Source organism: Duganella sp. AC917 (assembly GCF_979258245.1).
This window is the reverse complement of record NZ_OZ409848.1, coordinates 4,630,533-4,743,124: the sequence shown is the minus strand read 5'-3', so window position 1 is coordinate 4,743,124 and position 112,592 is coordinate 4,630,533. Positions and strand designations below refer to the sequence as shown.

Annotated in this window: 104 protein-coding genes, 1 tRNA gene and 1 pseudogene (1 of these 106 only partly in view); 67 read left to right on the top strand and 39 right to left on the bottom strand. The window is 63.4% G+C overall.

Features of this window, described 5'->3' with window-relative positions; all coding sequences use genetic code 11:
• Window positions 1-563: the 3' portion of a protein translocase subunit SecF gene (secF, locus tag ACZ0BA_RS20710; RefSeq protein ID WP_463453075.1), read on the top strand. 460 nt of this gene lie to the left of the window's left edge; only the last 563 of its 1,023 coding nucleotides appear in the window; its start codon lies beyond the left edge, outside the window; it ends in the stop codon at window positions 561-563.
• Window positions 564-655: 92 nt separating this feature from the next.
• Window positions 656-2,176 (top strand): hypothetical protein, encoded by a 1,521-nt coding sequence (locus ACZ0BA_RS20705; protein WP_463453074.1) that lies wholly within the window; start codon window positions 656-658, stop codon window positions 2,174-2,176.
• 43 nt (window positions 2,177-2,219) lie between these two features.
• Here the strand turns inward: ACZ0BA_RS20705 and ACZ0BA_RS20700 are convergent, their stop codons facing one another.
• Together ACZ0BA_RS20700 and ACZ0BA_RS20695 are read right to left on the bottom strand one after the other, a co-directional pair.
• The gene (locus tag ACZ0BA_RS20700; RefSeq protein WP_463453073.1) at window positions 2,220-2,750 is read right to left on the bottom strand and encodes a GNAT family N-acetyltransferase; all 531 of its coding nucleotides are present in this window, start codon (window positions 2,748-2,750) and stop codon (window positions 2,220-2,222) included.
• Window positions 2,747-3,646 (bottom strand): LysR family transcriptional regulator, encoded by a 900-nt coding sequence (locus tag ACZ0BA_RS20695; RefSeq protein ID WP_463453072.1) that lies wholly within the window; start codon window positions 3,644-3,646, stop codon window positions 2,747-2,749. The genes ACZ0BA_RS20700 and ACZ0BA_RS20695 overlap by 4 nt, the downstream gene beginning before the upstream one ends.
• Before the next feature lie 104 nt (window positions 3,647-3,750).
• Here ACZ0BA_RS20695 and ACZ0BA_RS20690 point away from each other — a divergent pair, with 104 nt between their 5' ends.
• Together ACZ0BA_RS20690 and ACZ0BA_RS20685 are read left to right on the top strand one after the other, a co-directional pair.
• The gene (locus tag ACZ0BA_RS20690) at window positions 3,751-4,350 is read left to right on the top strand and encodes a chromate transporter (protein ID WP_463453071.1); all 600 of its coding nucleotides are present in this window, start codon (window positions 3,751-3,753) and stop codon (window positions 4,348-4,350) included.
• Window positions 4,343-4,876 (top strand): chromate transporter, encoded by a 534-nt coding sequence (locus ACZ0BA_RS20685; RefSeq protein WP_463453070.1) that lies wholly within the window; start codon window positions 4,343-4,345, stop codon window positions 4,874-4,876. The genes ACZ0BA_RS20690 and ACZ0BA_RS20685 overlap by 8 nt, the downstream gene beginning before the upstream one ends.
• A 6-nt stretch (window positions 4,877-4,882) precedes the next feature.
• Here the strand turns inward: ACZ0BA_RS20685 and ACZ0BA_RS20680 are convergent, their stop codons facing one another.
• The gene (locus tag ACZ0BA_RS20680; RefSeq protein ID WP_463453069.1) at window positions 4,883-5,854 is read right to left on the bottom strand and encodes a helix-turn-helix domain-containing protein; all 972 of its coding nucleotides are present in this window, start codon (window positions 5,852-5,854) and stop codon (window positions 4,883-4,885) included.
• Window positions 5,855-6,034: 180 nt separating this feature from the next.
• Here ACZ0BA_RS20680 and eat point away from each other — a divergent pair, with 180 nt between their 5' ends.
• The 6 genes from eat to ACZ0BA_RS20650 are packed head-to-tail and all read left to right on the top strand — an operon-like array spanning window position 6,035 to window position 11,937.
• A complete protein-coding gene (eat, locus tag ACZ0BA_RS20675; protein ID WP_463453068.1) occupies window positions 6,035-7,414 on the top strand; it encodes an ethanolamine permease in 1,380 nt (459 codons plus the stop codon).
• A gap of 17 nt (window positions 7,415-7,431) precedes the next feature.
• A complete protein-coding gene (locus tag ACZ0BA_RS20670; RefSeq protein WP_463453067.1) occupies window positions 7,432-8,241 on the top strand; it encodes a TorF family putative porin in 810 nt (269 codons plus the stop codon).
• 37 nt (window positions 8,242-8,278) lie between these two features.
• Window positions 8,279-9,670, top strand: coding sequence for an ethanolamine ammonia-lyase subunit EutB (locus tag ACZ0BA_RS20665; protein WP_463453066.1), 1,392 nt, complete (start codon window positions 8,279-8,281; stop codon window positions 9,668-9,670).
• A 14-nt stretch (window positions 9,671-9,684) separates the two neighbouring features.
• Entirely contained in the window at window positions 9,685-10,557 is an 873-nt protein-coding gene (gene eutC, locus ACZ0BA_RS20660) for an ethanolamine ammonia-lyase subunit EutC (RefSeq protein WP_463453065.1), read from the top strand.
• Between the two features lie 4 nt (window positions 10,558-10,561).
• Window positions 10,562-11,257: a helix-turn-helix transcriptional regulator gene (locus ACZ0BA_RS20655; RefSeq protein ID WP_463453064.1), complete on the top strand. Its 696-nt coding sequence runs from the start codon at window positions 10,562-10,564 to the stop codon at window positions 11,255-11,257.
• A gap of 59 nt (window positions 11,258-11,316) precedes the next feature.
• Window positions 11,317-11,937 carry a glutathione S-transferase family protein gene (locus ACZ0BA_RS20650; RefSeq protein ID WP_463453063.1) on the top strand — a complete coding sequence of 207 codons (621 nt, stop codon included), beginning with the start codon at window positions 11,317-11,319 and terminating at the stop codon, window positions 11,935-11,937.
• Window positions 11,938-12,117: 180 nt separating this feature from the next.
• Here ACZ0BA_RS20650 and ACZ0BA_RS20645 read toward each other — a convergent pair whose 3' ends face one another.
• The 3 genes from ACZ0BA_RS20645 to ACZ0BA_RS20635 form a co-directional block, all read right to left on the bottom strand.
• A complete protein-coding gene (locus ACZ0BA_RS20645; protein ID WP_463453062.1) occupies window positions 12,118-12,954 on the bottom strand; it encodes an HDOD domain-containing protein in 837 nt (278 codons plus the stop codon).
• 119 nt (window positions 12,955-13,073) lie between these two features.
• Window positions 13,074-13,358 (bottom strand): hypothetical protein, encoded by a 285-nt coding sequence (locus ACZ0BA_RS20640; protein WP_463453061.1) that lies wholly within the window; start codon window positions 13,356-13,358, stop codon window positions 13,074-13,076.
• The gene (locus ACZ0BA_RS20635; RefSeq protein ID WP_463453060.1) at window positions 13,355-13,783 is read right to left on the bottom strand and encodes a MarR family winged helix-turn-helix transcriptional regulator; all 429 of its coding nucleotides are present in this window, start codon (window positions 13,781-13,783) and stop codon (window positions 13,355-13,357) included. Before ACZ0BA_RS20635 ends, ACZ0BA_RS20640 begins: the two co-directional genes overlap by 4 nt.
• Before the next feature lie 135 nt (window positions 13,784-13,918).
• Here ACZ0BA_RS20635 and ACZ0BA_RS20630 point away from each other — a divergent pair, with 135 nt between their 5' ends.
• Together ACZ0BA_RS20630 and ACZ0BA_RS20625 are read left to right on the top strand one after the other, a co-directional pair.
• Window positions 13,919-14,833, top strand: coding sequence for a DMT family transporter (locus ACZ0BA_RS20630; RefSeq protein ID WP_463453059.1), 915 nt, complete (start codon window positions 13,919-13,921; stop codon window positions 14,831-14,833).
• A gap of 29 nt (window positions 14,834-14,862) precedes the next feature.
• Complete coding sequence (locus ACZ0BA_RS20625; protein WP_463453058.1) at window positions 14,863-15,813, top strand: GlxA family transcriptional regulator; 951 nt, start codon at window positions 14,863-14,865, stop codon at window positions 15,811-15,813.
• A 16-nt stretch (window positions 15,814-15,829) separates the two neighbouring features.
• Here the strand turns inward: ACZ0BA_RS20625 and ACZ0BA_RS20620 are convergent, their stop codons facing one another.
• Window positions 15,830-16,483 carry a DUF1349 domain-containing protein gene (locus ACZ0BA_RS20620; protein ID WP_463453057.1) on the bottom strand — a complete coding sequence of 218 codons (654 nt, stop codon included), beginning with the start codon at window positions 16,481-16,483 and terminating at the stop codon, window positions 15,830-15,832.
• A 307-nt stretch (window positions 16,484-16,790) separates the two neighbouring features.
• Between ACZ0BA_RS20620 and ACZ0BA_RS20615 the strand changes: the two genes are divergently transcribed.
• From ACZ0BA_RS20615 to ACZ0BA_RS20575, 9 genes are all read left to right on the top strand, one after another.
• Window positions 16,791-18,035, top strand: a complete 1,245-nt coding sequence (locus ACZ0BA_RS20615) for an acetylornithine/succinyldiaminopimelate transaminase (RefSeq protein WP_463453056.1) — start codon at window positions 16,791-16,793, stop codon at window positions 18,033-18,035.
• A gap of 122 nt (window positions 18,036-18,157) precedes the next feature.
• The gene (locus ACZ0BA_RS20610) at window positions 18,158-19,210 is read left to right on the top strand and encodes an arginine N-succinyltransferase (RefSeq protein ID WP_463453055.1); all 1,053 of its coding nucleotides are present in this window, start codon (window positions 18,158-18,160) and stop codon (window positions 19,208-19,210) included.
• 13 nt (window positions 19,211-19,223) lie between these two features.
• Window positions 19,224-20,282 (top strand): arginine N-succinyltransferase, encoded by a 1,059-nt coding sequence (gene astA, locus ACZ0BA_RS20605; RefSeq protein WP_463453054.1) that lies wholly within the window; start codon window positions 19,224-19,226, stop codon window positions 20,280-20,282.
• Window positions 20,275-21,780: a succinylglutamate-semialdehyde dehydrogenase gene (gene astD / locus ACZ0BA_RS20600; protein ID WP_463453053.1), complete on the top strand. Its 1,506-nt coding sequence runs from the start codon at window positions 20,275-20,277 to the stop codon at window positions 21,778-21,780. Before astA ends, astD begins: the two co-directional genes overlap by 8 nt.
• A 9-nt stretch (window positions 21,781-21,789) precedes the next feature.
• Entirely contained in the window at window positions 21,790-23,127 is a 1,338-nt protein-coding gene (gene astB, locus ACZ0BA_RS20595) for an N-succinylarginine dihydrolase (protein WP_463453052.1), read from the top strand.
• Window positions 23,128-23,282: 155 nt separating this feature from the next.
• Window positions 23,283-27,995: an NAD-glutamate dehydrogenase domain-containing protein gene (locus ACZ0BA_RS20590; RefSeq protein ID WP_463453051.1), complete on the top strand. Its 4,713-nt coding sequence runs from the start codon at window positions 23,283-23,285 to the stop codon at window positions 27,993-27,995.
• A gap of 4 nt (window positions 27,996-27,999) precedes the next feature.
• Window positions 28,000-29,001, top strand: a complete 1,002-nt coding sequence (locus tag ACZ0BA_RS20585) for a succinylglutamate desuccinylase (RefSeq protein WP_463453050.1) — start codon at window positions 28,000-28,002, stop codon at window positions 28,999-29,001.
• A gap of 110 nt (window positions 29,002-29,111) precedes the next feature.
• Entirely contained in the window at window positions 29,112-29,651 is a 540-nt protein-coding gene (locus tag ACZ0BA_RS20580) for an EF-hand domain-containing protein (RefSeq protein ID WP_463453049.1), read from the top strand.
• Between the two features lie 375 nt (window positions 29,652-30,026).
• Window positions 30,027-31,505 (top strand): APC family permease, encoded by a 1,479-nt coding sequence (locus ACZ0BA_RS20575; protein ID WP_463453048.1) that lies wholly within the window; start codon window positions 30,027-30,029, stop codon window positions 31,503-31,505.
• Window positions 31,506-31,734: 229 nt separating this feature from the next.
• Here the strand turns inward: ACZ0BA_RS20575 and ACZ0BA_RS20570 are convergent, their stop codons facing one another.
• From ACZ0BA_RS20570 to ACZ0BA_RS20555, 4 genes are all read right to left on the bottom strand, one after another.
• Complete coding sequence (locus ACZ0BA_RS20570; RefSeq protein ID WP_463453047.1) at window positions 31,735-31,971, bottom strand: hypothetical protein; 237 nt, start codon at window positions 31,969-31,971, stop codon at window positions 31,735-31,737.
• A 299-nt stretch (window positions 31,972-32,270) separates the two neighbouring features.
• Window positions 32,271-33,188: an EamA family transporter gene (locus ACZ0BA_RS20565; protein WP_463453046.1), complete on the bottom strand. Its 918-nt coding sequence runs from the start codon at window positions 33,186-33,188 to the stop codon at window positions 32,271-32,273.
• Window positions 33,189-33,206: 18 nt separating this feature from the next.
• Complete coding sequence (locus ACZ0BA_RS20560; RefSeq protein ID WP_463453045.1) at window positions 33,207-35,369, bottom strand: FUSC family protein; 2,163 nt, start codon at window positions 35,367-35,369, stop codon at window positions 33,207-33,209.
• A 94-nt stretch (window positions 35,370-35,463) separates the two neighbouring features.
• The gene (locus ACZ0BA_RS20555) at window positions 35,464-37,152 is read right to left on the bottom strand and encodes a M14 family zinc carboxypeptidase (protein WP_463453044.1); all 1,689 of its coding nucleotides are present in this window, start codon (window positions 37,150-37,152) and stop codon (window positions 35,464-35,466) included.
• A 204-nt stretch (window positions 37,153-37,356) separates the two neighbouring features.
• On the opposite strand from ACZ0BA_RS20555, the gene ACZ0BA_RS20550 reads away from it, so the two are divergent.
• Window positions 37,357-38,172: a hypothetical protein gene (locus ACZ0BA_RS20550; protein WP_463453043.1), complete on the top strand. Its 816-nt coding sequence runs from the start codon at window positions 37,357-37,359 to the stop codon at window positions 38,170-38,172.
• Here the strand turns inward: ACZ0BA_RS20550 and ACZ0BA_RS20545 are convergent, their stop codons facing one another.
• From ACZ0BA_RS20545 to purB, 6 genes are all read right to left on the bottom strand, one after another.
• On the bottom strand, window positions 38,173-38,739 hold the full coding sequence (locus ACZ0BA_RS20545; RefSeq protein WP_463453042.1) for an NADPH-dependent FMN reductase: 567 nt from the start codon (window positions 38,737-38,739) through the stop codon (window positions 38,173-38,175).
• Window positions 38,740-38,883: 144 nt separating this feature from the next.
• Complete coding sequence (locus ACZ0BA_RS20540; protein ID WP_463453041.1) at window positions 38,884-41,037, bottom strand: S46 family peptidase; 2,154 nt, start codon at window positions 41,035-41,037, stop codon at window positions 38,884-38,886.
• A 210-nt stretch (window positions 41,038-41,247) separates the two neighbouring features.
• On the bottom strand, window positions 41,248-41,814 hold the full coding sequence (locus ACZ0BA_RS20535; RefSeq protein WP_463453040.1) for a YceI family protein: 567 nt from the start codon (window positions 41,812-41,814) through the stop codon (window positions 41,248-41,250).
• Window positions 41,815-41,847: 33 nt separating this feature from the next.
• Window positions 41,848-42,402, bottom strand: a complete 555-nt coding sequence (locus ACZ0BA_RS20530; protein WP_463453039.1) for a YceI family protein — start codon at window positions 42,400-42,402, stop codon at window positions 41,848-41,850.
• A 24-nt stretch (window positions 42,403-42,426) separates the two neighbouring features.
• The gene (locus ACZ0BA_RS20525; protein WP_463453038.1) at window positions 42,427-42,957 is read right to left on the bottom strand and encodes a cytochrome b; all 531 of its coding nucleotides are present in this window, start codon (window positions 42,955-42,957) and stop codon (window positions 42,427-42,429) included.
• A 145-nt stretch (window positions 42,958-43,102) separates the two neighbouring features.
• Window positions 43,103-44,479 carry an adenylosuccinate lyase gene (gene purB / locus ACZ0BA_RS20520; RefSeq protein WP_463453037.1) on the bottom strand — a complete coding sequence of 459 codons (1,377 nt, stop codon included), beginning with the start codon at window positions 44,477-44,479 and terminating at the stop codon, window positions 43,103-43,105.
• Between the two features lie 104 nt (window positions 44,480-44,583).
• Here purB and ACZ0BA_RS20515 point away from each other — a divergent pair, with 104 nt between their 5' ends.
• The 6 genes from ACZ0BA_RS20515 to ACZ0BA_RS20490 all read left to right on the top strand — a co-directional run bounded on the left by ACZ0BA_RS20515 (window position 44,584) and on the right by ACZ0BA_RS20490 (window position 53,157).
• Window positions 44,584-45,195 carry a glutathione S-transferase N-terminal domain-containing protein gene (locus ACZ0BA_RS20515; protein WP_463453036.1) on the top strand — a complete coding sequence of 204 codons (612 nt, stop codon included), beginning with the start codon at window positions 44,584-44,586 and terminating at the stop codon, window positions 45,193-45,195.
• Window positions 45,196-45,210: 15 nt separating this feature from the next.
• A complete protein-coding gene (locus ACZ0BA_RS20510) occupies window positions 45,211-46,266 on the top strand; it encodes a LacI family DNA-binding transcriptional regulator (protein ID WP_463453035.1) in 1,056 nt (351 codons plus the stop codon).
• A 223-nt stretch (window positions 46,267-46,489) separates the two neighbouring features.
• On the top strand, window positions 46,490-48,787 hold the full coding sequence (locus tag ACZ0BA_RS20505; protein WP_463453034.1) for a TonB-dependent receptor: 2,298 nt from the start codon (window positions 46,490-46,492) through the stop codon (window positions 48,785-48,787).
• Window positions 48,788-48,931: 144 nt separating this feature from the next.
• Window positions 48,932-50,794, top strand: a complete 1,863-nt coding sequence (locus tag ACZ0BA_RS20500; RefSeq protein WP_463453033.1) for an alpha-amylase family protein — start codon at window positions 48,932-48,934, stop codon at window positions 50,792-50,794.
• 33 nt (window positions 50,795-50,827) lie between these two features.
• Window positions 50,828-51,805: a PfkB family carbohydrate kinase gene (locus ACZ0BA_RS20495; protein WP_463453032.1), complete on the top strand. Its 978-nt coding sequence runs from the start codon at window positions 50,828-50,830 to the stop codon at window positions 51,803-51,805.
• 8 nt (window positions 51,806-51,813) lie between these two features.
• Window positions 51,814-53,157, top strand: a complete 1,344-nt coding sequence (locus ACZ0BA_RS20490) for an MFS transporter (RefSeq protein ID WP_463453031.1) — start codon at window positions 51,814-51,816, stop codon at window positions 53,155-53,157.
• 24 nt (window positions 53,158-53,181) lie between these two features.
• On the opposite strand, the gene bfr is transcribed toward ACZ0BA_RS20490, so the two are convergent.
• Window positions 53,182-53,655, bottom strand: coding sequence for a bacterioferritin (bfr, locus tag ACZ0BA_RS20485; protein ID WP_463453030.1), 474 nt, complete (start codon window positions 53,653-53,655; stop codon window positions 53,182-53,184).
• A 258-nt stretch (window positions 53,656-53,913) separates the two neighbouring features.
• Here bfr and ACZ0BA_RS20480 point away from each other — a divergent pair, with 258 nt between their 5' ends.
• Window positions 53,914-54,450: a pyridoxamine 5'-phosphate oxidase family protein gene (locus tag ACZ0BA_RS20480; RefSeq protein WP_463453029.1), complete on the top strand. Its 537-nt coding sequence runs from the start codon at window positions 53,914-53,916 to the stop codon at window positions 54,448-54,450.
• A 36-nt stretch (window positions 54,451-54,486) separates the two neighbouring features.
• Here ACZ0BA_RS20480 and ACZ0BA_RS20475 read toward each other — a convergent pair whose 3' ends face one another.
• Window positions 54,487-55,128 carry an energy transducer TonB gene (locus tag ACZ0BA_RS20475; RefSeq protein WP_463453028.1) on the bottom strand — a complete coding sequence of 214 codons (642 nt, stop codon included), beginning with the start codon at window positions 55,126-55,128 and terminating at the stop codon, window positions 54,487-54,489.
• 68 nt (window positions 55,129-55,196) lie between these two features.
• A complete protein-coding gene (locus ACZ0BA_RS20470; RefSeq protein WP_463453027.1) occupies window positions 55,197-55,421 on the bottom strand; it encodes a (2Fe-2S)-binding protein in 225 nt (74 codons plus the stop codon).
• Window positions 55,422-55,684: 263 nt separating this feature from the next.
• Between ACZ0BA_RS20470 and ACZ0BA_RS20465 the strand changes: the two genes are divergently transcribed.
• The 4 genes from ACZ0BA_RS20465 to ACZ0BA_RS20450 all read left to right on the top strand — a co-directional run bounded on the left by ACZ0BA_RS20465 (window position 55,685) and on the right by ACZ0BA_RS20450 (window position 58,535).
• On the top strand, window positions 55,685-55,954 hold the full coding sequence (locus ACZ0BA_RS20465) for a FeoA family protein (protein ID WP_463453026.1): 270 nt from the start codon (window positions 55,685-55,687) through the stop codon (window positions 55,952-55,954).
• Window positions 55,955-55,957: 3 nt separating this feature from the next.
• Window positions 55,958-57,862, top strand: a complete 1,905-nt coding sequence (gene feoB / locus ACZ0BA_RS20460; protein WP_463453025.1) for a ferrous iron transporter B — start codon at window positions 55,958-55,960, stop codon at window positions 57,860-57,862.
• A gap of 20 nt (window positions 57,863-57,882) precedes the next feature.
• A complete protein-coding gene (locus tag ACZ0BA_RS20455) occupies window positions 57,883-58,176 on the top strand; it encodes a DUF6587 family protein (protein ID WP_463453024.1) in 294 nt (97 codons plus the stop codon).
• Between the two features lie 131 nt (window positions 58,177-58,307).
• Window positions 58,308-58,535: a BrnT family toxin gene (locus ACZ0BA_RS20450; RefSeq protein ID WP_463453023.1), complete on the top strand. Its 228-nt coding sequence runs from the start codon at window positions 58,308-58,310 to the stop codon at window positions 58,533-58,535.
• Window positions 58,536-58,601: 66 nt separating this feature from the next.
• Here the strand turns inward: ACZ0BA_RS20450 and ACZ0BA_RS20445 are convergent, their stop codons facing one another.
• Complete coding sequence (locus tag ACZ0BA_RS20445; protein ID WP_463453022.1) at window positions 58,602-60,212, bottom strand: FMN-binding glutamate synthase family protein; 1,611 nt, start codon at window positions 60,210-60,212, stop codon at window positions 58,602-58,604.
• A gap of 146 nt (window positions 60,213-60,358) precedes the next feature.
• Between ACZ0BA_RS20445 and ACZ0BA_RS20440 the strand changes: the two genes are divergently transcribed.
• Complete coding sequence (locus ACZ0BA_RS20440; protein ID WP_463453021.1) at window positions 60,359-61,030, top strand: glutathione S-transferase family protein; 672 nt, start codon at window positions 60,359-60,361, stop codon at window positions 61,028-61,030.
• Window positions 61,031-61,075: 45 nt separating this feature from the next.
• Here the strand turns inward: ACZ0BA_RS20440 and ACZ0BA_RS20435 are convergent, their stop codons facing one another.
• Entirely contained in the window at window positions 61,076-61,309 is a 234-nt protein-coding gene (locus tag ACZ0BA_RS20435; RefSeq protein ID WP_463453020.1) for a hypothetical protein, read from the bottom strand.
• Window positions 61,310-61,438: 129 nt separating this feature from the next.
• On the opposite strand from ACZ0BA_RS20435, the gene ACZ0BA_RS20430 reads away from it, so the two are divergent.
• Together ACZ0BA_RS20430 and ACZ0BA_RS20425 are read left to right on the top strand one after the other, a co-directional pair.
• Window positions 61,439-62,215: a 5'-3' exonuclease gene (locus ACZ0BA_RS20430; protein ID WP_463453019.1), complete on the top strand. Its 777-nt coding sequence runs from the start codon at window positions 61,439-61,441 to the stop codon at window positions 62,213-62,215.
• A 38-nt stretch (window positions 62,216-62,253) separates the two neighbouring features.
• Entirely contained in the window at window positions 62,254-62,682 is a 429-nt protein-coding gene (locus ACZ0BA_RS20425; protein WP_463453018.1) for a response regulator, read from the top strand.
• Between the two features lie 158 nt (window positions 62,683-62,840).
• On the opposite strand, the gene mnmA is transcribed toward ACZ0BA_RS20425, so the two are convergent.
• A complete protein-coding gene (gene mnmA / locus ACZ0BA_RS20420) occupies window positions 62,841-63,953 on the bottom strand; it encodes a tRNA 2-thiouridine(34) synthase MnmA (RefSeq protein ID WP_463453017.1) in 1,113 nt (370 codons plus the stop codon).
• Between the two features lie 15 nt (window positions 63,954-63,968).
• Complete coding sequence (locus ACZ0BA_RS20415; RefSeq protein ID WP_463453016.1) at window positions 63,969-64,466, bottom strand: NUDIX hydrolase; 498 nt, start codon at window positions 64,464-64,466, stop codon at window positions 63,969-63,971.
• 303 nt (window positions 64,467-64,769) lie between these two features.
• Between ACZ0BA_RS20415 and ACZ0BA_RS20410 the strand changes: the two genes are divergently transcribed.
• From ACZ0BA_RS20410 to ACZ0BA_RS20400, 3 genes are read left to right on the top strand one after another with little or no spacing between them, the layout of a single operon-like run.
• On the top strand, window positions 64,770-65,882 hold the full coding sequence (locus tag ACZ0BA_RS20410; protein ID WP_463453015.1) for a Re/Si-specific NAD(P)(+) transhydrogenase subunit alpha: 1,113 nt from the start codon (window positions 64,770-64,772) through the stop codon (window positions 65,880-65,882).
• Between the two features lie 12 nt (window positions 65,883-65,894).
• Entirely contained in the window at window positions 65,895-66,221 is a 327-nt protein-coding gene (locus tag ACZ0BA_RS20405) for an NAD(P) transhydrogenase subunit alpha part 2 (protein WP_463453014.1), read from the top strand.
• Window positions 66,218-67,687, top strand: a complete 1,470-nt coding sequence (locus ACZ0BA_RS20400; RefSeq protein ID WP_463453013.1) for an NAD(P)(+) transhydrogenase (Re/Si-specific) subunit beta — start codon at window positions 66,218-66,220, stop codon at window positions 67,685-67,687. The genes ACZ0BA_RS20405 and ACZ0BA_RS20400 overlap by 4 nt, the downstream gene beginning before the upstream one ends.
• Before the next feature lie 23 nt (window positions 67,688-67,710).
• Here the strand turns inward: ACZ0BA_RS20400 and ACZ0BA_RS20395 are convergent, their stop codons facing one another.
• Genes ACZ0BA_RS20395 through ACZ0BA_RS20380 form a run of 4 tightly spaced genes read right to left on the bottom strand, consistent with a single transcriptional unit; the run spans window position 67,711 to window position 72,053 of the window.
• Complete coding sequence (locus ACZ0BA_RS20395; protein ID WP_463453012.1) at window positions 67,711-68,862, bottom strand: FAD-dependent monooxygenase; 1,152 nt, start codon at window positions 68,860-68,862, stop codon at window positions 67,711-67,713.
• Window positions 68,859-70,229, bottom strand: a complete 1,371-nt coding sequence (locus tag ACZ0BA_RS20390; RefSeq protein WP_463453011.1) for an aminopeptidase P N-terminal domain-containing protein — start codon at window positions 70,227-70,229, stop codon at window positions 68,859-68,861. The genes ACZ0BA_RS20395 and ACZ0BA_RS20390 overlap by 4 nt, the downstream gene beginning before the upstream one ends.
• The gene (gene murU, locus ACZ0BA_RS20385) at window positions 70,229-70,972 is read right to left on the bottom strand and encodes an N-acetylmuramate alpha-1-phosphate uridylyltransferase MurU (RefSeq protein WP_463453010.1); all 744 of its coding nucleotides are present in this window, start codon (window positions 70,970-70,972) and stop codon (window positions 70,229-70,231) included. The genes ACZ0BA_RS20390 and murU overlap by 1 nt, the downstream gene beginning before the upstream one ends.
• A gap of 10 nt (window positions 70,973-70,982) precedes the next feature.
• Window positions 70,983-72,053, bottom strand: coding sequence for an aminoglycoside phosphotransferase family protein (locus tag ACZ0BA_RS20380; protein ID WP_463453009.1), 1,071 nt, complete (start codon window positions 72,051-72,053; stop codon window positions 70,983-70,985).
• Between the two features lie 107 nt (window positions 72,054-72,160).
• On the opposite strand from ACZ0BA_RS20380, the gene ACZ0BA_RS20375 reads away from it, so the two are divergent.
• The 5 genes and pseudogenes from ACZ0BA_RS20375 to ACZ0BA_RS20355 all read left to right on the top strand — a co-directional run.
• On the top strand, window positions 72,161-74,425 hold the full coding sequence (locus ACZ0BA_RS20375; protein WP_463453008.1) for an LPS-assembly protein LptD: 2,265 nt from the start codon (window positions 72,161-72,163) through the stop codon (window positions 74,423-74,425).
• 112 nt (window positions 74,426-74,537) lie between these two features.
• Window positions 74,538-76,001, top strand: coding sequence for a peptidylprolyl isomerase (locus tag ACZ0BA_RS20370; protein ID WP_463453007.1), 1,464 nt, complete (start codon window positions 74,538-74,540; stop codon window positions 75,999-76,001).
• A 67-nt stretch (window positions 76,002-76,068) separates the two neighbouring features.
• Complete coding sequence (gene pdxA, locus ACZ0BA_RS20365) at window positions 76,069-77,136, top strand: 4-hydroxythreonine-4-phosphate dehydrogenase PdxA (protein ID WP_463454799.1); 1,068 nt, start codon at window positions 76,069-76,071, stop codon at window positions 77,134-77,136.
• A 21-nt stretch (window positions 77,137-77,157) separates the two neighbouring features.
• Window positions 77,158-77,928: a 16S rRNA (adenine(1518)-N(6)/adenine(1519)-N(6))-dimethyltransferase RsmA gene (gene rsmA / locus ACZ0BA_RS20360; protein ID WP_463453006.1), complete on the top strand. Its 771-nt coding sequence runs from the start codon at window positions 77,158-77,160 to the stop codon at window positions 77,926-77,928.
• A 407-nt stretch (window positions 77,929-78,335) separates the two neighbouring features.
• Window positions 78,336-78,449: pseudogene (locus ACZ0BA_RS20355) on the top strand (16S rRNA (adenine(1518)-N(6)/adenine(1519)-N(6))-dimethyltransferase); the annotation flags it as partial.
• Between the two features lie 342 nt (window positions 78,450-78,791).
• On the opposite strand, the gene ACZ0BA_RS20350 reads toward ACZ0BA_RS20355, so the two are convergent.
• Together ACZ0BA_RS20350 and ACZ0BA_RS20345 are read right to left on the bottom strand one after the other, a co-directional pair.
• Window positions 78,792-79,439: a hypothetical protein gene (locus tag ACZ0BA_RS20350; protein WP_463453005.1), complete on the bottom strand. Its 648-nt coding sequence runs from the start codon at window positions 79,437-79,439 to the stop codon at window positions 78,792-78,794.
• A 38-nt stretch (window positions 79,440-79,477) separates the two neighbouring features.
• A complete protein-coding gene (locus ACZ0BA_RS20345; protein ID WP_463453004.1) occupies window positions 79,478-80,119 on the bottom strand; it encodes a hypothetical protein in 642 nt (213 codons plus the stop codon).
• A gap of 202 nt (window positions 80,120-80,321) precedes the next feature.
• Between ACZ0BA_RS20345 and ACZ0BA_RS20340 the strand changes: the two genes are divergently transcribed.
• Both ACZ0BA_RS20340 and hrcA read left to right on the top strand, forming a co-directional pair.
• The gene (locus tag ACZ0BA_RS20340) at window positions 80,322-81,029 is read left to right on the top strand and encodes an HAD family hydrolase (RefSeq protein WP_463453003.1); all 708 of its coding nucleotides are present in this window, start codon (window positions 80,322-80,324) and stop codon (window positions 81,027-81,029) included.
• Between the two features lie 80 nt (window positions 81,030-81,109).
• The gene (hrcA, locus tag ACZ0BA_RS20335) at window positions 81,110-82,126 is read left to right on the top strand and encodes a heat-inducible transcriptional repressor HrcA (protein WP_463453002.1); all 1,017 of its coding nucleotides are present in this window, start codon (window positions 81,110-81,112) and stop codon (window positions 82,124-82,126) included.
• A gap of 10 nt (window positions 82,127-82,136) precedes the next feature.
• On the opposite strand, the gene fur is transcribed toward hrcA, so the two are convergent.
• Window positions 82,137-82,565: a ferric iron uptake transcriptional regulator gene (gene fur, locus ACZ0BA_RS20330; RefSeq protein WP_090325074.1), complete on the bottom strand. Its 429-nt coding sequence runs from the start codon at window positions 82,563-82,565 to the stop codon at window positions 82,137-82,139.
• A gap of 293 nt (window positions 82,566-82,858) precedes the next feature.
• Here fur and ACZ0BA_RS20325 point away from each other — a divergent pair, with 293 nt between their 5' ends.
• Genes ACZ0BA_RS20325 through ACZ0BA_RS20305 form a run of 5 tightly spaced genes read left to right on the top strand, consistent with a single transcriptional unit; the run spans window position 82,859 to window position 85,799 of the window.
• Window positions 82,859-83,512 carry an outer membrane protein assembly factor BamE gene (locus tag ACZ0BA_RS20325; protein WP_463453001.1) on the top strand — a complete coding sequence of 218 codons (654 nt, stop codon included), beginning with the start codon at window positions 82,859-82,861 and terminating at the stop codon, window positions 83,510-83,512.
• Window positions 83,513-83,522: 10 nt separating this feature from the next.
• Window positions 83,523-84,332, top strand: a complete 810-nt coding sequence (dapB, locus tag ACZ0BA_RS20320) for a 4-hydroxy-tetrahydrodipicolinate reductase (RefSeq protein ID WP_463453000.1) — start codon at window positions 83,523-83,525, stop codon at window positions 84,330-84,332.
• Window positions 84,329-85,015: a MotA/TolQ/ExbB proton channel family protein gene (locus ACZ0BA_RS20315; RefSeq protein ID WP_463452999.1), complete on the top strand. Its 687-nt coding sequence runs from the start codon at window positions 84,329-84,331 to the stop codon at window positions 85,013-85,015. The genes dapB and ACZ0BA_RS20315 overlap by 4 nt, the downstream gene beginning before the upstream one ends.
• 26 nt (window positions 85,016-85,041) lie before the next feature.
• Entirely contained in the window at window positions 85,042-85,473 is a 432-nt protein-coding gene (locus tag ACZ0BA_RS20310; protein ID WP_463452998.1) for an ExbD/TolR family protein, read from the top strand.
• Window positions 85,473-85,799: a barstar family protein gene (locus ACZ0BA_RS20305; RefSeq protein ID WP_463452997.1), complete on the top strand. Its 327-nt coding sequence runs from the start codon at window positions 85,473-85,475 to the stop codon at window positions 85,797-85,799. The genes ACZ0BA_RS20310 and ACZ0BA_RS20305 overlap by 1 nt, the downstream gene beginning before the upstream one ends.
• Before the next feature lie 6 nt (window positions 85,800-85,805).
• Here ACZ0BA_RS20305 and map read toward each other — a convergent pair whose 3' ends face one another.
• The 3 genes from map to ACZ0BA_RS20290 all read right to left on the bottom strand — a co-directional run bounded on the left by map (window position 85,806) and on the right by ACZ0BA_RS20290 (window position 87,881).
• Entirely contained in the window at window positions 85,806-86,615 is an 810-nt protein-coding gene (gene map, locus ACZ0BA_RS20300; protein WP_463452996.1) for a type I methionyl aminopeptidase, read from the bottom strand.
• A 58-nt stretch (window positions 86,616-86,673) separates the two neighbouring features.
• The gene (locus ACZ0BA_RS20295; protein WP_463452995.1) at window positions 86,674-87,039 is read right to left on the bottom strand and encodes a VOC family protein; all 366 of its coding nucleotides are present in this window, start codon (window positions 87,037-87,039) and stop codon (window positions 86,674-86,676) included.
• A gap of 83 nt (window positions 87,040-87,122) precedes the next feature.
• Window positions 87,123-87,881, bottom strand: coding sequence for a DUF6597 domain-containing transcriptional factor (locus ACZ0BA_RS20290; RefSeq protein ID WP_463452994.1), 759 nt, complete (start codon window positions 87,879-87,881; stop codon window positions 87,123-87,125).
• A 121-nt stretch (window positions 87,882-88,002) separates the two neighbouring features.
• Here ACZ0BA_RS20290 and leuS point away from each other — a divergent pair, with 121 nt between their 5' ends.
• The 13 genes from leuS (at window position 88,003) to ACZ0BA_RS20225 (ending at window position 105,589) form a co-directional block, all read left to right on the top strand.
• Window positions 88,003-90,645 (top strand): leucine--tRNA ligase, encoded by a 2,643-nt coding sequence (gene leuS / locus ACZ0BA_RS20285; RefSeq protein WP_463452993.1) that lies wholly within the window; start codon window positions 88,003-88,005, stop codon window positions 90,643-90,645.
• 31 nt (window positions 90,646-90,676) lie between these two features.
• Window positions 90,677-91,291 (top strand): LPS-assembly lipoprotein LptE, encoded by a 615-nt coding sequence (locus tag ACZ0BA_RS20280; protein WP_463452992.1) that lies wholly within the window; start codon window positions 90,677-90,679, stop codon window positions 91,289-91,291.
• 10 nt (window positions 91,292-91,301) lie between these two features.
• Window positions 91,302-92,318, top strand: coding sequence for a DNA polymerase III subunit delta (holA, locus tag ACZ0BA_RS20275; RefSeq protein WP_463452991.1), 1,017 nt, complete (start codon window positions 91,302-91,304; stop codon window positions 92,316-92,318).
• Window positions 92,319-92,370: 52 nt separating this feature from the next.
• Entirely contained in the window at window positions 92,371-93,642 is a 1,272-nt protein-coding gene (locus tag ACZ0BA_RS20270; RefSeq protein ID WP_463452990.1) for a glutamate-5-semialdehyde dehydrogenase, read from the top strand.
• A 9-nt stretch (window positions 93,643-93,651) separates the two neighbouring features.
• Window positions 93,652-94,068 carry a CopD family protein gene (locus tag ACZ0BA_RS20265; protein ID WP_463452989.1) on the top strand — a complete coding sequence of 139 codons (417 nt, stop codon included), beginning with the start codon at window positions 93,652-93,654 and terminating at the stop codon, window positions 94,066-94,068.
• Window positions 94,069-94,078: 10 nt separating this feature from the next.
• Complete coding sequence (locus ACZ0BA_RS20260) at window positions 94,079-94,681, top strand: DsbA family protein (RefSeq protein WP_463452988.1); 603 nt, start codon at window positions 94,079-94,081, stop codon at window positions 94,679-94,681.
• Between the two features lie 76 nt (window positions 94,682-94,757).
• On the top strand, window positions 94,758-95,960 hold the full coding sequence (locus ACZ0BA_RS20255) for a THUMP domain-containing class I SAM-dependent RNA methyltransferase (protein ID WP_463452987.1): 1,203 nt from the start codon (window positions 94,758-94,760) through the stop codon (window positions 95,958-95,960).
• 14 nt (window positions 95,961-95,974) lie between these two features.
• Window positions 95,975-97,252 (top strand): multidrug effflux MFS transporter, encoded by a 1,278-nt coding sequence (locus tag ACZ0BA_RS20250; RefSeq protein WP_463452986.1) that lies wholly within the window; start codon window positions 95,975-95,977, stop codon window positions 97,250-97,252.
• Between the two features lie 221 nt (window positions 97,253-97,473).
• Window positions 97,474-99,639 carry an HDOD domain-containing protein gene (locus tag ACZ0BA_RS20245; RefSeq protein ID WP_463452985.1) on the top strand — a complete coding sequence of 722 codons (2,166 nt, stop codon included), beginning with the start codon at window positions 97,474-97,476 and terminating at the stop codon, window positions 99,637-99,639.
• Between the two features lie 7 nt (window positions 99,640-99,646).
• The gene (locus ACZ0BA_RS20240) at window positions 99,647-101,929 is read left to right on the top strand and encodes a putative bifunctional diguanylate cyclase/phosphodiesterase (protein WP_463452984.1); all 2,283 of its coding nucleotides are present in this window, start codon (window positions 99,647-99,649) and stop codon (window positions 101,927-101,929) included.
• Window positions 101,930-101,946: 17 nt separating this feature from the next.
• On the top strand, window positions 101,947-103,545 hold the full coding sequence (locus ACZ0BA_RS20235; RefSeq protein WP_463452983.1) for an SEL1-like repeat protein: 1,599 nt from the start codon (window positions 101,947-101,949) through the stop codon (window positions 103,543-103,545).
• Window positions 103,546-103,676: 131 nt separating this feature from the next.
• A complete protein-coding gene (locus ACZ0BA_RS20230) occupies window positions 103,677-105,245 on the top strand; it encodes an SEC-C metal-binding domain-containing protein (RefSeq protein WP_463452982.1) in 1,569 nt (522 codons plus the stop codon).
• Between the two features lie 92 nt (window positions 105,246-105,337).
• Window positions 105,338-105,589, top strand: a complete 252-nt coding sequence (locus tag ACZ0BA_RS20225) for a hypothetical protein (protein WP_463452981.1) — start codon at window positions 105,338-105,340, stop codon at window positions 105,587-105,589.
• Window positions 105,590-105,607: 18 nt separating this feature from the next.
• Here ACZ0BA_RS20225 and ACZ0BA_RS20220 read toward each other — a convergent pair whose 3' ends face one another.
• The 3 genes from ACZ0BA_RS20220 to ACZ0BA_RS20210 are packed head-to-tail and all read right to left on the bottom strand — an operon-like array spanning window position 105,608 to window position 106,871.
• Window positions 105,608-106,156, bottom strand: a complete 549-nt coding sequence (locus ACZ0BA_RS20220; protein ID WP_463452980.1) for a DUF4865 family protein — start codon at window positions 106,154-106,156, stop codon at window positions 105,608-105,610.
• Window positions 106,153-106,554, bottom strand: coding sequence for a tautomerase family protein (locus tag ACZ0BA_RS20215; RefSeq protein ID WP_463452979.1), 402 nt, complete (start codon window positions 106,552-106,554; stop codon window positions 106,153-106,155). The genes ACZ0BA_RS20220 and ACZ0BA_RS20215 overlap by 4 nt, the downstream gene beginning before the upstream one ends.
• Complete coding sequence (locus ACZ0BA_RS20210) at window positions 106,551-106,871, bottom strand: carboxymuconolactone decarboxylase family protein (RefSeq protein ID WP_463452978.1); 321 nt, start codon at window positions 106,869-106,871, stop codon at window positions 106,551-106,553. The genes ACZ0BA_RS20215 and ACZ0BA_RS20210 overlap by 4 nt, the downstream gene beginning before the upstream one ends.
• Window positions 106,872-106,972: 101 nt before the next feature.
• Between ACZ0BA_RS20210 and ACZ0BA_RS20205 the strand changes: the two genes are divergently transcribed.
• Window positions 106,973-107,872, top strand: coding sequence for a LysR substrate-binding domain-containing protein (locus tag ACZ0BA_RS20205; protein WP_463452977.1), 900 nt, complete (start codon window positions 106,973-106,975; stop codon window positions 107,870-107,872).
• A 13-nt stretch (window positions 107,873-107,885) separates the two neighbouring features.
• Here the strand turns inward: ACZ0BA_RS20205 and ACZ0BA_RS20200 are convergent, their stop codons facing one another.
• A complete protein-coding gene (locus ACZ0BA_RS20200) occupies window positions 107,886-109,160 on the bottom strand; it encodes a M28 family peptidase (RefSeq protein WP_463452976.1) in 1,275 nt (424 codons plus the stop codon).
• A gap of 74 nt (window positions 109,161-109,234) precedes the next feature.
• Entirely contained in the window at window positions 109,235-110,488 is a 1,254-nt protein-coding gene (locus tag ACZ0BA_RS20195; protein WP_463452975.1) for a glycosyl hydrolase, read from the bottom strand.
• Window positions 110,489-110,725: 237 nt separating this feature from the next.
• Here ACZ0BA_RS20195 and ACZ0BA_RS20190 point away from each other — a divergent pair, with 237 nt between their 5' ends.
• Window positions 110,726-111,760, top strand: coding sequence for a TraB/GumN family protein (locus ACZ0BA_RS20190; RefSeq protein WP_463452974.1), 1,035 nt, complete (start codon window positions 110,726-110,728; stop codon window positions 111,758-111,760).
• 725 nt (window positions 111,761-112,485) lie between these two features.
• A tRNA-Gly gene (locus ACZ0BA_RS20185) sits at window positions 112,486-112,559 on the top strand.
• The last annotated feature ends 33 nt before the right edge of the window (window positions 112,560-112,592 follow it).

Genomic DNA, 112,592 nt, shown 5'->3' with positions numbered 1-112,592 from the left:
GTCCGCAGGTGGGCGACGAGCTGACCCAGAACGGCCTGAACGCGCTGGTGATGGTGATCATCGGCGTGATGATCTACCTGGCCATCCGCTTCGAGTGGAAGTACGCCGTGTCGGCGATTATCGCCAACTTGCACGACGTGGTCATCATTCTCGGCTTCTTCGCCTTCTTCCAGTGGGAGTTCTCGCTGACGGTGCTGGCGGGCGTGTTGGCGGTGCTCGGTTACTCGGTCAACGAATCGGTGGTTATTTTCGACCGGATTCGTGAAAACTTCCGCAAGCAGCGCAAGGCCAGCGTGCACGAAGTGATCGACAGCGCAATCACCTCGACCATCTCGCGTACCATCATCACCCACGGCAGCACCCAGATGATGGTGCTGGCGATGCTGTTCTTCGGCGGCCCGACCCTGCACTATTTCGCCATGGCGCTGACCATCGGTATTCTGTTCGGTATCTACTCGTCGGTGTTCGTTGCCGCCGCTATCGCCATGTGGCTGGGCGTCAAGCGCGAAGACCTGATCAAGCCGGTCAAGGAAAAAGACGAGACGGATGGTGCGGTCGTTTAAGAACGCATAATCTTATTGTTTTGCCAGTAAAATCCTCCCATTAGCCTGAACGCGCTCAAGATCGCGCTCAGCGCACATGGGAGGATTTTTTTATGTGGTATCGATTACTGGCCGGCTTGCTGTTGTGCTTTTCCGCCCACGCTGCGGATCTGCAAAGCGATTCGACCCGCCAGCCTCCTGACGGCGAGGATGCGGAAACCAGCGCGCGCACCGCGATCGCCACCGAAACCGGCAAGCTGCTCCAGGCGCGCGACTACGCCGGCCTGGAAAAGCTCCACCGCAAACTCAATAGCGACAAGGTGCGCACGCCGTCGGGCGTGTGGGGGCTGGCGGTGTTTTACGCCACGCTGCGCGACTATCCGCCACGCACGCGCGAGATGGCCTACTGGCAGCGGGAGGACGCGCAGGCGGCGCGCTGGTCCGCCCAATTTCCCCGTTCCGAGGTGGCGCCGGTCTTTCAGCTCTACCTGAAGCAGAACCGTGCGTTGGCCTTCCGTGGCAACGGCAACTACGCCGACATCCGCAAGGAGGACATCGCGCCGATGCAGCAGGCCGTCAAGGAGGGCCTGGCGTTGATCGACGCGCGAGGCAAGATACCGCTCTCCAAACGCGACAAGCCCGATGGCGGCTGGTATCGCGCGCGGATGGACATCCTGGCGTATTCGGAGTTGTTCCACTCGCATTTCAGCTACGCGTGGGAAGCGGCCGCCAAGATGGTGCCGGACTATCACGAGGCCTACTTCGCGGCGGCTTACTACTCGCTGCCGAAGTGGAACGGCGCGCCGGACGCGGTCGAGCGCATGGCGCGGCTGGCGTCGACCGGCTCTGGGGCCGACCGCGACGCCATGTACGCGCGCGTGTACTGGTATCTGAACCAGACCGAATATCGGGGCAAGATCTTCGAGGACAGCATGGTCGACTGGGACGATATGAAGACCAGCTTCGACGCGCTGGTGCGCGCCTACCCGGACCCGTGGAACCTCAATGCCTACGCTTACTTCGCGTGCAAGGCCGGCGATTACGATGTGATGTCCGCGCTGCTGAAGCGCATCGGCGAAAAAGTGGTCTACGGCGTTTGGGGGGACGGCGGCGAGCGGGAATATCAGCGCTGCGCAAAGAACATCGACGCGGACACGCGCAACTTCGCGGCGGACATGGCGGCGCGCACCAAGCGGCTGCAGGGACGGCAGTACGATAGGCTGATCGGCTACGCCATCGCCCAGCGCGACCGCTTCCGCAACGAGGAAAGCCTGCGGGCATTGCAGTCGGCCGACGAAATCGGCCGCAAGCTGTGGAACCGTCCGGGCATGAGGGTCTACTTCCACAAGGCGCGCGCGCTGGAAAATCTGGCGCGCTACGACGAAGAAATCGAAGCATTGCAGGAAGGGCTTAAATCGCAGCCGGGCTATCCAAGCGCCATATTCCAGATGGGGTTGGCCTATGAAGGTTTAAAGCGCAAGGACGACGCTCGCGAGCAGTTCGCGCTCTCCGCCCAGCGCATCAGGGAGGAACTGGCCAAGCCGGGTGTCGAACGCACGGCCGAGGTGGAAAAAGAGCTGGCACGCATGCGTACGAAGCTGGTCGAATACAACATCGACCCCACTGGCATCTAAGCCGATCGAGCGCGGTCGCGCAACGGCGCGCGGCGGCCCGACCTTACGGCACCAGCGAAAAAACGTGCGCCGCCACGGTCTGATCTCCCAGCTTTAGCCGGTTGCGCGCCAAGCCCTCATGCAGCGCTCCGAGCTTCAAGGCCAGCGCGAAGCTGGCGGTGTTCTCCGCCGCCACGATAATCTCGACCCGCGTCTGCCCCAGCTCTCCGATCGCATAGTTTGCGAGGGCCGTGGCGGCCGCGAAGGCAGCACCTTGCCGTTGCGTGGATTCGCGTATCCAATAGCCGAGATTGCAGAAATTGTGATCGGCGTTGAACTGGTTCAGCCCCGCACCACCGACCACGCTCACGCCATCGGGCAGGAAAATCCCGAATTCGTGCGCCGTGCCTTTGTCACGGCAGGCATCGCAATGCGCGAACCACGCCAGCGCTTCCTCCTCGGTATAACCGGCGGCAGCCCACGGCATCCATTTACCGACGGTGGCTGTCGACTCGCGCACGAACGCGGCGAAGGCCGGCGCGTCGGATGCGGTGTAGGGGCGCAGCAGAAAGCTATTGGCGTGCAGGGTCGTCATTTTCTCTCCTGGTTAATTTTGATCATGTTATACAGTGCCTGCGCCGCCGGCGATAGATGTCCCGACTTGCGCGTGATCAAAGCCAGCTGGCGCGAGATGGTCGGTTCCTTCAACTTGATCACGCGCAGGCGCGGGTAGGTGCCCTTTTGGATCGCCAGATTCGGTACGATGGCCGCCGCCACGCCGGCCGCCACCAAACCGATAGCGGTGGAGCTACGCTGCACCTCGTACTGAAACTGCAGGCTCAGATTCATGCTCTTGTCGCCCAGGTAGCTGTCGAGCAGCGCGCGGTTGCCATTGACATCGCCCGAGAAGATCAGCGGGTAGGGTTGTATCTGCACCCACGTCAGCGAGCGGCGCTTGGCCAGCGCGTGGTCGTCGCGGCAGAGCAGCACGAATTCATCCTGCACCACCGGCACCGAGATCAAATCCGGATGCGTACTGCCGGACAGGTTGATGCCGAATTCCGCCTCGCGGCTCAGCACCGCTTCGGCCACGCGCGCGGATGCGTGGTCGAGTATCTTGACGCGGTTCTCCGGAAAACGCGCGGAGTACTCGCGGATAATCTCGGGCAGGAATTGGATGCCGGCGGTCGGCACGCTGGCGATCGAGATGTCGCCGCGCTGCGCCTTGCCGGTCTCGCGGATTTCCGTCAGCGTGGACGACAGCTCCTGCAGCAGCCTGCGCGCCTGCGGCAGGAAGTCCTTGCCGATGCTGGTCAGCGCGATGCTGCGCGTGGTGCGTTCGACCAGCATCACGCCGAGGAAGTCCTCGAGGTTGCGCAGCCGCTGCGTCACCGCCGTTTGCGTTACGTGCAGCGTGTCCGCCGCTTTCTGAAAACCGCCAAAGTCTGCGATCGCGACAAATGCCTGCACGCCGAGAATATCAATCTTCATCAAATACTTTCATCAACTTAATGAATGAATGGTCTAAATAAATTCATTGTACTTATATTTGGCGAGGGAGGAAAATTCCGCCATCGAGTCCAGGAGTACATACCATGCACACCCAGGCAGCCGCGCTGACCGAGCGCGCAGACCAATTGTCACCAGCGACGATTTTCTTCGTCTTTTCCAGGCTGGCGCTGATGGGCTTTGGCGGCGTGATGCCGTTCGCCTACCGCGCGCTGGTCGAGCAGCACAAATGGCTGACGGCAGAGGAATTCGCCAAGTGCATGGCGATGAGCCAGATGCTTCCCGGGCCGACCGTGTGCAACGTCGGCCTGATGGTCGGCAACCGCTATGCCGGCATCGCCGGCGCGCTGGCGGCGGTAGCGGGCTTGATCCTCGGGCCGTTCTTCATCGTCATCGGGTTGGGTGTGGTGTATCAGCAGTTCGGTGACCTTGAAATCATGCGGCGCGCGATTGGTGGCATGGCCGCCGTCGCCGCTGGGCTGATCCTGGCGACGGCGGCGAAGATGGCGATGGCAATGTTCGCCAAGGCCCATTGGCGGCGCAAGCACGATCAATTGAAGCTGCTGATGATGGTGCTGGCCTTCGTCGCGCTTGGGCTGCTGAAGTGGCAGCTGGCGCTGGTGTTCTGCGTGCTGGCGCCGTTGGGCACCGCCGCCGCTTATCTGCTGGGAGACAAACATGAATGAGCAATCGCCTGTCGGTGAACTGTCTCTGCATATCGCGCTGATGTCGCTGATGGCGGTCGGCGGCGGCGTGGTGCTGCTGGCGCCGCAGGTAGGACAGTATGTGGTCGAAGGCCAGCACTGGCTGACCAACGAGCAGTTCTCGGCCGCCTACGCCATCGCCCAGGCGGCGCCCGGTCCCAACCTGCTGTTCATTTCATTGGTGGGATGGCTGATCGGCGGCTGGTCCGGAGCGATCATGACGACCATTGCCGTGATCGTGCCGTCCACACTGTTGACGCTCACCGCCGTGCGCTTGCACGCCGGACGCGCGGGAAGCCGGTTGTCGCGCGCGCTGGGCGAGGCGTTCGGCCCGATGTCGATCGGCCTGATGGCCGCCACCGCGTGGCTGTTCACCGGCATCTCCAACACCGACTGGCGCGCCGATGTCGTGACGTTGTTGTCGGCGCTGATCCTGCTGCGCACCAAGCTCAATCCGGTGGTGTTGATCGCGCTCGGCGCCGCCGCCGGCGCGCTGCAAATCATCTGACCATTGCTACTGCGCGCGCGCCTTCAGGGTCGCCGAGGGACACAAACCAAACAGTTTTCTATAGTCGCTGGAGAACTGGCTGAAATTACTCAGACCCCAGGCGTCGGCGACATCGCCTATCGCCACCTCGCCCGGCGCGCCGTCGTTCAGCTGGCGGCGCACGCCGTTCAGCCGCATCATGCGCAGGTACAGCATGGGACTCATGCCCAGCACATCCTCGAAACAATATTGCAAGGTGCGCCGGCTCACGTGCACCTGCTCGCACAGCTCCGGCACGGTGATCGCCTCGCTGCGATGATCGTGGATATAGTCGCGCGCCAGCGCCACCACGCGCCGGCGCCGTTGCAGGCTGGCGGCGAGCTCCGGTTCCACGCAACGGTGATCGAGCATATCGAGCAGCGCGAGCAGAACGCCTTGCTGCCACTGCGGGTCCGCCTCACCGGATGTCGGCTGCGTTTCATCCGGCAGCAGTCGCGCCAACGTGCGCAGGAAGGCCGCGCGCTCCGCAGCGTCGACCTGCAGCAAGTCGGCCGACTGCACGCGTTGCCAGTCGATCTGGCAGCCGTGCGCCTGCGCGGTATCGGTCAGCAACTGCCGGCTGGCGACGATGCCGTAGATACTGTAGTCACTCGGCGTGACTAACTCAAACTCAACATTGCCAGACTGCACCATGATTGAATCGGCCCCGGTCTGGCGGCCGTTGATGCGCGTGGCCGCCGCGTGGTCGGGCAGGCCGAACCAGATGGCGTCCGGCCACACGCGGCACGATTGCCGCACCGACTGGCTCAGGCGTTCGCGGAACACTTGCAGCTGGGGTAACTGACGTTCCGTCAGGGCACCGCGAAACAGGCCCGAGCTGATCTGGTCGTAGCGCTGCTGCCAGTTGGTCAGCTCGCTGGCCAGTTCGTCGGCGTCGTGCGCCAGCACCGTGCGCACATCGCGCGCATGGTGCAACAACTGTGTTGCAGTCTGGTGCATATCAATTCCCCCGCTGTTGTATTTCCCATCGCCGCCCGGCAGAGCTGCCTCAAGTTTGCCGATTTTCGATAACGGCCCGCCATGCCCCGCTTCTATACTGAAATTCGCAGCAACTTCCATACCCGCCCGGATCAGGCGTCCCATCCGGGCCTTAGACGCGGCTAAATTAGGGGAAAAAATATGAACGCAAAACAGGCAGCCGGCAAGCCCGCGCTGCAGCAGACGCTGAGCACCTTCCAGCTGTGGGGCATCGCGGTCGGCCTGGTCATCTCCGGTGAATATTTCGGCTGGAGCTATGGCTGGGCATCGGCCGGCACCCTCGGCTTCACCATCACCGCGCTGTTCGTCGCGGCGATGTACACCACCTTCATCTTCAGTTTCACCGAGCTGACCACTTCGATCCCGCACGCCGGCGGACCTTTCGCCTACAGCAAGCGCGCCTTTGGGCCGACCGGCGGCTATCTGGCAGGCGCCGCCACGTTGATCGAGTTTGTGTTTGCCCCGCCGGCCATCGCGCTGGCGATTGGCGCCTACCTCAACGTGCAATTTCCGCAGATCGATCCCAAGCTGGCGGCGGTCGGCGCCTACCTGGTGTTCATGACGCTCAACATCGTCGGCGTGCAGGTGGCCGCGACCTTCGAACTGCTGATGGCCTTGCTGGCGATCTTCGAGCTGCTGGTGTTCATGGGCGTGGTCGCGCCGGGCTTCTCGCTGGCCAACTTCACCAAGGGCGGCTGGTCCGGCGCGGACAGCTTTAGCCTGGCCTCGGTGCCGGGCATGTTCGCAGCCATCCCGTTCGCCATCTGGTTCTTCCTGGCGATCGAAGGCGTGGCGATGGCGGCCGAAGAAGCCAAGGACCCCAAACGATCGATTCCCATCGCCTACATTAGCGGCATCATTACCCTGGTGCTGCTGGCGATCGGCGTGATGGTGTTCGCCGGTGGCGCGGGCGACTGGACCAAGCTGGCTAACATCAACGACCCGCTGCCGCAGGCGATGAAACTGATCGTCGGCGAGAACAGCGGCTGGCTGCACATGCTGGTGTGGCTAGGGTTGTTCGGTCTGATCGCCTCGTTCCACGGCATCATCCTTGGCTACTCGCGCCAGATTTACGCGCTGGCGCGCGAGGCCTATCTGCCGCATTACTTCGCCAAGATTCACCCGCGCTTCAAGACGCCTCACCGCGCCGTGCTGGCCGGCGGCGTGGTCGGCATTGCCGCCATCTACAGCGACGAGTTGATCAAGATCGGCGGGCTGACCTTGACCGCCAACATTGTCACCATGTCGGTGTTCGGCGCGATCACGATGTACATCATCAGCATGCTCAGCCTGTTCAAGCTGCGCCGCACCGAGCCGCACATGGCGCGTCCGTTCCGGGCGCCGTTCTACCCGCTGTTCCCGGCGATCGCGCTGGCTGGCGCGCTGGTGTGCATGGGGACGATGATCTATTACAACCCTTTGATCTTCGCGCTGTTCGTCGGCTTCCTTGCCGCCGGCTATGTGTTCTTCCTGTTCACCAAGGACAGCCGCCAGCAGCACGCCGCGTTGGACCCAATTTAATCACTGGAGCACACCAAATGTCTAAAACGATCATCATGCTGGCTTGTGCCGCGTTGTTGTCCGGTGCCGCGATGGCGGCCGATCCCGTTCCGGCCGCGGCGGCGCCCGACTGGACCGAGAGCGGCAACGTCACCGTTGTTTCCGACTATCTGTTCCGCGGCATTTCGCAAACGCAGGCCAAGCCGACCATCCAGGCCACCCTGGACTTCACGCACGCAAGCGGCTTTTATGTTGGCCTGTTCGGCTCGGGCGTCTCGCATGCGGCGTACAACAATGGCGCCGGTTCCGAGATCGACGTCTATGGCGGCTATCGTCACAGCCTGAACGCCGACACCGTCATCGACGCCGGCCTGGTGACATACTGGTTCCCCGGCGCACATTACGCGACCGGCGGCAAGGACATCAAGTACCATACGCAAGAGGCCAAGCTCGGCGTGAACCTTGGCGCATTCAATGCCTACGGCTGGGTGTCGCTGAACAAGCGCTGGTTCGGCTTCACGATCCAGCCGACTACGGGCGAGCTGGTCGATACGCGCGGCACCTTGTACGGCGAAGTGAACTGGAATCCGGAACTGGCGCCGGGCCTGGTGTTGAACCTGCACGCGGGCAAACAGAACGTGCGCCACATGAGCGAGTTCAACTTTTATGATGTGAAGGCGGGCGTGACGAAGACGATGGACAAATGGGCGTTCTCGGCGGCGGCGGTGTACAACAGCGGCGACGCCAGCAAGAACGGCACGCCGTTGTGGACGTTCTTCAACGCCGACGGCAGCAGCAAGAATGTGGTGCAGAAGCGGTTGCTGGTAACGGCCACCCGCACGTTTTAGGCTGGAATTGGCACTGGAATTGGGATCGGAGACACGAATGAGCAGCTTCTCGCACACGGTCGGCATCAAAACCTACCAGTTCCGCGATCTCAAGGACCTGATGGCAAAAGCCACGCCGGCCCGTTCCGGCGATTACCTCGCCGGCTTGGCGGCCGCCAGCGCCGAAGAGCGCGTCGCCGCGCAAATGGCGCTGGCCGATCTGCCGCTGACGCTGTTCCTCAACGAGCTCGTCATCCCGTACGAGCAGGACGAAGTCACGCGCCTGATCATCGACGAGCACGACAAGGCCGCCTTCGCCCGCATCGCCCACCTGACCGTCGGCGACTTCCGCAATTGGCTGCTCGGCGACGCGGCCGATGAAACGACCCTGGCCGCCGTCGCCGCCGGCATCACGCCGGAGATGGCGGCGGCCGTCTCCAAGATCATGCGCGTCCAGGACCTGATCCTGGTGGCGAAAAAATGCCGCGTCGTCACGCGCTTCCGCAACACCATCGGCCTGGAAGCGCGCATGGCCACGCGCCTGCAACCCAACCATCCGACGGACGACGCCACCGGCATCGCCGCCAGCGTGCTCGACGGCCTGCTGTACGGCAGCGGCGATGCCGTCATCGGCATCAATCCGGCCACCGACAACGTCCCGCAGGTGATCAAGATCGTCACCATGCTCGACGAAATCATCGCGCGCTACGGCATCCCGACGCAGTCGTGCGTGCTGACCCATGTCACCAACACCATCGCCGCGATCGAGCGCGGCGCGCCGGTCGACCTGGTGTTCCAGTCGATCGCCGGCACCGAGGCGGCCAACGCCAGCTTCGGCATCAACATCGCATTGCTCGACGAGGCGCGCCACGCCGCGCTGTCGCTGCAACGCGGCACGGTCGGCAACAACGTCATGTATTTCGAGACGGGGCAGGGCAGCGCGCTGTCGGCCAACGCGCATCACGGCGTCGACCAGCAAACCTGCGAAACGCGCGCCTACGCGGTTGCCCGCAAGTTCCAGCCGCTGCTGGTCAACTCGGTGGTCGGCTTCATCGGTCCCGAGTACTTGTACGACGGCAAGCAGATCATCCGCGCGGGGCTGGAGGACCATTTCTGCGCCAAGCTGCTGGGCCTGCCGATGGGCTGCGACGTCTGCTACACCAACCACGCAGAGGCCGACCAGGACGATATGGACATGCTGCTGACCCTGCTGGGCGCGGCCGGCTGCACGTTTGTCATGGGCATTCCGGGCTCGGACGATATCATGCTCAATTATCAGACCACGTCGTTCCACGATGCGCTGTACGCGCGCCGCGTGCTGGGACTGAAGACCGCGCCGGAATTCGAGGCGTGGCTGAAGACGATGCAGATTTTCACCGACGACGAACGCGCGACGTTAGGCACCGGCATGCCGGTGGCGTTCCAGCGCGCGCTGGCCAGTTTGACCTAACGCACAGGAATTCCATGGACGATGCGGAGAGCAAGATCATTGTCGGCCAGCCCCAGCCTCAGTCCCAGCCAGCAGAGGGCGACGACAGCGTGGTGAGCGCCAACCCCTGGCAGTCGCTGCGGCGCTTCACCGCCGCGCGCATCGCGCTGGGCCGCAGCGGCGTCAGCCAGCCGACCGCGCCGCAGCTGGCGTTTCAACTGGCGCACGCGCGCGCACGCGACGCCGTCCACCTGGCGCTGGACCAGGCCGCGCTGGGCGAGGCCTTGCTGGCCGCCTGCGGCCTGCGCTGCCTGGCGCTGCACAGCGCGGCGGCCAGCCGCGACATCTACCTGCAACGTCCCGACCTCGGCCGCCGGCTCGACGACGCCTCGCGCGAAGCCCTGCTGCGGCGGCGGGCGGCCGAGCCGGGCGACTACGACCTGGCCATCGTCATCGCAGACGGTTTGTCGGCGCTGGCCATCGAACAAAACGCCGTCCCCTTCATCAAGATCCTGACGGCGCGCCTGGCGCAGGACGGCTGGACGCTGGCGCCGCCGGCCATCGTCGGCCAGGGCAGGGTGGCGGTGGGCGACGAGGTGGGCGACCTGCTGGGCGCGCGCGCGGTGGTGGTGCTGATCGGCGAGCGCCCCGGCCTGAGCTCGCCTGACAGCATGGGCCTGTACCTGACCTGGGCGCCGAAGAGCGGCTTGACCGACGCCAGCCGCAATTGCATCTCGAATGTGCGTCCGGCGGGCTTGACCTACGACGACGCAGCGTTCAAGCTTCACTATCTGTTGTCCGAAGCGCGCAAACGGCAATTGTCGGGCGTCGCGCTCAAGGATGAAACGGCCACCGACAACCACGCACTGGACGCGCCACAGCGCAACTTCCTGCTCGATAACGACTAACAACATGAGCCGATCCGGCCGACTTTTTTTGCTGATGGACGCGATGCGCGGTTACCGCCGTCCCGTCACCGCCGCCCGCCTGGCCGAACAGCTGGGCGTTTCCGAACGCACGATCTACCGCGACATCCAGACCCTGTCGAGCCTTGGCGCGCCGCTGCAGGGCGAAGCCGGCGTCGGCTACATGCTGAAGGCGGGCGGATTCCTGCCGCCGCTGATGTTCGGGCCCGACGAACTGGAGGCGCTGGTGCTGGGCGCGCGCTGGGTGCGCCACCAGGGCGACGAAGGACTGGCGGCGGCCGCCACCAGCGCGCTGGCCAAGATCGCCACCGCCACGCCCAAGGACCTGCGCGACGACATGGCCGAAACCAGCCTGTGGGTGCCGGTGGGCGCCAACTGCGACCGGACCGCCGACGTCCACGTGCGACCGGTGCGCGAAGCGATCCGCTACCAGCACCGGCTGCGGCTCGGTTACCGCGACGAGAAGGGCGCACCGTCGGACCGCATGGTGTGGCCGTTCGCGCTGGCGTTTTTCGAGGGCAGCCGCATGCTGGCCGCGTGGTGCGAACTGCGCATGGCGTTCCGCCACTTCCGCATCGACCGCATCGCCGAAGTGGAGACCACGGGCGAACGCTACCCCGCGCGCCGCCACGACTTGCTGCGCACATGGCGCCAGGAACACGCGATCCCGGAAGACTCCTGACAAAAACTGTCGCGGGGTGGCCGTACGATGCAGTCCTCACCCACTCATCGGAGCAAGCCATGCGACTCTTCCAACACTCTATTTCCTCCAACTCGCGCCGCGTGATGATGGCCGCCCAATACATGGGCACGCCGCTGGACCTGACCGAGGTCAATCTGATGAACCCGGACGACCGGCGCCTGCTGGCCGAGCTCAATCCCAATGGCAAGCTGCCGATATTGCAGGACGGCGACTTCACCTTGTGGGAATCGTGCGCCATCATGCAATACCTGGCCGACCGCACGCTTGGGCAGACGCTGTACCCCGATAACATCATGGCGCGGGCCGATATCAACCGCTGGATGTTGTGGGCGTGCCAGCACTGGTCGCCGGCGATCAGCTACCTGGCGTTCGAACGCATCTGGAAAGGGATGATCGGCCAGGGCGGGCCGGACGCGGACATCGTCGCCCGCGCCGAGCTCCAACTGGCGCAGTTCGCGACGGTGCTCGACGGCCATCTGGCGGGACGCGAATGGCTGGTCGGCGACAAGCTGAGCCTGGCTGATCTGGCGATCGCGCCGGGGCTGATGTACATCGAACAAGCGCAGCTGCCGGTCAAGCAGTACGCAAACATCATGGCGTGGTTCGAGCGCGTGCGACAGCTCGACGTGTGGAAAAATACCGAACCCGTCTGGTGGTAATGAATGTAGCCGCTATGTGAAATGGCGCACAGAGCAGGGCAGCAGGGGCAGGTATTCTTGAACTGTCTCCTCTGGAGGAGATCCCTAGTTTTGGACTTTGCCCGCTACCAAGCGGGCTTTTTTTTGCCCGCTGCTCGGGTCAGGTCCACCGTTTCTACACGAGCTTGACGCTGGCAGGCGTTACAGCATCAGCACCGCATACAAGGATTGCACCTCATGCGCCGATTCGGTCATGATCGCGTGCAAGGTCCCCTCGCCGACGACGAAATCGATGGTGCGCGCGCCCTGCAAAGTGGTGGCGCCCGGCCGCTGATACAGCGGCGAGTGCACCGGCGACAAATCATTGGCCAGCAGCAGCGTGTCGCCTAGGGTTTCCGGCGGCAGCGCGCGCAAGCCCAGCCACATCGCCTCGATCGATTTATACACGCTGTCCGGCACGCCCAGCTTGGCCAGCACGCCACGGCCGATGTCGATCTCGCCATGCTCGACCCAATCCTCCGGCTCGCCTTCCATCGCTTCCGGATAGTCGGCCGCGCGCGACAGCATGTAAAACCCCGCCACCTCATGCACGATGCCGGCAAACAGCGCGGTGTCGGGATCGACGTGCGTGACGCGCCGCGCGATCACCTGCGACAGCGCGGCCACATGCGCCGTGTGTTCCCACAATTGATTGATTTTGTCCTTGAGCACCGGGTCGGAAACCTGGCTGCCGATCTGGCGCACGATCAGCGCCGCGACCAACGATTGCAAGGTGCGCACGCCAAGTCGCTGGACGGCCGCGCGGACGCTGGAGATTTCAGTACCGGAACGATTGTAGGCGACCGAGTTGGCGATGGCGACGCTGCGCGCTGCCAGCAACGGGTCTGCCTGGATGAGTTTTGCCGCCGATTCGACGTGGCAGTCCGGGTCGCTCAGCGCCTGCTGCAGCCGCAGCGAGGCGTTGACATTGGCCGGGAACGTCAATTCCCCCCGGCTCGCTTGAGCGGCGATAGCTTTAAAGGCGTCGAGTCTGTCCATCACAAAAATTATACGCTCGAATATTGCCTTGGAGCATTTATTCGAAAAATACTTTTGTGCCGCGCCACACCGGCCCAGCCCGCCGGCCGCCGTCCGCCGCCCCCGCCGGGGCGCGTCGATTACTGCTGTTCGCTGAAGATGGCGTCGCAGCCGTCGACGATGTCGTCGGAATCTTGCAGTTCGTCGGTCAGGCCGAGGTCGAACAGTTCTTCGACGGCGTTCATAAAGCTATTGTGCTTGGTGGCGCCGATCAGGCGATAGATCTCGCCGTCCTCGTTGCGCACGCCGATCAGCAGCTTTTCTTTGCGCACTTCGTCCGGGGTATCGACGTTGAGCAACAGGTTGCCGATGATGTGTTTGTCGAATTTTGCTGGCTTTTTGCCTTCGAGCAGAGTCGTTTTCAAATGTTTTCCTTGGTTGGGTCGGGGGTGGACGGGCATCCGGCGTCGCTGGCCGTCATCACAGTTTTGAGCTTGGACAGGTGTTTTTCAAGGGCCGCGAGATCTTCCTCGCGATAATCGCTGAACAACGTCCTGCCCATCTCCATCATCCTGGGGAAGGCGGCGTCGAACGTCGCCTCGCCGGCGCCCGTCAGGCGGACAAAGAAAGAACGCTTGTCGCAGTCGTTGCGCTGACGCTCCACCAGCCCTTTTTGTTCCAGCCGTTCGATCACGCCGGTCAGCGTGCCCTTGGTGATCAGCGTTTTTTCGCCCAGTTCCTTATACGACATGCCGGCCGTGTTGCCCAGCGTGGCGATAATGTCGAACTGCGGATGCGTCAGACCGCTCTGGCGTGCCCGTTCGCTGGAGAGCCGTTCAAAGCCCTGCATGCACTCGGCCAGTAACCGGATACTTTTCAGATATCGTTCACCCATAGACCATGATTATAGCTGGTTCGCAATTTGCGGCTTGGACGGGTACACTGTGCGCCACAATAATTTATAACCTGATTGATAATAAAAACCATGCCACATCACTTGCGCGGCGTTGTCGCGTTGCTCATCGTCACCCTGGTCTGGGGCACGACCTTTCCGGCGATGAAGGACATGACCGGCTACCTGTCGGCCAGCTGGATCGTACTGAGCCGCTTCGCCATCGCCAGCCTGTTGCTGCTGCCTTTCCTGTGGCGCGCCAGGTGGAACGATGTGCGCTGGGGCGTGCTGGCCGGTGCGGTGTTGTTTCTCTGCTACGTGTTTCAGATCGAAGGACTGGCGCTGACCACCTCCAATCGCAACGCCTTCGTCACCGGCCTGAATGTGTTGGTGCCCCCGCTGATCGGCGTGCTGACGGGGAAAATACTCGAGCGCCGCATCGTCGTCGCGCTGGTGCTGGCGCTGGCCGGCCTGTTCGCGCTGTGCTGGGAGGGCGGTTTCGTGTGGGGACGCGGCGACACCCTGGCGCTGCTGTGCGCGGTGTTTTTCGGTCTGTATGTGGTGCTGATGGCGTCGACCACCCGCAAAGTCGAGAAGCTGATGGTGCTGACGGCGTCGCAGATCGTCACGGTGGCGCTGTGCTCGGCCGTCTGGCTGCTGCTGCGCGAGGTACCGCTGGGCGCGGCCGAGCGAGCCCAGGACCTGCCCAACTACGTGAGCTACATCCGCACCGGGCTGGAGAACTACGCCGTCAACATCGTCTACCTGGGTGTGGTGGCCACGGCCGCCATCATCTCGCTGCAAACCTGGGGCCAGCGCCACAGCAGCGCCAACGAGGCGGCGGTGATCTACGCGTTCGAACCCGGCTGCGCGGCGATCTTCGCCTACTTCTGGCTGGGCGAAACGCTGGCTTGGAACGGCCTGCTCGGCGCGATCCTGTTGATCTCCGGTATGATCGTCAGCCAGTGGAGCACCGAGCGCCCGGCCGCCGCGCTGGCGCCCGAATAAGCACTATAATTCCCCGATGACGATCTCCGATGTCTTTCGCTAACCTTTCCCGGCTCGCCCAGCAACGCCCGCTGCGCATGCTGCTGGTGAACGCGGGCGAGGCCGACGCCATCACCTGGGCCGGCCTGGTGCAGCCGCTGCGGCTGGCCGCGACCCTGCTCGGCAAGGACGCCCTGCATCTGGAAACGATGACGCCGGCTCAGCTGGTGTTGGCCAGCCCGTCGCAACACCACCTGGCGCTGCTGGTGGCCGACGAGAACCAGTTGCCGATGGCGCCCGAGCTGAGCCGCGCGGTGATCGAGCGTTGCCGCGCGGCCGACTACTGGGGCGGCGTCGGCGCCGGCGTGCTGTGGCTGGCCGAGGCCGGCCTGATGGCGGGCGTGCGCGTCGCGCTGCCGTGGGCGCTGTACGCGGATACCGAGCACATCAACGACCGCGCGATCCTGACCCCGCACTTGTTCGAGCTCGACGGACGACACTTGAGCTGCTGCGGCGGCGCCGCCAGCATCGACTTCTCGCTGACCCTGATCGAATGCCTGTTCGGCGCCACGGTGCAGGCCGCCCTCAAGGAGGCGCTGTGCGTCGAACGCGTGCGTGGTCATGAGGAGCGCCAGCGGGTGGCGTTGCAAGCCCGTTTCGGCGCCTTGCAGCCGCGCCTGTCCGAAGCGGTGACCCTGATGGAAACCAATATCGAGGAACCGCTGTCGACCGACGACATCGCCAACCTGGTCGGCCTGTCGCGCCGCCAGCTCGAGCGCTTGTTCAAGCAATACCTGAGCAGCCTGCCTTCGCGCTATTACCTGGAACTCAGGTTGCAACGCGCGCGCCAGCTGCTGCTCGAGACTAACCAATCGATCGTCCAGGTCGGACTGATGTGCGGCTTTTCGTCCGGGTCGCATTTCTCCACCGCGTTCGGCGCGCTGTTCGGCAACACGCCGCGCGAGGAGCGCCAGCGCAAGCTGGCCAACCGCCCGGCCTGAATCACGCCGCGACCATTTACTCCCCTTGCCAGAAATCCTTGAAGGTAGCGTTGCGGAACTTGATGTCGGAGAACTGCGCGCTGAAACCGTCGCCGTCCGGCGATTGCGACGAGAAGCCGACCTTGACGCTGGCCGCTCCCGGCAGGCTGAAGCTGCGCACCATGCTCCAGGCGGCGCCGTCCGGCGAGGTGTAGAACACAAACATGTCCTTGCGCCGCACCACCTTCAGATATACCGTGTCGCCCGGCCGCACCCCGTGGTGGGCGTCGTCGCCGACGCCCTTGGCCACCGTGCTCGAGATGCCGGCCGCGCCGGTCCTGGCGAACTCGAACAGCAGCTTGGCCCAGTTGGTGCGGTCGCCGTAGACGATCAGTGCGGCGCCGTTGAACGGATGGTTGGCGCCGGCTTTGACCTTGGCTGAAAAGATGAAGTCGCCGGCCGGCTGGAACAGCACGCGCGGGGTCTTGTCGGCAACTTCGGTGCCGTCGGTGTTGGCGTACAGGTCGGTGCCTTTTTTGGCCTGCAGCACCAGCGCCTTGTCCTTGACGCTGGCCGCGCCCAGATCGAGCTGCGATTCCAGCGCGAACGGCAGCGTGTCGATCGCCAGCTTGCCGTCCTTGAGCGTGGCCTCGCTGGCGTGCGCCTGCGCCGCCATCAGTGCCGCCGCCATGGCAAGCGCCCCAAACCCGAACCTCTTATCTCGCAACATGTGATGCCTTCCGCTGTGATTGGCGTGTGCACGCCGTGGGCCGCCCGCCTGGATGGAAGCGCTCCCATAATGTTAAGAGAAAAATAACAGCAGCGCGCCGCGATGTCAACAAAAGATGGGATTCCTCCTATGGCGGGGCGACTTTTGCGTGGCGATTTTGAAAATGCCTGTCGCGTATTCGAAAGTAGCGGTTGGCTGTCCTGCCTATAATGGCGCAACGCCAGCAATCTCTGCTGGCTGCCCCACTAACATTGGATGAGGAAATGCCATGAACGCCAAGCTAGATACGACCGTAACGACCCGTCCTGTGACTCGTCAGACGTTTGACGAAGTCCTGGTGCCTACGTACGCACCCGCAGCGATGGTTCCGGTCCGAGGCGCTGGCCTGGACCTGTGGGACCAGAATGGCAAACACTATCTGGACTTCACGTCCGGCATCGCCGTGGCGTCGCTGGGCCACTGCAATCCGATCGTAGTGGAGGCGTTGACCCGTCAGGCCAACACCCTGTGGCACCTCGGTAACGGCTACACCAACGAGCCGGTTCTGCGCCTGGGCACCGCGCTGACCGAAGCGACGTTCGCCGACCGCGCGTTCTTCTGCAACTCCGGCGCCGAAGCCAACGAGGCGGCGCTGAAGCTGGCGCGCAAATACGCGCACACCAAATTCGGTCCGCACAAATCGCGCATCATCTCGTGCTACCAGTCGTTCCACGGCCGCACCTTGTTCACCGTGTCCGTCGGCGGCCAGTCGAAGTACACCGAAGGCTTCGAGCCACTGCCGCCGTCGATCGACCATATCGCCTATAACGATATCGAAGCGGCGCGCGCCGCCATCGGAGACGACGTCTGCGCCGTGATCGTCGAGCCGTTGCAAGGCGAAGGCGGCGTGGTCCCGGGCGACAAGGCTTACCTGCAGGCGCTGCGCGACCTGTGCACCAAGACCGGCGCGCTGCTGATCTTCGACGAAGTCCAATGCGGCATGGGCCGCACCGGTGAGCTGTTCCACTACATGACCTACGGGATCACGCCGGACGTGCTGACGTCGGCCAAGGCGCTGGGCAACGGCTATCCGATCGGCGCCATGCTGACCACCCACGAACTGGCCAAGACCCTGGGCGTCGGCTCGCACGGCACCACCTACGGCGGCAATCCGCTGGCCGCGACCGTGGCGCTGACGGTGCTCGAGACGATCAACCAGCCGGCGTTCCTGGCGCGTGTGAAGGAAGCCGGCGCCAAGCTGCGCGGCACGATGGAAAAGCTGATCGCCGATTACCCGCAAGTGTTCACGCAAGTGCGCGGCGCCGGCCTGCTGCTTGGCATGGTGGTCACCGACGCATGGAAAGGCCGCTCGAAGGACATCCAGAAGGCCGCCGAAGGCAATGGCCTGATGGTGCTGATCGCGGGCATGGACGTGGTGCGTCTGGCGCCTGCGCTGATCGTCTCCGACGCGCAGATCGCTGAAGTCGACCGCATCCTGCGCCTGTCGCTGGACGGCATGATCGCCGCAGCCTAAGAAGTAGACGCGGCGGACCTGTTCCGCCGCTTTTCATTTGTGACCCGGCGCATTCCGATGCGCCGGGCCGCTTGCGTTGACGCTTGAGTTGACGCTTGAGTTGAATTACCGAAGGAGTTCCCATGTATGTAGTCCGTCCGGTCGAACTTGCGGATATCGCTGCCCTCGAAGCGCTGGCCGCGGTGCCCATGCCGGGAGTGCATACGCTGCCGAAGACGCGCGAGAAAATCCTCGCCATGATCGAGTGTTCGATCGCGTCGTTCGCCGCGCACGTGGATATCCCGAGCGAAGAGGCGTATCTGCTGGTGCTCGAGTCGTTGGGCGACGAGTCGCTGGCCGATAAAACGATCGTCGGCACCGCCGCGATTTTTGCCGCCGCCGGTTCCAACGGCACCTATTTCTCGTTCCGCAACGACGTGATCCAGCAGGTGTCGCGCGATCTGAACATCAGCCACAGCGTGCACGCGCTGACACTTTGCTCGGAGCTGACGGGTTATTCGCAGCTGTCCAGTTTTTACGTCGGCGAACGCGAATACGGCACGCCGGAAGCGGCCCTGCTGTCGCGCGCGCGGCTGATGTTCGCCGTGCTGGCGCCGCACCGTTTCTCCGACCGTTTCTTCGTGCCGCTGGCCGGCGTGACCGACGGCGACGGCGGCTCGCCGTTCTGGGATGCGCTGGGCCGCAAGTTCTTCCAGATGGATTTCCTCGATGCCGAACGGGTGATCGGCGGCGCCCGCAACCGCACCCTGATCGTCGAGCTGATGCCGCACTATCCGGTCTACGTGCCGCTGCTGCCCGGCGACGCGCAGGCGGCCATGGGCCAGATCCATCCGTCGGGCGAGCTGGCGTTCAACCTGCTGACGGCCGAAGGCTTCGAAGCCGACGACTATATCGACATCTTCGACGGCGGTCCGATCCTGCAGGCCCACAAGAATTCGCTGCGCACCTTCAGCGGCGCGCTGCAGCGCCGTGCCAGCATCGCGCCCGAATCGCGCGACCGTGGCCGCGAGCCGCAGTTGCGCTACGCGGTGTCGTCCGGCGCCGAGCATAACTTCCGCGCCGTGATCACCCATTGCGCCGCGCTGGAATCGCAAGTTACCGCCGCGCTGCCGGCCGATGTGCTGGAAGCGCTGCAAGTCGCCGACGGCGACACCGTCATCTGCGTCAGAATCTAAGAGTGGACAACCTATGCTAGTAGTACGCGCAATCAAAGCCGACGACCTCGACGCCCTGTACGTGATGGCCACGCAGGTCGGCAGCGGCATGACCACCCTCAAGCCGGACATGAAGATGATGGGCGACCGCCTGGCGATCGCCGTCGCCTCGTTCGCCGAAACCATCCCGCCCGAAAAGCGCGACTACATGTTCGTGATGGAGGATACCGACACGGGCCGCCTGGCCGGCGTGTGTGCGATCAAGGGCGCGGTGGGGCTGAACGAGCCGTTTTATAACTATCGCATCGGCACCCTGGTGCATTCGAGCCGCGAGCTCGATGTGTTCACCCGCATGGAAACGCTGTACCTGTCGAACGACCTGACCGGCAGCACCGAACTGTGTTCGCTGTTCCTGCATCCGGACTACCGCACCGGCAACAACGGGAAGCTGCTGTCGAAGAGCCGTTTCCTGTTCATTGCGCAGTTCCCGCATCTGTTCACCGAAAAGCTGATCGCCGAAATGCGCGGCTACCAGGAGGAGGGCGGCCGCTCGCCGTTCTACGAAGGCCTGGGGCGCCATTTCTTCAAGATGGATTTCGACCATGTCGACGATTTGACCGCCGTCGGCAAGAAGTCCTTCATCGCCGAGCTGATGCCGCGCCAGCCGCTGTACGTGGCTTATCTGCCGGAGGATGCGCAACAGGTGATCGGCAAGGTCCACACGTCGACCGCGCCGGCGCGCCGCCTGCTGGAACAGGAAGGCTTGTACTTCGAAGGCTATGTCGACATCTTCGACGCCGGACCGGTGCTGCAGGCGCGCGTGTCCGAGCTGCGCGCCATGCGTGACAGCACGCTGGCCGAAATCGGCAAGGTGTCCGACCTGGCGTCCGCCTGCGCGCCGGAGGCGCCGATGGACGAGCCGATGCTGGTGTCGAACACCACGCTAAGCGATTTCCGCATGATCCTGTCGCAGTCGGTGCCCGTCAATGGCGCGCTGGAGCTGCCCGTCGCGGAGCAGGATGCCCTGTGCTGCAAGCCTGGCGACACCGTCCGCACACTGACTCTCAATTTGAGGAAGAATCCACATGTTTAACGCAACGCCCAACGCATCGAACACCGCACTCAGTAACTTCATCAACGGCGAATGGCTGCCCGGCAGCGGCCCCGAAATATCGACCATCGATCCATCGAACGGCCAGCAGACCTGGGCCAGCAACGAATCGATGCCGCAAGACGTGGCGCAAGCTTGCGCCGCCGCGCGCGAGGCCTTCGAAGCCTGGGCGCTGACGCCGCTCGATGAGCGCATCGCCGTCTGCACCCGCTTCCGCGACCTGCTCAAGCAGGATGCCGAGGCGCTGGCGCTGCTGATCTCCGAGGAAGTCGGCAAGCCGCTGTGGGAAGCGCGCACCGAAGTGGCGACGATGGCCAACAAGATCGATATCTCGGTGCAGTCGTATGGCGCGCGCACCGGCGAGTCGCACAACAAGGTGGCCGATGGCGAGGCCGTGCTGCGTCATCGTCCGCACGGTGTGTTCGGCGTGTTCGGTCCCTATAACTTCCCGGGCCATTTGCCGAACGGCCATATCGTGCCGGCGCTGATCGCCGGGAATACTGTCGTTTTCAAGCCGAGCGAATACGCGCCGCGCACCGCCATCAAGACCGTGCAGCTGTGGGAGCAAGCGGGCGTGCCGAAAGGCGTGATCAATCTGGTCAACGGCGGCCGCGATACCGGCGTTGCGCTGGGCCAGAACCCGCTGCTCGACGGCGTGCTGTTCACCGGCAGCTGCCAGACCGGCTCCGCGCTGCACAAGCAGTTCGGCGGCCAGCCTGGCAAGATGCTGGCGCTGGAAATGGGCGGTAACAATCCGCTGGTGATCTGGGATCAGGACAACAACATGGATATCGACGCCGCCGTCTTCATGGCGATTTCGTCGGCCTTCATCTCTGCCGGCCAGCGCTGCACCTGCGCGCGCCGACTGATCCTGCCAGCCGGCGCGGCGGGCGATGCGATCGTCGCGCGTCTGGTCGATGTCGCCAGCCGCCTGACCATCGGCGCCTCCAACGCGGAACCGGCGCCGTTCATGGGCCCAGTGGTGTCGGCCGCCGTCGCCAAACGTTTGGTGCAGGCGCAGTCGGACATGGTCGCCAAAGGCGGCAAGATCCTGCTCGAGATGCGTCATCTGGATGCCGGCAGCGGATTCGTCTCGCCCGGTATCGTCGATGTCACCGACGCGCAAGGCATCCCGGACGAAGAGTGGTTCGGTCCACTGCTGCAGGTGATCCGCGTGGACGATTTCGACAGCGCCATCAATGCCGCCAACGCCACCGCGTTCGGCCTGGCGTCGGCGCTGATCTCCACCGACGAAAACCTGTGGAAGACCTTCCAGGTGCGCGCACGCGCCGGCATCGTCAACTGGAACCGTCCGACCACGGGCGCCGCCAGCACCGCGCCGTTCGGCGGCGTCGGCCAGTCGGGCAACCATCGTCCGAGCGCGTACTACGCGGCCGACTACTGCGCCTATCCGGTGGCGTCGATCGAAAACAACGTACTTGAAATGCCTGCGAAGCTATCGCCGGGCATGCACTTCTAAGGATTTGAGATGCACGCACGCGAATTCAATTTCGACGGCCTGGTAGGCCCTTCGCATAACTACGCCGGTCTGTCGTTCGGCAATGTGGCGTCGTTCAGCAACGTCAAGAGCGCGTCCAATCCCAAGTTGGCGGCCTTGCAAGGTCTGGCCAAGATGCGGGCGTTGGCCGCGCGCGGTTTCGGCCAGGCGCTGCTGCCGCCGCAGGACAGGCCCAACTTCCGGCTGCTGCGCAGCATCGGCTTCACCGGCAGCGATGCCGACGTGCTGGCGAAGGCGGCCAGGGAAGCGCCGGTGATCCTGGCGTGCGCGTATTCGGCCTCGCCGATGTGGACCGCCAACGCGGCGACGGTCAGCCCGTCCGCCGACAGCGCCGACGGCCGCACACACTTCACCGCCGCCAATTTGAACAACAAGCTGCATCGCGCCTTCGAACATGAGCAGTCGGCACGCAGCCTGCGCGCGATCTTCCACAACATCGACCACTTCGCGGTGCACGATGCGCTGCCCGGCACGCCGGCTTTCGGCGACGAGGGCGCGGCCAACCACACCCGCCTTTGCAAGGACCACGGCAGCGCGGCGGTCGAGATGTTCGTGTACGGCCGCGCCGAGTTCGACGCTTCGGCGTCGGCGCCGAAGAAGTATCCGGCGCGGCAAACGCTGGAAGCTTCGCAGGCGGTGGCGCGCCTGCACGGGTTGTCGGACGAGCGCACCGTCTATATTCAGCAGAACCCCGACGTGATCGACCAGGGCGTCTTCCACAACGACGTGATCGCGGTCGGTAACGGCAATGTGCTGTTCTATCACGACCAGGCCTTCGCCGACGAAGCGGGCAGCCTTGAGCGGCTGCGTCGCGCGATGGCCGGCGTTGGCGCGGAGTTGAATGCGATCCGCGTCGATACCGGCGCGGTGTCGGTGGCCGACGCGGTGACCAGCTATCTGTTTAACAGCCAGTTGCTGTCCAAGGATAACGGCAAGATGGCGCTGGTAATCCCGCAGGAATGCGAAGAAAATGCCGCCGTCGCCGCGTATCTGCATGGGCTGGTCGCCAGCGGCAACGCGGTCGATGAGCTGATTCATTTCGATCTGCGCCAGTCGATGCGCAACGGCGGCGGGCCTGCGTGCCTGCGCCTGCGCGTGGCGCTGACCGACGCCGAGGCGGCCGCCATGCATCAGGGTGTGGTGATGACCGAAGCGCTGTATCACACGCTGGTGGCGTGGGTGGAGAAGCACTACCGCGACCGGCTCGATCCGTCCGACCTCGCCGATCCGGCGCTGGCGATCGAAGTGCACACGGCGCTCGAAGATTTGAGCGGGATTCTGGGCCTGCCCAACCTGTACGATTTGTAATGCCCGGTTTCGCCCCCATCTGCCGTTTGGAATTGGCGCTGTTACTTGAAAACTGCTTTAATAGCGTCCGTATCGCCCGACCCTTCGCCGCGTAGCCACAAGCCGGCGCGGCGTCCTGCAACATAAAATACTCATAACGTATTGGAGAAGCAACGATGAAACAAATGCCACAAGACCTGCGCGTTCAAACGCTGGATTTAATCAACGCCAGCAAGCCTGCCAGCGAAACCAGCCAGGTACCGGCGCTGATCGGCGCCTGGCTCGGTTCACTGGACGACGAAGACCTGACCGGCACCGTGCCCGGTAGTCTGGCGCCGGTTTTGTGGGACGGTTTCACGCAAGCTTCCAAGCGCACCGGCAGCGGCGCGCAAATCGCGAGACTGCGTTATGAAGATGGCCGCGGCGGCATGGCCACCGCGCTGCTGATCCTCAACGACGACATGCCGTATCTGGTCGATTCGATCGTCATGGCCATGCGCAAGCTGCGCATCGTCGCCAACGGCGTATTGAACTCGGTGCTGCCGGTCGCCCGCAATGCCGAAGGCGTGGTGACCGCCGTCGGCCAGAGCGGCGACAAACTTGAATCCTACGTTCTGTGCCTGCTGGCCGACGACCTGTCGGACGCGGAACTGGGCATGCTGGTCGACCGCATCGAAATGGTCTCGCGCGACGCCGCCGTGGTCCGCCGCGACAAGCCAGCGATGCTGGAGCACTTCAGCCGCATCGGCGCCGAAGCGGCCGCCCACGGCGACGAAGGCAAGGAAGTCGCCGCCTTCCTGGAGTGGGCGCGTACCGAAGGCTTCGAGCCGTTCGGCTACGCCTATTACCAGGTCAAACCGGGCGTGCGCGAGCTGGAACGCGATATTCCGAGCCGCATCGGCGTGCTGCAGGACACCACGCATCCGGTCTACGGCACCTGCCTGGCCAACATCCCCGGCGACTTCGACACGCTGTCGAAACGCGCGCACACGCTGTCGATCGTCAAGGCCGACGTCGAAGGCACGCTGCACCGCGACCAGGCGCTGGACTTCATCGGCATCCGCCACACCGACGCGAAAGGCGCGATCCTCGGCGAATACTGCTTCGTCGGCCTGTTCACACGCGCCGCCACGGCCACGCCGGTGAACCGCCTGCCGTTCGCGCGCGGCCGCATCGCCAAGGTGCTGAGCATCGCCGGCGTGCGCCAGGAGGGCTTCCGCGCCGAGAAATTCATCGAGATCCTCGAATCGCTGCCGCGCACCGAAGCGCTGGAAGCCGAGCCGGAATGGCTGGCCGAAGTCTGCGGCGCCGTGGTCTCGCTGTACAAGCAACCACGCACCAAGGTGTTCGCCCGCCGCGACGTCTATGCGCGCCACCTGAATGTGCTGGTATACCTGCCGCGCGAGCGTTACAGTGCAAGCGTCGCCTCCGCGCTGGCGAAGGCGCTGCAAGCCAGCTCCGGCGCACACCACGTCAGCTCGCAGACCCTGGTGGCCGACGGCCCGCTTGCCCGCGTCTACCTGATCGCCCACGGCGCGCGCTATCCGCTGGATCTGGAAACCGACATCCAGCAGCCGCTGACGGCGGTGCTGGACGGCTGGCATGACGACTTCTCCAGGCTGGCCGACGCCGTCTCGAACGTGCCGATGCGCGCCCACCTGCGCAAGATGTGCGCGACCCTGCCGACCGATTACGTCGCCTCGACTCCGCCGGTCGCCGCTTTCTACGACCTGCAAACCATTTTGCAGAACACCGATCCGTCGCGCGTCGACGTGCGCGTGGACGCATCGGCCGACGCCACCACCATCCGCCTGTATTCGGTGGATCGCGTACCGTCGCTGTCGACCATTCTGCCGGCGCTGCATAACGCCGGCGTCGCCATCGACCGCGAACAGGCGCACTCGATCCGCATGGACGGCAAGCGACATTTCGTTACCAGCCTGTCGGTCGACGAAGCCAGCGCCGCCAGCCTGGCCAAGCCGGAAGTGATTCCGGTCGCGCAGGAGCTGTTCGCGTCCCTGTTCAACAACGAAGCCGAAGACGGCCGCCTGAATGGCCTGGTCATCGAAGGCGGTTTGAGCCTGCGCCAGGTACAACTGGTGCGCGCCTACATGAGCTACTGGCGCCAGACCGGCACCCAGTTCTCGGTGCGCTACATCGCCGAGACGCTGCGCAAGCAGCCGGCCATCGTCAAGCAGCTGGTGGATGCGTTCCTGCAGCGCTTCAATCCGGCGCTGGACGAAGGCACCCGCAACGCCGCGCTGGAGTCGCTGGCCGCGATCAAGGGCCGCCTGCCGTCGATCAACCACGCCGACAGCGAAGAAGTGCTGGGCGCCCTGACCGATCTGATGACCGCGACCCTGCGTACCAACTACTTCCAGAACAATCAGAAGGGCGACAAGATCATCTTCAAGTTCGACACCAGCAATCTGGCGCTGGTGCCGGAACCGCGTCCGTTCCGCGAGATCTTCGTGTTCTCGCGCCGCTTCGAAGGCGTGCACCTGCGCGGCGGCCCGGTCGCCCGTGGTGGCTTGCGCTGGTCGGACCGCATGGAAGACTACCGCACCGAAGTCCTCGGCCTGGTGAAGGCGCAGATGGTGAAGAACGCCGTCATCGTGCCGGCTGGCGCCAAGGGCGGCTTCGTCTGCAAGCAGATGCCGAAGGACGCCGTGCGTGAAACCATCGCGGCCGAAGGCGAAGCGGTCTACCGACTGTTCATCGCCAGCCTGCTGGAAATGACCGACAACCGCGTGCTGGGCAAGATCGTCCCGCCGGCGGACACCGTCTGCTACGACAGCGCCGACCCGTACCTGGTGGTGGCGGCCGATAAAGGCACCGCGACCTTCTCCGACATCGCCAACGGCATCGCCGTGCAGCGTGGCTTCTGGCTGGGCGACGCCTTCGCGTCGGGCGGCTCGAACGGTTACGATCACAAAAAGATGGGCATCACCGCCAAGGGCGCGTTCGAAGCGGTCAAGCGCCACTTCTACGAAATGGACCACGATATCCACGCCACCCCGGTGACGATGGTCGGCGTGGGCGACATGTCGGGCGACGTGTTCGGCAACGGCGCCCTGCTGTCGCGCAAACTGCAGATCATCGCGGCGTTCGACCACCGCCACATCTTCCTCGACCCGACGCCGGATATGGAAAAATCCTTTGTCGAGCGTGAGCGCATGTTCGCGCTGCCGCGCTCCTCGTGGGACGACTACAACAAGGAATTGATCTCGGCCGGCGGCGGTGTTTATCCACGCACCTCGCGCACCATCGAGCTGTCGCCGCAGATCCGCGCCGCGCTGGACATCGAGGAAACCTCGCTGCCGCCGGAGGAACTGATGCATCGCATCCTGAAGGCGCCGGTGGATCTGTTCTACAACGGCGGTATCGGCACCTACATCAAGGCGTCGACCGAATCGCACGCGCAGGTCAAGGACCGCGCCAACGACAACATCCGCGTCGACGGCAACCAGCTGCGCTGCAAGGTCGTCGCCGAGGGCGGCAACCTGGGCGCCACGCAAGCGGGCCGTATCGAGTTCGCACTGGCCGGCGGCCGCATCTTCACCGATGCGATCGACAACTCGGCCGGCGTGGACTGCTCCGACCACGAAGTGAACGCGAAAATGTGGCTGGACGTGGAAATGAACGCCGGCCTGCTGACCGAGGCTGACCGCAACCGCACCCTGAACGAGATGACCGCCGACATCGAGCGCCTGGTCCTGCGCGACAACACGCTGCAAACGCAGTTGCTGGTGCGCGAGGCGCAGGCGCAGACCGACGCCGCCGTGCAAGACGGTTACGCGTCGCTGATCGCCTTCCTCGAAGAAGAGGGCGCGTTGTCGCGCGATCTGGAGCAGCTGCCGACGGTGGCCGAACTGGCGCGCCGCAAGTCCGACGGCCGTGGCCTGACCACGCCGGAACTGGCGGTCGTCATCGCCAACGTCAAGAACCGTTACAAGCGCATCCTGTCGGCGCTGCCGCTGACGGAAAACAGCTGGGCCGAATCGGTGCTCAAGCCGTACTTCCCGGACCTGCTGGTGGCGACGCGTCCGGCGCTGGCGCACCCGCTGGCCAACGCCATCCTGGCGACCGTGCTGGCCAACGAATCGGTCAACCGTTGCGGCCCGCTGATGCTGCGCCAGTTGGCCGGTGAACACGGTGTCGACGAAGCCGACGTGATACTGGCGTGGGGCCAGGCATGGTCCGCGCTGAATCTGGCGCCGGTCTTCTCGACGCTGGACGCCGACGCGCTGAAAGTGCCGCGCGCCGTGTCGATCAAGGTCGATGGCCGCACCCGCGTGCTGCAGAAAGCTGTTATCGAAGGCGCGCTGACCGTGCCGGCGGACCAGTTGAAGGATGGCGTGGCCGAGTTGACCCGCCTGTTCGCCAAGCCGGAGACGCTGGCCCATCTGAACTCCGACGACGGCCAGTCCGACGCCGAGCTGACCGTCGGCCTGCGTCCGGAATTCGTCGCCGCCTGGAAGGCTGTCGACGCGATCGAATCGGTGGCGGCGTTCGTGTTCGCGGCGCTGTCGGTCACGCGTCCGCTGGGCATGGATTTGCCGGCCTTCCTGCAGGTTGGCCTGGCGCTGCGGGCGCAAGTCGGCATCGATACCCTGGAACGCGGCCTGAAGCTGCCCGCCACCAGCCGTTCGCAGGAACAGCTGCGCAGCTATGCGCAAAACGCGCTGCGCCGCACGCAGCAACGCCTGCTGTCGCAAGTGCTGCTGCACGCCACCGGCGGCCATACGGGGCTGGAGGCGGTCGAACTGGTCGCCAATACCTTGGGCCTGACCGGCTACGCGGCGGCCGCCGATCTGGAACAGGCGATGCTGGACGTGTGGGCGCTGTCCGAAGCGACTACCGCCACCAACACCACCGTGGCGGGGTAAGCGGATGAGCGGGCGTATCGACACTTTGCCGACAGCTTTACCGGAGGCGGTGCGTGCGCTCGCTGAAGCCGATTTCAGCGCCGTCGCGCAGCGCTTCTCGGCGGCCGGTTATGCGGTAACGCAGCCGGCCGACGGCATCCTGACCATCAAGGGAACGGGCGACCGTCCCGCGATGCTGATCTCCGTCGGCGTGCATGGCGACGAGACGGGGCCGATCGAAATGGTCGCCTACCTGCTCGACGCCTTGTCGCGGCAACCGCAGGCGCTGGCGGTCAATCTGATGCTATGTGTCGGTAACATCGGCGCCATCCGCGCCGGCAAGCGCTTCATCGATGCAGACCTGAACCGCATGTTCCGCGCCGAACGCGGCACCCTGGCCGGCACCGCCGAAGCCGGGCGGGCCGACGTGATGATCGCCGCCACGACGGCCTTCTTCAGCGACGCCGGGCCGGTGCGCTGGCATCTGGATTTGCACACGGCCATCCGGCCGTCGGTGTATCCGACCTTCGCCATCGTCCCCGAGATCATCGCCGAGCATACGCGGCGCGCGTTGATCGAGTGGCTGGGGCTTGCCGGCATCGGCGCGGTGATCATGAATCCGGCCTCGGTCGGCACGTACAGTTACTACTCGGCGGAGCATCATGGCGCCGCCGGCACCACGGTGGAGCTGGGGCGTATCGGCACCCTGGGCCAGAACGACCTGGCGCAGTTTGCCGACGCCTCGCTGGCGCTGGACGATCTGCTGCGGGGCGCGCCCAAGCGAGAGGCCAAACAGGCGCCGCATGTCTTCAACACCGCGCGCCAGATCATCAAGTTGAGCGACCAGTTCCAAATGGCGTTCGGGAAGGACACCCACAACTTCACGGCGCTCAAGCAAGGCGAGGAGATCGCCCGCGATGGCGACACCGTCTACACCGTCCAGTACCCGGAGGAATTGGTGGTGTTCCCCAATCCGGACGTCCGCGTCGGCCTGCGGGCGGGCCTGATGGTGGTGCGGGTCGACTGAGCATCGCGTCTTAACGCCGCTTTACCTCCCTTTACATTCCGCGCACTCATAGTTAGACGATTTGGTTCGTTAACAGGTATAGCATTGTCCTTAACTATGGAGTGAGCACTATGACGACAGCAATCAGCGGTGTATCGGGCGGCGCGGGCGCCATTTCGTTCGACCCTGCCAAGGGCGCGGCGCGTCTTGCCAACAAGGTGTTTGGCGAGATGGATGCCGACAAGGATGGCAAGGTGAAAAAGGAGGAATTCGTTTCCGGCCTGGAGTCGAAGGGCGTGTCGGCCGACGATGCGGCCAAGCAGTTCGACGCGATCGACAAGCAGAAGACCGGTTCGATCACGAAAACGGATCTGGAGACGGCCATTAAAAGCGGCGACTTTGCGCCACCCAAGCCGGCCGAGGGCGGCCCGTCCGCCGCGCAGGGCGGCGGCAAACCACAAGGCGCCGGCGGTGGTGGCGGTGCTGGTGGGGCTGGTGGGGCTGGTGGGGCCAGCGCCGCCAGCAGCGCGACCAAGACTTACGAAGCGGCGGATACCAATGAAGACGGTACCGTGTCGCAGCAGGAGCAGCTGGTCTACAGCATCTCGCATCCGTCCGAAAGCGCGTCGGACCCCGGCAAAATCGGCGGCAACATCAATGAGGTCGCCTGATCGCGTGATCCGGTGCGGTCTTTAATTACGGGCGATGATCACCGCCAGAATGGTGGCGGCGACGCTCAACACGGCGACCGCCGCACCGATGGCTGGATGAAAACGGCGCGAGACGGTAGGGATTTTTTGAACCGGCATGGATGCTCCTTTCTTGTCAGACTGTAATGTTGACTCAAGATTAGCGTGCGTGCCGTTTCCAATCTATACGGCGTCCTGTATCAAAAGTAAGCAACTGTAACCAAGCCTTGGTGGCAAGTGCGAATAAAGTTGTATTTGTGGCACAAATTACTTTGTGGCGACGCGGCTGGAAAGCCCTATAATCGCTTAGTTTTTTTGCGCCCATTTTCGCCCACACATCTCCCACAAGGATAGCCTGTGAACCAATCGCTGGTCCAGAAATTGACCCGTACCAAGCCGGTCGATACTACAGTTGCACACTCACCAGCTGAGCAATCCCCCACCAGCAACGGCCTGCACCGCTCGATCGGCCTGTTCCCGCTGACGATGATCGGCGTCGGCGCCACCATCGGCACCGGTATCTTCTTTACGATGGTCGAAGCCGTGCCCAAGGCCGGCCCGTCCGTGATCCTGTCGTTCCTGATCGCCGCCATCACCGCCGGCCTGACCGCGCTGTGCTACGCCGAATTGTCGTTCCGGATTCCGGCGTCGGGTTCGTCGTATTCGTTCGCCTACGCGACCGTTGGCGAATTCGCCGCCTTCATCATGGCCGCCTGCCTGCTGCTCGAATACGGACTGGCGGCCAGCGCCACCGCCATCGGCTGGTCGGATTATCTGAACAACTTCCTCAACAACGCGTTCGGCTGGCACATCCCGGAGATGCTGCGCTCGCCGATGATCGTGTCGACCGCGCACGGAATTGAATTGCGCGGCGGCCATATCAACCTGCCGCCGATCATGCTGGTGGTGCTGTGCGGCCTGTTGCTGATACGCGGCACCAAGGAATCGGCCACGACCAACGCCATCATGGTGATGATCAAGCTGGCGATTCTGATCTTTTTCATCGTCATCGCGTTTTCGGGTTTTGACATCAACAACTTCCATCCGTTCTTCAGCCCCGACAATGGCGCGCACATTACCGGCATGGCCGGGGTGACGGCGGCGGCGGCCACCGTGTTCTTCTCGTTCATCGGTCTCGACACGGTCGCCACGGCCGGCGAAGAGGTGCGCAATCCCAAGCGCAACGTGCCAATCGGCATATTGTCGGCGCTGGCGATCGTGACGGTGTTCTATATGCTGGTCGCGGTGGCGGCGATGGGCGCCCAGCCCGCGTGGAAATTCGCCGGCCAGGAAGCTGGTCTCGCGGTGATCCTGCAAAACGTCACCGGCAAGACCTGGCCGGCGCTGGTGCTGGCGGCCGGCGCGGTGATTTCCGTGTTCAGCGTAACCCTGGTGACGATTTACGGCCAGACGCGCATCCTGTACGCGATTTCCAAGGACGGCCTGATCTCGAAGTCATTCCAGAAAGTGAACGCGAAGACGGCGTCGCCGGTGCAGAACACCCTGATCGTTTGTATCGTCGTTGGTCTGGTGGCCGGCTTTGTGGATGCGACCTTCCTGTGGGACATGGTCAGCATGGGCACGCTGACGGCCTTCATCGTGGTGTCGCTGGCGGTGCCGGTGATGCGCAAGAAGGAAAACGGCAAGGGTGTGAAGGGCTTCCGCGTGCCGTTCGGTCCGTACGTGGTGCCGGGCCTGAGTATCAGCGCCTGCCTGTATCTGATGTTCGGTCTGTCGCTGACGACTTACACGATCTTCAGCATCTGGATGTCGGCGGCGGTTGTAACGTACTTCCTGTACGGGATGCGCAATTCGAAGTTGAATCTGCTGAAGTAAGCTTATCTAAATCATTCGCCTCAAAATAAAAAGCCCCGGCACCGCGTTAGCGGCCGGGGCTTTCTGCTGTGGCGCGCACGGCTTATTCTGCGTCTTTGGTTGGCTTCGAGCCCAGGTACAGGCGCAGTACGAGACCGGACAGGGCGATAGCGGCAGGCAGGTTTTCGATGATGGTCAGCATGGTGATTCTCCGGTAATCCAGTAAATAAGTGAGTTGAGTGAACCGCGATTAACCGAAACGGGCTGCGATGTAACGCAGTTCGGCGGCCAGGTTAGGGGAGTGGGCTTCCACGTCCTTGGCGGTGCTGCTCAGCCACCAGATGGTTTCATCGGCGCGTTCTGCGGTCGCTTCTGCAACAGCGGCTGGCTTCCGTGCAAACAGCGCAGCGAACAGTTGACGTACGGCGTTGGCGACATTGCCTGCGTAGTTGGCGTTGGTGTGAGTGTTGAAAGTAGTCGAGTTCATGAGAAGCTCCTGTTAAATGTTCGTTTGATGCAGTGCAGTATGCGCCGTTTTCAGAAATAAAAAAAATTTTGATTTGTGATACGTGCCATACGCTAACAATATAACTCGATGTTTTCCCTATGAAACATCGGTTCTGAACAGCAACAAAATAGTTGTGGATTTTTTGACCGAACTGCTGCGTCCGGTCATTCGTGATGTCCGGACGGCAATATTGGCCGCGAGCGGGCCAATTAGGACGTGAAGCTATTCGGTACGGTGATAACCGCTATCGATTATGTTCAAAAAATTAATGACTTGAGTTAGCTCCGGCGGTCCAGCCATCTGCCGCCGAACATCGTGCACACCAGCGACAGCACAATTAGCGCAATGCCGGCCCATTGCCAGCCGGTGACGATGTCGCCCAGCAGCAGCATGCCGGCGCTGATGCCGACCACCGGCACGCCCAGGCTGAACGGCGCCACGCGGTTGACCGGGTGGCGCTTGAGGAGCCGGGTCCACATCGCGTAGCCGAGGATGGTGGCCATCCAGCCCAGGTAGGCGATCGCGGCCCACGTGGTCCACGGCGCGGCGGTCCAGTGCCAGCGTGTGGCGGGATCGTCGAACGCCAGCGACAGGCCGATGAACGGCAGGATCGGCACCAGACTGCACCAGACCATGAAACTGACCACGTCGAATTCCGGCGTGGCCTGCTGGGCGCGGCGCACGACTATATTAGAGGCGGCCCACATCGCCGCCGCCATCAACGTCAGCACGAAGCCGCCGGCGGTGGTGCCGCCGGCGTGGCCCGGCTCCACGTAGTTCATGCCGAAGCAGACCAGCCCTATCGCCGCCAGCAGCAGGCCGCCTTTCAGTGCGCGGCTGGCGCGCTCGCGCAGCAGCACGAAGCCGAACAGGGCGGTGAAGAAGACCTGCGTTTGCAGGATGACCGACGCCAGCGAGGCCGACATGCCGACTTTGAGCGACAGGAATAGCAGTCCGAACTGGCCGACGCCCTGGCACAGGCCGTAGGCGACGATCCATTTGACGGGGAGTTTGGGCGGACGCACGACGAGGATCAGCGGCACCACCGCGAACACGTAGCGGGCGGCGCCCAGCTGGAACGGCGTCAGGTCCTTGAGGCCGATCTTCATCGCGACGAAGTTGGTGCCCCAGATGAGCACCACGGCCAGGGCCGAAACCAGATCGCGGGTGCTGAAAGGGGCGGACGATGAACTCATCGCACCATGGTAGCAGCGTTAGGCCACGTTGCGGACGATGGCTTCACTGTGGACGATGATTTTTGCCGCATCGGCCTGCAACAGGCGGATGCGGCGCTGCACCAAAGGCCAGCCCGACCACGGCACCACGGCGGTTTCGGTCGCCGCAACTGCCGTCTTCGCGGATGCTGGAGCTGGTACCGACGTTTTGTGCGCGTGCGGCTCGAGCGCCCGGGACAGAATGCCGACCACATGTTCGTGGCTCTCGTCCAGCATGGCGTTGACCGGCTCTTTTGGCAGTTCCGTCACGTGGCGGCGCAGGATCGAGCGCAACGCCGCGACGTGCGCCACCAGCAGGTAGTTCTGCACAATGAACAAGTTGATGTCCTCCACCGCGCGCTGCTTGCTCGAGGGTTCGTCAAGCATGCGCACCAGCGCGGAGCTGAGCGAGGCCAGGCTGTCCATCAGACGTTTGCGCTCGATGCGGTAGGCGAAATCGTCCTTGCCTTTGCCTTGCAGCAGATCGAAGCTGGCCTGCATGTAGCGCAGGTTCACGTCCAGCACCTCGCGGATCAGGCGCGGGAGGGTTTGGTATTCCCAGTTCGCCAGCACGAAGCTGAAGGCTGTCGCCACCGCCGCGCCGATGAAGGTGTCGATCAGGCGCTCCATGATCAGGTCATTGTTCCCCGGCGCGATCAGGTGCATCTGCAGCAGGATCATGATGCTGACCGCGATGGCGGCGTAGCGGTAGCGCAGGTAGATGAAAGTGGGCGTGGCCACCGTCGCCAGCACCAGGATGCCGAGGATGAACGCGGGGTGGTTCAGGTAGCGGATGATCAGCGCGGTGATCACGCAGCCGATCACGGTGCCGATGATACGGTCGCTGCGGCGCTGCTTGGTCATGCTGAAGCTGGGTTTGAGGATGATCACGATGGTCAGCACGATCCAGTAGCTGTGCGCCGCGTACGGCAGCCACGCCGCCACCGCCAGGCCGACCGAGATCGCCATCGCCACCCGCAGGGAGAAGCGAAAGATCGGCGAATCCATGCGCAGGTGCGACAGGATCATGCGCAGCTCGTACTTTTGCTGCGACAGGAAGGGACCCATGTCGGCGTCGACCCAGAACGGCGTGGTGTCGTACACCTTCTGGCTGGCCTGATGCAGTTCGCCGATCATCTTGATGATGGCGCGGATCTTGTTGCGCTGCGCGCGCAACACCGCCAGCGCCTCCTGCTGCGGCTTGCCCTCGTCGATGCGGCGCTGGATCGCGGCCAGTTCCGCCTCGACGGCGTCCAGCTCCGGCGTGTAGCTGATCTCCGCGTAAGAGGCCTTCTTGCGGGTGACGTCGTAGGCCACCGATTCGATATCGCGCGCGGCCTTGTAGGCCAGGTCGTGTAGCGTCTTGAGCACCGGCGAATCGGCCAGGTGCATGCGCAGCTGCGCGTAGTCGGTGTGGGTCGACAGGATCAGCTCATACAGGTCCAGCATGCAGACGTGGACCTGCACCACGATCGCATCCTTGCTGTTCTGGTGGGCGCGCAGGATCAGATCGCGCGAGGCCTGCTGGCGGTCGGCCAGCACGCTTTGATGGCGCACCAGTTTATTGAACTGCTCATTGAGGTTGTAGCGGGTGTCGTAGAAGTCGGCCTTGATGTCGATGTAGGCGGCCAGTTCGAACAGAGCCTCCGCCAGCACCTGCTGCTTGATGCGGTGGCGCAGTATCCACGAGATGCCCATCGCGTACGCGAGATAAGCCACAGCGCCCAGGGTGAACAGGCCGGTGTGGATGAACGACTGCTTGACCGTCATCGAGTGTTCCATCGACATGGTCATGATGAACAGCGTGGCCAGTTGCAGCGGCATCGACTTTTTGCCGTAGACGACCATCATGCAGGCGAGGAAGCTGATGAGCACCAGCATCGTCAGCAGCAGCCAATGCAGCGGCGCGCATAGGCTGATCAGCAAGGTGACGGCGCTGCATAGCAGCACCGAGGCGCTCATCTCGTTGAATTTGTGGCGCAGGGGGCTGGGCATGTCCATCAGCGCGGTGCACAGCGCGCCGATGCAGACCGTCATGGCGGTGGCCATGTCGGAGAACTGCAAGGTGATCACGGTGACGCCCACCAGGCCCGCAGCAAAGCGCAGCCCAAGATAAAAATAGTGGCTGTAGAAGAAAGTGCGCAGATTGAGTGCGTAGTGCATGGCTGTGACCTTGTGGGCAGCGGGTGCTAATGTGTGCGTGGCGGGATCGCCGCCGCGCACACGGGGAACGCAAAACTACGGTGTCGGGCTGTCGTTAGAAGACCGACAGTACCGGGTAGCGGCGCCATTCGGGTTCGGCGTGGCGCTTGCCGTTTTCGAAGATGAAGCCCAATACCTTTTCCTGGTCCGACAGCAGCGCCGGATTGGCGGCCTTCCAGGCTTCGAACTTGGCCTTCAATTCCGGCTCCGCCTCGAGCATCTCCAGCGCCAGGTCTTCGAACACGTAGTCGGAGAAGGCTTCCTTCTTTTCCAGCACGCTGTTGAAGAAACCCCAGCGGAAGAACGAATCGTGGCCTTGCGGTTCCAGCGTCTCGACGGCGTAGCGGGCGTTGGCCTGCTTGAGCGGGATGAACCAGTCGCCCGGCTGCACGGTGAAGCTGCCGGTGCGCGCTTCCAGTTCCACGGCGTCGTGGTACATATGGCCTTCATACGCGTGCGGGCGCGAGGTCACGGAGGCGATGTGATAGTACTGCGCTTCGATGGTCGACGCTTCGTCGAAAGCGGCCATCTCGACGCCGTTCCACTGCAGGCGCTCGATGGCTTCGCGCCAGGCTTGCGGCACGATGTAGCCCTTCGGTGAGCGCACGGTGGCAGACGGCACGAAGCTGTTGTAGTAGGCGATGTCCTTTTCCCAGGGCTGGCTGCGATCGTAGGACAGGCGCTGGTAGTTCCCCAGCAGGCTGGCGCTGCGCTTGGCGGCGTAACCCTTGAAGCGGAAGGTCGACGGATTGGCCTCGTCCATTTTCCAGCTGACGGTCCATTCGCTGGCGTTGGCCGCCTGCTCTTTGGCGTCGGCGCGCAGCGCGCGGATTTGCGCGCCGTGGGCAACGGTGAAGGCCATTGTCACATCCAGCAGCGCGCGCATCGATTCGTAGCGGTCCTTGAACGGCTTGAGCATGTGCGTCTCCGGCATGAAGCCGATGACGTGGTGCAGGGCCGCGAAACCGGTCGAGAAGCGCGGCACTTCCAGAAATTCGGCGATGCCGTCGTCCGGGCTGTCCTTGACCGGGTTGACGTAGGGGCAGGTCGGCCAGCCCTTCGCTTCCATCTGCTGATAAATATGCGGCAGCATGGTCTCGCGCAGGAAGGGGCCAAGGCCATAGCCCAGCTTGTCCGCCTGGGTGTGGATAAGGGTCATCGTGTACGGGTAGTCGGCGCCGTTCGACGTGTGCGTGTCGACCATCACGTCCGGGTCCCAGCTGGTTACCAGCTGGTTGAACAGGCGGGCGTTGAGCGTGTCGCACTTGATGAAGTCGCGGTTCAGGTCCAGGTGGCGGCTGTTGCCGCGGAAGCCGAATTGCTCGGGGCCGTCCTGGTTGACGCGCGAGGTGTTGGAGCGGTTGAGCGCGCCATCGACGTTGTAGAGCGGCACGAACAGCAGCACGGTGTCGCCCAGCGCGGCCAGGCGGGCCGGCTCGAAGCACAGGTCGCGCACGATGGCCATGCAAGCGTCCACGCCCTCGGGTTCGCCCGGGTGGATGCCGTTGTTGTTGAAGAAGACGGTGCGGCCCTCGGCCTTGATTTGCGAGCGGTCGAACACGCCGTCCGGGCTGACGATGCCGGCGTGCACCGGGATGCCGCCATCGGACACGCCGATCTGTTCAAAACGCAGCACCTGCGGGAAGCGCTGGGCCAGCTCCTCGTAGAACGCGATACATTCGGTCCACAGCGTGGTTTGATTTTGATTGCCTTTTTCATAAGGCGTCGGCATATCTGGGTGCATGGCAGTCTGGATCTCAGAGAAACTATGTGAAATGGCGCGCCACGCCTTGTGAGCGTCAGGCGTGCTGTCGAGGGCGCGATTGTATCATTCGTGCCCGCTTTTTGAGCGGAGGCAAGCTTCCCGGGGCGGCTGTTTGCGTTGTTTCAAGGAAATAAATTTGCTGGATGGTCTACTGGAATTCTCGTCACATACCAGGAGCCAGCGATGTGGAAAAGGAGCGGGCAGGGCGCCGTGCTGGTCGCTGTCGTGCTGGCGCTGGTGTGCAAGGTCGGGCTGGCGCAAATCGGACCACGCTACGTGATCGACGTCAAAGCGGCCACAGGCGTGGCGATCGCCGGGCCGGCGCAGGGCAGCGTGCAACTGGTCGGCAAAGGCTTGGCGCTGATCCGCTTTCAGGGATTGCGGCTGCTGACGGTGGGCGCGGACGCCGACGCCTACAGCGCCGAGTCGGTGAACGGATGGCCGGCGGTCGACCTGGTGCTGGTGACGCCGGCCAGCGTCGGACGCTACAGCGGACTGGCGCCGCTGGCCGCATTGCGCAGCCTGCCGGTGATCCTGGTGGAACCGTCCACCGGCGCGACGGTGCCGCCGATGCCGTCGCCTTTGCCTTTGCCGATGTCGCAAACGGGTGGTGGCGGTGGTGTCGACGGCGAAGGCCCGCAATATTATCCGATGCAAACCTGGGACGCCTTGCATTTGCGTAAGGGCAAGGCTCGCGGCAAGGATCAAACCTGGCTGCGGGTAACGGCGATGCCCGGTCAGCCGGGCGCGGCGCAGGTGGCGGGGTTTGTGCTGGAGATGGGCAAGGGCCGAAAATCGTATCGGCTGTATGTCGGCTGCGAGGCGCTGGCCACAGGCGAGATCGAAGGTCTGCAGCTGCGTCTGCCGGGTGTCGACCTGGCGCTCATGCCGGCGCTTGACGGGCCGCAGTTGTTGCTGCTGCGGCGTGCCGCCCAGCCCGACGCCAAGCCGGCGCCGTTGACGGCGGCCGGCTACACGTTCAAGGCCGCCCGGCGCTGATCATTTCCTGGCGTTGGTTTCCACCCAGGCCGCGAAGGCGTTGACGAATTTGGTCAGGAACTCCCTGGTGCGGTCGTTGTTGATTTTGCCGTCGTCGCCCAGCAGGCCGCCGGCGCCGCCGATGTACGCTTCCGGCTGTTGCAGCACCGGCATGTCGAGGAACACCAGCGACTGGCGCAAATGATGGTTGGCGCCGAAGCCGCCCACCGCGCCCGGCGAGACGGTGACGACGCCGGCCGGCTTGCCGCTCCAGGCGCTGTCGCCGTACGGACGCGAGCCGACATCGATGGCGTTCTTCAGTGGCGCCGGCACCGAGCGGTTGTATTCCGGCGTGACGAACAGCACGGCGTCGGCCTCCTTGATGCGCTGGCGGAAATGTGTCCAGGCCTGCGGCGGGGTCACGCCGTTTCCTTCCAGATCCTCGTTGTACAGCGCCATCTCGCCGATTTCAACAATCGTGAGCTCCAGCGACGGCGGCGCCAGCGCGATCAGCTCGTGGGCGAACTTGCGGTTGATCGACTCCTTGCGCAGACTGCCGATCACTACGGCGACTTTTTTGGCGGGCATGACTTCTCCTGGTCTTGAATTGGAATGGGGAATGGAAGCGCTACTGTACCGCAGACGCAAAAAAAACCACGCCGCGTTGCCGGGGCGTGGTCTTGGTCTTGATCTTGGCGTTGGTCTTGGCGTTGGTCTTGCTGCCGCGTCAAATTACTCGGCGTTCATTTCCTTCAGCAGATTGTCGGCGTGGTCGACGTGCTTCATGTTCCACAGGATGTAACGCAGATCGACCTGGATGTCGCGCGTCATCGCCTTGTTGAAGTCCCAATCCGAGATGATCGAATCGAGCGTGCCGTCGAAGGCCAGGCCGATCCACTCGCCTTTGCTGTTCAGCGCGGCCGAACCGGAGTTGCCGCCGGTAATGTCCAATGTCGCCAGGTAGGCCACCGGCACCGATTTGAGCACCGGATCGACGTACTTGCCGAAGTCCTTGGCCTTGATCGCGTCCAGCTGCGCCTTCGGCGCGTTGAACTCGCCTTCGCCGGTGGCCTTGGCGGCGACGCCGGCCACGGTGGTGAAGGCCTTCCAGGTGGAACCATCGGCGCCCGGATCGCGGCCGGCGATCTTGCCGAAGGTCACGCGCAAGGTGCTGTTAGCGTCCGGATAGACCGCGCGGCCCTGGCTGTTCATGTAGGCGATCTTGGCCTTCATATAGTTGCCGTAGGCTTGTTGCAGCTTGCCGCCCAGTTCTTCCTCGGCCGCCTCTTCCTTCAGGTCGTTGTCATACAGCGCCACGGCGGCTTTGACAAAGGCGTCGTCGCTGGCCTTGAAGTCCTGCGGCTTCTTGTCGAGCCACGCGGTGCGGGTGGCCGCGTCGCCCAGCTTGCTGCCGGCGTACAGTTTGTCGAGCGCCGCTTGCAGGTCGGCGCGGCTCATGCCGTCCTTGATGCCGACGACCGCGTCGAAGGCGGCGCTGCGCTGGGCGGCCGGCTGGGCCGCGTACTTGGTCAGGCTGTTCATGACCAGCGCCTTGTCGACCTTCTCGTCGTAGTTGCGCAGCAACGCGGCAACGCTGGACTTGATGCGCGGCACGTCGCGCACCTGATAGCCGGACTTGCGCTCAACGTCCTGCTTGGCGTTCTCGTTGGCCAGGCGGTACAGCACGCGCGCCGTATTCAGCAGGCGCGGCTTGGAGGTCGACAGGTAGTAGTCGCGCTTGGTCTCGGCGTCGCGCTGGGCGATCAGCTTCTCGACCAGGTCGATGTCGGACGCGTATTCCTTCTTGCGGGCGGCATCGGCGTTGATCCACGTTTTCAGCGCTTCGTGCTCGGCCGTTTTGCGCGCCAGCATATCGCTGTTGGCGTACGAGTTCAGCATGCCCTGGCGATTCTTGTAGTAATTGTTGATGCCGGCCACCTGCGACGCGTATTTCAGCGCGGTGTCCTTGTCGTCCTTGGTCATGGCGGCGATCGTCGCCAGGTTCTCGGCGGACGTCTTGACGAAGTTCGGATAGCTCCAGTCGAAGGTGAACGCCACTTCCGACGGCAGGCGATGGCGGTTGGTGCGGCCCGGATAGCCCAGCACCATGATGAAATCGCCTTCCTTGACGCCTTCCTTGGCCAGCTTCAGATAATGCTGCGGCACGTAGGGAACGTTGTCCTTGCTGTAGTCGGCGGCCTTGCCGTCCTTGCTGACGTAAGCGCGATAGAAGCCGTAGTCGCCGGTGTGGCGCGGCCACATCCAGTTATCGGTATCGCCGCCGAACTTGCCCACGCCCTCGGGCGGCGCGTGCACCAGGCGCACGTCGCGGATCTCGAGCTGCTTGCTCAGGTAAAACTCCAGACCGCCGTAGAACGACGACACGGTGCAGCGGTGGCCGGCATCTTTTTCGCACTCGGCGGTGATGGCCTTGCTGTTTTTCTCGATCGCGTCGCTGCGCTTCTTACCGCTCAGTTTAGCGACGGCGGGCGTGACCACCTGCTTGCTGACATCGGTGACGGCCTTGGTCACGAAGATGCGGCTGCCAGGCGCGGCCGGCAACTCTTCGCCGAAGTTCTTCGCCAGGAAACCGTTGGCCAGCAGATTGCGTTCCGGGGTGGAATTATGCGCCACGCTACCGTAGACGCAATGGTGGTTCGTGGCAACGAGGCCTTGCGGCGACACGAACGACGCCGAGCAACCGCCCAGGCTGACGATGGCCCCGGCCGGGAACTCGGTCAGTTTGGTCAGGTTGGCGGGATCCAGCTCAAGGCCGGCGGCTTTCAATTCCTTAGCCACTTGTGGCAGCTGTTGCGGCATCCACATGCCTTCGTCGGCGTGGGCGGCAGTGCTCAGGATGGCGAGCGCGATCAGAGTCTTATGCATTGATATCGTTTCCAAAATGGTGGCGGGGACAGCGCTGAGAGTATCCGCAGCATTGCCGTATACGTCAACCACATTTTAACGACCCAAAAAAACTGCGGGGTCAAGTCTGTCATTCGGACACGAGCTCATGTACGAATGACAGACTTGACCCCGCAGTGGCGAGTTTTGCGGTTGAGGCCGTGTCCGAATGACAGACTTGACCCCGGTAGCTTAGTCGGCTTTGATGGCTTCGATCTGGATGGCGAGTTTGACTTCCGGCGAGAAGTTCGGCAGGCCGTAGTTGAGGCCGAAATCGCTGCGCTTGAACTCGGCCGTGGCGTCGGCGCCGCAGACTTCTTTCTTGTAGCGCGGGTGCATGATGCACTTGAATTTGTTGACCTTGAGCGCGACCGGCTTGGTCACGCCCAGCATCGTCAGTTCGCCGTCCACACCCACCAGCTGGTCGCCGTCGAATTTGAACGATTTGCTTTTGTAGGTGATCGTCGGGAATTTCTCGACGTTGAACATGTCCGGGCCGCGCGCGTGGCTGTCCATCTTGTCGAAACCGAAGTTGATCGAGGCCGGGTCGATCGCCAGGTCCAGGCCGCCGGTCTTGGCCGCGCGGTCCAGGGTGACGGTGCCGGTGGTCTTGTTGAACTTGCCGCGCCAGACCGACAGCCCCATGTGGTCGGCCTCGAAGCTCGGGAAGGTGTGCGTCGGGTCGACGGTGTAGGTGGCGGCGATGGCGGACGTGGCCGAGGCGGCCAGCAAGGTGGCGATCAGAATCTGCAGTTTCATGCGGTGTGTCTCCCTGTGTGGATGGTTAGCTACTTATTGGCCTGCTACTACGTGGAATTTGATCGTGACGTCGTCGGCCACCATGCTGGTGTCCTTCCATTCGCCTTCGCCGATGTTGTAGGCCAGGCGTTTGATCGGCAGCGCGCCGTCGAACACTTGCTTGCCGCCTTCGGTCTTGACCGTCAGCGGGAAGGTGATGTCGGTGGCCTTGCCTTTGATGGTCAGCTTGCCGGTGACGGTGAGCTTGCCAGGGCCGGCGCTTTTGATGGCGCTCGAGACGAACGTGGCTTTCGGGAACTGGGCCGAGTTGAACCATTCCTTCTTGGCCACTTCCTTGTTGTACTCCGGGTCGCCCATGTCCAGGCTGGCCGTCTCGACTTCCACCGTGGCCTTGGAGGCGTCCGGCTTGGCCGCGTCGTAGTCGATGGCGACCGTGTATTTCTTGAACTTCGATTCGATCGGCACGTTCATTTGCTTGAACGTGGCCGAGACCGAGCTCTTGGCTGGATCGGTCTTGAGCACGGCGGCGCTGGCGGCCAGGGCAACACCCATCAGGGAGACGAGGGCGATTTTTTTCATGGTTTTCATAGGGGCTCCGGTAGAGGGGTATGGCTATATGCGCGGCAACATGCGCTTGAGCGTGATGTCGCGGTCGATAAAGTGATGCTTGAGTGCGGCCAGAGCGTGGGCGACAACAATACCCGCCATCGTCATGACCAAAACATAATGAACAGTTTTTAAAATTGCCTTAAGTTCAGGGTCTGGTCCGATCAGCGCCGGCAGGGTGACCAGCTTCAGGTACACCACCGGCACGCCGGCCGCGCTGCCGTACAAATAGCCCGAGATCGGCGCGGCGAACATCAGGAAGTACAGCAGGTAGTGCACGCCGTCGGCGACCTTGTGCTGCCACGGCGGGATGCTCACCAGCGGCGCCGGCGGCTTGTTCGCCTGGCGCCACAGCAGGCGGATCGCGGCCAGCGCAAGCACCGTCACGCCCAGCCATTTGTGCCAGGAGAAGTATTTCAGTTTGGTCGGCGTGAAGCCGGGGATCGCGACCATCGTCAGGCCAAGGAAAAAGGCCGAGACGATCATCAGCGCGATCAGCCAGTGCAGCAGCATTGCCGTCTTGGTGTAGCGTTGCATGGATGGTGCTCCAGAAAGTAGTACGTGTTAGAACTAAATATGGGGGCTAATATATCAAAGAAACGCCGCGCGTGCTGACAGGCAAGAAAAAAGCCTCCGGGACGTGTGTCGCGGAGGCTAGTGTATGACAGATTGCTAATTTACATCAGATGGCTTTTGCCAGAGCCGGGGCGATGCCGATGTAGTTGGCCGGCGTCATGTCCAGCAGCAGGTCCTTGGCGTCCTGCGGAATCGCGAGGCCGAGGATGAACTCGCGCAGCGCGTCCTTGGAGATGCCTTTGCCGCGCGTCAGTTCCTTCAGTTGCTCGTACGGGTTCTCGATGCCGTAGCGGCGCATCACCGTTTGCACCGGCTCGGCCAGCACTTCCCAGTTGGCGTCCAGATCGGCTGCCAGGCGGGCGTGGTTCACTTCCAGCTTGTTGAGGCCGCGCAGGCAGCTGTCGTAGGCCAGCAAGGTGTAGCCGAAGCCGACGCCGATGTTGCGCAGCACGGTCGAGTCGGTCAGGTCGCGCTGCAGGCGCGAGACCGGCAATTTTTCCGACAGGTGCTTCAGTACCGCGTTGGCCAGGCCCAGGTTGCCCTCGGAGTTTTCGAAGTCGATCGGGTTGACCTTGTGCGGCATCGTCGACGAGCCGATTTCGCCGGCCTTGGTCTTCTGCTTGAAGTAGCCCAGCGAGACGTAGCTCCAGATGTCGCGGTTCAGGTCCAGCAGGATGGTGTTGACGCGGGCGAAAGCGTCGAACAGCTCGGCCATGTAGTCGTGCGGTTCGATCTGGATGGTGTACGGGTTGAACACCAGGCCGAGGCGCTGCTCGATGACGTCCTTCGAGAACGCCGCCCAGTCGAACGATGGATACGCCGACAGGTGGGCGTTGTAGTTGCCGACCGCGCCGTTCATTTTGCCGAGGATTTCGACCTGTTCGATGCGCTTGATGGCGCGCTGCAGGCGGGCGACGACGTTGGCCATCTCCTTGCCCAGGGTGGTCGGGCTGGCGGTCTGGCCGTGGGTGCGCGAGAGCATCGGCACGTCGGCGTTGGTGATCGCGATGTCGGTCAGTTTGGCGATGACGTTGCGCAGCGATGGCAGCATGACGCCGTCGCGGGCCGCCTTGAGCATCATGCCGTGCGAGGTGTTGTTGATGTCTTCCGAGGTGCAGGCGAAGTGGATGAACTCCGACGCGGCGACCAGTTCCGGCACGTCCTTCACTTGTTCCTTGAGCCAGTATTCCACGGCCTTGACGTCGTGGTTGGTGACCGCTTCGATCTCCTTGATGCGGGCGGCGTCGCTTTCCTTGAACTCGTTGGCGATCTTGTCCAGCAGCGCGGTGCCGGCGGCCGAAAACGGCTTGATCTCGGCGAAGCCGGCCAGCGACAGCGCCTGCAGCCAGGAGATTTCCACTTTGACGCGGTGGTGCATGAAGCCCGATTCGGACAGGATGGGACGCAGCAGGTCGGTTTTGCCGGCGTAGCGGCCGTCCAGCGGCGACAGCGCCGACAACGTGGAGTAAGCAGGTGTGGTCATGATCGAGGAGGGGAAGTTGAAGAAGGCAAAACGTGATTTTACCATTGGCGGAGGGCGACCCCGCCGATGTTATACTGTCTGCCAACCTTCTACTCCATGCATCCATGAAACTTATCGGTTCCCTCGCCAGTCCTTATGTCCGCAAAGTTCGCGTCGTCCTGGCCGAAAAAAAGCTCGATTGCCAGTTCGAGCTGGAAAATGTGTGGGCGCCCGATACGGCCATCAGCACCCTGAACCCGCTGGGCAAGGTGCCGGCGCTGGTCATGGAGGACGGCAGCGTGATGATCGATTCGCGCGTCATGGTCGAGTATCTCGATACCTTGACGCCGGTATGCAAGCTGCTGCCGCCGAATGGCCGCGACCGCGCCGACGTCAAGTGCTGGGAGGCGCTGGCCGACGGCATGCTGGACGCCGCCATCACCGTGCGGCTGGAGCGCACCCAGCGTCCGATCGAGCTGCAGAGCGAGGACTGGATCGCGCGCCAGATGCGCAAGGTGCATCTGGGCCTGGCGGCGCTGTCGGAAAAGCTCGGCGAGCAGGCCTACTGCGCCGGCAAGAATTATTCGCTGGCCGACGTGGCGGTGGGCTGCACCCTGGGCTGGCTGTCGTTCCGCTTCCCGGAGATCACCTGGCGCGACGACCACGCCAACCTGGCCAGGTTGTTCGACAAACTGTCGGAGCGCCAGTCGTTCAAAGACACCGTGCCATCCGCCTGATTCCCGAAGTTAGCCATGCCTAAAACAACGCCGCCCGACGCGGATAGCGCCGACGCCCGGCAGCGCCGCTTGCAGATGGCCGATATCGCGCGCTTGGCCGGCGTGTCCACGTCGACCGTGTCGCGCGCGCTGGCCGGCAGCAAATTGGTCAGCGAGGAGACGCGCGTGCGCATCATGGAGCTGGCGCGCTCGCTCAAATACACCATCAATATCGGCGCGCAGAACCTGCGCATGAAGCAGAACCGCACCGTCGGCGTGGTGATCCCGTACGACCCGACCACGCGCCAGCATTTGTCCGATCCGTTTTTCCTGGGGATGCTGGGCAGCCTGGCCGACGCGCTCACCGAGCAGGGTTTCGATATGCTGGTCTCGCGCGTCAACGCCGAGGAGCTGGACGCGGCGGCCGGACCGTTCGACACCGGCCGCGTGATCGGCATCGTATTGATCGGCCAGTGGCGCCATCACGAACAATTGAACCAGCTGGCGGCGCGCCATGTGCCGATCGTGGTGTGGGGCGCGCAATTGCCGCAGCAGTTGTACTGCACCGTCGGCGGCGACAACGTGACCGGCGGCGAGCTGGCCGTCACCCATCTGCTGGAAGAGGGCCGCAAGCGCATCGCCTTCTTTGGCGATATCAACCTGCCCGAGGTGGGGCAGCGTTACGAAGGCTATCGCCGCGCGCTGGAGAAGGCCGGCATCGAGGTCGATCCGGCCTTGCAGGTGTCGGTGTCGTTCCTGCCGCGGGGCGGACGCGAGGCGGTCGAGCAGCTGCTGGCGCGCGGCGTGCCGTTCGACGCCATCTTCGCCGGCAGCGATTTGCTGGCCATGACCGCGATTAACACGATGCGCGAGCATGGCCTGTTCGTGCCGGGGCAGGTGGCGGTCGTCGGCTACGACGATATCGAGCTGTCGACCTACTTCCATCCGCCGTTGAGCACCGTGCAGCAGCCGATCCGCGAGGCCGGCCGGGCGCTGGTGTCGTCGTTGCTGGAATTGGTGGAGGGCCGGCCATCGCCATCGCTGCAACTGCCGACCACCCTGGTCGTGCGGTCCAGCAGCCGTACCGTCTGATTTTCGCAACCGATTGCGTAAATTTAATGGTGCGGTGCACCATTAATCGTTCTGTGCGCCGGTTTTCCCGCTAAAACTTCAGGTTTTTGCTTCTTGGTGTATTGCTCATAAACCATATTGCGCCGCATCTATGCAATCGATTGCATTAAATCCGCGTTCGGGGAATAATGGCGTACCTGCTCAACAAAACAGCAGAGCAAAACGACAATACCTGGAGACCACCATGAAACACCGCACCATCAAACTGGCCGCCATGACGGCCGCCGTCGCCGCCGCCGTCCTGCACATGGGCGTCGCCGCCGCACAGGAAGCCGCTCCCGCCGCCACCGCCGCTCCGGCGGACGGTTTGAACATGGAACGCGTGGTGGTTACCGGCACCACCACCGGCTCGTCGAAAATGAAGACGAGCGTGTCGATCAGCACCATCGAGGGTGACGTCATCAAGAACTCGGCGGCGCTGAGCGCGGCCGAAGTGCTGCGCGCCGTGCCCGGCGTGCGCGCCGAATCGTCGGGCGGCGAGGGCAACGCCAACATCACCGTGCGCGGCGTGCCGGTATCGGCCGGCGGCGCGCGCTACGTACAGATCCAGGAAGACGGCCTGCCGGTGCTGCAGTCGGGCGACTTCAACTTCATCACGCCGGACAGCTACGTCAAGATCGACGGCACGCTCGACCACCTGGAAGTGGTGCGCGGCGGCTCGGCGTCGACGCTGGCCACCAACGCGCCGGGCGGTATCATCAACTTCATCACCAAGACCGGCGAGGAGAAGGGCGGCCATATCGGCATCAGCCGCGGCCTCGGTTACGACGAGACCCGCTACGACTTCGATTACGGTTCGCCGATTTCGGACAAGACCCGCTTCTTCATCGGCGGCAGCTACCGCACCGGCGAAGGCGTGCGCGATACCGGCATGAGCACCGCCAGCGGCGGCCAGATTCGCGGCAATATCACCCATGACCTGGACAATGGCTTCATCCGCCTGTCGTTCAAGCACGTCGACGACAAGTCGCCGACCGCGCTGCCGGTGCCGGTGCGCGTGGTGAACCAGCAGATCACCGAGATCCCGGGCATCGATCCGCGCACGGTGAGCTTCTATTCGCCGAATTGGGTACGCGATGTCACGCTGGGCAAGAACAACACGCCGGTGTCCACCGACGTTAATGACGGCTTGCACGTGAAGAGCAATTCGATCGGTCTGGAAGGCTCGTTCGACCTGGGTGACGGCTGGAACCTGAGTAACAAGTTCCGCGCCTCCGATAACAGCGGCCGCTTTACCGGTGTCTTCGCCGGTAACAACGGCGTGGCCGGCAACTACACCTTCGCCACCGGCCCGAATCGCGGCCAGGCTTACAACGGCCTCGCCTTCTCGGCGGTGGTGTTCAACACGTCGATCGACGATGCCGGCAATACGCTCAACGACACCAAGCTGTCGAAGACCTTCAAGCTGGCCGACGGCTCCAAGCTGACCACCACCGCCGGCCTGTATCTGTCGAACCAGAAGCTGGCGCTGACATGGAACTTCAACGAGTACCTGATGCAGCTGAGCGGCGACAAGCCCTCACTGCTGCAAACGGCCAGCACCACGCCAGGCCTGGTCGGCCCGGCCTTCGGCGGCTGCTGCATGCGCGCGGTCGACATGGAATACAAACTGACGTCGCCTTACCTGAACGTCGGCTACGAAGCCGGTCCGCTGAACCTGGACGCGAGCGTGCGCCAGGACCGACAGGAAGCCAACGGCAGCGCCAACATCGCCACCGGGGGCCTGCGCTACGATCCGGCCAGCGAGCAGATGGTCAACTACAAAATCAACCACACGTCGTATTCGGTCGGCGGCAACTACCGCATCACGAACAACCTGGCGGCGTTTGCGCGCGTCAGCGATGGCGTGGCGTTCAACGCGGACCGCATCCTGTTCGGCACTCCGCTCGATGGCTCGGCGCCGATCAACATCAATACCGTCAAGCAGCTGGAGGGCGGCGTGAAATGGCGCAGCGGCGGGTTGAGCACCTTCGTGACGCTGTTCCAGGCCAAGACCGACGAGAGCAACTACGAGGCGACCACGCAGCGCAGCACGTCCAACAAGTACGACGCCAAGGGTGTGGAGCTGGAAAGCGCGTATTCGATCGGCGACTTCCGCATCACCGGCGGCGCGACCTACACGCATGCCAAGATCACAGGCACTGCCGCTGCGGACGTGGCCAACATCGGCAATTCGCCGCGTCGTCAGGCCAAGTGGATTTACCAGGTCGCGCCGACCTACACCATCGGCGACGCAACGGTCGGCGCCAGCGTGATCGGCACCGGCAAGTCGTGGGGCGACGATGCGCACACCATCGAGATGCCTTCGTACGCGGTGGTCAACGCGTTCGTCAACTACCGCGTGACCGAGAAGGCCACCGTGTCGTTGAGCGCGAATAACCTGTTCAACCAGATCGGCTACACCGAGGTGGAAGGCGACGGCCATGCCGCGCGTTCGATCACCGGCCGCGCCGCGAAGGTCACGCTGTCGTACGCCTTCTAGGCTGCACCAAGCGTCAATCTGCAACACGTAGGGCGGATTAGCGTAGCGTAATCCGCCATGCACGCGTCATCGGCGACGCATGCATGGTGGATTACGGCGTTCCGCCTAATCCCCCCTACGAAACCCATCACCAGCCTTTCGACTATGCCCTCTCAAGTAATCTCGGACCGCCTGCTGGCGGTCCTTCCCGAAGATCTCCGGCCGCAGGCGGCCGAACGCTTGAAAACGGCCGGGCCGGTGCTGCGCCGCCTGTTGGCCGGCCTGTACGGCGACCAAGCCGACTTCGACGCATGGTTCGGCGATCTGATGGAATCCCTGGGCCAACTGTACGCCGCTCGTTCCCCCGAACTGCGCGCGCTCGACATCCAGCGCACCGCGCAACCGGATTGGTTCCTCAACCAGCGCATGCTGGGCTACTGCGCCTATGTGCAGAACTTTGGCGGCAGCTTGAACGGCGTCGCCGAGCGTATTCCGTATCTGGAGGAACTGGGCGTGAGCTACCTGCACCTGCTGCCGTTCCTGCGTCCGCGCGAAGGTGAAAACGACGGCGGTTTCGCCGTCACCAGCTTCGACGAAGTCGATCCCGCGCTGGGCACCAACGCCGACCTGCACGCGTTGACCACACGCCTTCGCGGCGCGGGCATCAGCCTGTGCTCGGACTTCATCCTGAACCACGTCGCCGACGACAACCAGTGGGCACTGGCCGCGAAAGCCGGCGATGCCAAGGCGCGCGCGATGTTCCACGTTTTCCCCGACCGGGACATGCCGGACCGCCACGAGCTCACCCTGGGCCAGGTGTTTCCGCAAGTCGCGCCGGGTAACTTCACCTATGTCGAAGCGATGGGCGGCTGGGTATGGACGACCTTTTATCCCTATCAATGGGACATGAACTGGTCCAACCCCGACGTCTTCGCCGAGATGGCGGCGGCCATGCTGCGCTTGGCCAATCGCGGCATCGAAGTGTTCCGCCTCGACTCGACCGCCTTCCTGTGGAAGCGCGAGGGCACCAACAGCATGAACCAGCCGGAGGCGCACCAGATTCTGCAAGCGCTGCGCGCCATCGTCGACATCGTCGCGCCGGGCGTGCTGCTGAAGGCCGAGGCCATCGTGCCGACACGCGAGCTGCCCGCCTATCTGGGTAGCGCCGCCGCGCCCGAATGCCACATCGCTTATCACAGCAGCCTGATGGCGGCGGGCTGGGTCGCGCTGGCCGAACAAAACACCGGGATATTGCGAGAGGTGATCCGCAACACGCCCGCGCTGCCGGCCGCGGCGACCTGGCTCAGTTATGTACGCTGCCACGACGACATCGGCTGGAACGTGCTGCGCGCGGACGCGGAAGTTGGTTCGTCCGCCGGCAGCGCGGCGCGGTTGGCCAGCGCGGCGCGCTTCTTCAGCGGTGCGGAAGGCAGTTACGCCAGCGGCGCCGCTTTCCAAAGCACCGACCCGAACGCGGCCCACGGCAGCAACGGCATGGCGGCGTCGCTTGCCGGTCTGCAGACAGCAGCCAACGAGCAGGAACGCTCGCTTGCGCTGCGTCGCATGCAGCTGCTGCATGGCCTGGCGCTGAGCTTTGGCGCGCTGCCCGTGCTGTACATGGGCGACGAGCTGGCGATGGAAAACGACTACAGTTATCTGGATCGGCCACAGCACGCGATGGACAGCCGCTGGTTACAGCGCCCCGTGTTCGACGAGCAGCGCTGGAAACACCGTTACGATAAAACCAGCGCGCCGGGGATCATGTTCCAGGGGTTGGCCAATCTGGTACGCGTTCGCCGCCAGCAGGAGACGCTCGCCGCCAATGCGCCGCGCGCGCTGCTGGCCGATGCGCCGGACGGCTTGCTGGCGCTGGCGCGCGGCGACAACTTCCTGACATTGATGAACTTCACCGGCCAGCAACTGGAATACACGCTGCAAGGCGTATGGAGCGACTGCGCCGCGCCGGGCCGCGTCGAGGGCACCATCACATTGGCGCCTTACGCGATGCACTGGCTGGCGCGCGAATAATATAGAATCGCCCGAGAGGGCGTGGAGACAGGCATGGAAACAGGCATAACCCATAAAACCATCGCTGTATTCGGCGAAGCGCTGGTGGATGATTTCATCACCGAGCAGGTTGTCGGCGGTGCGCCGTTCAACGTGGCGCGCAATCTGGCGGCGTTCGGCGTCGCTACGCTGATGGTGACGCGCATAGGCGACGACAAGAACGGTGCGCTGATGCGCGCGGAGTTCGAGCGCTTCGGTATGAGCCAGGCCGGCTTGCAGATCGATAAAAATGAGTCCACCGGCCGCGTTGTCGTCGAGCGCAATGAGCAAGGCCACCGCTTCATCATCCTGCCAGATCAGGCTTACGATTACGTCGAAGCCGCGCCCGCGCTGGCGGCGCTGGCCGAGGCCAGGCCAGGCGTTATCTACTTCGGCACGATGGCGCAGCGCCACGAGTGTTCGCGCAAGACGGTGCGGGAGATGCTGCGCTACGCCGACGCCACCCGTTATCTGGACCTGAACGTGCGCGAAGGCCAGGTGACGGAGCGCTGCGCATTCGAGTCGCTGCATCTGGCCGATATCGTCAAGGTCAACGAGGAAGAGCTCAAGGATTTATTCAGCTGGTACACGCACACCAAGCCGGGAACCAAGGCCATCGACAGCCCTGAGATGGTGGAGGCCTGCCAGGCGCTGATGCGCATCTTCTCGCTGAAGGGATTGATCGTCACGCTCGGTGAGCGCGGCGCGCTGTACTTCGACATCGACGGCACGGTCACCGCCAACCAGGAATGCCACGCGCCCGCGCGCATCGTCGACACCGTCGGCGCGGGCGACGCCTTCTCGGCGGTTTTCCTGTTCGGCCAGTCGCAGCGTTGGTCGCTGCCGCTCATCCTGGCGCGCGCGAACGCCTTCGCAGGCGCCATCTGCGGCATCTCCGGCGCGGTGCCGGCCGATATTGCGTTCTATGAGCCGTGGATCGCCTGCTGGCGCAGCGGCGGCGTACTGCCGACCAAAGCCGGGGCGGTGGTATGAGCGGCGGCATGAAACCGCACCTGTCGTTCTGGCAGATCGTCAATATGAATATCGGCTTCTTTGGCATCCAGTTCAGCTTTGGCCTGCAGCAAAGCAGCATGAGCCCCATCTACAAATACCTGGGCGCCGACGAGGCCAGCCTGCCGTATCTGTGGCTGGCAGGCCCGATGACCGGCCTGCTGGTGCAGCCGCTGATCGGCGCGATGAGCGACCGCACGGTCACGCGCTGGGGGCGTCGCACGCCATACTTCCTGATCGGCGCGATCCTGTGCAGCCTTGGCCTGCTGGCGATGCCGTTCAGCCCCACCTTGTGGATGGCGGCCAGCCTGCTGTGGATACTGGACGCGGCCAACAACGTGACGATGGAGCCGTATCGCGCCTTCGTCAGCGACAAGCTGGCGCCCAGGCAGCATTCGGTCGGCTTCCTGACGCAGAGCGCCTTTACGGGGCTGGGCCAGACGCTGGCCTATCTGACGCCGTCGCTATTGGTCTGGCTGGGCATGAACAAGGACGCCGTCAACAGCAGCCATATTCCGCACATCGTCATCGTGGCGTTTTTGATCGGCGCGGTGTTCTCGATCAGCTCCGTGCTGTGGACCTTGAAGACGACGCCCGAACATCCGCTGACCGCGCAGGAGCTGGCGGAAATCCGTTCGCGGCCGACCGGCTGGCGCGAGACCTTTCGCGATATCGACAGCGCCGTGCGCGAGATGCCATCGACGATGAAGCAGCTGGCGTGGGTCAAGCTGTTCCAGTGGTATGCGATGTTCTGCTACTGGCAGTACATCATGCTGTCGCTGTCGACCACCTTGTACGGCACCACCGATCAGGCCTCGCAGGGCTTCCGGGACGCCGGCCTGCTGGCCGGGCAGGTGGGGGCGTTCTACAACTTCATCGCGTTCATCGGCGCGCTGGCGCTGGTGCCGTTCACGCGCAAGTACGGGCCGAAGCTGACGCACAGCGCGTGCCTGACGCTGGCCGGTTTGGCGATGCTGAGCATTCCGATGATCCACACGCCGGCAATGCTGTTCGTGCCGATGGTCGGCATCGGCCTGGCATGGGCGAGCATCATGGGCAATCCGTATGTGATGCTGGCCGGCTGCATTCCGCCGGAGCGCACCGGGGTTTATATGGGCATCTTCAATATGTTCATCGTGATTCCGATGATCATCCAGATCTTCACGCTGCCTTTGTACTATCGCAGCCTGCTGGGCGGGAATCCGGAAAACGTGATCCGGCTGGCCGGTGGCCTGATGCTGTGCGGCGCGGTGGCCGTGCTGTTCGTGAAATTAAAAAAGCCGCAGGCGGAGAGCCTGCGGCTTGAGGATAACGAGGTGACCGGCGCCGCGTAACGGCGCTGGTGGTCACGCTGGGATTTACTCTTCGATGATCTGGCTTTGCAGGTAGTTCTGGATGCCGATCTTGCCGATCAGGTCCAGCTGCGTTTCGAGCCAGTCGATGTGTTCTTCGGTGTCTTCCAAAATCATCAGCAGCAGGTCGCGCGAGACGTAGTCGCCGGCCTTTTCTGCGGTGGCGATGCCTTCCTTGACGGTCAGCTGCGCGCCTTTTTCCAGCGCCAGATCGCAGCCGATCATTTCTTCGGTGTGCTCGCCGATCATAATCTTGTGCATCGCTTGCAGGTTCGGCAGACCGTCGAGCATCAGGATGCGGTCGATCAGTTTGTCGGCGTGCTTCATTTCGCCGATCGATTCTTCGTATTCTTTCTTCGCGATCTTTTCCAGACCCCAGTGCTTGTACATGCGCGCGTGGAGGAAGTACTGGTTGATGGCGGTAAGTTCGTTGGTCAGCTGAGCGTTCAGCAAACGGATGACTTCTGGGTCGCCCTTCATGGGTGGCTTTCTAAAATGGTGGTGGAATACCCGCATTCTGCCACGAACGGGCCGTCGAGGCGTAGCGGCACGGCCGTAAATCGTGCCCGGCGGCTTAAAACTGTATCAATATGCCCGGAGTGAGATTGTTGGCGTTAATGAAAACAATTAACATTCGCACCACGCAGGTTGGCGCGAGTGTGTGTCAGCCCACCGAGTGCCGGCGCAGTCGGCGCTAACATGGCTGTTCTACTCATCAGCACTTCTCAGGAGCTCGCCATGGATTCGATCAATGCCAATCAACCGGAACAAAATCACCAGGATCTGATCGGCGAAGACGCCGTCAAGAAAATCAAGGACTTCGTCGGTAGCACGCCCGGCTGCTTCTTCTGCACCAACGACGGCGACGGCGGTCCCGGCGACGCGCGGCCGATGAACGCGCTGCAGGTCGACGATCTGGGTAACATCTGGTTCATCAGTGCCAGCGACAGTTTGAAGAACCAGGAATTGGCGGCCGATCCGTCGGCGACCTTGTACTTCCAGGGTTCGGCGCATTCGGAGTTTCTGCACATCGAGGGCGTGGCCACCGTGTTGCGCGATCGCGCGAAGCTCAAGGAGCTGTGGAGCTTTACGATGAAGACCTGGTTCACCGAGGGTGAGGATGATCCGCGCATCACGCTGATCAAGTTCGCGCCGACCTATGGCTATTATTGGGACACCAAGCATGGCCGCGCAGTGGCGGGCGTGAAGATGCTGATTGGCGCGGTGATCGGCAAGACGCTGGACGATTCGATCGAGGGTCGCCTGGATCTGTGATGTCGTGAATGACATGCGCCGCTAGCGGCGCATGGTTTAACCCAGCTGGAAATTGATCGGCACCAGCGCGTACACCGGAATGGCCTTGCCATCTTCCAGATACGGTTTGTACAACGCGCGCAGCACGGCCTGGCGGCCGGCTTCATCGAGCTTCTCGGAGCCCGACGATTTTTGGATCGTCACTTGCTCCGCTTGTCCTTTTTCCCCGATCAGCACGCGCAGCATCACCACGCCGCTTTCGCCCATGCGACGGGCCATGCTCGGGTACACCGGCTGCGGAGCGCGGATATATTCCACACCAGTGATGGTTTTCGGCGCCGATGGCGCTGCCGGCGCTGGCGTCGGCGGTGCCACAGGGCCGGCGACGGCCGGCGTCGATGGCTGGTTGGTGCGCGGCGTCGGCGGCGCGACGGTGATCGTCGGCTCGACCTGCGGCGTGGCCAGTTGCGGCATCGGCGGGATATAGGTTGGCGTCAGCTTCACGACCGGCACCGTCTTCGGCGGCGGCGGGGCGGGCTTGAGCGGCTCGGGCGAGGCGACGAAGGTGACCGTGACCACCTTCGGCATGACGGCGACGGCGATCTTGCTCATCATCCCCGAGTTGATCGCGTAAAACATCAACGCATGACCCACGACGATCGCCGCCAGCGGCGCGAAGCGGCGGCCCCGCGCTTTCATTTGGCGCAGTCCGGCATCGTTCACGGACAGCGAAGGCGCCGTCCGGCTATAGGTCATGGTGTTCATAATTAATTGGTGAAGACGGGGCGCTTCAGCACGGTTTCTTTGATCTCTGCGGTGGCCTGGATCGTTGCCAGATGCTCGTTGAGGATTTGTGCGGCGCAGTCGAAGCATTGGCCGCAGCAGGTCGACACGCCCAGGTCGCGGCGCAGTTCTTCGATCGAGGAAACGCCCAGCTCCACGGCTTGACGGATTTCACGATCAGATATGTTGTTGCAGACACATACAATCATTACGCACCTTCTGGCTAGCTGCTAAAAAAGGGGGGCATTTCCACCCCGACAAGAGCAATAAAGACATGATTGCAAGTAACTTAATGCGAATCATTATCATTAATCGTATACTGCCTCAACTCGGCGGCCGATGCAAGCGTAAATAGTAGTAATTCGCATTACCGTTTATAATGCTAGTATCTTATTTCCGGCGAGAACGCGCTCTTGCGAACCGCCGGGCGCGTCGCCGCCCTCCGACGGCGCATCCTGACCGGACTTAGCTCATGACGCCTGCTGTTCCCCTGATCACCCTGGACGCGCTGACCACCGGCGCTGTCGCCACCGTGGTGCACGTTTCCGCCGGCGATGCCGCCGACGACGGCGCCGGCCTGGCGCGGCGCCTGATGGAGCTGGGCTTCGTACCCGGCGAAAAGGTCCGCCTGCTCAAGCGCGGCATGCCGGGCGGCGAGCCGCTGGCCATCAAGGTTGGCAATTCCACTTTTGCGTTGCGCCGCTTCGAAGCCGCGCTGATCTCGATTCAACCGGACCAATAAACAATGGGTGCAGTAGAAAACGCGGTGCCGCAGGCGCCCACCACATCCCAGTCGCGGGCGCCCATCGTGGCCCTGCTGGGTAATCCGAATTGCGGCAAGACCGCCTTGTTCAATCGTCTGACCGGCTCGCGCCAGAAGGTCGCCAACTACGCCGGCGTGACCATCGAGCGCAAGGAAGGCTCATTCAGCTCGCCCAATGGCCATGGCTTCCGGGTGCTCGACCTGCCGGGCGCCTATAGTTTGTCGGCCCACACGCCGGACGAGGAAATTACGCGCGACGTCGTTGCCGGCCTGCGCGCCGGCGAGGCCGCGCCGGACGTCGTGGTCTGCGTGGTCAACGCCACCAACCTGCGCCTTAACCTGCGCCTGGTGCTGGAGATCAAACGTCTGGGCCTGCCGATGGTGCTGGCGCTGAACATGGTCGACGTGGCCAAAAAGCGCGGCATCGAGATCGACGCCGACCTGCTGGCCGACGAATTGGGCATGCCGGTGGTGGAGACGGTGGCGGTGCAGGCCGGCGGCGAGAAGTCGCTGGTGCGCGCGCTCGAACAGATGCTGCCGCTGGCGGCGGCAAAACCGAATCCGCTGTCGGCGATCGACGCCGTCTCGGTCGAAGATACGCAGCGCGAAGTGCGCCGCATCCTGGCCGCCGTCAGCAACGACGTCCACGACACCGGCAACCTGACCGAAAAGATCGACAACGTGGTAATGCACCCGGTGGTCGGCCCGATCATCCTGGCGCTGCTGATGTTCCTGGTGTTCCAGGCCGTGTTCAGCTGGGCGGCGGTGCCGATGGAGATGATCTCCGGCGGCGTCGAAAGCCTGGGCAAGGTGCTGGGCGCCTATCTGCCCGACGGCATGCTGCGCAGCCTTCTGGTGGAAGGCATCATGGGCGGCGTCGGCAGCGTGCTGGTGTTCCTGCCGCAGATCCTGATCCTGTTCTTCTTCATCCTGATGCTGGAGGACTGCGGCTACCTGCCACGCGCCGCCTTCCTGCTGGACCGGCTGATGGGCGGCGTGGGCTTGTCGGGCCGCGCGTTCATCCCGCTGCTGTCGAGCTTTGCGTGCGCGATCCCTGGCGTGATGGCCGCGCGCACCATTCAGAATAAACGCGACCGCCTGGTGACGATCATGATTGCGCCGCTGATGACGTGTTCCGCGCGCCTGCCGGTGTATGCGCTGGTGATCGCCGCTTTCATTCCGGAGCGCGAAGTGGGCGGCTTCATGAGCCTTCAGGGGCTGGTGCTGTTCATCCTGTACTTCGCCGGCATTGTCTCGGCGATGGCGGTGGCGTACTTCATGAAGCGCGCCATGGGCTCACAGCACAAGCAGCCGCTAATGCTCGAGCTGCCGGCCTATCACTGGCCGCACATGCGCAACCTGGCCCTGGGCCTGTGGGAGCGCGCGCGCATCTTCCTGACGCGCGTCGGCACCGTGATTTTGACGTTGATGATTTTGGTCTGGTTCCTCAGCACCTTCCCGGGCGCGCCGGAAGGCGCCACGCATCCGCCTATTTATTACAGCATCGCCGGCATGATCGGCCGCGCCCTCGAATACGTGTTCGCGCCGATCGGCTTCAACTGGCAGATCTGTATCGCGCTGGTGCCGGGCATGGCCGCGCGCGAAGTAGCGGTCGGCGCGCTGGGCACCGTGTACGCGCTGTCGCAGAGCGGCGACGACCTGGCGCAGTCGCTGACGCCAATCATCGCGGCGTCGTGGGCGCTGCCGACGGCGTTGTCGCTGCTGGCGTGGTATGTGTTCGCGCCGCAGTGCTTGTCGACGTTGAGCGTGGTGCGTCGCGAGACCAACAGCATCCGTTATCCGTTGCTGATGGCGGGTTATATGTTCGCGCTGGCGTACGTGGCGTCGTTCCTGACGTACCGTATCTCGATGGCGCTGATGGGCTGATAAGTCGACTGGAGGCTGATATGTGGCAGCAGATTATCGTAGGATTGATCGTCGCGGCGGCGGTGCTGCACTTTTGCACCAAGTACCTGCCGGCGGCGTGGCGGCAGCAGATCGTCTATTTCCTGACGCGGCGCGGCTTCGATCAGAACAAGCTCGCCAAATTGTTCAAGACCCAGGCCAACTGCGGCGATGGTTGCGGCAGCTGCGGGTCGTGCGACTCGTCCGCGCCGACGGCGTCGTCCACTTCCACCTCCGCGTCCTCGGACGCCTCGACGCCGCACAAGCGCGTCATCAAGCTGCACGTGCAGCGCTGAGAGCGCGCAGCGCTCTATCCCACACCTGCAACGCCCGCCCTTTATCTGCGACGACGCACAGCGGCCAACTCCAACGCATCTACTCTTTTCCCAAACGTTTTATTTTTCAATCTTTGGGACTAAGATTAACCATGGCGATCACGTTCGATCCCAAGCAAGATGCGCTCAATCGCCGCAAGCACGGCATTTCGCTAGCTGAGGCCGCTGCATTCGAATGGGACACGGCGGTCGTTTGGATAGACCAGCGCTTTCACTACAACGAACTACGGGAATGCGGCTTGGGTCTAATCGAGCGCATCATCAGCTTGCGCATGGCGACCAGAACGGAGGTACGAAATTATGCGACATATCGAACGTGAAATTATTCCACCAACAGATAAGGAGGACGTGGCAGCGATGCACCGGGGCTATCTGCCGTTTCCGGACTAGCACAGCGGATTAAACGACTCCGCCTGCGCCATCGGCCAATACAGTCCAAACACCGGCGGCAGGCGCGCCAGCTGGCTCGGGTCGAGCAGCTGGCCGGCCTCCAGATACGGCAGCAGTTGCGACACCAGCTTGACCTGATTGGGCGAAATGCGCCGCACCAGATGGCGTGGCTTGAGCTGCGACGGATGCGTCAGGCCGGCGGCGGCGATCAACTGCGCCAGCGCGGCCATGGTGTTCTGATGGAAGTGGGTCACACGCAGCATCTTGTCCGGCACCACCAGCGCGCGTTGCCGGTTCTGGTCCTGCGTGGCGACGCCGGTCGGGCATTTGTCGGTGTGGCAGCTCTGCGACTGGATGCATCCAAGCGCGAACATGAAGCCGCGCGCCGAATTGCACCAGTCGGCGCCCATGGCGATGATGCGGGCGACGTCGAACGCGGTGATGATTTTGCCGGAAGCGCCGATCTTGATCTTGTCGCGCAAGTTGGCGCCGACCAGCGTGTTATGCACCAGCAGCAGCGCTTCCTGCAGCGGCGTGCCGACATGGTCGGTGAATTCCAGCGGCGCGGCGCCGGTGCCGCCTTCGCCGCCGTCGACGACGATGAAGTCGGGCGTGATGCCGGTCGCCAGCATCGCCTTGACGATGCCGAAGAACTCCCACGGGTGGCCAATGGCGAGCTTGAAACCGGTCGGCTTGCCGCCCGACAGATTGCGCAGCCTGTCGATAAACGCCAGCATTTCGAGCGGCGTGCCGAAGGCCGAGTGGCTCGACGGCGAAATGCAGTCCACACCCAGCGCCACGCCGCGCGTGGTGGCGATTTCGATGGTCACCTTGGCGCCGGGCAGCACGCCGCCGTGGCCCGGTTTGGCCCCTTGCGAGAGCTTCAGTTCGATCATCTTCACCTGTGGCGAGATGGCGTTGGCGACGAAGTTCGCCTCCGAGAAGCGGCCATCGGCGTCGCGGCAGCCGAAGTAGCCCGAGCCGATTTCCCATACCAGGTCGCCGCCGTTTTCGCGGTGATAGGGGCTGATGCTGCCCTCGCCGGTGTCGTGCATAAAGCCGCCGGCCTTGGCGCCGCCGTTGAGCGCCAAAATGGCGTTGGCCGACAGCGCGCCAAAGCTCATCGCCGAGATATTGAATACGCTGGCCGAATAGGGCTGCGCGCGCGGGCAGTCCGGATGGTTGCCGATCTCGATGCGGAAATCGTGGCCTTGTTCCTGGGCCGGCACGATCGCGTGGTTGATCCATTCGTAGCCGGGCGCGTAGACGTCGAGCTGGGTGCCGAAGGGGCGCTTGTCGGTGTCCATCTTGGCGCGCTGGTAGACGATGCTGCGCTGGTTGCGCGAGAACGGCGCTGCCACCGTGTCGTCCTCCAGCAGGTACTGGCGGATCTCGGGGCGGATCGCTTCGAAAAAAAAGCGGAAGTGCGCCAGGATCGGGTAATTGCGGCGCAGCGCGCGCTTGGTTTGCAGCAGGTCGGTGACGCCGACGGCGGTGAGCGCGGCGGCAGTCAACGGTATCCACCATGGGGCGCCCAGGGCCAGCGAGGCGAGCAGGGTGACGATGGCGGCGACAAAGGCGAGGTAGCGCGGGGAAAGCAGATTCATGGACGTTCCGGATGGCGGCGGCGAATGAGCCAGTGTACTGCTGTTTCTTACGGGAATCCATTACCGATCGGTGAGGGCGGGCGGCCGCCAATAATGCTAAGCTAGCACGATCGCGGCGCACGGCCGTTCTTTTTCGGGAAACCACCATGATCGTTGTCCACCACCTCAACAATTCACGCTCGCAGCGCGTGCTCTGGCTGCTCGAGGAACTGGGGCTGGATTACGAGATCGTGCGCTACCAGCGCGATCCCAAGACCATGCTGGCGCCGCCGGAACTGCGCGCCATCCATCCACTGGGCAAGTCGCCGGTGATCACCGACAACGGCATTGTTGTGGCCGAGTCGGGTGCGATCGTCGAATATCTGGTCGAGACCTACGGCAACGGCCGCCTGGTACCGCCGGCCGGCACCGCCGAGCGCCGCCGCTGGACGTACTTCCTGCACTTCGCCGAGGGTTCGGCGATGGCGCCGCTGCTGATGAAGCTGGTTTTCGACCGGGTCGAGACCAGCCCGGCACCGTTTTTCGTCAAGCCGATCGCCAAGGCCATCGCGAGCAAGGTCAAGGGCAGCTATATCCTGCCGCAGATCGAAGCGCAGCTGACCTATCTGGAAAATGAACTGGCCGCGGCGCCGTGGTTCGCCGGCGCCGAGTTCAGCGCGGCCGATATCCAGATGAGTTTTCCATTGGAGGCCGCCGCCGCCCGTGGCGGGCTCGACGCCAACCGTCCCAAACTGACCGATTTCCTCAAGCGCATCCACGCCCGCCCGGCCTTCCAGCGCGCGATCGAGCGCGGCGGGCCGTATGAGCTGTTGAAGTAAGGGGCACCAAATGGCACCAGACCAACGCATGCGTGTCGAGCAGAATCATTTGAGGAACTCGTATCCGTCCGGTTCTATTGGAAAGATGATGTCCTCTTCATTCAACAGCACGCCACGCTGGGGATGGTGCGAAATCGCCGGCCCGTGCTGGAACTTGCGGATTTCCATCACTGCACGACCATCTTTTTCGATATACAGCGGGCCGTCCGACTCGATCAGGCGTTCGTAGAGCTCAGGCGCCTTGGCCTGGAATTCCGCTAGCGAAATACTGGTGACCATTGCGACCTCCTTCGGCTTGAGTAAGCTCAAATCATAGACCTGTCAGAGCCGGATGCAATGCCGATTCAGCCAGGGTTTGATCCACGTCGGGTAAAATGGCGGCTTGATCAAGCCCGGATGAATTTGAACATGGGTCGACTCCTTGCCATCGACGGCCTCAACATCGTGCGCCGCGTCTACGAAGCCAGTCCCGAACCCGACAGCGCCGAAAAGGCCGACATCGCGCTGCGCCACGCGCTGTCGTCGTTCCGTACGCTGGTCCACGACCACGAACCGACGCACGTGCTGCCGGCCTTCGACTTCGGCGGGCGCACCTGGCGCCACGACCTGTATGCCAACTATCGTGAAGGCCGCGCGCCGATGCCGTCGCCGTTGCGCGAGGCGCTGCCGGCGTTCTACGACAAGCTCGCCGGCTTCGGCATGCACGTCGTCTCGCTGCCCGAGGTCGAGGCCGACGACGTGATCGGCACCGTGGTGCTGCGCTGGCTGGCCGACGGCCGCGGCGAGGCCACCATCGCCACCACCGACAAGGACCTGCACGGCCTGATCGCCCACGGCGCGCGCGTATGGGACCATTTCAAAAGCGAATGGCACGACCATGCCTGGGTCGAGCAGAAGTGGGGCGTGCCGGCCGACCAGCTGCCGGACCTGCTGGCGTTGATGGGCGACGTCACCGACTCGATTCCCGGCGTGTCCAAGGTGGGCGTCAAGACGGCGGCCCGACTGTTGCGTACTTACGGCAATCTGGACGCCATCATGGCCGGGGCCGGCATTCTGAAGGATACACTGGGCGAAACTCTACGAAAAGAGCGCGAAATGCTGTATCTTTCCAGACAATTGGTGCAATTGAAAACAGATGTGCGGGTCGGCGTGACCTGGAATATGCTGGCCTGGGACCGGCAGTAGCCGGTGGCGCGCGCACTCAACAGAACAAGGTTTGCAAGATGTTAAAAGCGGTCATTATCGATTCGAGCGCGGTGGCGCGCGGCTTGCTCAACACGGTGTTGCTCGACGGCGGCTACGACGTGGTGGGCCAGAGCCACACCTGCGCCGCCGGGCTGGCGCTGCTGATCAAGTTCAATCCGCACATCGTCTGCATCGCCCGCGAGCAGATGGAAAACGGCGAGGACGTGGTGCAGGAAATCCGGGCCAAGTGGCCCAAGACGCTGATCTTCATGGTCTCGAGCGAATTCGACGCCGCCACCATCCAGGCCGCGCACGCGATGGGCGTGAGCGGCTTTATCGTCAAGCCGTTCAAGGCCGACACGGTGCTCAACACGATCCGCAATGTGGTCATCGCGATGGTCAAGCGCCAGCGCGCCGCGATGGCGGACAAGGACGCCGCGCCGGAAGCCGGCGACGAAGCCAACTAACCTGCGGGGGTCAAGTCTGTCATTCGGACACGAGGCCAACCTGCGGGGGTCAAGTCTGTCATTCGGACACGAGGCCGGCCGTAGCATATCGACATGGTTGAGGTCGTGTCCGAATGACAGACTTGACCCCGGCGAAAGGTTGAGGTCGTGTCTGAATGTCAGACTTGACCCCCGAAGGTGGAGCTGTCGATGATGCCGCCGCCCAGGCATACGTCGCCGTCGTACAGCACGGCCGACTGGCCCGGCGTGACCGCCCACTGCGCATCCATGAATTTCAACGCGAAGTCCGAGTCGCCCTCGGGCGCGATCTCGCACGCCACGTCGGCCTGGCGGTAGCGCGTCTTGGCCGCCATCGCGCGCGGCGACGGTGCCTCGCCGGCGATCCAGCTGGCCTGGTCGGCGCGCAGGTCCGACGACAGCAGCCACGGATGCTCGTGGCCCTGCACGATGTACAGCGTGTTGTTGGCCACGTCCTTGCGCGCCACGTACCAGGCGTCGCTGCTGCCGTCCGGGTTCTTGTACGCCTTCATGCCGCCAACGCCGATGCCCTTGCGCTGGCCCAGCGTGTAGAACGACAGGCCGACATGCTCGCCGACGGTCTTGCCGTCGTCGGTCTTCATCGGTCCCGGTTTGTACGACAGATAGCGATTTAAAAATTCGCGGAACGGACGCTCGCCGATGAAGCAGATGCCGGTCGAATCCTTCTTGGCCGCGTTGGGCAGCTTGAGTTTTTCGGCGATCTGGCGCACTTCGGTTTTCGGGATTTCGCCCAGCGGGAACAGGGTCTTCGACAACTGCGCCTGGTTCAGGCGGTGCAGGAAGTAGCTCTGGTCCTTGGTATGGTCGACTGCCTTGAGCAGCTCGAACTTCTCGCCGTTCTGGCGCACGCGCGCATAGTGGCCGGTGGCGATCAAATCGGCGCCCAGGTGCATCGCGTGGTCGAGAAAGGCCTTGAACTTGATCTCGGCGTTGCACAACACGTCCGGGTTCGGCGTGCGGCCGGCCTGGTATTCGCGCAGGAAGTCGGCGAACACGCGGTCCTTGTATTCGCTGGCGAAGTTGACCGCCTCGATGTCGACGCCGATGACGTCGGCCACGCTGGCCGCGTCGATCCAGTCCTGCCGCGTCGAGCAGTATTCGGAGTCGTCGTCGTCTTCCCAGTTCTTCATGAACAGGCCGACCACGTCGTAGCCTTGCTCCTTGAGCATCCAGGCCGCGACCGAGGAATCGACTCCGCCCGACATACCGATCACGACTTTTTTCTTGCTCATTACTTTTCCAGCTTTCTATCCATTAGCGGTGCTCACCGCGTCCTTGAACACGGAGGCGTGTGTTTGTATCAGTTCCAGCGGGGCGCGGCGCCCGGCCAGGTATTCGTCGACGCATTGCAGCACCGTCGGGCTGCGGTGACGGTCGGCGCAGGCGGCCAGCTCGTCGCGCGTGAGCCACATCGTGCGCAGGATGCCCTCGTCGAGCGGGCGGTCGTGCTGCGCGCCGGGCGTGCCGCAGAACGTGAAGCGCAAATACGTTACTTCCTCGCCGGTGCGGTTGGAGGTGTAGCGCGACATGTACATGCCCACCAGCGCCGTCGGCGTGAAGTCGTACGCCGTCTCTTCCAGCGTCTCGCGGATCACCGCCTGCTCGAGCGACTCGTACGGGTCGAGATGGCCGGCCGGCTGGTTGATGCGGATGCCGTCGCTGGTCTCTTCTTCGATCAGCAGGAATTTGCCATCCTTTTCGACGATGGCGGCAACAGTAACAGAGGGTTTCCAGATACGCGGCATGTGTCATCCTTGAAAGAGCCGACATTTTAGCCTGTTCCGGCGGTTTGGTTTGAAACCCCGATGGCTAAAAGATGAGTTCGTGTTGAACAAAAACAAGGTTTGTGCGGATTAACCATGATTGACTGTGTGGTTTGCGCCGGATCCAGCATTTTCGACGGTATTTCGTGATAAATAGTCATAAATGATGTGATAAAACTGATATGTATTGATAAATACACATTCAGTATGATGGTTCCCCGGACAGCCGCAGGCCCGGCATTTCCGTGTTAGATTCTAGTCAGTTTGTTAATCATTGGAGGCACCATGAGAATAAGCGTACCGGCCGAGACAAGGTCGGGGGAGACACGGGTCGCGGCCACGCCCGAAACAGTCAAGAAGCTGGCAGCCAAACACGAGATACTGGTGCAATCGGGTGCCGGGCTGGCCGCCTCGGTCACCGACGAAGCCTATGCGGCGGCCGGCGCCCGCATCGTCGATGCCGCCGAGGCTTACTCGGCCGACGTGGTGCTGAAGGTGCGCGCCCCCAATGCGGAGGAGCGCGCGCGCATCAAAGCCGGCACCGTGGTGATCGGCATGCTCAACCCCTTCGATGCCGACAACAACGCCGCCATGGCCACGGCCGGGCTGCAGGCCTTCGCGCTCGAGGCGGTGCCGCGCATCACGCGCGCGCAGTCGATGGACGTGCTGTCCTCGCAGGCCAATATCGCCGGCTACAAGGCGGTGCTGGTGGCGGCCAACACCTACCAGCGTTTCATGCCGATGCTGATGACAGCGGCCGGCACGGTCAAGGCGGCGCGGGTGCTGATCATGGGCGTGGGCGTGGCCGGGTTGCAGGCCATCGCCACGGCCAAACGCCTTGGCGCCGTGATCGAGGCGTCCGACGTGCGTCCACCGGTCAAGGAGCAGGTTGAATCGCTGGGTGCGAAATTCATCGACGTGCCATTCATCACCGACGAGGAAAAGGAAATCGCGCAGGGCGTGGGCGGCTACGCGCGGCCGATGCCGGCCGACTGGATGCGCCGCCAGGCGGAGCTGGTGCACGAACGCGCCAAGCTGGCCGACATCATCATCACCACCGCGCTGATACCGGGGCGTCCGGCGCCGGTGCTGATCTCCGAGGAGACGGTCAAGGCGATGAAGCCGGGTTCCGTAATCGTCGACCTGGCGGTGTCGCAGGGCGGTAACTGCCCGCTGTCGGAACTGAATAAAACGGTGGTCAGGCACGGCGTGCACATCGTCGGCGAGCCCGATCTGGCGACCCTGGTGGCGGCCGACGCGTCGGCGCTGTACGCGCGCAACGTGCTCGATTTCCTCAAGCTGATCATCGACAAGGAAGACAAACTGGTGATCGACCGCGAGGACGAAATCATCAAGGCGACCTTGCTGTGCGCCGGCGGCGAACTGTTAAGAAAATAAAAAGGAGACATCATGGAAGTGAGCCACACCATCATCAATCTCATCATCTTCGTGCTGGCGATCTACGTCGGCTACCACGTGGTCTGGACCGTCACGCCAGCGCTTCATACGCCGCTGATGGCGGTGACCAACGCCGTCTCGGCGATCATCATCGTCGGCGCCATGCTGGCCGCCTCGTTGACCGAGGGCGTGATCGGGCAGGTCGCCGGCACCGTGGCTGTGGCGCTGGCCGCCGTCAATGTGTTCGGCGGCTTTCTGGTCACCCAGCGCATGCTGGAGATGTTCCGCAAGAAGGAGCCGAAGGCCAAGCCAGCCGCCAAGCCGGGAGATCACGCATGAACTTCATCTCCATGAACCTGGTGACGATGATGTACCTCATCGCATCGGTGTGTTTTATCCAGGCGCTCAAAGGGCTGTCGTCGCCGGGCACCGCGCGCACCGGTAACGCCTTCGGCATGTCCGGCATGGCGATTGCCGTGGTGACGACGATCGCGCTGATCCTCAAGCTGCGCGCGGAGGCGGTGGCCGCCGGCACGGGCGGCGGCATGGGGCTGGCGCTGGTGCTCGTTGGGGTTGTGGTCGGCGGCGGCATCGGCGCGGTGCTGGCCAAAAAAGTCGAGATGACCAAGATGCCGGAGCTGGTGGCCGCGATGCACTCGCTGATCGGTCTCGCGGCGGTGTGCATCGCGGTGGCGGCGGTGTCGGAGCCGCACGCTTTCGGCATCGCGGCGGTCGGCACGCCGCTGCCGTTCGGGAACCGCATCGAACTGTTCATCGGCACCTTCGTCGGCGCCATCACCTTCTCCGGATCGGTGATCGCCTTCGGCAAGCTGTCGGGCAAATACAAGTTCCGCCTGTTCCAGGGCGCGCCGGTCAGCTTCGCCGGCCAGCACATGCTGAATCTGGTCCTGGCGATTGTCATGGTCGGACTCGGGCTGGTGTTCTGCTTTGCCGGCGGCGTCGAGCCGGCGTGGACGCCGTTCCTGGTGATGACCGCGATCGCCTTCGTGCTGGGCGTGTTGATCATCATCCCGATCGGCGGCGCCGACATGCCGGTGGTGGTGTCGATGCTGAACTCCTACTCCGGCTGGGCGGCGGCGGGCATCGGCTTCTCGCTCAATAACGCGATGCTGATCATCGCCGGTTCGCTGGTCGGCTCGTCCGGCGCGATCCTGTCGTACATCATGTGCAAGGCGATGAACCGTTCGTTCTTCAATGTGATCCTGGGCGGCTTTGGTGGCGCGCCGGCGGAGGCGGGCGGCGGCGGGGCCAAGGAGCAGCGTCCGGTCAAATCGGGTTCGGCGGACGACGCCTCCTTCATCATGGCCAACGCGGAAAGCGTGATTATCGTGCCGGGCTACGGCCTGGCGGTGGCGCGTGCGCAGCACTCGCTCAAGGAGCTGGTCGAGAAGCTGACGCACAAGGGCGTGAGCGTGAAGTACGCGATCCATCCGGTGGCCGGGCGCATGCCGGGGCACATGAACGTGCTGCTGGCCGAGGCCGAGGTGCCGTACGATCAGGTGTTCGAGATGGAGGACATCAACGGCGAATTCGGCCAGACCGACGTGGTGCTGATATTGGGCGCGAACGACGTGGTCAATCCGGCGGCCAAGGATCCAAAGTCGCCGATCGCCGGCATGCCGATTTTGGAGGCGTACAAGGCCAAAAGCATCATCGTCAACAAGCGGTCGATGGCCTCCGGTTACGCAGGGCTGGATAATGAGCTGTTCTACCAGGCCAATACGATGATGGTGTTCGGCGACGCCAAGAAGGTCATCGAGGATATGGTGAAGGCGGTGGAGTAATCTCTACGTGGTGCACGGTCGGATCAACGGCGGCCGTACATCATCAGCTCGGCCAGCAATCCGCGCGCCGGGCCGGCCATGTCGATGGCGGCCAACGATAGCCCAAGCAGCGCCTGTGCCGGCGAGTCGTTGGCGAACACCCGCGCCATCGTATCTGTCAGGCGTACCGTCGTGGTCCGGTCCTGCCGGCGAAGCTCGGTGAACTGCGCCAGCATCGCCGGCGTGGCGCCTTGCGCCAACAAACGCGCCAGCACCGTGACGTCGCGCAGGCCCAGATTCAAACCCTGCCCGGCGACCGGATGCAAAGTCTGCGCGGCATTGCCGATAGCGACCGTGCGGCCCGTCGCGCGCGGATCGGCATTCAACCCAAGCGCGAAGGCCAGTCGTGGCGAAGCATGCGTGAAGCGGCCCACGCGCTCGCCGAACGCCTCGCCCAGCGCCGCCAGGAATGCCTTGTCGTCCAAGGCCTGCAACGTGGTGGCCAACTCGGGCCGCACACACCACACCAGCGAGTATTCGTCACCCTGCGGCAGCAGCGCCAGCGGGCCTTGTCCGGTGAACCGTTCAAAGGCACGATGCGCGATCGGCCGGCTGCTGCGCACCTGCGCGATGATCGCCGTCTGCCGGTAATCCCGCCGTTGCGAACGGCTTTCCTGGTTGTCGAACAAACCGCCTTCCGCCTGCACGACGATGGCGGCGTTTAACGATTTCGCTTCCCCGGTCGCGGTGTCGGTGATGGTCAGCACCACGGAATCGGACAATTCGTCGAGCGCTTCCACGCGGGCAGGACGCAGTGTTGCGATGCCGGCACGCTCGCAGACCGCGCCCAAGGCCGTCACCAGATCGCCGTAGCGGGTGACGTAGCCGAGCGCCGGTACTTTGTGTTCATCGCGGTCTATCATGCTGCGGCCGAATTGCCCGCGACGGGAGACGTGGATTTGATGGATGGCCGTCGCCGGCACGGGCCAGGCGCCGATTTCCTCGAGTATCTGACGGCTGCCGTAGGACAGCGCGATCGAGCGCGGGTCCTTGCTGGCCTGTGCCAGCGACTTGGCGTCGATCAGCGTGATGCGCCCGGCGGGCATGCCGCGCTTGACCAGCAATGCCGCCAGTACCATGCCGGCCGGCCCCGCGCCGCAGATGGCGACGTCGCTATGGTTCTGGAAATCCGTCATCGCTGGCGCATTACTTCTTCGATGTCGGTCACCGTCTTCGGGGCGGCCGCACTCAGGTTGGTGTGGCCGCCGGCCGTCACCAGCACGTCGTCCTCGATGCGGATGCCGGTGTTCCAGTACTCTTGCGGCACGCCGTCGGCCGGGCGCACGTAGATGCCCGGTTCCACCGTCAGCACCATGCCCGGTTGCAGCGCGCGCGAAGGCTTGCCGGCCGCGTTCACGTCGCGATACAGGCCGACATCGTGCACGTCCATGCCGAGCCAGTGGCCGGTGCCGTGCATATAGAACCGCATATAGTGCTTGTTGGCGATGACGTCGTCCACACTGCCGTGGGCATCCTTGTTCAGCAGCCCCAGATCGAGCATGCCCTCGGACAGCACCCGCAAGGCCGCGTCGTGGGCGCCGGAGTAGGGCAGGCCCGGGACGATGGCTGCCAGTGCGGCCGATTGCGCCGCCAGCACCAGTTCATACAAGCGCCTTTGCGGCGCCGAATAACGGCCGTTGACCGGATAGGTGCGGGTGATGTCCGACGCGTAGCCATCCAACTCGCAGCCGGCGTCGATCAGCACCAGGTCGCCGTCTTCCGTTTGCGCGTTGTTGGCGCTGTAGTGCAGCACGCAGGCGTTGGCGCCGGCGGCGACGATCGAGTTGTAGGCCGGCGCCTGGGCGCCGCTGCGGCGGAATTCGTACAGCAGTTCCGCCTCGATCTCGTACTCGTACATGCCGGGGCGCGAGGCGCGCATCGCCCGCGCGTGCGCGGCGCTGGAAATGGTGGCAGCGCGCAGCATGGTGGCCTGCTCGCCGTCGTCCTTCAACAGGCGCATTTCGTCGAGCAGCGGCAGCAGGTCGACAGCGCTGGCTGGCGGCGTGACGCCGGTGCGCGCCATGCGCCGCACGTTGCCCAGCCAAAGTTTGATTTGCGCGTCGAGTGCGGGATTGCTGGCCAACGCGCAGTACAGCGCCGGCGCGTCGGCCAGTAGCTTGGTGATTTCTTCGTCGAGGTCTTCGACAGGATAGGCGGCGTCGAAGCCGAAGGCCGTGCGCGCGGCGTCCGGGCCGTGGCGGAAGCCGTCCCAGATTTCGCGCTCGACATTCTTCTGGCGGCAAAACAGGATAGAGCGCGCCGGCGTGCCGTCGGCGCGCGCGGCTGCCAGCACCACCACGCTTTCCGGCTCGGTAAAGCCGGTCAGGTAATAGAAATAGCTGTCGTGACGATATGGATAATCGCTGTCGCTGTTGCGCGCTACTTCGGGCGCGGTGCCCAGCACGGCCACGGCGCCAGCCGGCATCGCCGCCAGCACGCGCGCGCGGCGTCCGGCGTACGTTTCGATCGCGGGAACCATCGCGGTAACCATCGCGGCCGGCATCAGCGCGCCACCCGGGCGCCAGGCGCCATCGATGCCAACGGCGCGTTCAGCTTGTCGAGCTGTTCGACGGTGCCGACGTTGTGCCATTCGCCTTCGTACACTTCGCCACCCACCTGTTTTTTGTCGATGAACGAGCGGATCAACGGGCCCAGCTTGGCGTGCTCGCCGGGCGCGATGCCGTCGAACATGTCCGGCCGGTAGACGCCGATATTACCGAAGGTCCATTTGGGCGCGCCCTCGGTGGTGTCATTGGTGAGCGAATACATCGTCAGGCCGAAGTCGCCCTTCGGATGGAAGTCCGGATTGGGCACCAGGTACAACCAGCAGACGTCGCGCTGGTCGGCCGGGTAGGGCTTGCCCCACATGTCCTCGTCCTTGAGCACGTCCTTGACCTGCTCGAAGTCGAAATACGGGCAATAGATATCGCCCGACACGGCCACGAACGGCTCCTGGCCCAGCAGGTGGCGCGCGGTGGCGATGCCGCCGGCCGTTTCCAGCGCGGTCGCCTCGCGCGAGTACAGCAGTTTGGCGCCGTATTTGCTGCCATCGCCCAGGGTCTGCTCGATGACGTCGCCCAGGTGGGCCGTGTTGATGACGATCTCGCTGATGCCTGCGCGTACCAGGTTGACGATGTGCCAGACGATCAGCGGCCGGCCGCGCACTTTCAGCAGCGGCTTGGGGCAGGTGTCGGTCAGCGGGCGCATGCGCTCGCCACGCCCGGCGGCGAAGATCATCGCTTTCATAGCCCCCCCGTCAGAACGTGTAGCCGACTTGCGGCTGCTTGTCCTCGAGCGCGTCGAGCAGGCGCACCAGCGGCTTGAGGTCCTTGTAGCGATTGGCCGTCTTGCGCACGTAGTCCATCACGGTCGGCAAATCGCCCAGGTACTGCTCCTTGCCGTCGCGGTGGTACAGGCGGCAGAACAGGCCCAGGATCTTCAGGTGGCGCTGCAGGCCCATGTACTCGAAGTCTTTGTAGAAGGCGTCGATGTCCTTGTTGACCGGCAGGCCGGCCGACTTGGCGTGCTGCCAGTAGCGGATCGCCCAGTCGAGCACCAGTTCCTCGTCCCATTGCACGTAGGCGTCGCGCAGCAGCGAGGCCAGGTCGTAGGTGATCGGGCCGTACAGCGCGTCCTGGAAGTCGAGCACGCCCGGATTGCCGGCGTCCATCCACATCAGGTTGCGCGAGTGGAAGTCGCGGTGCACGAACACTTGCTGCTGCGCCGTCACATTGGCCAGAATTGCCTCGAACACGCCCTGCAGCTCGGCGTTTTGCTTGTCGGTCAGCGTCGCGCCCAGATGCTTGCCGATGTACCACTCGGGGAACAGGTTCATCTCGCGCAGCAGGAAGGCGCGGTCGTATTCGGGCAGCACGTCGGGCGTGCTGGTGACCTGGAACCGCACCAGCGACTCGAGCGCCTCGGCGTACATGGTCGAAGCGTTGTCGTGATCGAGCACCTGCAGGTAGGTCGTCACGCCGAGGTCGGACATCAGCATGAAGCCGCGCTCGTAGTCGGTGGCGACGATGCGCGGCACCGTGACGCCGGCCTGCGTGAGCATTTCGTCAACTTTGACGAAGCCCAGCACGTTTTCGCGTTCCGGCGGCGCGTCCATGACGATCAGGGTGGCGCCCAGCGAGGCGCGGTGCGCCGGCAGCACGTCCACGCGGAAGTAGCGGCGGAAGCTGGCGTCGGCAGAGGCCGGACGGGCCGTTGCCACATCGACCACATCGAGCGTGGCAAGCCAGGCGGTCAGCGCGGCCAGGCGGGAATCGGTGGGCGGAGTTGCTCCAGATGTATCTGAAGTTAAATTCTGTAATAAAGACATTAAGCGAACCGTGGAAACCGGCGTAAGGTGAAGATTCCCATATAATAAGGGATTCAAATTAAAAAATCGCCTTTCATGGTGTTTCCTCCCTTCTTTTCATGAGCTGCATGCGCTGGCTACTGGCCCCCCCAACTACGCACCGCTGGGCGTATGCCCTGACCGCCATCGTCACTGTGTCGGCAGTGCCTTCGTACGCCTATGCCCAGGCCGCCACGCCCAAGGCGCGCGCGCCGCGCGTGGAGGACCCGAACGCCGTCACCACCGTCAAGGCCGAGGACATCAGCGGACGCCCGGAGCGCGAGGTCGTGCTCCAACGTGACGCCGAAATCGTCAAGGATAAGACCAAGGTCCAGTCCGAGTACGCCTGCTTCCGCCAGGTCGAGAACGAAGTCGAAGCCAAGGGCGACGTCAAGATCTGGCGCTACGGCGACTACTACACCGGCACCGAGCTCAAGCTCAACATGGACTCGGGCAAGGGCTATATGCTCAGCCCGACCTACCGGATGGAGGCCAACAACGCCCAGGGCAGCGCCGAGCGCATCAACTTCATCAACGAGGACGAGGCGCAGGTCGTCAACGGCACCTACAGCACGTGCGAGGGCACCAATCCGGACTGGTACCTGCGCTCGAGCACGCTCAACCTGGATTCCGGGCGCGACGTCGGCACCGCCAGCCACACTGTGGTGTATTTCAAGGACGTGCCGATCCTGGGCACGCCGGCGCTGTCGTTCTCGCTGTCGGGCGCGCGCCGCTCCGGCTGGCTGTCGCCGACGCCGGGCGTCGGTTCGCGCACCGGTCCCGAGCTGGTGGTGCCGTATTACTTCAACATCGCCCCCAATCGCGACCTGACCTTGTTCCCGAAGATCATCACGCGGCGCGGCTTCCAGCTTGGCGCGCACGGCCGCTACATGGGGGAGACCGAGGGCGGCCTGTACCAGGGCGACACCTACGCCGAGTATCTGCCGCACGATAAAAAGTATGTGCCGGAAAAGCCGGGCGGCTCGACCGACCGCTGGACCGTCAGGTCTTCGCACAAGCAGGACATCACCGAGGACTGGGCGTTCTCGTGGAACCTGCGGGCCTCGTCGGACAACAACTATCCGAACGATTTCTCCAAGACCGTCTCGAGCTCGACCGAGCGCCAGCTGCTGCGCGAGCTGCGCACCGACTACCATGGCGACATCTGGACCCTGACCGCGCGCGTGCAGAAATACCAGGTGCTGCAGGACCCGGCATCGGTCACCGACCCGTCGCTGTTCGTCTCGCGCCCGTACGACCGGCTGCCGGCGATCAACTTCCACGCCGCGCAGTACGACGTGGCCGGCGGCTTCGACTGGGCCTTCGATAGCGAGCTGACCCGCTTTACGCACCCGACCCTGATCAACGGCACCCGGCTGGTGGGCATTCCGCAACTGAGCTACCCGATCGTCGGCCCGAGCTACTTTATTACGCCCAAGGTCATGGTCAACCTGGCCAGCTACTCGCTCGACAGCCTGGGCACGCAGCCCTCGCGCAACCTGTCGCGCGTGGTGCCGACCGTCTCGCTGGACTCCGGCCTGGTGTTCGAGCGCGACGTCAAGTTCCAGAACAAGGAGATGACGCAAACGCTCGAGCCGCGCCTGTTCTATGTCAAGACGCCGTACCGCGACCAGAGCCAGTTCCCGACCTTCGATACCGACGTGGCCACGTTCAACTTCAGCCAGATCTTCAGCGAGAACCGCTTCGTCGGCTCGGACCGTATCGGCGACGCCAACCAGCTGACCGCCGCGCTGGTGTCGCGCTTCCTCGACGCCTCCGGCGCCGAGCAGCTGCGCCTGGCGTTCGGTCAACGCTTCTACTTCGAGGACCAGCGCGTGCAACTGGCCTCGACCACGCCGGTGAGCGAGGCCCGCTCCGATATTCTGCTGGCCGCCAACGGCCGCATCTCCGAACACTGGGGCTTCGACAGCGCGTTGCAGTACAATCCCAGCCAGAGCCGCGTGGTGTCCCAAAGTTACACGGCCCAATGGATCCCGGCGCCCAAGAAAGTGCTCAACATCGGCTACCGCTATCTGCGCGACAGCTTCAAGAACATCGAAATCTCCAGCCAGTGGCCGATTTTCCAGCGCTGGTACGGTGTCGGCCGGGTCAGCTATTCCATGCAGGATAGCAAGATCCTCGAGAGCCTGATCGGTCTCGAATATAAAGCCGACTGCTGGGTGTTCCGCATGGGCGCGCAGCGCTTCGTGACGACGTCGACCACCGCGTCGACGCCGATCTTCTTCCAGCTCGAGCTCAACGGCCTGTCGCACCTTGGTGTGGGCAGCCCGATCGAGGCCATGAAAAACAGTATTCCGGGGTATCAGCGTTTGAACGAGGGCTACGGCCGCTAAGCAAGGCATCCGGGCGCCCGCCGTCGTTCCCCTGTTCGGGGCGCGCGCCTTTTGATTTTTTTTACACCTGACTCATGAGCGTTCTACCATGCGTAATGCCAGTATGTACCAAATGAAGCTACTCGCCGTCCTGTTGTGCACCACCGCCCTCGGCGGTTGCAGCCTGTTCTCCAAAAAACCGGCGCCGGCGCCAGCCGCTGCGGTCACCGCCCCGGCAGCCAACGCCGCCAACGCCGCCACCACGGCGGCGCCGGCCGCCAAAACCGACGCCAAGGCCGACGGCAAGGGCTTTATTCCGCCCGGCGCGTCGAGCAATGTCGCCATCGATTCGATCGTTGTCGTCGTCAATGACGACGTCATCACCCAACGCGAGCTGGCCAACCGCATCAAGGCCGTCACCGCCCGCATGAAGGCGCAGAACGTGCAGATGCCGGCCGAGGCCGACCTGCAGCGCCAGCTGCTCGAGCGCATGATCGTCGAGCGCGCGCAATTGCAGATGGCCAAGGAGATGGGCGTGCGCGTCGACGACACCCAGCTCGACCGCGCCATCGGCCGTATCGCCGAATCCCAGAAAGTGAGCGTGCAGGACATGCGCAACCAGATGGAAAAGGACGGCATAGCGTTCGCTTCGTTCCGCGAAGAGATCCGCGAAGAGATCATCATGCAGCGTCTGCGCGAGCACGAGGTCGATTCCAAGATCCAGATTTCCGACGCCGAAGTCGACAGCTTCATCGCCGCCGAAAAAGCGGCCGCCGCCGAGCAGACCGAGATCAACATCTCGCAAATCATGGTGCGCATTCCGGACAACGCCACCGCCGAAGTGATCGCCCAGCGCCGCGCGCGCGCCGAGGAAGTGATGCGCCAGCTGCGCACCGGCGCCGACTTCGCCAAGATGGCCGCCACCTATTCGGACGCGAGCGACGCGCTGCAGGGCGGCGTGGTCGGCTGGCGTCAGCCCGAGCGGCTGCCGCCGGTGTTTGCCGAGGCGCTGGCCAAGCTCAAGCCGGGCCAGGTCACGCCTATCATTAAAAGCACAGGCGCCTTCCACATCCTGAAGGCGGTCGACCGCCGCAGCGTGGCCGAGGCGCAAGCCGCGCAGTCGGTGCAGCAGACCCACGCGCGTCACATCCTGATCAAAGTCACGCCGACGATGAGCGCGGCCGACGCCAAGCGCAAGCTGGCCGAACTGAAGGAACGCCTGGACAACAACGCCGCCAAGTTCGAGGACCTGGCGCGCCTGGTGTCGAACGACGGCTCGGCTTCCAAGGGCGGCGACCTGGGCTGGCTGTACCCGGGCGACACGATGCCCGAGTTCGAGACGGCGATGAACAACCTGAAAATCGGTGAAGTGTCGCAGCCGGTTGAAACCAGCTTCGGCGTCCACCTGATCGAGGTGCTCGAGCGCAAGAGCGACGACGTCTCCAAAGAGCGCGAGCGCAACAACGCGCGCCAGGCCATCCGCGACCGCAAGATGGAAGAGGCGGCCGAGAGCTGGCAGCGCGAAGTGCGCGACCGCGCCTACGTCGAATTCCGCACCGAAGAGGGCGCCGCCGCAGCAGCCGCGGCGAAACAGTAATCCGCCAGCCGACAGGGGAGCACGCATGAGCGCCACTTCATCCACCGGGCGCACAGATGTGAGCCCCATGTTTCCCGCCCGCCGGCGTCAGGGGCGGCCGGTTGTCGCCGTCACCGTCGGCGAGCCGGCCGGCATCGGCCCGGAGATCTCGATCCGCGCCGCCTGGGCGCGCCGGCACGAGGTCAACTGCGTGCTGCTGGGCGACGCCGCCTTCCTGTCGATGATCGCCGCCGACATCGACCCGGCGATCCACCTGTCGGCGCTGTCGCTGCAGGCGGTGCGCAACGGCGGCCTGCCGCACTTCGGCCCCGAGCGCATCAGCGTGATCGACGTCCCGCTCGACGCCCACGTCGTGCCCGGCAAACTCGACAAGAACAACGGCCGCGCCGTGCTGGCGACCCTGGACGCCGCCATCGAAGGCGTGCGCGCTGGCTGGTTCGAGGCGGTCGTCACCGCGCCGCTGCAAAAGAGCACCATCAACGACGCCGGCGTCAAATTCTCCGGCCACACCGAATATTTCGCCGACCAGACCGGCACCGCGCAAGTGGTGATGATGCTGGCCGGCCAACCACAGGCCCCGGCCGGCGGCTCGGCGCCGCCGCCGTTGCGGGTGGCGTTGGCCACCACCCACCTGGCGCTCAAGGACGTTGCCGCCGCCATTACGCAAGAGGGTCTGGCGCGCGTGCTCGACATCATCGACCACGACCTCAAAACCAAATTCGGCATCGCCGCCCCGCGCATCCTGCTGTGCGGCCTGAACCCGCACGCGGGCGAGGGCGGTTACCTGGGGCGCGAGGACATCGACGTGATCGCGCCGGCCATCGCGGCGGCGCGCGCGCGCGGTATCGACGCCAACGGCCCGTATCCGGCCGACACGCTGTTCCAGCCCAAATACCTGAAGGACGCCGACTGCGTGCTGGCGATGTACCACGACCAGGGCTTGCCCGTGCTCAAGTACGCCACTTTCGGGCAGGGCGTCAACATCACGCTGGGCCTGCCGCTGATCCGCACCTCGGTCGACCACGGCACCGCGCTCGACCTGGCCGCGCAGGGCCTCGGCCTGGCGGACTGCGGCAGCATGGAAGCGGCCATCGCCTCCGCGCTGGCGATGGCCGACGCCGTCGCCGGTCTCTAACACACTTATTCAAAGAACATTATGAAACACGTAGCCCGCAAACGCTTTGGCCAGAACTTCTTGCACGACAAATACGTCCTGTCGAGCATCACCGAGGCCATCGCCCCGGCGCCGGACGACGCCATGGTCGAGATCGGCCCCGGCCTGGGCGCCATGACCGAGCAGCTGATGCGCACGCTCAAGATGATGCACGTGGTCGAACTCGACCGCGATCTGGTCGCCCGTCTGGAAAAAACCTACAACCCGGCCAAGCTGACCATCCACGCCGGCGACGCGCTCAAGTTCGACTACAGCACGATCCCGGTGCCGGAAGGGCAGAAGTTGCGCATCGTCGGCAACCTGCCTTACAACATCTCCAGCCCGTTGCTGTTCCACCTGGCGACGTTCGCGCCGCTGGTCAAGGACCAGCACTTCATGCTGCAAAAAGAGGTGGTCGAGCGCATGGTGGCCGAGCCGGGCAGCAAGACCTACGGCCGCCTGTCGGTGATGTTGCAATGGCGCTATGACATGTCGTTGCTGTTCGTGGTGCCGCCGGAAGCGTTCGATCCGCCACCGAAGGTCGAATCGGCGATCGTGCGCATGATCCCGGTGGCCAATCCGCTGGCATGCGACGGCCCGACGCTCGAGGCGGTGGTGCTGAAGGCGTTCTCGCAACGCCGCAAGGTGATCCGCAACTGCCTGGCCGGCATGTTCACCGAAGCGCAGATCGTCGAAGCCGGCATCGACCCGACCCACCGTCCGGAAACGGTCGGCCTGGCCCAGTACGTCGCCCTCGCCAACCTCCTCAAATAACCCCACCCCGGGGTCAAGTCTGTCATTCAGACACGACCTCGGCTGTAAGTCCGGCGGTACGGTAGAGTTCATGTCCGAATGACAGACTTGACCCCCGCTCTCTGGAAACGGTCGGCCTGGCCCAGTACGTCGCCCTCGCCAACCTCCTCAAATAACCCCACCCCGGGGTCAAGTCTGTCATTCAGACACGACCTCGGCTGTAAGTCCGGCGGTACGGTAGAGTTCATGTCCGAATGACAGACTTGACCCCCGCTCTCTGGAAACGGTCGGCCTGGCCCAGTACGTCGCCCTCGCCAACCTCCTCAAATAACCCCACCCCGGGGTCAAGTCTGTCATTCAGACACGACCTCGGCTGTAAGTCCGGCGGTAAGGTAGAGTTCATGTCCGAATGACAGACTTGACCCCCGCTCTCCGGCATGTTCACCGAAGCGCAGATCGTCGAAGCCGGCATCGACCCGACCCACCGTCCGGAAACGGTCGGCCTGGCCCAGTACGTCGCCCTCGCCAACCTCCTCAAATAACCCCACCCCGGGGTCAAGTCTGTCATTCAGACACGACCTCGGCTGTAAGTCCGGCGGTACGGTAGAGTTCATGTCCGAATGACAGACTTGACCCCCGCTCTCGGTAAGTCCGGCGGTACGGTAGAGTTCATGTCCGAATGACAGACTTGACCCCCGCTCTCCGGCCCTTTTCACAAAACGACAGGCAAAAAAAAGCCCGCTGGTTAAAGCGGGCTAAATCCAATTCCTTTGCAAGAAGTGGAGGAGACAAGTGCAGTATGCTGCGTCGCGGTATATCACGCCACTTTATTTTTCACATATCCAACATTAGGGATGTGAATATCTGCGGTCTCCCCTGTCGAATTACTTAGGCTTGCACTCCACGAGCAGGTTGGTTACGGCCGCTTCGCCCATGACGCCGACGCCGTTTTTGACGGTGCAATTGATGTCGGTCGAGCTCAACGTGGCGTCCGGGTGGATCGTGACGCCATAGGACTGGCCGTCCGCCACCGGCGTGCTGAACGCGAAATCGCCGGCGCCGCTGCCGTCGACCGGGCTCGACAATGTTACCTGACCGCCCGCCGAGCCGTTCAACAAGGTGACCGTGCGCAACACGGCAGCCGTGGTGCCGACCGCCTGGCTGACCGGGAACAGGCCGGTGAACTGACCGCCCAACGCATAGACCCTGCGCGCGCAGGAGATGCCCACCGAGATCGCCACCGTCTGGCCGGCGGAACCGGTGTTGATGGAGGTGAACTGGCACAGCATATGCTCAGGCTGCTGGGCGAAGGTGACGGCGTAACTGGTGCCGTAGCCGATCTGGCGCGGGAAGCTGAAGCTGCTTGCACCGGCCGGTACGGAAATGGTCTCGCCGCCATTGCTCAGTTGCAGCCCTGGCGTCGCCAGACCGACGATCGTGCCTTGCACCGTGTACTGCGCCTTGCCGCCGCAACCGGCCATCAGGGCCGCCGCGCTCACCGCCACGATGGCGCCCAGATACGATAATTTCATGTAATTCTCCAAAGATTAAGCCGACCCGCGCGGCGTAGTTATTTTGCGACGCAATTGACGACCAGTCGGCTGTCATTGCCGGCTGGCATTACGCCAGCGCCCGGCACGCCGTTGGTGACGGGCGCGGTGAGCGAGCAGATGCGGTTCGACGGCTGCGCCAGTACGGTCACGCCGTAGGGCGAGCCTTCGCCCACGGTGCTGGCGAATGTGAAGTTGGCAGCGGCGCCGCCCGCCGCCGGCGCGACGTACACGGTGTCCGGGCCGTTGGCCAGGGTCACGCCGTCGTTGTTGCCGGCCACGCCATCATCGGCCAGGCCCTGTACCACGCCGCCCAATGTCCAGGGATTCAATGTGCAGTTAATCTGCACGCGGGTCGAGGTATAGACGTTGGCCTTGTTGTTGTTTTCGGTGGCCTTGCAATTGGCGCCGGACGGGTGCGTATCGACTTCAACGTCGAACTGCTCGTCGATCGCCAGGAAGCGGGTAAAGACGAACACGGTCGTGCCCTCGGCGACCGTGAGCTTTTCCCCGGTCGACTTGTTGATCAGAACCAGACCCGACCTGGTCAGGCCGCTGATGGTGCCCCCCAGTTGCAGGCTGCCGCCGCCGCTACCGCCGCAAGCGCTCAAAATCATGGCACACAGCAGGGCCAGGCCAGCACGCGTATACATACTTTTCATAAAATCTTCTCCAAAACGAATAGGGCCGGCAGCACGCACGGGTGCAGCATCTTACACGGATTTGCCCCGTATTTTAGTGCATTTGGTAACACCAGTCCCCCCAATGGATGTAACAGCTTGTTAGGGACGCGCGCAAGGCGGGCTGCGTCCGGCCCGCGATCGGTGCGACAATAGTCCGGAGCCCACTTATTCTAATCGCCCCATGACGCCACGCCCACCGCTAGCCCTGCTGTTCGATCTTGACGACACCCTGTGGCCGATCGGCCCGGTCATCGCGGCGGCCGAAACCGGCTGGCACGCCTGGCTGGCCGAGCGCGCGCCGGCCGTGACGAGCAAGTATTCGGTCGAGGCGCTGCGTGCGTTGCGCCTGGCGCTGCTGGAAAAACAGCCGGAGCTGACGGCCGACCTGTACCGGCTGCGCCGCGTCGCGCTGGAGGCCGTATTCGCCGAAACCGGCGAGGACGCCACCCACATCGACGGCGCGATGGAACACTTCAACGTGTTGCGCAACGCCGTCACCTTGTTCGACGACGTCGCTCCCGTGCTGGCCGCACTGGGCGGCATGCTGCGGCTGGGCGTGATCACGAACGGCAACGCCGATCTTGAAGTCATCGGCCTCCACCACCATTTTGAAGTGGCGCTGGCCTCGGCCCGCTTCGGCCGCGCCAAGCCCGACCCGTCCATTTTCCTGGCGGCCTGCGAGGCGATGGGCGTGGCCCCGGCGGACACGGTCTATGTCGGCGACGACCTGCGCCTGGACGTGCGCGGCGCGCAGTCGGTGGGCATGCGGGCGGTGTGGATGAACCGCACCGGCAGCACCGCCCACCTTGAGGCTGGCATCGTGCCAGACGTGATCTGCGCCGATTTCCACGACTTGTTGGCATGGGTGAGGCAACAACTGGGCGATTGATGTCACAGGACAGCCCCCGGCCGGCGTGGAGCGTGCATAATAGGTAAATACGGACTCCCTCGGCAAATTAGATATACAGTATGCAACTCGACACACGCGCTCAAACCCTGCTTAAAGCCTTGGTGGAACGCTATATTGCGGACGGCCAGCCGGTCGGCTCGCGCGCGCTCTCCAAGATCTCCGGCCTTGACCTGTCGCCGGCGACAATCCGCAATATCATGGCCGACCTCGAGGAGCTTGGCTATGTCGCCAGCCCGCACACCTCCGCCGGCCGCGTGCCGACGCCGCGCGGCTACCGCATCTTTGTCGACACCTTGCTGACGGTGCAGCACCTGGACGAGCAATCGGTCGAGGGCCGCATGCGCCTGCAGGCGCCGCAGCCGCAAAAAATGATTTCCAATGCGGCGCAGATGCTGTCGTCGCTGTCGCAGTTCGCCGGCGTGGTGCTCAGCCCGCGCCGCGAATCGGTGTTCCAGCAGATCGAATTCCTGCGGCTGGGCGAAAAGCGCATCCTGCTGGTAATCGTCGGCCCCACCGGCGACGTGCAAAACCGCCTGCTGCTGACCGATGTCGATTACAGCCCCACGCAGCTGATCCAGTCGGCCAACTACATCAACCAGAACTACGGCGGGCTGGCCTTCGACGAGGTGCACACGCGCTTGCAGAACGAAGTGCGCCAGTTGCGCGACGACATGGGCCGGCTGATGCAGGCGGCGGTGGAGGCGGGCAGTGAGGCGATGGCGGACAACTCGGACGACATGGTCATCGCAGGCGAGCGCAACCTGCTGTCGGTCAGCGACTTGTCGTCGAACATGACGTCGCTGCGGCAGATGTTCGACATGTTCGAGCAAAAGACGGGGCTGATGCAACTGCTGGACGTATCGAGCAAGGCCAGCGGCGTGCAGATTTATATTGGCGGCGAGTCGAGCCTGGTGCCGATGGACGAGATGAGCGTGGTGACCGCGCCTTACATGGCCAACGGCAAGATCGTGGGAACCCTGGGAGTGATCGGCCCGACCCGCATGGCCTATGAGCGCGTGATACCGATCGTCGATATCACGGCCAAGCTGTTGTCGAACGCGTTAAGCCACAATTAGGCGCGACGGCCTACGGGCGGTGCGGGCAGGCGGTTTTGATGCAATTGCCATAAATCGCCAGCGCGTGCTCGGCGATCTTGAAGCCGCGCTCCTTGGCGACCATCTGCTGGCGCGTTTCGATCTCTTCGTCGAAGAACTCTTCCACCCGGCCACAGTCCAGGCATACCAGGTGGTCGTGGTGGGAACCTTCGTTGAGCTCGAAGATGGCCTTGCCGGTTTCGAAGTGGTTGCGGTTCAGCAGGCCGGCTTGCTCGAACTGGGTCAGCACGCGGTAGACGGTGGCCAGGCCGACGTCCATATTGTCGGCCAGCAGGATCTTGTAGACATCCTCGGCCGTCAGGTGACGCACGTCGCTGTTCTGGAAGATGTCCAGGATTTTGAGGCGAGGCAGCGTGGCTTTGAGGCCGCTGGCCTTCAGATCGGTTGGATTGTTACCCATGTTGGACACTCTTATTCTGGTTGGCGATAGCTAGACGACAGTTTAACGCACTCCGCGAGCCGCCGCACTCATTGCCGTCATCTTATTGCGCCATCGGGCGGCTGCCGGCGTTTGCAAACATTTACACTTGCGCCTTGCAAAACAAGGACATAAGCCCTGTTTTACAGGATAATGCTGTACCTTTGCGTGCCCGTGCAGCCCCTTCCAGGGGCATCCGACCGGCATCGTGCTGGCATTGTGCTTTATGATATAGCGTTTTTCGGCATTTCCGCTCGACCAGATTGAGGACACTTATGCGCGTCACCCCGGTTTTATTGCAGTCTTTGTCGCACCGTTTTACCCGCCGTGCTCCGTTGCTCGCAGGCGCCGTCTGCGTCGCGCTGGCCGCCGGCGGCTGTGCTTCCAACACCACGCTGGGCGAGAAATCGAACCAGGTCAAGGAAACCGGGACCACCCTGGACGCCAGCAAAGGTGCGCAAACGACCACCATCACGCCGCTGCAAAAGTTCATGTGGTTCTTCTCGCCATACCGTCCTGACATTCAGCAAGGTAACTTTGTATCCGAAGAAATGTTGGCGCAATTGAAAGTCGGCATGACGCGCGACCAGGTCCGCTTCATCTTCGGCACCGCGCTGCTGGCCGACCCGTTCCACGCCAACCGCTGGGACTACGCGTTCCGCATGGCCAAGGGCAACGGCGAAGTCACCACCAGCCGCGTGATCGTCTTCTTCGACAACGACGGCAAGGTCGCGCGCTGGGAAGGCGGCAACCTGCCGACCGAAAAAGAATATATCGCCCGCATCGCCGGTCCGGCGCCGAAGATCAAGAAAAATCCGGACGCGCCCGAGAACAAGCCGGCGTCCAGCGCGCCGCCGCCGACGACGACCGGCAGCGACAACGCCGCGCCCCAGCCGGTGGGCGTGACGGTGGGCAATCAGAACAAATAAGGAAGCACGCATGACCGCAATGCAAATCGCCATCGCCGGCGCCAGTGGCCGCATGGGCCGTATCCTGATCGAAGCGGTCGAGAGCGCGCCGGACGCGCGCCTGGCCGGCGCCCTGGGCCGCGCCGGCTCGGCCAGCATCGGCAGCGACGCCGCCGCCTTCCTCGGCAAGCCGGGCGGCGTGCCGGTGCAGTCGGAGCTGTCGCAAGGCCTGGCCGACGCCCACTACCTGATCGACTTCACCCGTCCTGAAGGCACGCTGGAACACCTGGCTTATTGCGCCGAGCACGGCATCAAACTGATCATCGGCACCACCGGTTTCGACGACGCCGGCAAGGCCGCCATCGCCGAAGCGGCCAGGAAAACCGCGATCGTGTTCTCGCCTAACTTCAGCGTCGGCGTCAACGTCACGATGAAGCTGCTCGAGCAGGCCGCCAAGGCGCTGTCGACCGGCTACGACATCGAAGTGATCGAGGCGCACCACCGCTTCAAGGTCGATGCGCCGTCCGGCACCGCGCTCAAGATGGGCGAAGTGATCGCCGGCGCGCTGGGCCGCGACCTGAAGGACTGCGCCGTCTACGCGCGCGAAGGCGTCACCGGCGAACGCGATCCGTCGTCGATCGGTTTTGCCACCATTCGTGGCGGCGACATCGTTGGCGACCACACCGTGCTGTTTGCCGGCATCGGCGAGCGCATTGAAATCAGCCACAAATCGAGCAGCCGCGCGACCTACGCGCAGGGCGCGCTGCGCGCCTGCCGCTTCCTGGCCGACAAGCCGACCGGCTTGTTCGACATGTATGACGTCCTGTCGCTGAACGGATGACGCCCGTCGTCGCCAACCAGTTCACCCTGGCCCATTACTGGGAGCAGGGCGACGGCATCAGCCACGCGGTGGCGTTCGTGCTGCTGGCGATGTCGCTGGTGAGCTGGTTCTTCATCCTGTCGAAGGCCTTCGCGGCCTGGCGCGTGCGCCGCAGCTCTCCGGCCGTGCAAGCGTTCTGGGAAGCGCCGACGATGGGCGACGGCGTCGCCGCGCTGACGTTGGCGGACCCGGAAAAAATCTACCTGCCGCTGGCGCAGCAGGGCGCCGCGCAAATCAAGGTGGCCGAGCGGCAGTCGCTGGGCGGCGACATGGACCACGCCGCGCAGGTCACACGCGTTTTGCGCGTGGCGATCCAGCGCTCGACCAACCGCCTCGAGGGCGGCCTGACGGTACTGGCGTCGATCGGCGCGACCGCGCCGTTTGTCGGCCTGCTGGGCACCGTCTGGGGCATTTACCACGCGCTGGCCAATGTGTCGGCCAACGGCACCGTGCAGATCGACAAAGTGGCCGGCCCTGTCGGCGAGGCGCTGGTCATGACCGCGATCGGCCTGACGGTGGCGATACCGGCGGTGCTGGCGTTTAACGCGTTCAACCGCGTCAACCGCCTGACGCTGGCGGAGCTCGACGCGTTCGCGCACGACCTGCACGCCTATCTGACGACCGGCGCGCGCGCCGGCAAGTAACCCTTTCATTCGAGCCGGGAGCAAGCATGAGCTTTGGCGCATTCAACCACCACCGCCAGCCGGGACCCATGGCCGACATCAACGTCACACCGATGGTCGACGTGATGCTGGTGCTGCTGGTGATCTTCATCCTCAGCGCGCCCATGTTCACCAGCGCGGTCAGGCTCGACCTGCCGAAGGCGCAGGCGCCGACCAGCCAGCAGCAGGCGGAGGCGGCCACCGTCACCTTGGCCATCGACGGCAAGGGCAAGATCTTCTGGAACAACGAGCCGCTCGAGCGCGATGCGCTGGAGGCGCGCTTGGTGGAAGCGGCCAAACAGGACCCGCAGCCGGAGCTGCAGCTGCGCGCCGACAAGGACACCCGCTACGAAGTGGTGGCGCAGGTGATGGCGGCGGCGCAGACCAACGGATTAACGAAATTGGGGTTCGTCACGGACCCGAAGAAAGAGCAAAAATAATGGCAACCGCAGAATTGAACGGCGCGGCGATCACCGATATGACCAGCTTCCACGCTGCCTGCAAGGCGGCGCTGGGTTTTCCCGACACGTATGGCGCGACGATGGATGCGTGGGTCGATTGCCTGAGTTATCTGCGCGATGAAGACGGCATGAGCAGATTCCGCCTCAAGCCGAACGAGGTGCTCGACATCGTCATCAAGGACGCCGGCGCGCTGAAGGCGGCCGCGCCGGACATCCTGGAAGAGGTAACGTACTGCGTGGCCGGCATCAACGAGCGGTATGAAGACTACGGCGAAAAGCCGGCCTTGAAATTGACGTTGAAATAACCCGTATCAACCGACGATCGGGATCTGCGCCTTGGCGCCGGTCTCGCCGGGCGCCAGGGTCAACACCTCGAACCCGGTCTCGGTCACCAGCACCATGTGCTCCCACTGCGCCGACAGCGATTTGTCGCGCGTCTCGACGGTCCAGCCGTCGTCCAGTTCCTTCGTGGCCGCGCGGCCGGCGTTGATCATCGGCTCGATCGTAAACAGCATGCCCGGCTTGAGCACGACGCCCTGGCCTGGACGGCCATAGTGCGTCACCTGCGGTTCCTCATGGTAGACCTGGCCGATGCCATGGCCGCAATAATCGAGCACCACGCTGAAGCCGGCCTTTTCCGCCACCGTCTGGATCGCAAAACCGACATCGCCCAGGGTCGCACGCGGCTTGACGGCGCGGATGCCGGCCCACATCGCCGCATAGGTGGTCTCGACCAGCTTGCGCGCCGCTTTCGACGGTTCGCCGACGTAATACATACGGCTGGTGTCGCCGTGCCAGCCATCCTTGATGACGGCCACGTCGATGTTGATGATGTCGCCGTCCTTGAGCACTTCCTCGGACGAGGGAATGCCGTGGCAGACCACATGGTTGATCGAACTGCACACGGTGGCCGGGAAGCCGCCGTAGCCGACATTGGCCGGGATGACCTTTTGCACGTTGACGATGTAGTCGTTGCACAGCTGATCGAGGTAGGCCGTCGTCACGCCCGGCTTGATGTGCGGGCCGATCATCGTCAGCACGTCGGCCGCCAGCTGGGCGGCGACGCGCGCCATGACGATTTGCTCGGGCGACTTGATCATATTGGCGTTACGGCGTGACATGGACTACCTCTTTCTTTTCGAAGGGGCGTAGTGTGCCACAAACCGTCAACGCCATGCGCTAGCGTACCTCTTTCGGGTCGAAATGCGGGTTGTAAATCAGGCACAATAAATTACCGAAAGGGTCCGCCAACTCGACCGTTTTGATGTTCTCGCCGACATCCTGGATGGCGCCGTGGATGGTCGCTCCGAGCGCGGTGATCCGCTCGACTTCGGCCGCGATATCGTCGACGCCCCAATACACCATGCCGCCGGCGGTGGCTGCCCGGCCGTCCGGAATCAGTCCCAGTTCAAAGCCGCCGACGCTGAACCCCACATAAAAAGGCTGGTCGAAGTAGGGCGCGGTGTCGAACACCTTCGCGTACCACTCCTTGGCGGCCGCCAGATCGGCCACCGGATAAACCAACGTGCGCAGTCCCTTGATCATGATGCTAGTCTTCCTGACGATGTCGAAAACGCCATCTTGGCATATGCGCGGCGCCGGCGATTGTAAAAATGGAAGCCGACCAGCTAGGCGTTTAAAAAGCGCTCCGGCGCGCTGCCGGCGAATTCTTGGAAATCGTGGATCAGGTGCGACTGGTCGAAGTAGCCGCAGTCGAGCGCCAGCCCCGCCCAATCCGGCGCGGGCGACGCCCTGAGCGCGGCGGTGGCCCGGCGGAAGCGGCAAATGCGCGCGTACAGCTTGGGCGACAGCCCGACCCGTGTGCGGAACTGCGCCGCCAGGTGCTGGCGCGAGACGCCCAGTTGCGCCGCCAGGTCGTCGATCCGCACCCCGCCGGCACTGGTGTCGATCAGGCCGACCGCGCGGCTGATCAGCGCCCCGCCGGCGGCCAGCGGGGCCGCCTCGCGCAGCCGCTCCAACAACTGCGTTTCAATTAACGCAAGTCGTTCGCGGTCGCTCAGCTCCCGGGTCCATAGCGCGTCGGCCAGCCGGTCGGCGGCGCTGCGCCCCCACAGCAGGTCGATATCGGCCCGCTGATCGGTCAGCGCATGCAGCGGCGTCGCCAAAAACGCCGCAGCCGCTCCGGGCTTGAAACGCACCGCCACCGTGCTCACCGGCCCGGCGCTGGTCACGTGGATGGCTGTACTCATCATGCCGACGGCAAAAGCCGGCTGTCCGCCGTCCTGCCACAGGATGTCGACGCAGTTATCGGGCAGCACCCGGTGCGTATGCGCCCGCCCGGGCGCCACGGTCAGCACGCGCGCCGTCCACATGCAGTCGACATGGGCGCTTAAAGCCGGGTGGGGAGGGTATTCGCGGTAAATCATGCGGTTATCTTACCGTCTGGACCGCGCCAAGGGGCCACTCTCGTGCGCTGGAGGTGGTTGAGCCAGTATAATGTCCGGTTCATATTCCTTTTTTGCCGGGCCACGCCGGCCCCACACCATCATGCAAGATAAATATAGTCCCGCCGACGTAGAACAAGCCGCGCAATCGCACTGGAAGGCCATCGACGCCTATAAAGCCGTCGAGCACGACCCGCGTTTCCCGAAAGGGAAGTACTACGCCTGTTCGATGCTGCCTTACCCATCGGGCAAACTGCACATGGGCCACGTCCGCAACTATACGATCAACGACGTGATGTACCGCTACCTGCGGATGAACGGCTACAACGTGCTGATGCCGATGGGCTGGGACGCGTTCGGCATGCCGGCGGAAAACGCGGCAATGGCCAACAACGTGCCGCCTGCGCAGTGGACCTACTCGAACATCGCCCACATGCGCGAGCAGATGGAGTCCATGGGCCTGGCGATCGACTGGTCGCGCGAGATGACGGCCTGCAAGCCCGAATACTATAAATGGAACCAGTGGATGTTCCTGAAGATGCTCGAAAAAGGCATCATCTACAAAAAGACCGGTACCGTGAACTGGGATCCGATCGACCAGACCGTGCTGGCCAACGAACAGGTCATCGACGGCCGCGGATGGCGTTCGGGCGCGCTGATCGAAAAGCGCGAGATCCCGATGTACTACGCCCGCATCACCGACTACGCCGACGAGCTGCTGGAGCACGTCGACAGCAAGCTGCCGGGCTGGCCGGAGCGCGTGCGCACCATGCAGGCCAACTGGATCGGCAAATCGACCGGCGTGCGCTTCGCCTTCCCGCACCAGATCAAGGACGCCGACGGCGCCCTGATCGGCGACGGCAAGATGTACGTCTTCACCACCCGCCCGGACACTATCATGGGCGTGACCTTCTGCGCCGTGGCGGCCGAGCATCCGCTGGCGATCCACGCCGCGCAGACCAATCCTGAACTGGCCGCCTTCAACGCCGAGTGCAAACTGGGCTCGGTGATCGAGGCCGACATGGCGACGATGGAGAAGAAGGGCATGCCGACCGGCTTGTTCGTCACCCATCCGCTGACCGGCGAGCAGGTCGAGGTCTGGGTCGGCAACTACGTGCTGATCACCTACGGCGACGGCGCCGTCATGGGCGTGCCGGCGCACGACGAGCGCGATTTCGCCTTCGCCAAAAAGTACAACCTGCAGATCAAACAGGTGATCAAGGCCGAAGGCCAGGAATTCTCGACCGACGCGTGGCAGGAATGGTATGGCGACAAGGCCATCTCCGTCGTCACCAATTCGGGCAAGTACGACGGCCTGACCTACGCCGACGCCGTCGAGGCGGTGGCCGCCGACATGGCCGCCAAGGGTCTGGGCGAGAAGAAGATTACCTTCCGCCTGCGCGACTGGGGCATCTCGCGCCAGCGTTACTGGGGCACGCCGATCCCGATGATCAACTGCGCCGATTGCGGCTCGGTGCCGGTGCCGGAAAAAGACCTGCCGGTGGTGCTGCCGGAAGACTGCGTACCGGACGGCAGCGGCAATCCGCTGAACAAATACGAAGCCTTCCTCAAGTGCGACTGTCCGCAGTGCGGCAAGCCGGCGCGCCGCGAGACCGACACGATGGACACCTTCGTCGATTCGTCGTGGTACTACATGCGCTATACGTCGCCGGGCGCCAACGCGTCCATGGTCGATGAACGCAACGACTACTGGATGCCGATGGACCAGTACATCGGCGGCATCGAGCACGCCGTTTTGCACTTGCTGTACGCGCGCTTCTGGACCAAGGTGATGCGCGACTTCGGCATTGTCAAGTTCGACGAGCCGTTCACCAACCTGCTGACGCAGGGCATGGTGCTGAACGAAACCTACTTCCGCGAGGACGACGCGGGCAAGAAGACCTGGTTCAATCCAGCCGACGTCGAAGTGACCCTGGACGACAAGGGCCGCCCGCAAGGCGCGACGTCGAAGGACGACGGCCAGCCGGTGCAGATCGGCGGCACCGAGAAGATGTCGAAGTCAAAGAACAACGGCATCGATCCGGCCGCGCAGATCGGCCAGTACGGCGCCGACACCGCGCGCCTGTTCACGATGTTCGCCTCGCCGCCGGAACAGACGCTGGAATGGTCGGGCAGCGGCGTCGAAGGCGCCAACCGCTTCCTGCGCCGCGTGTGGGCGTTCGGTTACGCCCAGGCCGCGCGCATCGAGTCGGCGTTGAACGCCGCCCCGGCGCCGGTCGCCACCGAGCCGCAGAAAACCCTGCGCCGCGAACTGCACAAGATCCTGCAGCAGGCCGACTATGACCTCAAGCGCATCCAGTACAACACCGTCGTTTCGGCCTGCATGAAGATGCTCAACACGATCGAATCGGCAAAGCTGGACGACAGCGCCGAATCGAACGCGCTGGTGGCGGAGGGCTTCTCGATCTTCCTGCGTTTGCTGAACCCTGTCGCCCCGCACATCACCCACGTGTTGTGGGAGGAACTGGGCTACGCCAAGGTTCACGGCGACATCCTCAATACGCAGTGGCCGCAGGTTGACCCGGCCGCGCTGGAGCAGGCCGAGATCGAGATGATGATCCAGGTGAACGGCAAACTGCGCGGCAGCGTGGTCGTCGCCAAGGGCGCCGACAAGGCCACCATCGAGGCGCTGGCGCTGGCCAGCGAAGGCGTACAGAAATTCATCGAGGGCACGCCGAAAAAGATCATCGTCGTGCCGGGCAAATTGATCAACATCGTTGTTTAACAGATTAGCGGACGGATCTCGGATGACTAACATGGCAAGCAGGTCCCGGTTGTTCCAGCGCGCGCGTTCCCACGTGCGCGTGTGTTCCCTCGTGCTGGCGTTGTCGCTGACGGTGTCGGCGTGCGGCTTCCATCTGCGCGGCGACGGCGGCCACTACACGCTGCCGTTCCCGACGATGTATGTGGGACTGCCCGAGTCGTCGCCGCTGGCGGTCGATTTGAAGCGCAACATCAACGCCAACGGCAGCACCACCGTCGTCAAAACCGCCAAGGAAGCCGAAGGCATCATCGAGGTGATCTCCAATCCGGAGCACACCAAGACCAAAACCATCCTGTCGCTCAACAGCAATGGCCGGGTGCGACAGTACCTGCTCTCGTACAGCATCGTGTTCCGCGTGGTGGACAAGCAGGGCGCCGTGCTGCTGCCGCCGACGGCGATCGCGCTGAGCCGCCCGATCGACTTCAACGAAACGCAGTTGCTGGCCAAGGAACAGGAAGAGGCCTTGCTGTACAGGGACATGCAGACCGACCTGGTACAGCAGATGATGCGCCGTATCGCCGCCATCAAAATGACGCGCATGTCGGTGCCCGCTTCAACGCCAAACCCGGCGCCGACCCAATCGGCACCGGCCGTGCCGATCCTGTAAGGGCGCGTCTATGCAATTGCGGTTGGAAGCGCTGGACGGCCATTTGACGAAGTCGTTGTCCCAGCTTTACGTCATCACCAGCGACGAGCATTTGCTGGCGCTGGAGGCGGCCGACAAGATCCGCCGCGCCGCGCGCGCGCACGGCTATTCGGAGCGCGACGTGCTGACCGTCGAGCGCAGCTTCAAGTGGGGTGAGCTGCTGGCGGCCAATCAGGCGCTGTCGCTGTTCGGCGATAAAAAGCTGATCGAGCTGCGCATCCCGACCGGCAAGCCGGGCAAGGATGGCGGCGCGGCGCTGCAGAACTACGTCAAGGATCTGAGTCCGGACAACCTGACCCTGATCACCTTGCCCAAGCTGGATTGGCAGACGCAGAAGGCGGCCTGGGTGGCCGCGCTGCAGCAGGCGGCGGTGTACATCGACATCGCGCAGATCGAACGGGCGCATTTGCCCAACTGGATAGGCCAGCGCCTTGCCGCGCAGGGGCAAAGCGCGGACCGTCAAAGTGTCGACTTCATCGCCGACCGCGTCGAGGGCAACCTGCTGGCGGCGCACCAGGAGATCCAGAAGCTGGCGCTGTTGCACGAGCCGGGCAAGCTGACCTACGAACAAGTGCACGACGCGGTGCTCAACGTGGCGCGCTACGACGTGTTCAAGTTGAGCGAGGCGATGTTGTCGGGCGATCCGGCGCGGCTGGTGCGCATGCTCGAGGGCCTGAAAGGCGAGGGCGAGGCGCTGCCGCTGGTGCTGTGGGCGGTGTCGGAGGAGATCCGCACGCTATTGAAACTGAAGTCGGGCATGGCGCAGGGCCGGCCGCTCGGCGCACTGCTCAAGGAATACCGCATCTGGGGTCCGAAAGAGCGCATGATGGATCCGGCGCTGCGCCGCATCTCGCTGCCGACCCTGGAAGCGGCGATGAAGGACGCGGCGCAGGTGGACAAGATGATCAAGGGCCTGCGCGCCAAGGCGCACAACGGCGACGCCTGGGACGCGATGCTGCAGCTGGCATTGAAAGTGGCCCGGGGTTGAAGTCAGTTTTAGAACTGCCGTCTAAGTATGTAACGGACATCGTGGAATGAACATGGATATCAAGCACTACATGGAACAACTGGGCCAGCAGGCGCGCAAGGCATCGCGCGCGATGGCTCGCGCCAACAGCGCCACCCGCAACCGCGCGCTGACCCTGATCGCCGACGCCATCGAACGCGACGCCGACCAGCTGCGCGCGGCCAATCAGCTCGACATGGACGCGGCGGCCGCCAACGGCCTGGCGCCGGCCATGCTGGACCGCCTGGCGCTGTCCGACAAAGCCATCGCCACGATGGTTGAAGGCCTGCGCCAGATCGTCGCGCTGCCCGATCCCATCGGCGAGATCTCCGGTTTGAAATTCCGCCCCACGGGCATCCAGGTCGGCCAGATGCGCGTGCCGCTGGGCGTGATCGGCATCATCTACGAATCGCGTCCCAACGTGACCGTCGATGCCGCGGGGCTGTGCATCAAGAGCGGCAACGCCACCATCCTGCGCGGCGGCTCGGAGGCGATCCACTGCAACCGCGCGCTGGCAAAGCTGGTCAAGGAAGGCCTGGCCGGCGCCGGTCTGCCGGAAGACGGCGTGCAGGTGGTCGACACCACCGACCGCGCGGCCGTCGGCGCGCTGATCACCATGCCGCAATACGTGGACGTGATCGTGCCGCGCGGCGGCAAGGGCCTGATCGCGCGCCTGATGGAAGAGGCGACCGTGCCGATGATCAAACACCTGGATGGCATCTGCCACGTCTACATCGACGCCAAGGCCGACTTGAAGAAGGCGGTGGACATCGGCTTCAACGCCAAGTGCCACCGTTACGGCACCTGCAACACGATGGAAACGCTGCTGGTCGCACGCGCGATCGCGCCGGCGGTGCTGCCGCAACTGGCTGCGCTGTATGCGACCAAGGAAGTCGAGCTGCGCGCCGATCCGGAAGCGCTGGCGATCCTGTCGGCCGCCGGCTACCCGCATCTGGTGGCCGCCACCGAGGAGGACTGGTCGACCGAGTACCTGGCCGCGATCCTGTCGGTGAAAATCGTCGACGGTATCGACGAGGCGATGGAGCACATCAACCACTACTCGTCCAAGCACACCGAATCGATCATCACCGAGGACCACAGCGACGCCATGCGCTTCCTGCGCGAGGTCGATTCGGCGTCGGTAATGATCAACGCCTCGACGCGTTTCGCGGACGGCTTCGAATACGGTTTGGGCGCCGAAATCGGCATCTCGAACGACAAGCTGCACGCGCGCGGCCCGGTCGGACTGGAAGGTTTAACGTCGTTGAAATACGTGGTATTCGGTCACGGTGAAGTTCGTCAATAAAGGATAGCTATGCTCTGGATTAAAGCGCTGCACATTTTCTTCGTCATCTGCTGGATGGCCGGGGTGTTCTACCTGCCGCGCATCTTCGTCAACCTGGCGATGGAAACGAACACCGCCACCACCGAGCGCCTGACGCTCATGGCGCGCAAGTTGTATCGTTTTTCGATGTGGCTGTCGGTGTTCGCGGTGGTCTTTGGCGCGATCCTGGTCTACATGCAGTACGGCGCGAAAATGCCGGGCTGGATGCACGCCAAGCTCCTGCTGGTGGTGCTGGTGGTAGGCTACCACCACGCCTGCGGTTCGATCCTGAAGAAGTTTGAAAAAGGCGTCAACACGCGCAGCCACAAGTGGTTCCGCGTCTTTAATGAAGTGCCGGTGTTTATGTTGTTGGCCATCGTCATCCTGGTTGTCGTCAAACCGTTCTGATCGGAGCATCATGAGCAAAGTCTGTCAGTATTTTTTCGCCATCCATTCGCCGTGGACCTATCTGGGGCATGAGCGATTTGTCGCGATGGCGCGCCAGCACGCGGTGCAGATCGAGGTGCGTCCTTTCGACCTGGGCAAGGTGTTCGGCGTATCCGGCGGCCTGCCGCTGGCCAAGCGCGCACCGCAGCGCCAGGCCTACCGCCTGGTCGAGCTGACCCGCTGGTCGGAGTTCCTCGGCGTGCCGATGAACGTGCAGCCGAAGTTCTTCCCGGTGTCGCCCGACCTGGCCAACCGCATGGTGATCGCTGCGCGCCTGACGCACGGCGTCGATGTCGCGCTCGAGCTGTCCGGCGCCATCATGCGCGGCCTGTGGGCCGAAGAGAAGAACATCGGCGACGAGGACACCCTGGCGCAGATCGCCGGCGGCTGCGACCTCGATGGCCGCGCGCTGATCAAATCATCGGAGACGGCCAGCGTGCAGGCCGAGTACGACCGCAACACCGAGGACGCCACCGCCGCCAATGTATTCGGCTCGCCGTGGTATGTGCTCGATGGAGAGAGCTTCTGGGGCCAGGATCGCCTGGACTTCCTCGAGCGCGCAATGCAGAAGTAAGCAGCAAAGACGTAAAGCAGCAACGTAGTAAACAAAGTAACGGGTTTTAGATTTTCAACGGACAAAAGGTACACCTATGGCATCCTATTTTTGCCCATGCCCGCGCGGCATGGAAGCGGCACTGGCCGAAGAACTGGGCGAAATCGCGCTCCTCAGCACCACGATGAAGGTGCACAACCAGGTCCCCGGCGGCGTGCACTGCTCCGGCGACCTGCTGGACTCCTATCGCATCAACCTGCATTCGCGTATCGCTTCGCGCGTGCTGATGCGCATGGCCGTCACCGGCTACCAGAACGAGAACGACATCTACGACCTGGTGCTGGCGCAGCAGTGGGAAGACTGGTTCACCTACGACCACACGATCCGGGTCGATGTTACCGCCGTCAAATCGCCGCTGAAAAGCCTGGAGTTCACCACGCTGAAGATCAAGGACGCGATCTGCGACCGCTTCCGCGACCAGTTCGACAAGCGTCCTTCGGTCAACACCAAGGAACCGGACATGCGCATCGTCGGCTTCCTCGACGCGCGCCAGTTCATCATCTACCTGGACACCTCGGGCGAGGCGCTGTTCAAGCGCGGCTGGCGCGAGGAAACCGGCGACGCGCCGCTGCGCGAGAACCTGGCCGCCGGCCTGCTGCGGGTGTCGGGCTGGAAGCCGGGCATGCCGCTGTTCGACCCGATGTGCGGCTCCGGCACCATCCTGTGCGAAGCGGCCCAGATGGTGCAGGGCATTCCGCCGGGCGCACGCCGCCGTTTCGCCTTCGAAGCCTTTAACGACTTCGATCCGGCGCCGTGGAACGAGATGAAAAATTCGATCAAGCCTAATCCGCTGCCGGCATCGCCGACCATCTTCGGCTCCGACATCTCGGGCGACATGGTGGCCATGACCCGTCATAACCTGAAGTGCGCCGGCATCATGTTCGACGTGCCGCTCAAGCAGATCGAGGCGCAGGAAGTGAAGGCGCCGACCGAGCAGCCGGGCATACTGCTGACCAATCCTCCGTACGGCGAGCGTATCGGCGTGCGCGGCGACAGCTCGCTGCCCGAGGACGAACTGGCCAGCGGGTTCTATTCGGCGCTGAGCACCACGCTCAAGCAGCGCTTCGCCGGCTGGACGGTGTTCCTGTTCACCGCCGACCTGGGGCTGCCGAAGATGCTGCGGCTGAAGGAATCGCGCAAGACGCCGTTCTTCAACGGCGCGCTCGAATGCCGTTTGTTCCGCTTCGATATGGTGGCGGGCTTCAACCGCCGCGAAGCGGCCAAGCCCAAAGAAGTGTAAAAAAGGCCGCGCCGATGTTCCCGACACCTCCCGCCAATCTCCCGCCCGATCCTGTCGAGGACATCCCGCCGCCGCCGCCTTCCCACATGAAGGTGCTCAGCGCGGCCGGCCTGGCAACCATGCTGGCCGCGATGTCGATGCTGGGACCATTCTCGATCGACGCCTACCTGCCGGCGTTCCCCAACATCCAGGCCACGCTCGGCGCCACGCCGCTCGAGGTGCAGCAAAGCCTGACGTTCTACATGCTGGCCTTCGCCGCCATGGTGCTGTGGCACGGCGCACTGGCGGACGCCTTCGGGCGCCGCAACGTGGTGCTGGTGTCGCTGGTGATGTTCGCCATCGGCACCCTGGGCTGCGCCTCCGCGCACACGGTGCATTACCTGTGGGTGTTCCGCATCATGCAGGGTGTATCGGCCGGCGCCGGGGTGGTGGTGGGGCGCGCCATTATCCGCGACCTGTACGACGACGCCGCCGCCGCGCGGTTGCTGTCGATGGTGACGATGATCTTTTCGATCGCGCCGGCCATCGCGCCCATCCTCGGCGGCTGGATCGTCACGCTGTTCGACTGGCGCGCGATCTTCCTGTCGCTGCTGGCCTATACCATCCTGCTGTTCATCTATTGCTACCGCCGCCTGCCGGAGACGCTGCCGCCGCATAAGCGCCAGCCGTTCAACCCGCGCTACCTGGCGCGCAACTACGGTCAAATCCTGCGCTCGCCGCTGTTCCACATGAAGTCCGGCGTGGTCGCATTCAACTTCGCCGGCCTGTTCGTGTACATCGCGGCGGCGCCGGAATTCCTGCCCAAGCACCTCGGCCTGGGGGCGTCGCAGTTCGGCTGGCTGTTCATTCCGGCGGTGTCGGGGATTTTCCTCGGCGCGCTGGCGGCCAACCGCATGGCCGGCAAGATGACATTTTCGCGACAGATCGGCATCGGCTTCTGCTTCCTGATCTCGGCGGCGGTATTGAACGTTCTTTACCACCTTTTCCTGCCGCCGGCGCTGCCATGGTCGGTCGCACCGCTGTTTTTTTACAACTTCGGCATGTCGGTGGTGGCGCCGGCCGCCACGCTGCTGGCGATGGACCTGTTTCCCCACATCCGCGGCACCGTGGCCTCGTGCCAATCGTTCGCGCTGACCCTGCTGGGTGCGCTGGTGGCGGGCGTGATCGCACCGTTTCTATCACACTCGGTGCTCTGGTTAGCCGCTGGACAGCTGGCATTTAGTGCCTCTGCTCTCCTTTTATGGTTGACGTCGCGCCATTACCGGCGCATGCTTCTACGCCATCCAGGTTAACACTTGTTTACGGTGGGAAATGGAAATAGTTTAGAATGAAAGATAAATAGCGGCTTGATAGCTGCTAAGTTATCATGATACTTTATGCTAATATAACTTTTCCAAGCGTAATTTTAAGCCCTGAACCTGCTTGAAATACTAATGAAAAAATAACATTTTCGGTACTGAGCCGTTGAGTACCCTCCCTTATTCGACGACCACTGGCGGCAAAGCTGGATACGATGCATCAACCTGACCATGACATTCGCAATCGATTGCTGATTGCCCGTCTGCCGGCCATGCCGCAGATACTCATTAAGTTGATCGAGCACTTGCAGGCGGACGACGCCGGCATGCCGGAGCTCGCCGCATTGATCGCCAAGGACGCGGCGATGACCAGCAAGATCCTCACCGTCGCCAACAGCTCGGCGTTCCATCGCAACGCCCGCACCGTGGGCCTGGAACAGTCGCTGGTGTCGCTCGGCACCGACATGATCAAGACGCTGGTGATCAGCGAATCGGTGTTCCAGACCTTTAACAGCTTCCCCCATTCCGGCAGCACCGATTTGCGCGGCTTCTGGAAAGGCTCACTGACGACCGCCGTCATCGCCCGCGACATCGCCCGCAAGATGGAGTATCCGCACGTCGAGGAAGCCTATCTGGCCGGCCTGCTGCACAACGTCGGCCGCCTGGCGCTGCTGGCGACCGCGCCCAAGGAATACGGCTTTAACTTCATGGCGCGCGACGACGAGGACCTGTGCGCGGTCGAACAGCGCACCTTGCAGATCACGCACTCGGAGGCGGGCGCCTGGCTGATCGAGCGCTGGCACCTGGACTCGTTCCTGGCCGACAGCGTGCTGTATCACCACGAGCCGCTGGCGCGCCTGGAGTCGTCGCACCCGCTGATCCGCATCGTGCGCCTGGCGCATCTGTTGTGCTGCCACGACGATCAGGAAGAGGCGATCGAGAACGGCGGCTATCTGTGCGGGCTCGATGGCGAGGTGCTGCAGCAGATCGTCAACAACGCCGCCCGCCAGGTGGAAAAATCGGCCGATTACCTCGGCATCGACCTGGCCGGCGTCGACGACGTGCCGGTGCCGGCAGCGTACGCGCCGCCGGTGGTCGATCCGGTGCAGCAGCGCCTGTCGGAGGAAGTGCGCAACATGGTGCTGGTGTCCGAGATGGGCCAGTCGTTCGCGCGCCAGAACGGCGAGGCCGGCCTGCTCGAATCGATGACGCGTTCGGCGCGCATCCTGTTCGATTTCGAGAACGCGCTGGTGCTGCTGGAGAATCCGACCGGCCACGCGCTGCACGGCACCGCCACCGGCGACCAGCAACTGCGTTTTTCCGAATTCATCATCCCGCTCAACAAGGGTGGCCTGGTGGCGGCGTGCGCGCTGGAGCGCAAGCTGTCGATCATCAGCCGCGACGGAAATTTGCAACCGCAGCAGCCGCCATTGAGCGTGGCCGAGGACCAGTTGTTCCGCATCCTCGGCACCGAGAGCATGGTCTGCCTGCCGCTGGTGGCCAACCAACGCTGCCTCGGTGTGCTGATCGGCGGCGCGCCGGCCTGGCAGATGGCGAGCTACCAGAAGCGCGCGCGCTTCCTGCAGTCGTTCGGCACCCAGGCGGCGGCCGCGCTGGAGACGGCGATCAGCGAGCGCGGTCACGCCAAGCGCCAGATCGCCCATGTCGCCGAGGAGTACCGCGAGGCGTCGCGCCGCGTGGTGCACGAGGTGAACAACCCGCTATCGATCATCAAGAACTACCTGTCGGTCCTGGACAGCAAACTGGCCCGGCGCGAGCCGGTGGTCGGCGAGATGTCGATCCTGAACGAGGAGATCGACCGCGTCGGACAACTGATCAACGGCCTGGCCGATCTGCAGCCGACCGAAACGAGCCACGGCACCGATGTCGCACGCGTGGTCGACGACGTGCTGCGCCTGTTCCGCGCCACCGACTTCGTGCCGGCGTCGGTCCAGATCGTGGTGCGCATGCAGGAGGAGCCGGCCGACATCGAGGGCGACGCCGACCTGCTCAAGCAAATCCTGGTCAACCTGATCAAGAACGCGGTCGAGGCCATGCCCGACGGCGGCAAGATCGAAATCGCCAACCGCGGCCACGTCAACCGCGAGCGCAAGCTGTATCTGGAGCTGGTCATCGGCGACACCGGCCCGGGGCTGTCGACCGAGGTGCTGGCCAATCTGTTCTCCCAGGTGCGCAGCACCAAGGAGGGTCCGCACCATGGCCTGGGCCTGTCGATCGTCCACGGCCTGGTGAAGAAGATGCAGGGCCTGATCACCTGCCGCTCCGGCAAGGCGGGAACCACTTTCGAAATCTTGCTGCCCGCGCGTAGCAGTCCCAGTCCCGTCGGCGGCGTGCAAACGCGGTTGATGGATTCAGTTTAAGGCCATGATGAACCTGACTCCCGCCGGCACCGCCGCCCCAGAAACGAGTTCGGACGACCTGACCCCCGTCGTCCACGCCGCCGATAATTGGCCCCGCATCCTGCTGGTGGACGACGAACCGCGGCTGCTGTCGTCGCTGTACGAGCTGCTGCGCGACCGCGATTACCATCTGGTGACCGCGACCTGCGGCAGCGAGGCGCTGGCCCAGCTGACCAAACTGCGATTCGATCTGATCCTGCTCGACCTGCGCCTGCCCGACATGAGCGGCCATGAGATCATGGACTTCATCAACGCCAAGGGCATCGACGGCGACGTCATCGTCATGAGCGGGGAGGTCGGCATCGACGCCGCCATCGGCGCGCTCAAACGCGGCGCCTACGATTACCTGCGCAAGCCTTACAGCCGCGAGGAGCTGCTCAAGACGGTGGAGAACGCGCTGCAAAAGCGCCGCCTGGCCGTCGACAACGAACGCATCGCCTCCAAGCTGGAAAACTCGGAGAAGATGTACCGCTACCTGGTCGACAGCTCGCCGGACATCATCTATACGCTCAACCACGAAGGCAATTTCACCTTTATCAACGACCGCGTACAGCAGCTGCTGGGCATTACCCGCGAAGAGCTGATCGGCAAGCACTATTCGATCCTGGTGCACGACGAGGACCAGGAACGCGCACGTTACGCCTTTAATGAACGCCGCGTCGACGAGCGGGCCTCGCGCAACGTCGAACTGCGCCTCAAGTGCAATACCGGTGCGGGTATCGAGCGCACCTTCAACAACACGCTGATGACGATTTCGCTCAACGCCATCGGCATGCACGTCCCCGATCGCAGCGTCAAGAAGCACGAATTCTTCGGCACCTACGGCGTCGCGCGCGACATCACGGACCGCAAGCGCGCCGAGGAAGTGATCTCCTACCAGGCCTACCACGACATCCTGACCGACCTGCCGAACCGCATGCTGTTCAAGGACCGCCTGGGACTGGCCGTGATCCAGGCCAAGCGCAAACTGACCGAGCTGGCCGTGATGTTCATCGATCTGGACCGCTTCAAACTGGTCAACGATACGCTGGGCCACGTCAAGGGCGACGAGCTGCTGCAGCAGGTGTCGCAGCGCTTGAAAGTGTGCCTGCGCCGCGGCGACACGCTGGCGCGCCAGGGCGGCGACGAATTCACCATCGTGCTGCCGGAACTGCGCGACCGCCAGGACGCCAAGGCCATCGCCGACAAGTTCCTCGAAAGCCTGCACGAGCCGTTCGACCTCGATGGCCATCAGGTGCACATCTCCGCCTCGATCGGCATCGCCATTTATCCGAACGACGGCGAGACCATCGACGAACTGCTGCGCCACGCCGACATCGCGATGTACCAAGTCAAGGCGCTGGGCAAGAATGGCCACAGCTTCTATCACAACTCGATGCTCGACGTGTCGCACCAGAAGATCGCGCTCGAGCAAAGCCTGCGCAAGGCGCTGGAACTGAATGAGCTGGAAATGTACTACCAGCCGCAGCTCGACGTCGCCACCGGCCGCATCATCGGCGCCGAGGGCCTGATGCGCTGGAACCATCCGCAGCGCGGGCTGCTGTCGGCCGGCGAGTTCCTGCCGTTCGCCGAGGAAAACGGTTTGATGCTGCCGATTTCGGACTGGATGCTGGGCGCCTTGTGCCGCGACCTGCTGCAATGGAACGCCGCCGGCGGCGAGGCGATACGCCTGTCGCTGAACCTGTCGCCGCAATACCTGGACCGGGGAGATTTCTTCGAGAAGATGCGCGGCGCGCTGACGCGCTACAACATCTCGCCGGCGCAGATCGAAGTCGAGATCACCGAGAACATCTGCATCCGCAATCCGCAGTACGCGATCGAACAGCTGAACAAGCTTTGCCAACTGGGCGTGTCGGTGGCGATCGATGATTTCGGCACCGGCTATTCGTCCTTGTCGTATCTGCACCGCTTCCCGATCCACACCATCAAGATCGACCAGTCGTTCGTCAAGGAGATCCACGACGAGAACGGCCACTACCCGGTGATCCTGGCGATCATCTCGATCGCGCGCGGCCTCGGGCTGCACCTGGTGGCCGAAGGCGTGGAGACCGACGTGCAGGCGCGCTACCTGCAGGCCAACGGCTGCACCACGATGCAGGGCTATTTTTACCACCGCCCGATCTCGCTGCTCAGTTTTATCGACGTGCTGCAGGACCAGAACCGCCTGTCGGTATCGTCCTCGCCGTCCTCCAACGCTGCCAAGGCGCCGAACACAGACACCCAACCGGCCATGGTCGCAATCCAGGCTTGAACAATCAGTGAAGCAGTATGACGAAACGCACGCCTGACGGACCCGATGCCAACAAGGGCAGTACTTACACAGCCGAATTCCTGCGCGTGAAGCAGCAAGCCGAACGTGGTATCGCCAATGCCCAGCATAGCCTGGGCTTTATGTACTTCAACGGCCAGGGCGTGGCGCAAAGCTTCGAGCTGGCGGTGGTCTGGTATCGCCAGGCGGCGATGCAGGGGCTGGAGCACGCGCAGTACAACCTGGGCGTGATGTTCCAGAAGGGCCAAGGCGTCGAGCAAAATTACGAGGAAGCGGCGGCATGGTACAAGCTGGCCGCCGAGCAGGGTTACGCCGCCGCCCAGTACAACCTTGGCTGGTTGTACGCCAAGGGCCAGGGCGTGGAGGCCGATACGCAGAAAGCCATGCACTGGTTCAGCAAGGCCGCCGAGCAGGGCGACGCCGGCGCGCAAAACAATCTGGGCATGATGTACGACACCGGCAAGGGCGTGCCGCAGGACTTCAAGCAGGCCATCGCCTGGTACCGCAGGGCGGCGGAGCAGGGCTATGCGCGCGCGCAGTTCAACCTCGGTCTGCGCTACGACAACGGCCAGGGCGTGCCGCAGGATGTGGGCCAGGCGATGTCGTGGTACCGCAAGGCGGCCGACCAGGGTTACGCGCCGGCGCAGTTCAACCTGGCGCTGCGCTTCGACAAGGGCGACGGCATCGCGCAGGACAGCCAGAAGGCGATCCTGTGGTATCGCCGCGCGGCGGAACAGGACCACGCCAGTTCGCAGTTCAACCTTGGTCTGATTTACGACAACGGCCAGGGCGTGCCGCGCGACGAGCAGAAGGCGCTGGACTGGTATCGCAAGGCGGCCGAGCAGGGTCACGCCGGGGCGCAGAACAATCTGGGGCTGCGCTACGATCATGGCCAGGGCGTGCCGCAGGATTACGATCAGGCGCAGCGCTGGTACCGCAAGGCGGCGGAGCAGGGCTATCCCGGCGCGCAGTACCATCTCGGATTGCTGTACGACGCCGGCCATGGCGTGCCGATGGACCATCAGGAAGCGATTTTCTGGTATCGCAAGGCCGCCGACCAGGGGCATCTGCGGGCGCAGTTCGATCTGGGCCTGCGCTACGAGACGGGACGCGGCGTGCCGATGGATCTGCGCAAGGCGATGCTGTGGTACCGGCGCGCGGCCGAACAGGATTACGCGGCGGCGCAGTACAATCTCGCGCTGCTGTTCGATAACGACGAGGGACCGCAGCCCGATAGCGCGCAGGCCAACGGCTGGTATGCTAAGGCGGCGGCACAGGGACATACGCTGGCGCAGTTCGCGCTCGGCCTGCGCTACGACAACGGCCAGGGCATGCCGCAGGATTACGCGCAGGCGCACCATTGGTATGCGCAGGCGGCCGGCCAGGGGCATTTGCGCGCACAGTTCAATCTCGGCTTGATGTATCTGGTGGGTCAGGGCGTGCGGGCCGACGCGGCGCAGGCGTGGTTATGGCTGGCGATGGCGGAACGCGGCGGCTTCGGCGCCGCCGAGCGCTATTTGAAAACGGCCGCGTCCCGCATGGATGGCGAACAGCTGGCGCAGGCACGCCAGCGGCTGCAGGCGCCGCACCTCACGTAGATTTGCGTGGACACGTTGCGAAGGCGTGTTGTGTGGCTGTGCTATATTGACCCGAACGTTGGCGCCAACGTTGGCCGGAATGTCGGCCCAAATGTTGACGCGCTGCGGCCAAGACTTTGATCACCAGGACCATGAACGATCTCGAATTCGCCGAGCTTGTCTCCACCCGCATCGCCTCGCTATACGGTGTCGCCAAACGCAGCCAGCATCAATTTCCCGCCCACGCGCTGATTCAGACGCGGGCGCTTGCCAGTTTATGCTGCGACATGCTTTACCCCTACGACAGCGATTGGAAGCTGGGCCTGGAGGGCAAGATCAATGTGCTCGTCAAGTCGCATTTGATCAACCTGGACATTCAAGAACTGCTGCATAAGTTACGTCGTTGGGGGAACTCGGCGGCGCATCCGGAGGAAAGTCTGCGCAGCGAGGCGCAACTGCAAGCCATTGCAAGGCAGGCCCTCGTCGACGTGATGGCGCTCATTGAAGTGGTATTTCGTCAGAAAAATCACGGGGCCGAAGTACCCGACTACCTCATCATCGATGAAAGCCCGGACGAACTGAGTGCGGTGTGCTACCGGGCGCTATTCGAAAGCCGGCCCACAGACCAGTACCGGGCCGCAATGCTACTGCTGAAGCAATCGGCGTCGAACGCCTCGATGACGGAACGGGCGCTCGACCTGCTTCGCTACGCCAGCGATGCCGGCTACACCCCGGCGCGCTACCAGTACGGGCTGGCGTTGTCGGAGGGGAAAAACGGAGAAGAAGATATTGGGCGGGGCGTCCATCTTATTGCGATGGCCTGCCAGGATGGCGACATCGATGCGCTAGCATGGTGCGGTCGCTCGGCGCTGCTGGGCCTGCATGAGCAGCCGGTTGACCTTGATCGGGCCAGGGATTATCTGGAGCGCGCGGCCGCTGAAGACCATCCGCTTGCACTGGTTCTCCTGTCGACGATCTATCGGGAAGGGCTCGGCGTGGAGGCCAACGTCAAGACCGCGTTCGATTTGACATTGCGCGCTGCGGAAGCGGGCTACCCCATCGGCCAATATCAGGCGGGCCAGGCTTTGTATCACGGCGAAGGCGTGGCGGCGAACGAAGCCGCGGCGCTCGCCTGGCTACAACTGGCAAGCGATGCTGGCCTTCACATCGCCCAGCGCGCCGTTGGCGTCCTGATCCGCAATGGCTCATTGCCGGGAGGATTGTCCAAAGCGGAAGAGCTGCTCCAACGCGCTATGCCTGAAGTCAATCAGGCCCACCTGGACCTTGCCGACCTTTATATGGCGCAGGAACAACCGGGGAAATGGATCGAAGCGCTCGCCCTGGTACAAAGAGCTTTCGAAATCGCCGTCGGCGACAAAGACGAGGCGACCGCCAATCAAGCGCTGCAGATGGCGCCGGCTTTGATCGACAGGCTCATGGCGTCACGCGCCAGGATGTCCGCTGCGGAGCTTGAGAGTTTCGCGTTGACGCGCGTCCTATTCGACGAACGGGGACGGCCGTGTCCGAATCGCGAACAGCGTATGCGTGATTTCATCACCAGCGCAATATCGTTGTCTCAAATCAAAAGCGACCACGCAAAGGACGAAACAAGCGCGTTGCCGGCGACGGTCAAACAACGCATCGCCCATGAAAAAGTCGGGCGCAACGAGCCTTGCTCCTGCGGTAGCGGGAAAAAATACAAGGCCTGCTGCGGCTTATAGTTTGCCTCTCAAAAAAGTCATGTGGTATCGAATTTTTCTTGTTATTATTGGTTGCTAACTTTACAATTTGAAACCACAAGTCAGGAGAGTTTATGAGCAAGATAGTCTTAGCCGCAGCACTGATGACGATGTTCGGCCTGACGGGATGCGCCGCCACTGACGTGGCCGGGGAGGCGCCGGCCGTCGCCGCCGCCGAGGCCGGCCCGGCAAGCTCGCGCTACCAGCCGGTGGTTACCGGTAGCCGTATTCCGGGCGGGCGCGGCGCGGTGGTCTCGGCCACCGATGCCGCCGATGCCAACCGGCAGATGCGCGACAACTCAACGCCGTTCACCAACAAACAATAGTGACACCGTCCGTAGCCGCTACCGACCCGGCGCCGACACGTGGCCGATGCGGTAGTGCAGTGAGTCGCCGTCCGCCGGCTGCGCGTTGCGCCACAGGCACAGGCGCACCACGCTCCATGTAACGGGCTCGAAGCCGATCACCACCGCCAGCGCGCCGCGATCCAAGGCCCTGCGCGCAAATTCCAGCTCATTGACGCGTAATGCCGCCAAGTCGCTGTGCGGTGCGATCGATACCATGCCGCGCGTGGCATGGCGCGCCGCGCGCACGTCGGCGCTCACATTGGCGTGCCACGGCGTCCAGGTTCGCACCGACGGCCAGCCGAAGGCCCGCGCCACGCCGGCGAATCCGGCGCCGTTGAGGAAGCCGTGCATCGATTCCTCGTCGCGCCACAGGTAGAACGGCGCGTACAGATTCTCCGCCGACGCCTCGCGGTCCGCGTGCAGATACGCCTTGAACACCAGTCCCGGCAAATCATCCAGCAGCGGCCCCTTGGTGGCGATGCGCTCGCGCACGATCGCCATATCGTAATCGGCCGGCAGCACAAAGCTGTACTGCATCGCGATCATGATGCTACTCCCCGCAGCAGCGGCGCGGCCGGCGCGCCGCCGCTGAACGACCACTCGTCGCCAAGTGTGGTGGTGATGACCACCATCACATCCGTCGGGTGGATGCCCGGCGCCTCGGCCAGGCGTTCCACCAGCCGGCGATAAAACGCCTGCTTGAGCTCCGTGCCGCGTGGCTTCCCTGCGGTGATGGCGATCAGCACGAAGTCGTCCGAGCGCTGACCGCCGTCGCTTTCATAGTCGCGGTCGAAAATCAGTTCGTTCGGCTCGTGCTGGTGGATGACCTGGAAGCGGTCCGTCGGCGGCACGTTGAACGCCTCCACCATGGCGGCGTGCAGGCTGTCGCCCAGCGTCCGCAGATAGACGGGCGATTTCCCTTTCAGCAGGGAGATGCGGCTCATGGGCATGATGATTCCTCCAGTTGTTTGAGTAAATTAACGGCCGAGGAGGCGGTCGGCCAGCCGGAATAAAAGGCGAGGTGGGTGATGAGCTCTGCAAGCTCGTCGCCGGTGACGCCGTTGTCACGCGCGAGGGCAAGGTGGAACGGCAGCTGCTCGATGCGGTTCATCGCGATCAGCGCGGACACGGTGACGATGCTGCGGTCGCGCGGCGACAATTGCGGGCGTTGCCAGATATCGCCGAACAGCACGGTGTCGGTTAGCTCGGCCATTTTTGGTGCGACGCTTCCCATGCTCTGGCGACCGATCGTGGTTCCCATTTGCTGCTCCTGTAAAAGGTTGACAGCTTGACGATACAGGACTAAGTTAGTACTGAAAATCAGGAATATTTTGATTAATGGTTCGATAAAGCGGGACGGTTATGCGAAAGATCACATTTGACCTTGATGTACTGCGCACCTTTGTCACCGGTGTTGAGCTGGGCAGCTTCGCCAAGGCGGCGGACCGCTTGGGACGTTCCACCTCGGCCGTTAGTGCGCAGTTGAAAAAACTGGAGGATCAGCTTGAGCTGCCGGTGTTGCGCAAGGCTGGGCGCGGCATGGAGCTCACGGCGGCCGGCGAGACGCTGCTGGCCTACGCGCGCCGTCTGCTGGAACTGAATGACGAGGCGGTGACGGCGTTGCGCGGCGCCGATCTGGCCGGCTCGGTGCGGTTGGGCATGCAGCAGGACTTCGGCGAGCATTTGCTGACCGAGGTACTGGGCCGCTTCGCCCGTGCGCACGCGCAGGTCAGCATCGAGGCGCGGGTGGGGCGCAACGCGCAGTTGATCGAGCAGGTCGGCGCGGGCCAGCTCGATCTGGCGTTGGCGTGGGACAGGGCCGGCGACTGGCCGTATGCGCACCGCCTGGGCGAGTTGCAGATGCGCTGGCTGGCCAGTGCGAACACGCAGCTGGCGGCGTACCACCACAACACGCCCCTGCCGCTGGTGATGCTCGACGCGCCTTGCCTGATGCGTTCGGCGGCGATCGACGCGCTGGATCGGGCGGGCATCGCCTGGCGCGTTGTCTTCACCAGCACCAGCCTCTCAGGCGTATGGGCGGCGGTGGCGGCCGGCCTGGGCGTGACGGTGCGCACGTCGGTGGGCGTGCCGGCCGGCGTGCGTCTGCTGGAGCCGTCGGCGTTGCCGCCGTTGCCGCATATCGGCCTGAGCCTGCTGCAAGCGGAAGCGCAGCTCAAACCGGTGGCGCAAAGGCTGCGTGAGATCGTGCTGGAAGCGGTGGCGCCGTACGGACCGCGCTCAAACAACGACATGGCGCAGTAACTACTTCGTGTAGTTACTTTTTAACCTGCACGCCGGCCAATTGGGCCACGCCGGCCAGCGTAGTCTGCGCCGCGTTCAGGCCCAGCAGGAAGTCCTTGTCCGAGAAGTTGGCGTACAGGTCGGTCGGCTGGTGCCAGTGCGGGTCCCAGCCGGAACCGATCTGCTGGCCGCGCTCGTTCTCGCGCAGCGAAATCGACGGCACCAGATCCATGAACGGCGTCGAATCGGTATTGGTCATGTGGAAGCCGACGGCGGCCGGGTAATTGGTCGCGTACTTGTCGTTGGCCGCGCGGAAGGCCCAGGCGAGCTTGGCCGATGCTTCCGCCTGCTTCGACACCGACTGGTATTCGATATTGACGTCGGCCTCGAGGCGCTGCTCGGGCGGGGCCACGAACACAGGCTTGCCATGCTCGTCGACCACCGGCTTGCCGTAGCCGTCGATCTTCTGGAACGGCATGCCGTGGTCGAACAGCATCATGTCGTGCTGGATCATGCCCAGCCATTTAGGCTCCGGATATTTGCCCGATCCCTTCGGCGATTCGATCCCTTGCAAATCCTTGCGCTGGTTGACGTAGGCTGCCGCGCCGTTCAAGCCGGTTTCCTCGTTGTTCCACAAGATGAAGCGGATCGAGCGGTCGGTCTCGACGCCAGGCGCGCTGAAGATGCGCGCCAGTTCCATCACCAGCGCGGTGCCGGAGCCGTCGTCGTTGGCCGCCTCGCCGAAGCCGATGCCGTCCATGTGCGCGCTGACGATGTACATCTCTTCCGGGTGCTTGCTGCCGACTTTGGTGCAGTAGACGTTTTCGCGCTGCGAGGTGCCGACCGGCGTCAGCTCGGAATTGAGCGCGCGCAGTTTTTCGTTGGGCTGGGCCATCGGATCGTTGTTGACGCCGGTCGCGATGCGGTTGCCGAACAAGGTGCTGCCGCCCTGGCCTGGTGGGCCGCCGGCGCCGCCGCTCGGAATGCCGGGCGCACGTTTGGGCGCCGGATCGCCGGGCGCCGCTTGCGTAAACTGATATTGCAGACGTTCGGTGTTGGTGCAGCCGTAGGATTTCAGTTGCGCTTCGATCCAGTCGAGCGCCTGGCGGTTGCGTTCCGTGCCCTGGCGGCGGTCGCCAAAACGGGTCAGGCTCTTGATGGTGGCCTTATATTTTTCCAGATCGAGCTGGCCCACCAGCGAGGAGATCGGGTCGGCGGCGGCTGCCGTGGGGGCTGGGGCCGGAGCCTGGGCTTGCGCGGCGCAACCGGCGCAAGCCAGTGCCAGGCTCAACGCTAATACTGGTTTCATGGATTTCCTCTCGGCAGGGTAATTAAGCCCTGCCATTCTGCATCACACTGCAGGATTTGAGAAGTTATCTCTCTTTAGAACCGGGGCAGCTTGTCGAGCGTGATCACGTCCGGATGGTTGTAGACCTTGCGCTTGTGGGCGTTGGTGTTGAATTGTTCGCCGGTCCAGAAATTGTCGGGCGAGCTCACGCCGGCCGGGCCGGCGCCATCGTTCCAGGTCATGAACCACAACCACCAAGCGCCGTCCGCCCGCATTTTGTCCGGGTCCGGGATGTAGCTGTTCTCGGACAGCGCGATCGGTTTTTTCTCGGCCGAAGCTTGCGCGGTTTGGCGGTACTTGCCGATCTGCGAGCCGTAGGTTTTGTTGTCGGTCGTGTCGTAGACGTCGACGCTGGCGATGTCGACCACGTCGTCGCCCGGGTACCAGGCCGGGTCCTGTCCGTTCCATACCCAGATCAGATTGTGGATGCCGTGCACCTTGACCAGCCGGTCATACATATGCCGCCACAACAGGATGTTGGCGTAGGCCTGCGGCACGCCGTCGGCGCGCGCGCGGCCCCACCAGAACCAGCCGTCGCCATTGTTGCCGGAGGCTTCGTGCAGCGGACGCCACAGCACGGTCACGTTGGCGTCGGCCAAGCGTTTAAGCTGCACCGCCACCAGGTCGATGCCGTCGTTGATCTGCTGGTAGGCCGGGCTGGCGGTGTCCAGCGCGCCGTTGGCGACGGGAATCGTGAAGCCGGTGTTCTTGCTGGCGTCCGGCTCGCGGGCGTAGAAACGCGCCTGGTTGACCTGCGCGGTTTTCAACAGCGATGGGTCGCGCCAGTGCCAGTGGAAGGTCACCAGGCCGCCCTTTTTGGCAAAGGCGATCGCCTCTTCGGTCTGGTGCTGGCCCGCATGCGGGGCGGTCAGGCCGTAGTCCATGAAATCAAAGCCCATCAGCGCCGGGTATTTGCCGGTGTCGGTGTGCACGCGTTCGGCCATGTCGATGGAATCATTCCAGGACAGGTCGGTCTGGCCGGCGATGATGTTTTTGCCCCAGATGCCGCGCAGCCAGGCGAAGGTCGCGCGGGTTTTGGCGTTGGCGCCCGCATCGACGGGAGCTTCCCGTGTGGCGATGGCCGGTGCGCTGGTGCGGTTGTCCGGGCAGAAATTGCGCGCCACGCAGTATTGACCGTTCTCGAACGACCAGCTGCCCTTGTCGTTGCCGCACAAGGGCCAGGATTTGCCGTTGATCGTGCAGCTTTCCGCAGCTGTTGCGACGCTCGACAAGGTCAGCATTGCCGACAGGGCAAGCAGTTTGATGGCCGCAGTGGCGGAAGATGGCATCGGAGTTCCTGTTGGTGAGTAATCAAGCCACAATGTAGCCGTGCACTTGGATCATTTCAACCAAGACAGGTTTTGGGGCGCTTGTTTAGCCGAGATAACGCACATGTTTAACGCGGCGTGCCTTGCTGTGCCGTCGGTAGCGTCAAGCGGTACTTGCGTTGCCGGGTCTCGACGCCACACCGCCGCCGACAGGCCGTATATATAATTAACAACATATTTCCCAACATCAGGATAGTCATGCACAGCGCTTCGTTTCGGTTCACCGTAGGCCACGGCCTGGTCGTGTTGGCGCTGTGCGCGCTCGGCGCCGCGCCGGCCTGGTCGCAAACCGAGCCGCCACCACCGCCGGCCGAGCAGGACGTCATCACCGAAACCATCCTGGTGGCGGGGCAGCGTCCCGGTCCTGGCTTGTGGAAGGTGTCGAAGGGCGACCACGTGCTGTGGTTGTTCGGCACCTATTCGCCGCTGCCGAAGAAAATGGAATGGCGCTCGAAGCAAGTGGAAACCATCCTGGCACAGTCGCAGGAATACCTGCGGCCGCCGGGCGCGACGACCAACGTGGGATTTTTCCGCCAGATGACGCTGCTGCCGTTCGCGATCGGCTTCAAAAAGAATCCGAACGGCGCGGAGTTGAAGGATCTGCTGCCCGAGCCGGTGTACGCGCGCTGGCTGGCGCTGAAGAAAAAATACATCGGCGACGACGACGGCATCGAGCGCGAACGGCCGATCTTCGCCGCCGAGACCTTGTTCCAGAAGGGGCTGGAGCAGGCCGGCCTGGGTTCGGGCGGACGCGAAGTGCGCGAGACGATCGAAAAGCTGGTCAAGAAAAGCAAGATCAAGACGACGTCGACCGAGGCGACGCTGGAGATCGACGACCCGGTCAAGATGCTCAAGGAGTTCAAGAAGTCGCCGCTGGACGACGTCGCCTGTTTTTCCAACACGATGGCGCGGCTGGAGGATGACATCGACGCCATGCGGGTGCGCGCCAACGCCTGGGCCAAGGGCGATCTGGAGACGATCCAGAAGATCAGCTATGCGGACCGCGACGGCGCCTGCAATTCGGCGGTGCTCAACAGTGCGCTGGTCCAGAGCCGGCCGGGGTTGAAGTCGGTGCAGCAGCGGGTTCAGGATAGCTGGGTGGCGGCCGCCGAGAAATCGCTGGAGGCCAACGTCTCGACCTTCGCGACGTTGCCGTTGAAGGATTTGCTGGACCCCAAGGGGTTCGTCGCCGCGCTTGAGGCGAAGGGGTATGTCGTGCAGAAGCCAGAGTAATGAAAAAGTCGCGTGCGGCGTTTACCTGTTGTATCCAGCCCGACATTGGCCTAGTGTTAGATCAAAGACTCCCTCTGTGGTCCCCCGTATTCTGGAGAATCTCTCAGCCTTGGAGGATTACGAAGATGACGACTGCAATCGCACGACCGCGCGCATTAAATCCCGTAGCGACACGCCCTGCCGCCGATCAGACCAATACCTAGCTAAGCGGGGCGCGGTGGGCGCAACAGTTCAAAGGCAGCAGGGATACAAAAGACCTGTCCTGCACATTTCGGAAAGCCGTTGATTTTTCTGTTCTTGTTACTTGGTTAGTTACGGTGCAAGGTTTTTCAACGTCTGGTCCGTTGCCGAAAGATGTGCGGGTCTTCGTGGAGAACGCCGAGATTTGTGAGCACATGGCTGGCGAGTGGGACGGGGACCTGCCCAAAAGCCGGCAAAGGGAGATAACGCGGGCGATAACAAAATACTGTGCGCCGGCTAAGCGGCAGCTTCCACGATTGTCTGAGAAGTACAAGGGAAATCCTGAAATCCTTAAAACGATTTCCGCGCACGCTTACGATTCAGTCAAGAGCTATACGAAGGTCGACGGTTCATGAGGAAGACTACCGATGAATTTACGCATTTACTTGATCATCAGCCCACTATGGCGGTCGACCTGGCTGCTGATCGCAACGTTCTACCGCAAGTTGTCACTTCTATGCAAAGCCGCGTAGAATACGGCCAACGCGGGTGTAGCTCAATGGTAGAGCAGAAGCTTCCCAAGCTTACGACGAGGGTTCGATTCCCTTCACCCGCTCCACTGCAACAGGGCCCGAAACGGGCCTTTGCTTTT

Coding starts and splice junctions, on each gene's coding strand:
- ACZ0BA_RS20205 (WP_463452977.1), top strand. CDS start 106,973: ATGCGAAAGATCACATTTGACCTTGATGTACTGCGCACCTTTGTCACC.
- leuS (WP_463452993.1), top strand. CDS start 88,003: ATGCAAGATAAATATAGTCCCGCCGACGTAGAACAAGCCGCGCAATCG.
- ACZ0BA_RS20325 (WP_463453001.1), top strand. CDS start 82,859: ATGCGCGTCACCCCGGTTTTATTGCAGTCTTTGTCGCACCGTTTTACC.
- ACZ0BA_RS20495 (WP_463453032.1), top strand. CDS start 50,828: ATGGAAACAGGCATAACCCATAAAACCATCGCTGTATTCGGCGAAGCG.
- ACZ0BA_RS20220 (WP_463452980.1), bottom strand. CDS start 106,156: ATGATCGCGATGCAGTACAGCTTTGTGCTGCCGGCCGATTACGATATG.
- ACZ0BA_RS20695 (WP_463453072.1), bottom strand. CDS start 3,646: ATGAAGATTGATATTCTCGGCGTGCAGGCATTTGTCGCGATCGCAGAC.
- ACZ0BA_RS20395 (WP_463453012.1), bottom strand. CDS start 68,862: ATGACGGATTTCCAGAACCATAGCGACGTCGCCATCTGCGGCGCGGGG.
- ACZ0BA_RS20545 (WP_463453042.1), bottom strand. CDS start 38,739: ATGCCCGCCAAAAAAGTCGCCGTAGTGATCGGCAGTCTGCGCAAGGAG.
- ACZ0BA_RS20345 (WP_463453004.1), bottom strand. CDS start 80,119: ATGAAAAGTATGTATACGCGTGCTGGCCTGGCCCTGCTGTGTGCCATG.
- ACZ0BA_RS20635 (WP_463453060.1), bottom strand. CDS start 13,783: ATGCAGGGCTTTGAACGGCTCTCCAGCGAACGGGCACGCCAGAGCGGT.
- ACZ0BA_RS20315 (WP_463452999.1), top strand. CDS start 84,329: ATGACGCCCGTCGTCGCCAACCAGTTCACCCTGGCCCATTACTGGGAG.
- ACZ0BA_RS20645 (WP_463453062.1), bottom strand. CDS start 12,954: ATGGACAGACTCGACGCCTTTAAAGCTATCGCCGCTCAAGCGAGCCGG.
- ACZ0BA_RS20440 (WP_463453021.1), top strand. CDS start 60,359: ATGATCGTTGTCCACCACCTCAACAATTCACGCTCGCAGCGCGTGCTC.
- ACZ0BA_RS20580 (WP_463453049.1), top strand. CDS start 29,112: ATGACGACAGCAATCAGCGGTGTATCGGGCGGCGCGGGCGCCATTTCG.
- fur (WP_090325074.1), bottom strand. CDS start 82,565: ATGGGTAACAATCCAACCGATCTGAAGGCCAGCGGCCTCAAAGCCACG.
- ACZ0BA_RS20430 (WP_463453019.1), top strand. CDS start 61,439: ATGGGTCGACTCCTTGCCATCGACGGCCTCAACATCGTGCGCCGCGTC.
- ACZ0BA_RS20650 (WP_463453063.1), top strand. CDS start 11,317: ATGCGACTCTTCCAACACTCTATTTCCTCCAACTCGCGCCGCGTGATG.
- eutC (WP_463453065.1), top strand. CDS start 9,685: ATGGACGATGCGGAGAGCAAGATCATTGTCGGCCAGCCCCAGCCTCAG.
- purB (WP_463453037.1), bottom strand. CDS start 44,479: ATGACCACACCTGCTTACTCCACGTTGTCGGCGCTGTCGCCGCTGGAC.
- ACZ0BA_RS20215 (WP_463452979.1), bottom strand. CDS start 106,554: ATGAGCCGCATCTCCCTGCTGAAAGGGAAATCGCCCGTCTATCTGCGG.
- ACZ0BA_RS20540 (WP_463453041.1), bottom strand. CDS start 41,037: ATGCATAAGACTCTGATCGCGCTCGCCATCCTGAGCACTGCCGCCCAC.
- ACZ0BA_RS20590 (WP_463453051.1), top strand. CDS start 23,283: ATGAAACAAATGCCACAAGACCTGCGCGTTCAAACGCTGGATTTAATC.
- ACZ0BA_RS20515 (WP_463453036.1), top strand. CDS start 44,584: ATGAAACTTATCGGTTCCCTCGCCAGTCCTTATGTCCGCAAAGTTCGC.
- ACZ0BA_RS20690 (WP_463453071.1), top strand. CDS start 3,751: ATGCACACCCAGGCAGCCGCGCTGACCGAGCGCGCAGACCAATTGTCA.
- astB (WP_463453052.1), top strand. CDS start 21,790: ATGCACGCACGCGAATTCAATTTCGACGGCCTGGTAGGCCCTTCGCAT.
- ACZ0BA_RS20470 (WP_463453027.1), bottom strand. CDS start 55,421: ATGATTGTATGTGTCTGCAACAACATATCTGATCGTGAAATCCGTCAA.
- ACZ0BA_RS20230 (WP_463452982.1), top strand. CDS start 103,677: ATGAACGATCTCGAATTCGCCGAGCTTGTCTCCACCCGCATCGCCTCG.
- ACZ0BA_RS20195 (WP_463452975.1), bottom strand. CDS start 110,488: ATGCCATCTTCCGCCACTGCGGCCATCAAACTGCTTGCCCTGTCGGCA.
- ACZ0BA_RS20475 (WP_463453028.1), bottom strand. CDS start 55,128: ATGAAAGCGCGGGGCCGCCGCTTCGCGCCGCTGGCGGCGATCGTCGTG.
- ACZ0BA_RS20415 (WP_463453016.1), bottom strand. CDS start 64,466: ATGCCGCGTATCTGGAAACCCTCTGTTACTGTTGCCGCCATCGTCGAA.
- ACZ0BA_RS20445 (WP_463453022.1), bottom strand. CDS start 60,212: ATGAATCTGCTTTCCCCGCGCTACCTCGCCTTTGTCGCCGCCATCGTC.
- ACZ0BA_RS20560 (WP_463453045.1), bottom strand. CDS start 35,369: ATGCACTACGCACTCAATCTGCGCACTTTCTTCTACAGCCACTATTTT.
- hrcA (WP_463453002.1), top strand. CDS start 81,110: ATGCAACTCGACACACGCGCTCAAACCCTGCTTAAAGCCTTGGTGGAA.
- feoB (WP_463453025.1), top strand. CDS start 55,958: ATGGGTGCAGTAGAAAACGCGGTGCCGCAGGCGCCCACCACATCCCAG.
- ACZ0BA_RS20190 (WP_463452974.1), top strand. CDS start 110,726: ATGCACAGCGCTTCGTTTCGGTTCACCGTAGGCCACGGCCTGGTCGTG.
- astA (WP_463453054.1), top strand. CDS start 19,224: ATGCTAGTAGTACGCGCAATCAAAGCCGACGACCTCGACGCCCTGTAC.
- ACZ0BA_RS20610 (WP_463453055.1), top strand. CDS start 18,158: ATGTATGTAGTCCGTCCGGTCGAACTTGCGGATATCGCTGCCCTCGAA.
- ACZ0BA_RS20615 (WP_463453056.1), top strand. CDS start 16,791: ATGAACGCCAAGCTAGATACGACCGTAACGACCCGTCCTGTGACTCGT.
- ACZ0BA_RS20480 (WP_463453029.1), top strand. CDS start 53,914: ATGGATTCGATCAATGCCAATCAACCGGAACAAAATCACCAGGATCTG.
- ACZ0BA_RS20450 (WP_463453023.1), top strand. CDS start 58,308: ATGGCGATCACGTTCGATCCCAAGCAAGATGCGCTCAATCGCCGCAAG.
- ACZ0BA_RS20465 (WP_463453026.1), top strand. CDS start 55,685: ATGACGCCTGCTGTTCCCCTGATCACCCTGGACGCGCTGACCACCGGC.
- ACZ0BA_RS20665 (WP_463453066.1), top strand. CDS start 8,279: ATGAGCAGCTTCTCGCACACGGTCGGCATCAAAACCTACCAGTTCCGC.
- holA (WP_463452991.1), top strand. CDS start 91,302: ATGCAATTGCGGTTGGAAGCGCTGGACGGCCATTTGACGAAGTCGTTG.
- ACZ0BA_RS20685 (WP_463453070.1), top strand. CDS start 4,343: ATGAATGAGCAATCGCCTGTCGGTGAACTGTCTCTGCATATCGCGCTG.
- ACZ0BA_RS20380 (WP_463453009.1), bottom strand. CDS start 72,053: ATGTCTTTATTACAGAATTTAACTTCAGATACATCTGGAGCAACTCCG.
- ACZ0BA_RS20400 (WP_463453013.1), top strand. CDS start 66,218: ATGAACTTCATCTCCATGAACCTGGTGACGATGATGTACCTCATCGCA.
- ACZ0BA_RS20295 (WP_463452995.1), bottom strand. CDS start 87,039: ATGATCAAGGGACTGCGCACGTTGGTTTATCCGGTGGCCGATCTGGCG.
- ACZ0BA_RS20630 (WP_463453059.1), top strand. CDS start 13,919: ATGCCACATCACTTGCGCGGCGTTGTCGCGTTGCTCATCGTCACCCTG.
- murU (WP_463453010.1), bottom strand. CDS start 70,972: ATGAAAGCGATGATCTTCGCCGCCGGGCGTGGCGAGCGCATGCGCCCG.
- ACZ0BA_RS20290 (WP_463452994.1), bottom strand. CDS start 87,881: ATGATTTACCGCGAATACCCTCCCCACCCGGCTTTAAGCGCCCATGTC.
- ACZ0BA_RS20505 (WP_463453034.1), top strand. CDS start 46,490: ATGAAACACCGCACCATCAAACTGGCCGCCATGACGGCCGCCGTCGCC.
- ACZ0BA_RS20510 (WP_463453035.1), top strand. CDS start 45,211: ATGCCTAAAACAACGCCGCCCGACGCGGATAGCGCCGACGCCCGGCAG.
- dapB (WP_463453000.1), top strand. CDS start 83,523: ATGACCGCAATGCAAATCGCCATCGCCGGCGCCAGTGGCCGCATGGGC.
- ACZ0BA_RS20705 (WP_463453074.1), top strand. CDS start 656: ATGTGGTATCGATTACTGGCCGGCTTGCTGTTGTGCTTTTCCGCCCAC.
- ACZ0BA_RS20410 (WP_463453015.1), top strand. CDS start 64,770: ATGAGAATAAGCGTACCGGCCGAGACAAGGTCGGGGGAGACACGGGTC.
- ACZ0BA_RS20260 (WP_463452988.1), top strand. CDS start 94,079: ATGAGCAAAGTCTGTCAGTATTTTTTCGCCATCCATTCGCCGTGGACC.
- ACZ0BA_RS20525 (WP_463453038.1), bottom strand. CDS start 42,957: ATGCAACGCTACACCAAGACGGCAATGCTGCTGCACTGGCTGATCGCG.
- ACZ0BA_RS20340 (WP_463453003.1), top strand. CDS start 80,322: ATGACGCCACGCCCACCGCTAGCCCTGCTGTTCGATCTTGACGACACC.
- ACZ0BA_RS20240 (WP_463452984.1), top strand. CDS start 99,647: ATGAACCTGACTCCCGCCGGCACCGCCGCCCCAGAAACGAGTTCGGAC.
- astD (WP_463453053.1), top strand. CDS start 20,275: ATGTTTAACGCAACGCCCAACGCATCGAACACCGCACTCAGTAACTTC.
- ACZ0BA_RS20370 (WP_463453007.1), top strand. CDS start 74,538: ATGAAGCTACTCGCCGTCCTGTTGTGCACCACCGCCCTCGGCGGTTGC.
- ACZ0BA_RS20225 (WP_463452981.1), top strand. CDS start 105,338: ATGAGCAAGATAGTCTTAGCCGCAGCACTGATGACGATGTTCGGCCTG.
- ACZ0BA_RS20245 (WP_463452985.1), top strand. CDS start 97,474: ATGCATCAACCTGACCATGACATTCGCAATCGATTGCTGATTGCCCGT.
- ACZ0BA_RS20655 (WP_463453064.1), top strand. CDS start 10,562: ATGAGCCGATCCGGCCGACTTTTTTTGCTGATGGACGCGATGCGCGGT.
- ACZ0BA_RS20250 (WP_463452986.1), top strand. CDS start 95,975: ATGTTCCCGACACCTCCCGCCAATCTCCCGCCCGATCCTGTCGAGGAC.
- ACZ0BA_RS20455 (WP_463453024.1), top strand. CDS start 57,883: ATGTGGCAGCAGATTATCGTAGGATTGATCGTCGCGGCGGCGGTGCTG.
- ACZ0BA_RS20585 (WP_463453050.1), top strand. CDS start 28,000: ATGAGCGGGCGTATCGACACTTTGCCGACAGCTTTACCGGAGGCGGTG.
- ACZ0BA_RS20310 (WP_463452998.1), top strand. CDS start 85,042: ATGAGCTTTGGCGCATTCAACCACCACCGCCAGCCGGGACCCATGGCC.
- ACZ0BA_RS20375 (WP_463453008.1), top strand. CDS start 72,161: ATGCGCTGGCTACTGGCCCCCCCAACTACGCACCGCTGGGCGTATGCC.
- ACZ0BA_RS20235 (WP_463452983.1), top strand. CDS start 101,947: ATGACGAAACGCACGCCTGACGGACCCGATGCCAACAAGGGCAGTACT.
- ACZ0BA_RS20670 (WP_463453067.1), top strand. CDS start 7,432: ATGTCTAAAACGATCATCATGCTGGCTTGTGCCGCGTTGTTGTCCGGT.
- ACZ0BA_RS20570 (WP_463453047.1), bottom strand. CDS start 31,971: ATGAACTCGACTACTTTCAACACTCACACCAACGCCAACTACGCAGGC.
- ACZ0BA_RS20435 (WP_463453020.1), bottom strand. CDS start 61,309: ATGGTCACCAGTATTTCGCTAGCGGAATTCCAGGCCAAGGCGCCTGAG.
- ACZ0BA_RS20305 (WP_463452997.1), top strand. CDS start 85,473: ATGGCAACCGCAGAATTGAACGGCGCGGCGATCACCGATATGACCAGC.
- ACZ0BA_RS20550 (WP_463453043.1), top strand. CDS start 37,357: ATGTGGAAAAGGAGCGGGCAGGGCGCCGTGCTGGTCGCTGTCGTGCTG.
- ACZ0BA_RS20350 (WP_463453005.1), bottom strand. CDS start 79,439: ATGAAATTATCGTATCTGGGCGCCATCGTGGCGGTGAGCGCGGCGGCC.
- ACZ0BA_RS20555 (WP_463453044.1), bottom strand. CDS start 37,152: ATGCACCCAGATATGCCGACGCCTTATGAAAAAGGCAATCAAAATCAA.
- rsmA (WP_463453006.1), top strand. CDS start 77,158: ATGAAACACGTAGCCCGCAAACGCTTTGGCCAGAACTTCTTGCACGAC.
- eat (WP_463453068.1), top strand. CDS start 6,035: ATGAACGCAAAACAGGCAGCCGGCAAGCCCGCGCTGCAGCAGACGCTG.
- ACZ0BA_RS20280 (WP_463452992.1), top strand. CDS start 90,677: ATGGCAAGCAGGTCCCGGTTGTTCCAGCGCGCGCGTTCCCACGTGCGC.
- ACZ0BA_RS20565 (WP_463453046.1), bottom strand. CDS start 33,188: ATGAGTTCATCGTCCGCCCCTTTCAGCACCCGCGATCTGGTTTCGGCC.
- ACZ0BA_RS20270 (WP_463452990.1), top strand. CDS start 92,371: ATGGATATCAAGCACTACATGGAACAACTGGGCCAGCAGGCGCGCAAG.
- ACZ0BA_RS20700 (WP_463453073.1), bottom strand. CDS start 2,750: ATGACGACCCTGCACGCCAATAGCTTTCTGCTGCGCCCCTACACCGCA.
- ACZ0BA_RS20625 (WP_463453058.1), top strand. CDS start 14,863: ATGTCTTTCGCTAACCTTTCCCGGCTCGCCCAGCAACGCCCGCTGCGC.
- ACZ0BA_RS20425 (WP_463453018.1), top strand. CDS start 62,254: ATGTTAAAAGCGGTCATTATCGATTCGAGCGCGGTGGCGCGCGGCTTG.
- ACZ0BA_RS20390 (WP_463453011.1), bottom strand. CDS start 70,229: ATGCCGGCCGCGATGGTTACCGCGATGGTTCCCGCGATCGAAACGTAC.
- ACZ0BA_RS20210 (WP_463452978.1), bottom strand. CDS start 106,871: ATGGGAACCACGATCGGTCGCCAGAGCATGGGAAGCGTCGCACCAAAA.
- ACZ0BA_RS20530 (WP_463453039.1), bottom strand. CDS start 42,402: ATGAAAACCATGAAAAAAATCGCCCTCGTCTCCCTGATGGGTGTTGCC.
- ACZ0BA_RS20620 (WP_463453057.1), bottom strand. CDS start 16,483: ATGGCGGCGGCACTGATGGCGGCGCAGGCGCACGCCAGCGAGGCCACG.
- ACZ0BA_RS20490 (WP_463453031.1), top strand. CDS start 51,814: ATGAAACCGCACCTGTCGTTCTGGCAGATCGTCAATATGAATATCGGC.
- map (WP_463452996.1), bottom strand. CDS start 86,615: ATGTCACGCCGTAACGCCAATATGATCAAGTCGCCCGAGCAAATCGTC.
- ACZ0BA_RS20265 (WP_463452989.1), top strand. CDS start 93,652: ATGCTCTGGATTAAAGCGCTGCACATTTTCTTCGTCATCTGCTGGATG.
- bfr (WP_463453030.1), bottom strand. CDS start 53,655: ATGAAGGGCGACCCAGAAGTCATCCGTTTGCTGAACGCTCAGCTGACC.
- ACZ0BA_RS20500 (WP_463453033.1), top strand. CDS start 48,932: ATGCCCTCTCAAGTAATCTCGGACCGCCTGCTGGCGGTCCTTCCCGAA.
- mnmA (WP_463453017.1), bottom strand. CDS start 63,953: ATGAGCAAGAAAAAAGTCGTGATCGGTATGTCGGGCGGAGTCGATTCC.
- ACZ0BA_RS20255 (WP_463452987.1), top strand. CDS start 94,758: ATGGCATCCTATTTTTGCCCATGCCCGCGCGGCATGGAAGCGGCACTG.
- ACZ0BA_RS20680 (WP_463453069.1), bottom strand. CDS start 5,854: ATGCACCAGACTGCAACACAGTTGTTGCACCATGCGCGCGATGTGCGC.
- ACZ0BA_RS20535 (WP_463453040.1), bottom strand. CDS start 41,814: ATGAAACTGCAGATTCTGATCGCCACCTTGCTGGCCGCCTCGGCCACG.
- ACZ0BA_RS20200 (WP_463452976.1), bottom strand. CDS start 109,160: ATGAAACCAGTATTAGCGTTGAGCCTGGCACTGGCTTGCGCCGGTTGC.
- pdxA (WP_463454799.1), top strand. CDS start 76,069: ATGTTTCCCGCCCGCCGGCGTCAGGGGCGGCCGGTTGTCGCCGTCACC.
- ACZ0BA_RS20405 (WP_463453014.1), top strand. CDS start 65,895: ATGGAAGTGAGCCACACCATCATCAATCTCATCATCTTCGTGCTGGCG.